The sequence below is a fragment of the Streptomyces sp. AP-93 genome (assembly GCF_022808175.1).
Taxonomy (GTDB): Bacteria; Actinomycetota; Actinomycetes; order Streptomycetales; family Streptomycetaceae; genus Streptomyces.
In genome coordinates this window covers 1-115,343 of the sequence record NZ_JALGBX010000029.1, presented here as the reverse complement: position 1 = coordinate 115,343, position 115,343 = coordinate 1, and the positions used below count along the sequence as shown (strand labels likewise).

90 protein-coding genes, 3 pseudogenes and 2 riboswitches (1 of these 95 running past the window's edge) are annotated in these 115,343 nt (G+C 71.9%); of the genes and pseudogenes, 52 read left to right on the top strand and 41 right to left on the bottom strand.

All coding sequences use genetic code 11. The annotated features are described in order from the left end of the window. Window positions 1-404: the 5' end (the start) of an endolytic transglycosylase MltG gene (gene mltG / locus MTF69_RS35895; RefSeq protein WP_243340569.1), read on the bottom strand. Its footprint begins 436 nt before the window's first position; 404 of the gene's 840 nt are visible here — the first part of the coding sequence; its start codon is at window positions 402-404; the stop codon falls past the left edge of the window. A 63-nt stretch (window positions 405-467) separates the two neighbouring features. Next, complete coding sequence (locus MTF69_RS35890; RefSeq protein WP_243340568.1) at window positions 468-2,420, bottom strand: ABC transporter ATP-binding protein; 1,953 nt, start codon at window positions 2,418-2,420, stop codon at window positions 468-470. Window positions 2,421-2,527: 107 nt separating this feature from the next. Between MTF69_RS35890 and MTF69_RS35885 the strand changes: the two genes are divergently transcribed. Next, window positions 2,528-3,013, top strand: coding sequence for a MarR family winged helix-turn-helix transcriptional regulator (locus MTF69_RS35885; protein WP_243340567.1), 486 nt, complete (start codon window positions 2,528-2,530; stop codon window positions 3,011-3,013). Between the two features lie 87 nt (window positions 3,014-3,100). After that, window positions 3,101-6,037, top strand: coding sequence for an FAD-binding and (Fe-S)-binding domain-containing protein (locus MTF69_RS35880; RefSeq protein ID WP_243340566.1), 2,937 nt, complete (start codon window positions 3,101-3,103; stop codon window positions 6,035-6,037). Between the two features lie 42 nt (window positions 6,038-6,079). Here MTF69_RS35880 and MTF69_RS35875 read toward each other — a convergent pair whose 3' ends face one another. Then, window positions 6,080-7,411, bottom strand: coding sequence for a tryptophan 2,3-dioxygenase family protein (locus MTF69_RS35875; protein ID WP_243340565.1), 1,332 nt, complete (start codon window positions 7,409-7,411; stop codon window positions 6,080-6,082). A 273-nt stretch (window positions 7,412-7,684) separates the two neighbouring features. On the opposite strand from MTF69_RS35875, the gene MTF69_RS35870 reads away from it, so the two are divergent. Together MTF69_RS35870 and MTF69_RS35865 are read left to right on the top strand one after the other, a co-directional pair. Next, the gene (locus MTF69_RS35870; RefSeq protein ID WP_243340564.1) at window positions 7,685-9,601 is read left to right on the top strand and encodes an ABC transporter ATP-binding protein; all 1,917 of its coding nucleotides are present in this window, start codon (window positions 7,685-7,687) and stop codon (window positions 9,599-9,601) included. Beyond that, the gene (locus tag MTF69_RS35865; protein ID WP_243340563.1) at window positions 9,598-11,379 is read left to right on the top strand and encodes an ABC transporter ATP-binding protein; all 1,782 of its coding nucleotides are present in this window, start codon (window positions 9,598-9,600) and stop codon (window positions 11,377-11,379) included. The genes MTF69_RS35870 and MTF69_RS35865 overlap by 4 nt, the downstream gene beginning before the upstream one ends. A 31-nt stretch (window positions 11,380-11,410) precedes the next feature. Here the strand turns inward: MTF69_RS35865 and MTF69_RS35860 are convergent, their stop codons facing one another. Together MTF69_RS35860 and MTF69_RS35855 are read right to left on the bottom strand one after the other, a co-directional pair. Continuing rightward, window positions 11,411-12,196 (bottom strand): hypothetical protein, encoded by a 786-nt coding sequence (locus MTF69_RS35860; protein ID WP_243340562.1) that lies wholly within the window; start codon window positions 12,194-12,196, stop codon window positions 11,411-11,413. 87 nt (window positions 12,197-12,283) lie between these two features. Beyond that, window positions 12,284-13,075: a metal-dependent hydrolase gene (locus MTF69_RS35855; RefSeq protein ID WP_243340561.1), complete on the bottom strand. Its 792-nt coding sequence runs from the start codon at window positions 13,073-13,075 to the stop codon at window positions 12,284-12,286. 145 nt (window positions 13,076-13,220) lie between these two features. Between MTF69_RS35855 and MTF69_RS35850 the strand changes: the two genes are divergently transcribed. The 3 genes from MTF69_RS35850 (at window position 13,221) to MTF69_RS35840 (ending at window position 17,198) form a co-directional block, all read left to right on the top strand. Continuing rightward, window positions 13,221-15,743 carry an RNA helicase gene (locus MTF69_RS35850; protein WP_243340560.1) on the top strand — a complete coding sequence of 841 codons (2,523 nt, stop codon included), beginning with the start codon at window positions 13,221-13,223 and terminating at the stop codon, window positions 15,741-15,743. A gap of 106 nt (window positions 15,744-15,849) precedes the next feature. After that, entirely contained in the window at window positions 15,850-16,749 is a 900-nt protein-coding gene (locus tag MTF69_RS35845; protein WP_243340559.1) for an acyl-CoA thioesterase II, read from the top strand. A 35-nt stretch (window positions 16,750-16,784) separates the two neighbouring features. Further along, window positions 16,785-17,198 (top strand): YchJ family protein, encoded by a 414-nt coding sequence (locus MTF69_RS35840; RefSeq protein ID WP_243340558.1) that lies wholly within the window; start codon window positions 16,785-16,787, stop codon window positions 17,196-17,198. Here MTF69_RS35840 and MTF69_RS35835 read toward each other — a convergent pair. Further along, on the bottom strand, window positions 17,162-18,028 hold the full coding sequence (locus MTF69_RS35835; RefSeq protein ID WP_243340557.1) for a DUF6397 family protein: 867 nt from the start codon (window positions 18,026-18,028) through the stop codon (window positions 17,162-17,164). The genes MTF69_RS35840 and MTF69_RS35835 overlap by 37 nt on opposite strands. 122 nt (window positions 18,029-18,150) lie before the next feature. After that, the gene (locus MTF69_RS35830; RefSeq protein WP_243340556.1) at window positions 18,151-18,549 is read right to left on the bottom strand and encodes a roadblock/LC7 domain-containing protein; all 399 of its coding nucleotides are present in this window, start codon (window positions 18,547-18,549) and stop codon (window positions 18,151-18,153) included. Window positions 18,550-18,654: 105 nt separating this feature from the next. On the opposite strand from MTF69_RS35830, the gene MTF69_RS35825 reads away from it, so the two are divergent. Then, on the top strand, window positions 18,655-19,083 hold the full coding sequence (locus MTF69_RS35825; RefSeq protein WP_243340555.1) for a PPOX class F420-dependent oxidoreductase: 429 nt from the start codon (window positions 18,655-18,657) through the stop codon (window positions 19,081-19,083). A 28-nt stretch (window positions 19,084-19,111) separates the two neighbouring features. On the opposite strand, the gene MTF69_RS35820 is transcribed toward MTF69_RS35825, so the two are convergent. The 5 genes from MTF69_RS35820 to MTF69_RS35800 form a co-directional block, all read right to left on the bottom strand. Continuing rightward, window positions 19,112-19,750 (bottom strand): ATP/GTP-binding protein, encoded by a 639-nt coding sequence (locus tag MTF69_RS35820; RefSeq protein WP_243340554.1) that lies wholly within the window; start codon window positions 19,748-19,750, stop codon window positions 19,112-19,114. Continuing rightward, on the bottom strand, window positions 19,750-20,136 hold the full coding sequence (locus MTF69_RS35815; protein ID WP_308401494.1) for a DUF742 domain-containing protein: 387 nt from the start codon (window positions 20,134-20,136) through the stop codon (window positions 19,750-19,752). Before MTF69_RS35815 ends, MTF69_RS35820 begins: the two co-directional genes overlap by 1 nt. An 11-nt stretch (window positions 20,137-20,147) precedes the next feature. Then, a complete protein-coding gene (locus tag MTF69_RS35810; protein WP_243340590.1) occupies window positions 20,148-20,591 on the bottom strand; it encodes a roadblock/LC7 domain-containing protein in 444 nt (147 codons plus the stop codon). Beyond that, window positions 20,591-23,305, bottom strand: coding sequence for a nitrate- and nitrite sensing domain-containing protein (locus MTF69_RS35805; protein WP_243340552.1), 2,715 nt, complete (start codon window positions 23,303-23,305; stop codon window positions 20,591-20,593). The genes MTF69_RS35810 and MTF69_RS35805 overlap by 1 nt, the downstream gene beginning before the upstream one ends. A 134-nt stretch (window positions 23,306-23,439) precedes the next feature. Beyond that, on the bottom strand, window positions 23,440-24,237 hold the full coding sequence (locus MTF69_RS35800) for an MHYT domain-containing protein (protein ID WP_243340551.1): 798 nt from the start codon (window positions 24,235-24,237) through the stop codon (window positions 23,440-23,442). Between the two features lie 167 nt (window positions 24,238-24,404). On the opposite strand from MTF69_RS35800, the gene MTF69_RS35795 reads away from it, so the two are divergent. The 4 genes from MTF69_RS35795 (at window position 24,405) to MTF69_RS35780 (ending at window position 27,320) form a co-directional block, all read left to right on the top strand. Next, window positions 24,405-25,088 (top strand): class I SAM-dependent methyltransferase, encoded by a 684-nt coding sequence (locus MTF69_RS35795; protein ID WP_243340550.1) that lies wholly within the window; start codon window positions 24,405-24,407, stop codon window positions 25,086-25,088. A 300-nt stretch (window positions 25,089-25,388) separates the two neighbouring features. Next, a complete protein-coding gene (locus tag MTF69_RS35790; protein ID WP_243340549.1) occupies window positions 25,389-26,177 on the top strand; it encodes a hypothetical protein in 789 nt (262 codons plus the stop codon). Window positions 26,178-26,305: 128 nt separating this feature from the next. Continuing rightward, entirely contained in the window at window positions 26,306-26,785 is a 480-nt protein-coding gene (locus MTF69_RS35785; RefSeq protein ID WP_243340548.1) for an SAM-dependent methyltransferase, read from the top strand. A 136-nt stretch (window positions 26,786-26,921) separates the two neighbouring features. Beyond that, complete coding sequence (locus tag MTF69_RS35780; RefSeq protein ID WP_243340547.1) at window positions 26,922-27,320, top strand: hypothetical protein; 399 nt, start codon at window positions 26,922-26,924, stop codon at window positions 27,318-27,320. A 60-nt stretch (window positions 27,321-27,380) separates the two neighbouring features. Here the strand turns inward: MTF69_RS35780 and MTF69_RS35775 are convergent, their stop codons facing one another. Together MTF69_RS35775 and MTF69_RS35770 are read right to left on the bottom strand one after the other, a co-directional pair. Further along, window positions 27,381-27,953, bottom strand: a complete 573-nt coding sequence (locus MTF69_RS35775; RefSeq protein ID WP_243340546.1) for an MOSC domain-containing protein — start codon at window positions 27,951-27,953, stop codon at window positions 27,381-27,383. A gap of 20 nt (window positions 27,954-27,973) precedes the next feature. Further along, window positions 27,974-28,156, bottom strand: a complete 183-nt coding sequence (locus tag MTF69_RS35770; protein ID WP_243340545.1) for a hypothetical protein — start codon at window positions 28,154-28,156, stop codon at window positions 27,974-27,976. A 282-nt stretch (window positions 28,157-28,438) separates the two neighbouring features. Here MTF69_RS35770 and MTF69_RS35765 point away from each other — a divergent pair, with 282 nt between their 5' ends. From MTF69_RS35765 to MTF69_RS35750, 4 genes are all read left to right on the top strand, one after another. Then, a complete protein-coding gene (locus MTF69_RS35765; protein ID WP_243340544.1) occupies window positions 28,439-31,450 on the top strand; it encodes a DEAD/DEAH box helicase in 3,012 nt (1,003 codons plus the stop codon). Window positions 31,451-31,455: 5 nt separating this feature from the next. Beyond that, on the top strand, window positions 31,456-32,889 hold the full coding sequence (locus tag MTF69_RS35760; RefSeq protein WP_243340543.1) for an SWF or SNF family helicase: 1,434 nt from the start codon (window positions 31,456-31,458) through the stop codon (window positions 32,887-32,889). A 123-nt stretch (window positions 32,890-33,012) separates the two neighbouring features. After that, window positions 33,013-34,398 carry a GAF domain-containing protein gene (locus MTF69_RS35755; protein ID WP_243340542.1) on the top strand — a complete coding sequence of 462 codons (1,386 nt, stop codon included), beginning with the start codon at window positions 33,013-33,015 and terminating at the stop codon, window positions 34,396-34,398. Between the two features lie 56 nt (window positions 34,399-34,454). Continuing rightward, window positions 34,455-35,978 carry an aldehyde dehydrogenase family protein gene (locus MTF69_RS35750; RefSeq protein WP_243340541.1) on the top strand — a complete coding sequence of 508 codons (1,524 nt, stop codon included), beginning with the start codon at window positions 34,455-34,457 and terminating at the stop codon, window positions 35,976-35,978. A gap of 173 nt (window positions 35,979-36,151) precedes the next feature. Here the strand turns inward: MTF69_RS35750 and MTF69_RS35745 are convergent, their stop codons facing one another. Together MTF69_RS35745 and MTF69_RS35740 are read right to left on the bottom strand one after the other, a co-directional pair. Continuing rightward, window positions 36,152-36,808, bottom strand: a complete 657-nt coding sequence (locus MTF69_RS35745) for a response regulator transcription factor (RefSeq protein ID WP_243340589.1) — start codon at window positions 36,806-36,808, stop codon at window positions 36,152-36,154. Between the two features lie 465 nt (window positions 36,809-37,273). After that, a pseudogene (locus tag MTF69_RS35740) lies at window positions 37,274-37,357 on the bottom strand (hypothetical protein); the annotation flags it as partial. A 530-nt stretch (window positions 37,358-37,887) separates the two neighbouring features. On the opposite strand from MTF69_RS35740, the gene MTF69_RS35735 reads away from it, so the two are divergent. Genes MTF69_RS35735 through MTF69_RS35720 form a run of 5 tightly spaced genes read left to right on the top strand, consistent with a single transcriptional unit; the run spans window position 37,888 to window position 41,553 of the window. Continuing rightward, window positions 37,888-38,364: a hypothetical protein gene (locus MTF69_RS35735; RefSeq protein ID WP_243340540.1), complete on the top strand. Its 477-nt coding sequence runs from the start codon at window positions 37,888-37,890 to the stop codon at window positions 38,362-38,364. Beyond that, the gene (locus MTF69_RS35730; protein WP_243340539.1) at window positions 38,361-38,993 is read left to right on the top strand and encodes a hypothetical protein; all 633 of its coding nucleotides are present in this window, start codon (window positions 38,361-38,363) and stop codon (window positions 38,991-38,993) included. The genes MTF69_RS35735 and MTF69_RS35730 overlap by 4 nt, the downstream gene beginning before the upstream one ends. Continuing rightward, window positions 38,993-40,645, top strand: coding sequence for a putative T7SS-secreted protein (locus tag MTF69_RS35725; RefSeq protein WP_243340538.1), 1,653 nt, complete (start codon window positions 38,993-38,995; stop codon window positions 40,643-40,645). The genes MTF69_RS35730 and MTF69_RS35725 overlap by 1 nt, the downstream gene beginning before the upstream one ends. 31 nt (window positions 40,646-40,676) lie before the next feature. Further along, window positions 40,677-41,099: a DUF4279 domain-containing protein gene (locus tag MTF69_RS43900; protein WP_374325019.1), complete on the top strand. Its 423-nt coding sequence runs from the start codon at window positions 40,677-40,679 to the stop codon at window positions 41,097-41,099. A gap of 25 nt (window positions 41,100-41,124) precedes the next feature. Continuing rightward, the gene (locus tag MTF69_RS35720) at window positions 41,125-41,553 is read left to right on the top strand and encodes a hypothetical protein (protein WP_243340537.1); all 429 of its coding nucleotides are present in this window, start codon (window positions 41,125-41,127) and stop codon (window positions 41,551-41,553) included. Between the two features lie 797 nt (window positions 41,554-42,350). On the opposite strand, the gene MTF69_RS35715 is transcribed toward MTF69_RS35720, so the two are convergent. Together MTF69_RS35715 and MTF69_RS35710 are read right to left on the bottom strand one after the other, a co-directional pair. Further along, a complete protein-coding gene (locus MTF69_RS35715) occupies window positions 42,351-45,509 on the bottom strand; it encodes a hypothetical protein (RefSeq protein ID WP_243340536.1) in 3,159 nt (1,052 codons plus the stop codon). Between the two features lie 131 nt (window positions 45,510-45,640). Then, the gene (locus MTF69_RS35710) at window positions 45,641-46,363 is read right to left on the bottom strand and encodes an SDR family oxidoreductase (RefSeq protein ID WP_243340535.1); all 723 of its coding nucleotides are present in this window, start codon (window positions 46,361-46,363) and stop codon (window positions 45,641-45,643) included. A gap of 96 nt (window positions 46,364-46,459) precedes the next feature. Between MTF69_RS35710 and MTF69_RS35705 the strand changes: the two genes are divergently transcribed. The 4 genes from MTF69_RS35705 to MTF69_RS35690 all read left to right on the top strand — a co-directional run bounded on the left by MTF69_RS35705 (window position 46,460) and on the right by MTF69_RS35690 (window position 50,365). Next, complete coding sequence (locus MTF69_RS35705) at window positions 46,460-47,407, top strand: AraC family transcriptional regulator (RefSeq protein ID WP_243340534.1); 948 nt, start codon at window positions 46,460-46,462, stop codon at window positions 47,405-47,407. Between the two features lie 219 nt (window positions 47,408-47,626). Next, window positions 47,627-47,866 (top strand): hypothetical protein, encoded by a 240-nt coding sequence (locus MTF69_RS35700; protein ID WP_243340533.1) that lies wholly within the window; start codon window positions 47,627-47,629, stop codon window positions 47,864-47,866. A gap of 593 nt (window positions 47,867-48,459) precedes the next feature. Further along, window positions 48,460-49,725: a globin domain-containing protein gene (locus MTF69_RS35695; RefSeq protein ID WP_243340532.1), complete on the top strand. Its 1,266-nt coding sequence runs from the start codon at window positions 48,460-48,462 to the stop codon at window positions 49,723-49,725. A 37-nt stretch (window positions 49,726-49,762) separates the two neighbouring features. Beyond that, a complete protein-coding gene (locus MTF69_RS35690; RefSeq protein WP_243340531.1) occupies window positions 49,763-50,365 on the top strand; it encodes a pyridoxamine 5'-phosphate oxidase family protein in 603 nt (200 codons plus the stop codon). On the opposite strand, the gene MTF69_RS35685 is transcribed toward MTF69_RS35690, so the two are convergent. From MTF69_RS35685 to aceA, 5 genes are all read right to left on the bottom strand, one after another. Next, entirely contained in the window at window positions 50,335-52,509 is a 2,175-nt protein-coding gene (locus tag MTF69_RS35685) for a SpoIIE family protein phosphatase (RefSeq protein WP_243340530.1), read from the bottom strand. The two genes, MTF69_RS35690 and MTF69_RS35685, sit on opposite strands and share 31 nt — an antisense overlap. 207 nt (window positions 52,510-52,716) lie before the next feature. Next, on the bottom strand, window positions 52,717-55,041 hold the full coding sequence (gene metE / locus MTF69_RS35680; RefSeq protein ID WP_243340529.1) for a 5-methyltetrahydropteroyltriglutamate--homocysteine S-methyltransferase: 2,325 nt from the start codon (window positions 55,039-55,041) through the stop codon (window positions 52,717-52,719). Window positions 55,042-55,211: 170 nt separating this feature from the next. Then, window positions 55,212-55,435, bottom strand: a riboswitch (cobalamin riboswitch). 217 nt (window positions 55,436-55,652) lie between these two features. After that, window positions 55,653-56,537 (bottom strand): 3-hydroxybutyryl-CoA dehydrogenase, encoded by an 885-nt coding sequence (locus MTF69_RS35675; RefSeq protein WP_308401493.1) that lies wholly within the window; start codon window positions 56,535-56,537, stop codon window positions 55,653-55,655. Next, window positions 56,534-58,138 carry a malate synthase A gene (aceB, locus tag MTF69_RS35670; protein WP_243340528.1) on the bottom strand — a complete coding sequence of 535 codons (1,605 nt, stop codon included), beginning with the start codon at window positions 58,136-58,138 and terminating at the stop codon, window positions 56,534-56,536. Before aceB ends, MTF69_RS35675 begins: the two co-directional genes overlap by 4 nt. A gap of 141 nt (window positions 58,139-58,279) precedes the next feature. After that, complete coding sequence (gene aceA / locus MTF69_RS35665) at window positions 58,280-59,566, bottom strand: isocitrate lyase (RefSeq protein ID WP_243340527.1); 1,287 nt, start codon at window positions 59,564-59,566, stop codon at window positions 58,280-58,282. Between the two features lie 379 nt (window positions 59,567-59,945). On the opposite strand from aceA, the gene MTF69_RS35660 reads away from it, so the two are divergent. Beyond that, window positions 59,946-61,361, top strand: coding sequence for a short-chain fatty acyl-CoA regulator family protein (locus tag MTF69_RS35660; protein ID WP_243340526.1), 1,416 nt, complete (start codon window positions 59,946-59,948; stop codon window positions 61,359-61,361). Between the two features lie 16 nt (window positions 61,362-61,377). Here MTF69_RS35660 and MTF69_RS35655 read toward each other — a convergent pair whose 3' ends face one another. Continuing rightward, complete coding sequence (locus MTF69_RS35655; RefSeq protein WP_243340525.1) at window positions 61,378-61,779, bottom strand: ABC transporter substrate-binding protein; 402 nt, start codon at window positions 61,777-61,779, stop codon at window positions 61,378-61,380. Further along, window positions 61,703-62,086, bottom strand: coding sequence for a hypothetical protein (locus tag MTF69_RS35650; RefSeq protein WP_243340524.1), 384 nt, complete (start codon window positions 62,084-62,086; stop codon window positions 61,703-61,705). Before MTF69_RS35650 ends, MTF69_RS35655 begins: the two co-directional genes overlap by 77 nt. 54 nt (window positions 62,087-62,140) lie before the next feature. Continuing rightward, a riboswitch (cobalamin riboswitch) is annotated at window positions 62,141-62,319 on the top strand. A 190-nt stretch (window positions 62,320-62,509) separates the two neighbouring features. Here MTF69_RS35650 and MTF69_RS35645 point away from each other — a divergent pair. Genes MTF69_RS35645 through MTF69_RS35625 form a run of 5 tightly spaced genes read left to right on the top strand, consistent with a single transcriptional unit; the run spans window position 62,510 to window position 67,920 of the window. Further along, window positions 62,510-64,009 carry a CoA-acylating methylmalonate-semialdehyde dehydrogenase gene (locus MTF69_RS35645; RefSeq protein ID WP_243340523.1) on the top strand — a complete coding sequence of 500 codons (1,500 nt, stop codon included), beginning with the start codon at window positions 62,510-62,512 and terminating at the stop codon, window positions 64,007-64,009. Beyond that, window positions 64,006-65,157 carry an acyl-CoA dehydrogenase family protein gene (locus MTF69_RS35640; RefSeq protein ID WP_243340522.1) on the top strand — a complete coding sequence of 384 codons (1,152 nt, stop codon included), beginning with the start codon at window positions 64,006-64,008 and terminating at the stop codon, window positions 65,155-65,157. The genes MTF69_RS35645 and MTF69_RS35640 overlap by 4 nt, the downstream gene beginning before the upstream one ends. Next, window positions 65,154-66,239 carry an enoyl-CoA hydratase/isomerase family protein gene (locus tag MTF69_RS35635; RefSeq protein WP_243340521.1) on the top strand — a complete coding sequence of 362 codons (1,086 nt, stop codon included), beginning with the start codon at window positions 65,154-65,156 and terminating at the stop codon, window positions 66,237-66,239. The genes MTF69_RS35640 and MTF69_RS35635 overlap by 4 nt, the downstream gene beginning before the upstream one ends. Then, window positions 66,236-67,138, top strand: coding sequence for a 3-hydroxyisobutyrate dehydrogenase (mmsB, locus tag MTF69_RS35630; protein ID WP_243340520.1), 903 nt, complete (start codon window positions 66,236-66,238; stop codon window positions 67,136-67,138). Before MTF69_RS35635 ends, mmsB begins: the two co-directional genes overlap by 4 nt. Next, window positions 67,135-67,920, top strand: a complete 786-nt coding sequence (locus MTF69_RS35625) for an enoyl-CoA hydratase (protein WP_243340519.1) — start codon at window positions 67,135-67,137, stop codon at window positions 67,918-67,920. Before mmsB ends, MTF69_RS35625 begins: the two co-directional genes overlap by 4 nt. Before the next feature lie 66 nt (window positions 67,921-67,986). Here MTF69_RS35625 and MTF69_RS35620 read toward each other — a convergent pair. The 3 genes and pseudogenes from MTF69_RS35620 to MTF69_RS35610 all read right to left on the bottom strand — a co-directional run. Then, a pseudogene (locus MTF69_RS35620) lies at window positions 67,987-68,259 on the bottom strand (hypothetical protein); the annotation flags it as partial. Window positions 68,260-68,390: 131 nt separating this feature from the next. Further along, window positions 68,391-68,546, bottom strand: coding sequence for a hypothetical protein (locus MTF69_RS35615; protein ID WP_243340518.1), 156 nt, complete (start codon window positions 68,544-68,546; stop codon window positions 68,391-68,393). 866 nt (window positions 68,547-69,412) lie between these two features. Continuing rightward, entirely contained in the window at window positions 69,413-69,886 is a 474-nt protein-coding gene (locus MTF69_RS35610; RefSeq protein WP_279346681.1) for an ATP-binding protein, read from the bottom strand. 554 nt (window positions 69,887-70,440) lie between these two features. On the opposite strand from MTF69_RS35610, the pseudogene MTF69_RS35600 reads away from it, so the two are divergent. Together MTF69_RS35600 and nhaA are read left to right on the top strand one after the other, a co-directional pair. Beyond that, window positions 70,441-71,961, top strand: a pseudogene (locus MTF69_RS35600) (TrkA family potassium uptake protein); the annotation flags it as partial. Window positions 71,962-72,179: 218 nt separating this feature from the next. Continuing rightward, complete coding sequence (gene nhaA / locus MTF69_RS35595; protein WP_243340515.1) at window positions 72,180-73,487, top strand: Na+/H+ antiporter NhaA; 1,308 nt, start codon at window positions 72,180-72,182, stop codon at window positions 73,485-73,487. A 158-nt stretch (window positions 73,488-73,645) separates the two neighbouring features. Here the strand turns inward: nhaA and MTF69_RS35590 are convergent, their stop codons facing one another. Continuing rightward, window positions 73,646-74,734 carry a hypothetical protein gene (locus MTF69_RS35590; RefSeq protein WP_243340514.1) on the bottom strand — a complete coding sequence of 363 codons (1,089 nt, stop codon included), beginning with the start codon at window positions 74,732-74,734 and terminating at the stop codon, window positions 73,646-73,648. Window positions 74,735-75,503: 769 nt separating this feature from the next. Between MTF69_RS35590 and MTF69_RS35585 the strand changes: the two genes are divergently transcribed. Then, a complete protein-coding gene (locus tag MTF69_RS35585) occupies window positions 75,504-76,439 on the top strand; it encodes an alpha/beta hydrolase (RefSeq protein ID WP_279346689.1) in 936 nt (311 codons plus the stop codon). Here the strand turns inward: MTF69_RS35585 and MTF69_RS35580 are convergent. Further along, window positions 76,421-77,593: a PP2C family protein-serine/threonine phosphatase gene (locus MTF69_RS35580; RefSeq protein WP_243340513.1), complete on the bottom strand. Its 1,173-nt coding sequence runs from the start codon at window positions 77,591-77,593 to the stop codon at window positions 76,421-76,423. The two genes, MTF69_RS35585 and MTF69_RS35580, sit on opposite strands and share 19 nt — an antisense overlap. Window positions 77,594-77,740: 147 nt before the next feature. On the opposite strand from MTF69_RS35580, the gene MTF69_RS35575 reads away from it, so the two are divergent. The 6 genes from MTF69_RS35575 (at window position 77,741) to MTF69_RS35550 (ending at window position 86,194) form a co-directional block, all read left to right on the top strand. Continuing rightward, window positions 77,741-78,676, top strand: coding sequence for a cyclase family protein (locus MTF69_RS35575; RefSeq protein WP_243340512.1), 936 nt, complete (start codon window positions 77,741-77,743; stop codon window positions 78,674-78,676). Window positions 78,677-78,790: 114 nt separating this feature from the next. After that, the gene (locus MTF69_RS35570) at window positions 78,791-81,652 is read left to right on the top strand and encodes a SpoIIE family protein phosphatase (protein WP_243340586.1); all 2,862 of its coding nucleotides are present in this window, start codon (window positions 78,791-78,793) and stop codon (window positions 81,650-81,652) included. A gap of 98 nt (window positions 81,653-81,750) precedes the next feature. Then, complete coding sequence (locus MTF69_RS35565) at window positions 81,751-83,316, top strand: sugar ABC transporter ATP-binding protein (protein WP_243340511.1); 1,566 nt, start codon at window positions 81,751-81,753, stop codon at window positions 83,314-83,316. Next, the gene (locus tag MTF69_RS35560; RefSeq protein WP_243340510.1) at window positions 83,313-84,356 is read left to right on the top strand and encodes an ABC transporter permease; all 1,044 of its coding nucleotides are present in this window, start codon (window positions 83,313-83,315) and stop codon (window positions 84,354-84,356) included. Before MTF69_RS35565 ends, MTF69_RS35560 begins: the two co-directional genes overlap by 4 nt. Window positions 84,357-84,383: 27 nt before the next feature. Then, the gene (locus tag MTF69_RS35555) at window positions 84,384-85,535 is read left to right on the top strand and encodes a substrate-binding domain-containing protein (protein WP_243340509.1); all 1,152 of its coding nucleotides are present in this window, start codon (window positions 84,384-84,386) and stop codon (window positions 85,533-85,535) included. 122 nt (window positions 85,536-85,657) lie between these two features. After that, window positions 85,658-86,194 (top strand): histidine phosphatase family protein, encoded by a 537-nt coding sequence (locus tag MTF69_RS35550; RefSeq protein WP_243340508.1) that lies wholly within the window; start codon window positions 85,658-85,660, stop codon window positions 86,192-86,194. 50 nt (window positions 86,195-86,244) lie between these two features. On the opposite strand, the gene MTF69_RS35545 is transcribed toward MTF69_RS35550, so the two are convergent. Then, window positions 86,245-88,317, bottom strand: coding sequence for a SpoIIE family protein phosphatase (locus MTF69_RS35545; protein ID WP_243340507.1), 2,073 nt, complete (start codon window positions 88,315-88,317; stop codon window positions 86,245-86,247). Window positions 88,318-88,615: 298 nt separating this feature from the next. On the opposite strand from MTF69_RS35545, the gene MTF69_RS35540 reads away from it, so the two are divergent. From MTF69_RS35540 to MTF69_RS35520, 5 genes are all read left to right on the top strand, one after another. Beyond that, the gene (locus MTF69_RS35540; RefSeq protein WP_279346680.1) at window positions 88,616-88,993 is read left to right on the top strand and encodes an FKBP-type peptidyl-prolyl cis-trans isomerase; all 378 of its coding nucleotides are present in this window, start codon (window positions 88,616-88,618) and stop codon (window positions 88,991-88,993) included. 181 nt (window positions 88,994-89,174) lie between these two features. Then, window positions 89,175-91,262, top strand: coding sequence for a calcium-binding protein (locus MTF69_RS35535; protein ID WP_243340506.1), 2,088 nt, complete (start codon window positions 89,175-89,177; stop codon window positions 91,260-91,262). Window positions 91,263-91,450: 188 nt separating this feature from the next. Next, window positions 91,451-92,086, top strand: coding sequence for a TIGR03086 family metal-binding protein (locus MTF69_RS35530; protein WP_243340505.1), 636 nt, complete (start codon window positions 91,451-91,453; stop codon window positions 92,084-92,086). A 96-nt stretch (window positions 92,087-92,182) separates the two neighbouring features. Then, the gene (locus MTF69_RS35525) at window positions 92,183-93,160 is read left to right on the top strand and encodes a GlxA family transcriptional regulator (RefSeq protein WP_243340504.1); all 978 of its coding nucleotides are present in this window, start codon (window positions 92,183-92,185) and stop codon (window positions 93,158-93,160) included. Window positions 93,161-93,221: 61 nt separating this feature from the next. Further along, window positions 93,222-94,022, top strand: a complete 801-nt coding sequence (locus tag MTF69_RS35520) for an MBL fold metallo-hydrolase (RefSeq protein ID WP_243340503.1) — start codon at window positions 93,222-93,224, stop codon at window positions 94,020-94,022. A gap of 11 nt (window positions 94,023-94,033) precedes the next feature. Here the strand turns inward: MTF69_RS35520 and MTF69_RS35515 are convergent, their stop codons facing one another. From MTF69_RS35515 to MTF69_RS35500, 4 genes are all read right to left on the bottom strand, one after another. After that, the gene (locus MTF69_RS35515) at window positions 94,034-95,077 is read right to left on the bottom strand and encodes a PP2C family protein-serine/threonine phosphatase (protein WP_243340502.1); all 1,044 of its coding nucleotides are present in this window, start codon (window positions 95,075-95,077) and stop codon (window positions 94,034-94,036) included. A gap of 110 nt (window positions 95,078-95,187) precedes the next feature. Next, a complete protein-coding gene (locus MTF69_RS35510) occupies window positions 95,188-95,832 on the bottom strand; it encodes a dihydrofolate reductase family protein (protein ID WP_243340501.1) in 645 nt (214 codons plus the stop codon). A gap of 225 nt (window positions 95,833-96,057) precedes the next feature. Beyond that, window positions 96,058-96,789: a hypothetical protein gene (locus tag MTF69_RS35505; RefSeq protein ID WP_243340500.1), complete on the bottom strand. Its 732-nt coding sequence runs from the start codon at window positions 96,787-96,789 to the stop codon at window positions 96,058-96,060. A 109-nt stretch (window positions 96,790-96,898) separates the two neighbouring features. After that, complete coding sequence (locus tag MTF69_RS35500; protein WP_243340499.1) at window positions 96,899-97,351, bottom strand: hypothetical protein; 453 nt, start codon at window positions 97,349-97,351, stop codon at window positions 96,899-96,901. A 214-nt stretch (window positions 97,352-97,565) separates the two neighbouring features. Here MTF69_RS35500 and MTF69_RS35495 point away from each other — a divergent pair, with 214 nt between their 5' ends. Continuing rightward, window positions 97,566-98,831, top strand: coding sequence for a DUF2254 family protein (locus MTF69_RS35495; protein WP_243340498.1), 1,266 nt, complete (start codon window positions 97,566-97,568; stop codon window positions 98,829-98,831). A gap of 21 nt (window positions 98,832-98,852) precedes the next feature. Here MTF69_RS35495 and MTF69_RS35490 read toward each other — a convergent pair whose 3' ends face one another. Next, window positions 98,853-100,250 (bottom strand): nucleobase:cation symporter-2 family protein, encoded by a 1,398-nt coding sequence (locus tag MTF69_RS35490; RefSeq protein ID WP_243340497.1) that lies wholly within the window; start codon window positions 100,248-100,250, stop codon window positions 98,853-98,855. Between the two features lie 490 nt (window positions 100,251-100,740). Here MTF69_RS35490 and MTF69_RS35485 point away from each other — a divergent pair, with 490 nt between their 5' ends. Beyond that, on the top strand, window positions 100,741-101,460 hold the full coding sequence (locus tag MTF69_RS35485) for a helix-turn-helix transcriptional regulator (protein ID WP_243340496.1): 720 nt from the start codon (window positions 100,741-100,743) through the stop codon (window positions 101,458-101,460). Between the two features lie 106 nt (window positions 101,461-101,566). Here MTF69_RS35485 and MTF69_RS35480 read toward each other — a convergent pair whose 3' ends face one another. After that, complete coding sequence (locus MTF69_RS35480; protein WP_243340495.1) at window positions 101,567-102,034, bottom strand: hypothetical protein; 468 nt, start codon at window positions 102,032-102,034, stop codon at window positions 101,567-101,569. A 226-nt stretch (window positions 102,035-102,260) separates the two neighbouring features. Here MTF69_RS35480 and MTF69_RS35475 point away from each other — a divergent pair, with 226 nt between their 5' ends. The 4 genes from MTF69_RS35475 (at window position 102,261) to MTF69_RS35460 (ending at window position 105,522) form a co-directional block, all read left to right on the top strand. Further along, a complete protein-coding gene (locus MTF69_RS35475) occupies window positions 102,261-102,752 on the top strand; it encodes a DUF1269 domain-containing protein (RefSeq protein WP_243340494.1) in 492 nt (163 codons plus the stop codon). 99 nt (window positions 102,753-102,851) lie between these two features. Then, a complete protein-coding gene (locus MTF69_RS35470) occupies window positions 102,852-104,561 on the top strand; it encodes a SulP family inorganic anion transporter (protein ID WP_243340493.1) in 1,710 nt (569 codons plus the stop codon). 47 nt (window positions 104,562-104,608) lie between these two features. Then, window positions 104,609-105,040: a hypothetical protein gene (locus MTF69_RS35465; protein ID WP_243340492.1), complete on the top strand. Its 432-nt coding sequence runs from the start codon at window positions 104,609-104,611 to the stop codon at window positions 105,038-105,040. 5 nt (window positions 105,041-105,045) lie between these two features. Beyond that, window positions 105,046-105,522: a hypothetical protein gene (locus MTF69_RS35460; protein WP_243340491.1), complete on the top strand. Its 477-nt coding sequence runs from the start codon at window positions 105,046-105,048 to the stop codon at window positions 105,520-105,522. Here MTF69_RS35460 and MTF69_RS35455 read toward each other — a convergent pair. The 4 genes from MTF69_RS35455 to MTF69_RS35440 form a co-directional block, all read right to left on the bottom strand. After that, a complete protein-coding gene (locus MTF69_RS35455; protein ID WP_243340490.1) occupies window positions 105,512-106,855 on the bottom strand; it encodes a M1 family metallopeptidase in 1,344 nt (447 codons plus the stop codon). The genes MTF69_RS35460 and MTF69_RS35455 overlap by 11 nt on opposite strands. Before the next feature lie 74 nt (window positions 106,856-106,929). Further along, entirely contained in the window at window positions 106,930-110,913 is a 3,984-nt protein-coding gene (locus MTF69_RS35450) for a Pls/PosA family non-ribosomal peptide synthetase (protein ID WP_243340489.1), read from the bottom strand. Window positions 110,914-111,131: 218 nt separating this feature from the next. Further along, window positions 111,132-112,130 (bottom strand): type I glyceraldehyde-3-phosphate dehydrogenase, encoded by a 999-nt coding sequence (gap, locus tag MTF69_RS35445; protein WP_243340488.1) that lies wholly within the window; start codon window positions 112,128-112,130, stop codon window positions 111,132-111,134. Window positions 112,131-112,346: 216 nt separating this feature from the next. Then, on the bottom strand, window positions 112,347-113,303 hold the full coding sequence (locus tag MTF69_RS35440; RefSeq protein ID WP_243340487.1) for a GlxA family transcriptional regulator: 957 nt from the start codon (window positions 113,301-113,303) through the stop codon (window positions 112,347-112,349). A gap of 294 nt (window positions 113,304-113,597) precedes the next feature. Here MTF69_RS35440 and MTF69_RS35435 point away from each other — a divergent pair, with 294 nt between their 5' ends. Continuing rightward, window positions 113,598-115,277: a carbohydrate binding domain-containing protein gene (locus tag MTF69_RS35435; RefSeq protein ID WP_374324952.1), complete on the top strand. Its 1,680-nt coding sequence runs from the start codon at window positions 113,598-113,600 to the stop codon at window positions 115,275-115,277. Window positions 115,278-115,343: the final 66 nt, after the last annotated feature.

Below are 115,343 nucleotides of genomic sequence, written 5' to 3'. Positions count from 1 at the left end.
GCGACGGCCTTGGTGGCGAGGCTCTTGTTGGCCGTCTCGACCATGTACGTGAGCAGTGAGGCCGGGGTGGACTTCGAGGTCACCGGATAGGTGGCCGGGAAGAGGTAACCCTCCGGATTGCCCTTCGCCTCGGCGGGCAGGGGCAGGGCGGCCGTGGCGGCCGCGGCCTTGGCGGAGCCGGCCGGGAGCTTCAGTTCGCGGTCGATGGCGGCGTAGACCTGTGGGACCCGCCAGCCCTCGGGGATCAGCAACTGGCGCGGCTTCTCGGGCGGTTCCTCGCCGGGAAACAACGGGATCAGGAGGGCTGCCCCGAGCCCCAGGACGGTTCCGAGGAAGAGCGCCAGCCTGCCCCGGCGGGTGAGCCGGGAACGGCGCGGTGGCGGCGGCCGGTTCTCATGACGCATGCGGGCACGCTAACCCGCGAACCGCCGGATTCCCGACATCCCGCCCGTGTGCCGGTCATACGATCACACATTCACCGGGGTCTGCTCGGTGCCGCGCAGGGTGTCCGGCTTGAACGTCCCGGGCTTCAGCAGATCCGCCGTGCGCATCTCGGAACCGAGCGGCCCGGACAGGAGCCCCCCGGACGTCGGGGTCTCCGGCTTGAGCGCACTCTCCCGGTCACGCCGGACGAGGGCGGCGTACCGGCCGTCGGCCTTCAGCAGTTCCTCGTGGGTGCCGCGCTCCGCTATCCGGCCTCCGTCGAGCACCACGATCTGGTCGGCGTCGCGCACGGTGGAGAGGCGGTGGGCGATGGTGATGGTGGTGCGGCCCTGGGAGAGGTTGTCGATGGCGCGCTGCACGGCGTGCTCGGTGCGGGTGTCCAGCGCGCTGGTGGCCTCGTCGAGGATGAGCACCGGCGGGTCGCGCAGGATGGTGCGCGCGATGGCCAGGCGCTGCTTCTCTCCGCCGGAGAACCGGTAGCCGCGCTCGCCGACCAAGGTGTCGTACCCGTCGGGCAGGGACTCGATGTGATCGTGGATCTGGGCCGCGCGGGCCGCCTCCGCTACCTCCTCGTCGGTGGCGTCCGGCTTGGCGAAGCGCAGGTTGTCGGCGACGGAGGCGTGGAAGAGGTAGGTCTCCTGGGAGACCACGCCGATGGAGCGGGCCAGGGAGTCGAAGTCGAGGTCGCGCACGTCGACGCCGTCGAGGGCGACCCGGCCGCCGGTGACGTCGTAGAGCCGGGGCACGAGGTAGCTCAGCGTGCTCTTGCCGGATCCGGTCGGCCCGACCACCGCGAGGGAACCACCGGCCGGGACCGTGATGTCGATGCCCGTCAGGGTGGGGCCGCTCTTGCCGTCGTAGGCGAAGTGGACGTCCTCCAGGCGGACCTCGCCCTTGGCGCGGTCGAGGCGGACCGGGTCCTCGCGCTCGGTGATGTCCACCGGCAGGTCGAGGTACTCGAAGATGCGGGCGAAGAGCGCCAGGGAGGTCTGGATCTGGACGCCGGTCGACAACAGGCTCACGGCGGGCCGGAACAGCCCCTGCTGGAGGGTGACGAAGGCGACGAGGGTACCGACCGAGAGCGAGGGGGCTCCGGTCTGCAGGGCCATGCCGGCCGCCCAGTAGATGAGCGCGGGCATGGCGGCCATGACGATGCCGATGGTGGACATCCGCCAGCGCCCGGCCATGCTGGAGCGCACTTCGAGGTCGACGAGCTTCTCGGACTCCTCCGCGAAGGAGGTGGTGAGCGAATCGGCGCGGCCCATCGTGCGGCCGAGCAGGATGCCGCTGACGGACAGGGACTCGGTGACCGTCGCGGCCATCGCGGCCATCTGCTTCTGGCGCTGCGCGGTGATCTTCTTGCGCTCCCCGCCGACGCGGCGGCTGATCCACACGAAGACGGGCAGCAGGGCGAGCGAGACGAGCGTGAGCCGCCAGTCGAGCGCGAGCATGGCGACGACGGAGGCGATGACGGCCGTCGCGTTCGAGACGAGGGAGGTCGCCGTGGACGTGACCGTGGCCTGCATGCCACCGATGTCATTGGCGATGCGGGACTGCACCTCGCCCGTCCGCGTACGGGTGAAGAAGGCCAGCGGCATCCGCTGGAGCTGTGCGTAGACGGCGGTGCGCAGATCGTGCATGACGCGCTGGCCGACGGTGGTGGATATCAGGGTCTGGAGCACGCCGAAGATGCTGGTGACGACCGCGGTCGCGATCATGCCGAGGGCGAGCAGGCTGAGCAGCCCGGTACGGCCCTGCGGGATCGCGACGTCGAGGACCTCCTTCAGCAGGAAGGGGGTGGCGACCCCGACCAGCGAGGACGCGGCGACCAGCACGCCGACGACGGCGAGGCGGCCCCGGTAGGGCCGGAAGAGGCCGACGATGCGGCGCAGCTCGCGCGGCCGCTCGTCCGGGGCGGGACCGCTGGGGTCCAGGGATTCTTTCGAGGGTTCCCACTCGGGTTCTTTGGGGCGCATGGGCCTCCTTCATGACAGGTGACGAGACTCGAATGAGCATAGCTCATTGTTACCTATACTCACAATGAATCTGGTCCTGATATCGTTCCCATTATGAGGACCGCAGCATGAGCACCGCTCCCGAGACCGACACCACCGCCGCCGCCACCGCCGACACCACGGACAGCGTGCTCGCCGAGCAGCTGCTCCGCCTGACCCGGCGGCTCCACCGCATCCAGAAGCGCCATCTGGAGCCTCTCGGCATCACCCCGGCCCAGTCCCGGCTGCTGCGCACCGTCGCCCACCTCTCCACGGCGCGGCCGCCCCGGATGGCGGACCTCGCCGCCCGTCTGGAGGTGGTGCCCCGTGCCGTGACCACGCTGGTCGACGGCCTGGAGGGCGCCGACTGCGTCCGCCGCGTGCCCGACCCGGAGAACCGCCGTGTCATAAGGATCGAGCTCACCGACACCGGCCGCGCCACGCTGCGCCGCCTGCGCAACGCGCGAACCGGCGCCGCAGAGGAGATCCTGGCTCCATTGACCGCCGATCAGCGCGAGGTGCTCGGCGGTCTGCTGAACGCTCTGGCGGACGCTCCGGCGGAGCACGGCTGCTGACGGGCGACGGTCCGGCCGGGACAGGGCCGGGGCTGCGCCGAACGAGTGAGAACGACCGACACGGCGCGAGTTGAGGGGCTGCTGCAGATGCCACTGCTGGAACCGAAGCCGGGGGCCCTGCGCCCGCGCACCATCAGCGGCCCCGCCCCCGACCGGGTGCCGGACCGCGCCTCGACGGGCACCCCCGAGGTACTGCGCAGCGAGCTGGCCGAGCTGCTGGGCGCCGACAAGGTGCTCTCGGGCATCTCCGACCTGGTCCGCTACGCGTCCGACGCCTCCCCGTACCGCTTCATCCCGCAGGTCGTCGTGATCGCCGAGGACATCGACGACGTCTCCGCCGTCCTGTCCTACGCCCACGGCAAGCAGCGCGAGGTGGTCTTCCGGGCCGCTGGGACCTCGCTCAACGGCCAGGCCCAGGGCGAGGACATCCTCGTCGACGTCCGCCGCCACTGGGCCGGGGTCGAGGTGCTGGAAGACGGCCTGCGCGCCCGGATCCGGCCCGGCACCACCGTCGTGCGTGCCAACGCCGCGCTGGCCCGCCACCGCCGCGTCCTGGGCCCGGACCCGGCCAGCGCCATCGCCTGCACCCTCGGCGGAGTCGTCGCGAACAACGCCTCCGGCATGACGGCGGGCACCACGAGGAACTCGTACCGCACCCTGTCCTCCCTCACCTTCGTCCTGCCGAGCGGCACCGTCGTGGACACCGCCGACCCGCTCGCCGACGAGGAGCTTGAGCGGGCCGAGCCCGCCCTGTGCCACGGTCTGATGGAGATCAAGAAGGAGATCGAGGCCGATCCGGAGCTCGTCGCGCGCATCCGGGCCAAGTACGAGATCAAGAACACCACCGGCTACCGCCTCGACGCCTACCTCGACGGCGCCACCCCGGTGGAGATCCTGCGCGGGCTGATGGTCGGCTCCGAGGGCACGCTCGGCTTCATCGCCGAGGTCGTCTTCGACACCCTGCCGCTGGACCGCGAGCTCACCAGCGCCCTGCTCTTCTTCCCCTCGCTGCCCGCCGCGGCCGCCGCCGTACCGCTCTTCAACGAGGCGGGGGCGCTGGCCGTCGAGCTGATGGACGGCAACACCCTGCGCGCCTCGGTGAGCGTCGCGGGCGTCCCCGCCGACTGGGCCCGGCTGCCCAAGGACACCACCGCGCTGCTGGTGGAGTTCCGGGCCCCCGACGAGGCCGGCCGCGCGGAGTACGAGCGGCGCGCCGGCGAGGTGCTGGCCGGGCTGGACCTGGTGGCGCCGGTGGCTTCGGTGACCAATGCCTTCACCCGCGACGCCAAGACCATCTCCGGCTACTGGAAGGCCCGCAAGGCCTTCGTCACCGCCGTCGGCGGCGCCCGCGCGTCCGGCACCACCCTGATCACCGAGGACTTCGCGGTCCCCCCGTCCCGGCTGGCCGAGGCCTGCGAGGCCCTCCTCGAACTCCAGGCGGAGCACGGCTTCGACGCCGCCGTCGCCGGCCACGCCGCCCATGGCAACCTGCACTTCCTGCTCGCCTTCGACGCCGCCCGGCCCGCGGACGTGGAGCGGTACGCCGCGTTCATGGAGGCCTTCTGCCGGCTCACCGTGGAGCGCTTCGACGGCTCCCTGAAGGCCGAGCACTCCACCGGCCGCAACATGGCCCCCTTCCTGGAACTGGAGTGGGGGCCCCGGGCCACCGAGATGATGTGGCGCACCAAGCGCGTCATCGACCCCGACCTGGTTCTCGCCCCGCGGATCCTCCTGGACCGCGACCCGAAGGCGCACCTGCGCGGCCTCAAGACGATCCCGCAGGTGGAGGCCGTCGCCGATCCCTGCATCGAGTGCGGGTTCTGCGAACCGACCTGCCCCAGCGAGGACCTGACGACCACCCCGCGCCAGCGGATCGTGCTGCGCCGGGAGATGATGCGCCAGCAGCCCGGCTCCCCCGTGCTCGACGGTCTGCTCGACGCGTACGGGTACGACGCCGTGGACACCTGCGCCGGCGACTCCACCTGCAAACTCGCCTGCCCCGTCGGCATCGACACCGGCGCGCTGATGAAGGACTTCCGCCACCGCCGGCACAGCCCGCGCGAGGAGCGCGCGGCCGAGCTCGCCGCCCTGCGCTTCGGCGCGGTCGAAGTGGCCGCGCGGCTGGCCGTGGCCGCCGCCGACAAGATCACCGACGCCGTCGGAAACCGGATCCTGCAGGCCGTGACGGGGGCCGCGCGCAAGGCCGTACGGCCCGACCTGGTTCCGGAATGGCTGCCGCAGGTTCCCGGCGCCGCGGCCCGCAAGCTGCCCGCCACCCGGCGCGGGGGCGCGGCCGCGGTGTACTACCCGGCCTGCGTCAACCGGATCTTCGGCGGTCCGGGAGACCGGCCCGGTCCTTCCCTCCCCGAGGCCGTGGTGGCGGTGTCGGAGCGGGCCGGCAGGCCGGTGTGGATCCCCGGGGACGTCCGGGGCACCTGCTGCGCGACGATCTGGCACTCCAAGGGGTACGACGCCGGCAACCGCGTGATGGCCAACCGGATCGTGGAGGCCGCCTGGGGCTGGACGGCCGGCGGGCGGCTGCCGCTCGTGGTCGACGCGTCCTCCTGCACCCTGGGCATCGCGCACGAGGTGGTCCCGTACCTGACCGACGACAACCGCTCGCTCCACGCCGAGCTGCGGATCGTCGACTCCATCGTCTGGGCCGCCGAGGAGCTGCTGCCGCACCTGGAGGTCCGGCGCACGGTGGGCTCGGCGGTGCTCCACCCCACCTGTTCGATGCGGCACCTGGACGACGAGGCCCAGCTGCGGGCGGTGGCCGAGGCCTGCGCCGACGAGGTGGTGGTCCCGTACGACGCGGGGTGCTGCGCCTTCGCGGGCGACCGCGGCATGCTCCACCCGGAGCTGACGGAGTCGGCGACTGCGCGCGAGGCCGCCGAGGTGACGGCGCGGGAGTTCGACGCGCACCTGTCAGCGAACCGGATGTGCGAGGTGGGCATGGACCGGGCCACGGGCCGCAGCTACTACTCGGCGCTGCTGGAACTGGAGCGCGCGACCCGGCCTTAGCGGCGGGCGGAAACCGGCTCGGTCGCTCCGGTCAGACCACGGTCACCGGGTGGTGTACCGGCTGTCCAGTTGCCAGAACAGCCGGTTCCGCAGGCATTCCGTCAGGTAGGGAACGCCGTCGGTGTAGCCCGTACCGTGGGCGTCGCCGAGCATGCGTGCGGCGAGCCCGCGATGTGCCGACTTCCACCGCTGGTGCCCGCTCTCCAGACGGCTGATCGCCCTGTCGAGGCGGTTCCACCGCGCCCGGTCGACACGCCCCTCGTTCCGGAGGTCGAGGTAGGCCCGGGTGACGGTGTCGTGGCCGGGATCTTCCGCCTCGGCCCGTACGGCGGGCACGCTCGTGAACGCGGACGACCGCAGGCGCGGTACGGGCGGAACACCGCACAGGCTCTCGAACCGTTTGTACTGTTCGGACTGAATGGCGCTGGCACCCTGGGTGTGCTGCCGGAAGGCGGAGAACTGCTCCGCCCTCATCGTGGCCACGACGCGGAAGAGCGTTGCGGCCCGCTCGAACATCACGACCGCGTGGTCGAGCAGCTCCACGGCCCCTTCCGGATTCCCTGCGCGCAGCGCCTCGATCACCTTCTTCATCGCTGCCGCTATTGCGGTGAAATGCATTTCGTGGGTCTGGAGGACGCGGATGAAGAAGTATTCGTCATGAACGACGGAGACGGGCTGGACGGTGACGTCGAACCACCGGCCGCAATCCGTCGCCGGCGGCCGGGGCAGGCGGTCGGCAAGGCCTTCGAGGCGGGACCGGGAAGTGGGCGCCAGCCGCGACGGAAGGTCGTCGGCCTCCGACTGCCCGAGCCCCGACTGCCCGAGCCCCGTCGTCACGAGTCTCAAGGCGTGCCTCAACCGCGTGCTCAGCGTCGCCGCATCCGGCCGGTCCCGCCCGGGCCCCTCGGGCGACCCGGCCGCCGCCTCGATCTCGAAACGGACCACGTCGGCCATCAGCAGGGTCGGCATCCGGTCCGCGCTGAGCCCGGCGCGCTGGTCGGCCACGAGGAGCTCCAGGACCGGCAGCGCGAGGTAGGTGCGGTTCTGGAAACGCCTCTCGTGTTTGTCGAGGGCGCAGTCGAGAAAAGCGCTGAGGAACGGGCGGTTCGCCCCATGCCGTCGCCTGATGTCACTCAATCGCACAAGCGCTCGATCCGAAAGGAAATACTTCCCCGTCCGCCGCACGTGTTCCGTCACGGACCGGGCGAGGGAAATGCCGTCGGATTCCTCCGGTATTCGGTCGGCAGCTGCCCAGCGCTTGATCTCGCGCAGGGCCGACGCCCGCGATCCGCATGTGTCGCGAAGCGCGCATGGGCAGCCCTTGGCCATTTTTCGCGCGCATGCGACCGAATTGATCTCAGGGTTCGTCGCCATTCGGTCTCTCCCAAGCCGTCCTGCGGAGTGAAGGGTCGCTTTCCACTAGGCATGATCGAAAGACCGCACGTCATGTCTCGGGAATTCGTGCCTTGACAGCGGACACCGGGCGGGCCCGGTGCCCCCGGCAGGACGGCGTCGAGTTCCGGCTCGCCGGCCGGGTGAGCAGACCCTGCTGCGAAGAGCTGCGGCCAACGGAAAATCGATTGCCCCGGACCGGTCCGGAACGCGAACCTTGCACGGTTTGGAACACTCGACCAGTCATGGGGCGTCATGCAGATCAGCGATCTTCCGTATCCGGACCCAGGGGTACCCGACGCTCGCTCCGGCCCCCGGTTCCTCTGGTGGCTGGGCCGGGGCCAACTCGGCGGACAGGCCAAAAGCCTGTGCTGGGGGCTGCTCCACTTCGGCGGCGTCGCGGGCCTGCCGTACACCGTGGGCATGGGCATCGACGCGGTCGTGGACGGCGACGGCGACCGGCTGCTGTGGGTCGGCGGCCTGATCGCGCTGCTCGGCGTCGCGATCTCGCTCGGCGACGCGATGCTGCACCGCACGGCCGTCACCAACTGGATCACCGCCGCCGCGCGGGTCCAGCAGCTGCTCGCCCGCAAGACCGCCGAGCTGGGTTCCGCCCTGACCCGGCGGGTCGCGGCGGGTGAGGTGGTGGCCGTGTCCACGGGCGACGTGGAGAAGATCGGCTGGTTCGTCGAGGCGGTCTCCCGCTTTCTGGCCGCCGCCCTGACCCTGGTCATCGGCTGCGTCGTCCTGCTCTTCTACGCGCCCACGATCGGCGTGGTCGTGGCCATCGGCATGCCGGTGCTCGCCCTGGCCGTCCTGCCGCTGCTGCCGCGCGCCACCCGCCGCGCCGACGTCCAGCGGGAGAAGGCGGGCCGGGCCACGGAGCTGGCCTCCGACACCGTGGCGGGGCTGCGCGTCCTGCGCGGCATCGGCGGCGAGGAACTCTTCCTCGGCCGCTACCGCGAGGCCTCGCAGCAGGTCCGCGAAGCGGCGGTGCACAGTGCCCGGATGTGGGCCCTGATCTCCGCGATCCAGGTGCTGCTGCCGGGCGCGCTGCTGGTCACGGTGGTCTGGTACGGGGCCGCGCTCGTGCTGGACGGCCGGCTGGACGTCGGCGAACTCGTCGCCGCCTTCAGCGCGGTGGCGACCATGCTCTACCCGCTGCGGCACTTCGAGGAGATCGCGATGGCGTACTCCTTCTCGCGCCCCTCCGCCAAGCGGGCGGCGCGGGTGCTGTCGCTGACGCGGACCGACGCGCAGGAGGAGGGCGGCGCGAAGGCGGAGGGCGGCGCGAGGGCGGAGGGCGGTGCGAAGGCGGAGGGCGGTGCGGAACCGGTCGTCCGCGCGGAACCGGTCGTCGCCGCCGAGGTCGCGCGTACCCCGGCACCCGGCGCCGACCTGTACGACCCGGAGACCGGACTGCTGGTCCCGGCGGGCCGCTTCACCGCCGTGGTGTGCGGGGACCCCGACCTGGCGGGCCGGCTCGCGGAACGCCTGGGCGGGCACCCGATGGACGCTGCGGCCGGGCCCTCCGTCCTGCTGGGCGGGGTCGCGCTGGACGAGCTCGCGCTCGACACCGCGCGCACGCTGGTCCTCGTACAGGACAAGGATCCGGTCCTGCTGTCCGGGACGCTGCGCGCGCTGTTCGACGTACCGGCGTCCGGGGCGGTCGAAGCGCCGGCGGCGCTCGCGGCGGCCCAGTGCGCGGACGTGCTCGACGCCCTGCTGCAGTCCGCCCCGGACGGGGTGGACGACCCGATGGACGCCCGGATCACCGAGCGCGGCCGCTCGCTGTCCGGTGGGCAGCGCCAGCGGCTGGCGCTGGCGCGGTCCCTGGTGACCGATCCCGAGGTGCTGGTACTGGACGAGCCGACCTCCGCGGTCGACTCGCACACCGAGGCCCGGATCGCGGACGGGATCTCGGCCCTGCGCTCCGGTCGTACGACGGTGGTACTGGCTTCCTCGCCGCTGCTGCTGGACCGCGCCGACCGGGTCGTCCTGATCCACGAGGGCAAGGCGGCGGCGAGCGGCACGCACCGCGAGCTGCTGCACGGCGACCCGCGCTACCGGGCGGTCGTCACCCGCGAGACCGAGGAAGAACAGCGGACCGAGGAAGAACAGCGGCTCCCGCGGCTGGAATCCGTACTGACAGAGATCGAGGAATCCGCATGATCGGCGTGGCGCCGCCGGACTACGATCCGGCCGCCCCGGAAACGGCCGCGACCCTGCCCGTGGGCAGCTCCGCGACGGTACGGGGCTACGTGAGCGGCCTGTTCCGCCGCCACCGGCGGGCCTTCCTGATCCTGGTGGGGGTCAACACGGTCGCGGTGATCGCCTCCATGGTCGGCCCGTACCTGCTGGGCCAGGTCGTGGACCGGCTCTCGGAAGGGGCCCACGAACTCCATCTGGGCCGGGTGGGGCTGCTCTTCGCCCTGGCACTCGGCGTCCAGACCGTGTTCGTGCGGCTGGTCCGGCTGCGCGGGGCGATGCTCGGCGAGGAGATGCTGGCCGATCTGCGCGAGGACTTCCTCGTGCGGTCGGTGGGCCTGCCGCCGGGCGTACTGGAGCGCGCGGGAACCGGTGACCTGCTGTCGCGGATCACCACCGACATCGACCGGCTGGCCAACGCGATGCGCGAGGCCGTGCCGCAGCTGGCCATCGGCGTGGTCTGGGCGGGGCTGCTCTACGGGGCGCTCGCCGTGACCGCGCCGCCGCTCGCGCTGGCCGCCCTGGTGGCGCTGCCGGTGCTGGTGATCGGCTGCCGCTGGTACTTCAGGCGGGCGCCCCGGGCCTACCGTTCCGAGGCGGCCGGGTACGCGGCGGTCGCCGCCGTGCTCACCGAGACGGTGGACGCGGGCCGCACCATCGAGGCGCACCGCCTCGGCGGGCGGCGGATCGAGCTCTCGGAGCGGCGGATCAAGGAGTGGACCGCGTGGGAGCGGTACACGCTGTTCCTGCGGACGGTCCTCTTCCCCGTCGTCAACGTCACGTACGTGACGATCCTCGGCTCGGTGCTGATGATCGGCGGGTACTGCGTGATCCAGGGCTGGATGTCGGTGGGGCAGCTGACCACAGGGGCTCTGCTCGCGCAGATGATGGTCGATCCGATCGGCCTGATCCTGCGCTGGTACGACGAACTGCAGATCGCGCAGGTCTCGCTGGCCCGGCTGGTGGGCGTGCGGGAGATCGAGCCGGATGCGGGCGACGGGGGCGTCTCACCGGACGGCAGGGACGTCCGGGCGGACCAGGTGCACTTCGGGTACCGCGAGGGCGTCGACGTACTGCACCAGGTGTCGATGTCGGTGCCGCCGGGCACCCGGATGGCCCTGGTCGGGCCTTCGGGCGCCGGCAAGTCCACGCTGGGCCGGCTCCTGGCGGGCATCTACGCACCGCGGACCGGTGAGATCACCCTCGGCGGGGCGCGGCTGTCGCAGATGCCGGCGGAGCGGGTGCGCGAGCACGTGGCCCTGGTCAACCAGGAGCACCACGTTTTCGTGGGCTCCCTGCGGGACAACCTGAGGCTGGCGCGCACGGAGGCCGGTGACGCCGAGCTGTGGGCGGCGCTCGGCGCCGTCGACGCGCAGGACTGGGCGCGGGCCCTGGACGCCGGCCTGGACACCGAGGTCGGCTCGGGAGCCGCGGCGCTGACCCCGGCCCAGGCGCAGCAGATCGCGCTGGCCCGACTGGTGCTGGCCGATCCGCACACGCTCGTACTGGACGAGGCCACCTCGCTGCTGGACCCGCGCGCGGCCCGGCACTTGGAGCGCTCGCTGGCCCGGGTGCTGGACGGCCGCACGGTGATCGCGATCGCGCACCGGCTGCACACCGCGCACGACGCGGACGTGATCGCGGTGGTCGAGGCCGGCCGCATCACCGAGCTCGGCTCGCACGACGCCCTGGTCGAGGCCGACGGCGCGTACGCCGCCCTGTGGCGCTCCTGGCACGGCTGATCCGCGCCACCCCGCCTGCCCCGGTCCTTCTCTACGTGGTCCAGGGCAGGCGGACAGCCTCGATCTCCGGGTCGCGGAGCAGCGCTTCGACCAGGCCCTCGGGTCCGGAGACCTTGGTGGCCCAGAGGTCGTAGTCGGTGTACAGGACCCAGGAGCGGTCCTCGGCCCACAGGTTGGAGGGGCTGAAGCCCGCCTCCGGGTTGTCGTAGAGGGCGTGCGCGTCCCCGAGCCGGCCCGCACGGACGTGCAGTGCGTCGAAGTCGACGGCGGCCAGCATCAACGGGTTGTAGTACGCCAGGCATCGGGTGTCCGCGCCGTCGGGGGCGTGTGCGGTGAGCAGGTCGACCAACCGGTCCCACGTGAGTCGGTCGAGGCTGCCTTCCGTGGGCGGCCGGATGCCGACGGGCCAGCTGTCGTCCAGTTTCACGGACGGGAAGCAGTGCAGGGACGGGTAGCTCCCTTCCGGGACCAGGGGGTCCCCGCAGCGGGCGGACAGCTCGGCCCAGCGCAGGCGGCGGTACTGCGGCCCGGGGTGTTCCGCGCGTCCCAGTCCGCCGCCCGTGGCGACCCCCATTTCCAGGTCGATGCTGCCGTACCGGCTGGGTGTGACGGCGCCGGCGGCGATGGCCGCCTGCCGTGCCTCGTGGTGGGAGATGCCCAGGATCCCGCCGGTGTGCTCGTACATCGCGTTCAGCACCCAGGCCGCGTCCGGCCTGCGGGGCGGTGAGAAACCGAGGGTCCCGTCCCCGCAGAGCTCCGTCAGCCAGTCGGTCTCGGAGGAAGGCGCCAGGGGCCAGAGCTCATGGATTTCAGGCATCCCGCCAGGCTACGGGCAGGGCCGGGCCGGGCCCGCCGCGAAGGACCTCCGGAGAGGGGCGTCCGGACGGGACCGGTTCGACGGACCTCAGAAGAAGCCGAGGGCCGAGGCTCCGCCGACTCCGCCGAGGAGCATGAAGACGGGCATCAGGACCTTGAGCTCCACCCAGCTGCCGGCACGGAAGCGCATCATCTTCGGCGGGCCGATCGGGTACCAGCGCTTGCCCGCGATGGGCAGGGGCCACAGGATCGGGCAGCCGGACACGGTCAGGGCGTCGCCGATGTCGTGGACCAGGGCGCCCAGCACGATCGGGATGCCGAGCCACAGGTATTCCTGGCCGGGGGCGGTGAAGAGCCAGCCGGAGCCGTTGCCGGGCTGGTCGAGGACGCCGGCCAGTATCCAGGCGCTGGTCGCTCCGAGCAGCCAGACCAGGACGTCGCTGGACATCCGGGCGGCCCGCCACAGCAGGCCTTCGACGGCGAGGACCAGGTGGATGAAGAGGAGGGCGAGGACGCCCCACCGGTCCGCGGTGACGGCGATCGCGGAGGAGCCGGCGCCGATCAGGACGGCCCAGACCCAGGTGTGGGTCAGGGTGCGGTGGCCTCCGGTGCGGCGGGCGTCGCGCGGGGCCCGGGTGGCTTTGTAGACCCCGTAGGAGATCTTGTCGACCACCTCGCACAGGCCCCGGGAAAGCGGACCGAAGGCGCGGGAGATCGTCGCCGACTTGTGGTCCAGGTCGGGGGCGAGGGCGGCTCCGGCGCAGATGAGCGCGCCGACGACGAGGACGGGCCAGGGCATCGGGTGTCCCGAGGCGGCCGCCGCGGCACCCACCCCCAGCCAGGCCGCTGCCCCGGACAGTGAGTGCGCCGGACCCATCATGGTCGTTTCCCGCCCCGGTGGTGTGCTGGTCGGGCCCTGTTGACGGTGTCGTTCGGGCCGCATCGACGGCACAGGGTACCGCCGATGATCTTCCTTCTGTCCGCCGGTTCCCTGATCCGGGGGGAAGCCAGGCAAGATGGGGGGTGTGACCCTCATTGATCAGCTCCCGCCGAACGCCGACCCCGACGCCCTCTTCGAGGCTTTCTCCTCGTGGGCGGAGGACCAGGGCATCACCCTGTACCCGGCTCAGGAGGAAGCGCTGATCGAGGTCGTCTCGGGCGCGAACGTGGTCCTGTCCACCCCGACCGGCTCCGGCAAGAGCCTGGTGGCGGCGGGCGCGCACTTCACGGCCCTGGCCCAGGACAAGGTCACCTTCTACACCGCGCCGATCAAGGCGCTGGTGTCGGAGAAGTTCTTCGACCTGTGCAAGCTCTTCGGCACCGAGAACGTCGGCATGCTGACCGGCGACGCCTCGGTGAACTCGGACGCGCCGGTGATCTGCTGCACCGCCGAGGTGCTGGCGTCGATCGCCCTGCGCGACGGCAAGTACGCCGACATCGGCCAGGTCGTGATGGACGAGTTCCACTTCTACGCGGAGCCGGACCGCGGCTGGGCCTGGCAGATCCCGATCCTGGAGCTTCCGCAGGCGCAGTTCATCCTGATGTCGGCGACGCTCGGCGACATGAAGCGGTTCGAGGAGGACCTGACCCGGCGCACCGGCCGGCCCACCTCGGTGGTCCGCTCGGCGACCCGGCCCGTCCCGCTGTCGTACGAGTACGTCACGACGCCGATCACCGACACCATCACCGAGCTGCTGGAGACCCGCCAGGCGCCGGTCTACATCGTGCACTTCACCCAGGCCCAGGCGGTCGAGCGGGCGCAGTCGCTGATGAGCATCAACATGTGCACCCGCGAGGAGAAGGACAAGATCGCCGAGCTGATCGGCAACTTCCGCTTCACCACCAAGTTCGGCCAGAACCTCTCGCGCTACGTCCGGCACGGCATCGGCGTGCACCACGCGGGCATGCTGCCCAAGTACCGCCGCCTGGTGGAGAAGCTGGCCCAGGCCGGTCTGCTGAAGGTCATCTGCGGCACCGACACCCTCGGCGTCGGCGTCAACGTCCCGATCCGCACGGTGCTGTTCACGGCGCTGACGAAGTACGACGGCACCCGGGTCCGCACGCTCCGCGCCCGGGAGTTCCACCAGATCGCCGGCCGCGCCGGCCGGGCCGGCTTCGACACCGCCGGCTATGTGGTGGCCCAGGCTCCCGAGCACGTCATCGAGAACGAGAAGGCCCTCGCGAAGGCGGGCGACGACCCGAAGAAGCGCCGCAAGGTGGTCCGCAAGAAGGCCCCCGAGGGCTTCGTGGCCTGGTCGGACACCACCTTCGAGAAGCTCATCGCCGCCGACCCGGAAGCGCTGACCTCGCGCTTCAAGGTCACCAACATCATGCTCCTGTCGGTCATCGCCCGGCCCGGCGACGCCTTCAAGGCGATGCGCCACCTGCTCGAGGACAACCACGAGCCGCGCAAGGCCCAGCTGCGCCACATCCGCCGGGCCATCGCGATCTACCGCTCCCTGCTGGACGGCGGTGTCGTCGAGAAGCTCGACACCCCGGACGCCGAGGGCCGCACGATCCGGCTGACGGTCGACCTGCAGCAGGACTTCGCGCTGAACCAGCCGCTGTCCACCTTCGCGCTGGCCTCCTTCGACCTGCTGGACCCGGAGTCCCCTTCCTACGCGCTGGACATGGTCTCGGTCGTGGAGTCCACGCTGGACGACCCGCGCCAGATCCTCGCCGCCCAGCAGAACAAGGAACGCGGCATGGCCGTGGGCGCGATGAAGGCCGACGGGGTCGAGTACGAGGAGCGGATGGAGCGGCTCCAGGAGATCACCTATCCCAAGCCCCTCGAAGAGCTGCTCCTGCACGCCTACGACGTGTACAGCAAGAGCCACCCGTGGGTCCGCGACCACCCCGTCTCCCCGAAGTCGATCATCCGCGACATGTACGAACGCGCGATGACCTTCACCGAGTTCACCTCGTACTACGAACTGGCGCGCACCGAGGGGATCGTGCTGCGCTATCTGGCGAGCGCCTTCAAGGCTCTGGACCACACCATCCCCGACGACCTCAAGTCCGAGGACCTCCAGGACCTGATCGAGTGGCTCGGCGAGCTGGTCCGCCAGGTCGACTCCAGCCTGCTCGACGAGTGGGAGCAGCTGGCGAACCCGGAGGTGGAGACGGCCGAGCAGGCCCAGGAGAAGGCCGACCAGGTCAAGCCGGTCACCGCGAACGCCCGTGCCTTCCGCGTCCTGGTCCGCAACGCCATGTTCCGCCGCGTGGAGCTGGCGGCCCTGGACCACGTCAACGTGCTGGGCGAGCTGGACGGCGACTCCGGCTGGGACGCCGACGCCTGGGGCGACGCCATGGACGGCTACTGGGACGAGTACGACGACCTGGGTACGGGCCCCGACGCGCGCGGCCCCAAGCTGCTCCAGATCGAGGAGGACCCGGCGCACGGCCTGTGGCGCGTCCGGCAGACCTTCGCCGACCCCAACGGGGACCATGGCTGGGGCATCAGCGCCGAGGTGGACCTCGCTGCCTCCGACGAGGAGGGCCGTGCGGTCCTGCGCGTCACCTCGGTCGGCGAACTCGGCCAGCTCTGACCTCCTCCCGGCTCCGCCCGGGCGTGCACCCGCCCCGCAATCGACCCCCGACCCGCAACCGACCGGCGCCGTCACGGCCGCCGGGCCCGACAGTGGAGATCCTCTGATGACGAACCCCGCCGAGAGGCTGGTCGATCTGCTCGACCTGGAGCAGATCGAGGTCAACATCTTCCGGGGCGCCAGCCCCCAGGAGTCCCTCCAGCGCGTCTTCGGCGGCCAGGTCGCCGGCCAGGCGCTGGTGGCGGCCGGCCGCACCACCGAAAGCGACCGGCCCGTCCACTCCCTCCACTCGTACTTCCTGCGCCCCGGCATCCCCGGAGTGCCGATCGTGTACCAGGTGGAACGGGTGCGCGACGGGCGCTCCTTCACCACCCGCCGGGTCACCGCGGTCCAGCAGGGCAAGACCATCTTCAATCTGACCGCCTCCTTCCATCACCCGGAGGAGGGCAGCATCGAGCACCAGCTGCGTCCTCGCCATTTCCCGCACCCGGACACGCTCCCGAAGGTCGTGGACGAGATCCGCGAGCACCTGGGCACGCTGCCGGAGGCGCTGGAGCGGATGGCCCGCCGCCAGCCCTTCGACATCCGTTACGTGGACCGGCTCCGCTGGACCCCCGAGGATCTCAAGGGCGCCGATCCGCGCAGCGCGGTGTGGATGCGCGCCGTCGGCCCGCTCGGCGACGACCCGCTGGTGCACACCTGCGCCCTCACCTACGCCAGTGACATGACCCTCCTCGACGCCGTGCGCATCCCCGTGGAACCCCTGTGGGGCATGCGCGGTTTCGACATGGCCTCGCTCGACCACGCCATGTGGTTCCACCGGCCGTTCCGGGCGGACGAGTGGTTCCTGTACGACCAGGAGTCGCCCATCGCGCACGGCGGCCGGGGCCTGGCCCGAGGCCGCATCTACGACCTCGACGGCAGGCTGCTGGTGTCGGTGGTCCAGGAGGGGCTCTTCCGTCCTTACGGCGCCAAGGCCTCCAAGCCGGCCGTGTCCCCCCAGTAGCAGCCCCTCCTCTCCCCGAAGAACTGAGTGCTTCCATGCCCACCCCGGCTCCTGCTCCGGCCCTCCCCTGCCCCTGCGGGCTGCCCGCCGCCTACCCGGAGTGCTGCGGCCGCTTCCACTCCGGCGAGCGGCAGGCGCCCACCGCCGAGCTGCTGATGCGCTCCCGCTTCAGCGCCTTCGCCGTCGGCGACACCGCCTACCTCCTGCGCTCCTGGCACCCGACGACCCGGCCGGGCGTGCTCGACCTGGATCCCGGGCAGCGCTGGGAACGGCTGGAGATCCTGGCCACCGAGCGCGGCGGGATGTTCGACACGCAGGGGTCGGTGGAGTTCCGGGCGCACTACCGCGAGGGCAGGCACACCGGCTCGCTGCACGAGCACAGTTCCTTCGCCCGGGAGAACGGGACCTGGGTCTACGTCGGCCCCCTCTCCCCCGTCGACTTCGACTGACCCCTCGCTCCGGTCAGGGCGAAGTCGAGGCTGGTTCGGTACCAGCCGATCTCGTCCGGTGGCCCGGCCCGCAGCAGCCGGGCCGCCACCTCGGCGGCCGCCGCGACCTGCGGGTGCCCGTAGGGCGGGGGCGGGGCGAGTGCCCCGAGCAGGATCCGCTCCGCCGCGTCGGGCACGGTCGCGCGCACGTCGTCCTCGGGGAGCACGGAGGCCAGTACGGCAGCCCGCTCCCAGGGGTCGGCGGTCCGTCTCAGCAACAGCCCGACATGCCGCTCGCGCCACTTCCGGGGTCGCAGGTCGGCCCTGGACTCGATCAGCTCCCGGTCCCCCGGCGGCGCGCTCCCGCGGAGCATCCGGGGCTCGCGGGCAGCGAAGTCCCGTAGCTCCGCGGTCAGATAGAGCCACACCACCGCCCGGTAGCGGTTGATCCGGTATCCCACCGGAGTGAGGCGCCCGCAGCGTGCGAGCCGGGTGAACCGGCTCGGGCCGACCCCCAGGACGGCGGCCGCGGCCTCCGCTCCCGCGACCGTCTCCACGCGCTCGCGCAGCGCGTCCGGGAATCCCTCGGCCGACCGGACCCGGTCGAGCTCGGTCCGGGTGTACCGCGCGGCCCCGGCGGCGCCCTGGGGCCCGGCCCGCACGATGCCCAACTGGACGGCGCGGGCGAACTCGCCGCGGCTCAGCCCCAGTTCCCCTGCGGCCCGCCCGCCGCCCATCAGCCCGGCGGCCTCTCCACACCCCGCCGCCACGGGCTCCGCCATCGCCGTCGGCGGTGCCTGAACCGTCTGCGTCATTGCCGTCATCGCTGCCATCGCCGTCATCGCGGTCATCGCGCTCTCCCCACCAGAGTGATTACTGTGTGTGAAGAACGTAACTCAGAGCAACGGCACCGCGCAGAGCCTGTGGACAACTCGGAAAGGGCGAAGTGCGCCGCCCACCTCAGCCGCCCGCCTCAGCCGCCGGTGATCCGCCGCTCCGCGACACCCAGGTGCTCCCCCACCCGGTTCACCAGCAGCGTCATCTCGTACGCCACGTGCCCGATGTCGGCCTCGGAGGCGCTCAGCACGCACAGGCAGCTGCCCGCACCCGCCGCCATGACGAAGAGGACCCCGTCGTCGTACTCGACCATCGTCTGACGGACCTCACCGGCCCTGAAGTGCCGCCCCGAGCCCTTCGCCAGGCTCTGCAGCCCCGCCGCGACGGCCGCCAGGTGCTCCGCGTCCTCCCGTGCCAGCCCCGCGCTCGCGCCCGTCACCAGGCCGTCGTTGGAGAGCACCACCGCGTGCCGCACCTGCTGCACCCGCCGCGTCAAGTCGTCCAGCAGCCAGTCCAGCTGCTTGTCCAGCGCCATTTACAGTCCCTCCCCGTCGACGCGGTCTGACCGCCGCGCCCCACCCCGCATAGTCGTGCCGCCAGCCTTCCCCACCAGCGGCTTTCCGGCAAGGAGGATGGACCCATGGTGAAGAAGATGACTCAAGAGGAATGGCGGGAGTTCGTCTCCCACTCCACCCGCACCGGGAAACTGTCCACCGTCCGTGAGGACGGAAGCCCTCACATCGCTCCCATCTGGTTCGTTCTCGACGGCGATTCCTTTGTGTTCAACACCGGGAAGGACACCGTCAAGGGGCGCAATCTGGCCCGCGACGGCCGCGTCGCGCTCTGTGTGGACGACGACCGGCCGCCCTTCTCCTACGTCGTCCTCCAGGGCCGGGCACAGATCAGCGAGGACCTGGACGAGATGCTCCCCTGGTCGACCCGGATCGGCGCCCGCTACATGGGAGAGGAGCACGGCGAGGCCTTCGGCCGCCGCAACGCCGTCCCCGGCGAACTCCTCGTGCGGGTCGGCATCGACAAGGTGATCTCGGCCGCCGGCGTGGCGGACTGACCGCACCGCCCCTTCGCCGCGGGCCGGTTCACACCGAATCGGCCCGCGGTTCCACCGACTCCAGCAACCGCGCCGTGTGCACCCGTCCCGCGTACTCCACCAGCCGGATCAGCACTTCCTTCCCCGAGTCCTTGTCCCGGGCGTCGCACAGCACCACCGGCGTCCCCTGATCCAGGTCCAGCGCCCGCGCGACCTCGTTCGAGGCGTACCGCCGCGCGTTCGCGAAGCAGTTGACGGCCACCACGAACGGGATCTTGCGGTGTTCGAAGTAGTCCACCGCCGGGAAGCAGTCCTCCAGCCGCCGCGTGTCGGCGAGGACCACCGCGCCCAGCGCGCCCTGCGACAGCTCGTCCCACAGGAACCAGAACCGGTCCTGCCCCGGGGTCCCGAACAGGTAGAGCGACAGCCCCGACCTGATCGTGATCCGCCCGAAGTCCATGGCCACGGTGGTCGTCGTCTTCTGGTCGACGCCGCCCGTGTCGTCGACCAGCTCCCCGGCCTCGCTGAGCAGCTCCTCCGTCCGCAGCGGCCGGATCTCGCTGACCGAGCCGACCAGGGTCGTCTTCCCGACGCCGAAGCCGCCCGCCACGAGTATCTTCAGCGCGAGCGCTGCCAGTTCCTCTCCGCCCTCGGCGGCCGGCGGCGGCCCGTTGTCGTGCAGTCCCATCACAGCGCTCGCAATCCCTCGATGACTTCACGCAGAATCCGCTCGTCCGGCAGCTGTGCGGGCGGCACCGGCCGGCTGACCTTGACGTGCCCGGCCTCCAGCAGGTCCCCCAGCAGTACGCGCACCACGCCCACGGGCAGGTCCGCGTCCGCCGCGAGCTCGGCCACCGACTGGGTCTCGTCCCGGCACAGGCCGAGCAGGGCACGGTGTTCCGGTTCCAGCAGCGACTCGGCCGCCTCGTCCGTGCCCGCCGGGTCCACGACGACCAGCGCGATCAGGTCGAAGCGGACCCCGTGGGGTCCCGGCTTCGTGCGGCCGCCGGTCATGGCGTACGGACGGACGAGCGGGCCCGCGTCGGCGTCGTACCACCGGCCGTTCGTGCTCAAGGCCGCCGCCCTCAACCGGCGGCCGGCGGCCGCGCCGCGAACCGGGCCGGGGTGTACAGGTGCTCGCCGACCCGCTTGACCAGCCGGGCCATCTCGTAGGCGATCAGCCCCATGTCGGCGCCGGCCCCGCTGAGCACGGCCAGGCAGGAGCCGTCTCCGGCAGCCGCCACGAAGAGGAAGCCCTCGTCCATCTCCACCATCGTCTGGCGCACGCCCCCGGCGTGGAAGTGCCGGCCCGCGCCCTTCGCCAGGCTGTGGAAGCCCGAGGCCACGGCCGCCAGGTGCTCGGCGTCCTCCCGGCTGAGCGCACTGGAAGCGCCCACCGCCAGGCCGTCGTTGGACAGGACCACGGCGTGCCGGACCTCGCGCACCCGGACCACGAGGTCGTCCAGGAGCCAGTCGAGTTCGCCCGATCTGCGGACGCCGTCGAGGTCGATCCTCTGATGTTCGATCATCATCGTGCTCCTTCGCCTTCGCCAGTACTGCCTGTGCCACCGCCCGTATCGCCCGCGCCCCCCGCGCCCCCCGCACGGCCCAGGACGTCCGCGCCCGCTTCGCCGCTCGCCTGGGTGCCCCGCACCCAGCCCGCCCGGTACGCCGCCATCCGCTCGCGCGCCTGCTCTGGGCTGCGGCCGGGCGGTGCCTCCGCCCCTCGGACACCGGCCGGGGCTTTGGGGGCGGGGGCCTCGCGCAGCTGCGGGACGAGGCTCGCCTGCCGGACCCGGCGCGGCAGTTCGGTGACCGAGGCGGCCGGGCCCGAGGAGGCCGATGGGCCCGAGGGGGCCGCCGTGACCGCCGGGGCGGGCGTACGGGGAACCGCGCCCGCGGAGCCGCGCGGCCGCAGCGGAGCCACCGGGGAGGGCCGGGGCTCTTCCCGTACGGGGCTCCGGTCCGGGACCGGGACCCCGCGCACGTCGTCCCGTACGACGCTGATGGCCTGGGAAGACTCCCGCAGCCGCTCCCGGACCGGTTCGGTGACCGGCTCCGGAGCCGGCGCCGCGGGTGCCTGCTCCTCGGGCTGCGGGGCGGCGGCCGTGAGGGCGCCCTGGAGCAGGGAGTTGGGGAGCAGCACCACCGCGGTGGTGCCGCCGTAAGGTGACATGCGCAGGTGCACCTTCACACCGTGGCGGGCCGAGAGGCGGCTGACCACGAAGAGCCCGAGCCGGTCGCTGTCGAAGAGGTCGAGCGCCTCGGACTGCTCGATGCGCCGGTTGGCCTCCTGGAGGGATTCGCGGCCCATGCCGAGCCCCCGGTCCTCGACCTCCAGGACGTAGCCGGCTCCGACGGGCTCTCCGCTGACCCGGACCTTGGTGTGGGGCGGGGAGAACTGGGTGGCGTTCTCGATGAGTTCCGCGAGCAGATGGGTGAGGTCGGCGACCGCTCCGCCGACGACGGCGGCTTCGGCGAGCTGGCGGACCTCGACGCGCGGGTAGTCCTCGATCTCGGAGACGGCGGCCCGTACGACGTTCGTCAGCGGGATCGGCATCCGCCAGGCGCGACCGGGGGCGGCGCCCGAGAGGATGATCAGGCTTTCCGCGTGCCGCCGCATCCGGGTGGTGAGGTGGTCGAGGCGGAAGAGGTCGCCGAGCTCGTTCGGGTCGTCGGCGCGCCGCTCCATCGAGTCGAGCAGGGTGAGCTGCTTGTGCACCAGGACCTGGCTGCGCCGGGCGAGGTTGACGAAGACCCCGCTCACGCCGCTGGCCAGTTCGGCGCGTTCGACGGCGGCGCTGAGCGCGGCCCTGTGGACCGTGCCCAGGGCCTCGCCGACCTGGGCGATCTCGTCGTCGGCGGCCGGTCCGCGCGGAGTTTCGGCGGACACGTCGATGTCCTGACCGGCCCGCAACCGGTCCATGGCCTGCGGGAGTTTGCGGTGCGCGATCTCCAGTGCGGTGTTGCGCAGCGAGACCAGCTCGACGACGAGGGCCCGGCCGATGCGGACCGAGATGACGAGCGAGGCGGCCACGGCGGCCAGTCCCAGGACGACGGCGGCTCCGGCCGGGCTCAGCGCGCCCGCGCCGAACGGGTCGGCGCGGTCCGCGGCCGCCGCGTGGGCGGCGTCCGCGATCTCCCGCATCGAGCCGGCGACGGAGGTGTACGCCGCCTCCCAGCCGGGGGGCGGGCCGGCGGCTCCGGCCCCGGCCCCGGCCGCGGTTCCGGCACCGGCCGCGGCGGCCAGCGCCCGGTCCTCGGCGGCGATGAGGTCGGCGTAGGCGGCGCTCTTGGCCACGGACTGCCAGGCGTCCTGCTGGGCGGCGGGCAGGTCCCGGGCGGCGGAAGCGGTCAGGTCCCGGCGGGTCTCGACGGCGCCGGTCAGCCGGCGAAGCGTTTCGGCGGTGCGCGGCCCCGGGGCCGTCAGTAGGGCGTCCTCGCGCGACAGTTGCTCTCCGGCCCTCGCGAACTCCAGCAGGACCCGGGCGTCGACGCCCAGTTCGGCGTCCTGGCCTCCTCCGGAGAGGGCGCCGCCGACCTCCAGCGCCGCGTCGATCACCCGGGTGTACGTCTCGTACGCCGCTTCCGGGGTCGCCCGGTGCTCGGCGACGTCCTTGCGCGCCGGGCCCAGCCCCTCCGCGGCGGCGACGAAGGCGCGCAGCCGGATGACGATGTCGGTGCGGTAGTCGCCGGAGTCGGCCACGGTGTTGCTCTCGCCGAGCCGCAGCGCGCGTACGGCTCCGTCGGTGCGGCGGGCCTGCTCGTCCAGGGCAGCGGCCTGGCCGGGGGCCTGGGCGGCGGCCGCCTGACCGCTGGTGGGGTCGGCCAGCAGCCGTACGGCCGTGCGCCGTTCGGCCTGCAACGCGGTCACGGCGGTCTCGACCGGGGCCCGCAGTTCCCGGTCGACGCGCTGGGCGCGACTGAGGCGGGCGACGTCCTGGGCCGCGTCGACGGTCGCGAAGGCCCAGAGGGCGAGCAGGGAGACCACCGGCACCATCAGCAGTGAGACGATCTTCGCCCGGACGGTGGCGGGGCGCAGCCGCAGGCGCGGACCGCGGCCACGGCCCCCGGCCGCGCCGGGTATCGCCGTGAGTACGCCGGAGCCCTCGTGCGACGCCGGCTCCCGGGCGGGTGGTCCGGCGTGCGCCCGGCGGCCCGGCCCCTTGCCGCCGCCACCCGCCGGCGCGGGCGCGGGCGGCCGCGACGCCGCTGCTTCCGGTGTTCTGCGGGGTCTGCGCATGGGCTCCTCGTTCCGGGCGATGCGTACGGACGTGACGGTCGCGGTGGCGGTGTTGGGTTCGGGTGCGGGGGGGGCCGGGGGGCCTGGCGACGGTGGGGCCCAGGTGGCGGTGGAGGCGCGGCCGCGGCGCCGCCTCAGCCCGCGGGGGCGGTGGCGCCCCGCTCTCCCAGGCGCAGGTCGGCGGAGGCCATCGCGGAGGCCTCCCGCTCGTCGGCGGTCGGCGAGAGTGCGACGAACGCGGAGGTGATGAAGAGGTAGGAGCCGAGGCCGACGGCGAGCGGGAAGATGAACTGCATGGCGGTGACGCCCGGCAGGGCCTCGTCCGAGGGGGTGACCTCGACGGCGACCGCGAGCATGCCGGTGTAGTGCATGCTGCTGACGGCTGCGCCCATGACGAGCGAGGCGACGGCGACGGCCACCGGGGACTTGATGTTGAGGGCCGCCCACAGTGCGGCCGTGGCCGCGACGACCGCGATGGCGACGGAGAGCCCGACCGTGAGCGGCTCGTAGGAGACCGAGCCGTGCAGGCGCAGGGCCGCCATGCCGAGGTAGTGCATGCTGGCGACGCCGAGGCCGGTGGTGAGGCCGCCGAGGACGAGGGCCCGGCCGCGGTCCTTCCCGTAGCCGACGGCGAAGACTCCGGCGCCGACGACGATCATCGCGACGAGGAGGCTGAGGATGGTCAGCGGCACGTTGTAGCGGATCTCGGTCCCGGTGACGTGGAAACCGAGCATGGCGACGAAGTGCATCGTCCAGATCCCGGTTCCGATGGCCGAGGCCGCCGTGAGGAGCCAGTTGCGGCGGGAGGCTCCGGTCGTCGCGGCGAGCGCGCGAACGGTGCAGCGCAGGCCGAGGGCGGCGCCGAGCGAAGCCATCACGTATGACAGCGCGGGGGTAAGCCAGCCGTAGGCGGCGTGGTCCAGGTGTCCCATGGCCACGGAAGCTAGTCCGGGTGAGGGAGCGAACACGGGCCGCATTTCGAAAGCCACTGGAACTGCTGGAATATGACAGAGATACGTTCATCTTCGATCACGCCACGTACCACCTTGCACACGTTCCGCAGGCATGTGCCGGAGCCGCGGTGAGGGATCATGGGCACATGAGCGAAGACCGCACACAGGAACACGCCCAGGATCACGCCCAGGACCGGTCACAGGACCCGGCCCGGGACCGGCCCCGGGACCAGACGCGGGACCGCGGCCACGTCCAGGAGTTCTTCGGGGCGCGCGCGGCCGGCTGGGACCGGAAGTTCCCCGGGGACGAGCCCGCCTTCGCGACCGCCGTGGGCGAGTTCGGACTGCGTCCCGGGGACCGGGTGCTCGACGCGGGCTGCGGCACCGGCCGGGCTCTGACCGCGCTGCGCGCAGCCGTCGGCCCGTCGGGAACGGTGCTCGGCGCCGATGTCACTCCGCAGATGCTGACCGCCGCGCACGAGGCCGGCCGGGACGCGGACGGCGCCCTGCTGCTGGCGGACGTGGCCCGGCTGCCGCTGCGCGACGGAGCGCTCGACGCCGTGTTCGCCGCCGGTCTCGTCGCCCATCTGCCCGACCCCGGGGCCAACTTGCGCGAGCTCGCCCGCGTGGTCCGCCCGGGCGGCCGGCTCGCGCTGTTCCACCCGATCGGCAGGGCCGCCCTCGCGGCGCGGCACGGCCGCGAGCTGACCCCGGACGACATGCGCGCCGAGCACAACCTCGGCCCGCTCCTGGCCGGTTCGGGCTGGCAGCTCACCTCGTACGCCGACGAGGACACCAGGTTCCTCGCACTGGCGGTCCGCACCCCCTGACAGACGAAGGCTCTACGTCGGCCACGTGCCCGGGGCCGGACCGGTGCGGCACGGCCCGCCGCGGCCCGCGGCCGGTCGGCACAGAACGATCAGACCGGTGACGGCGGCGGGGCGAGTGGCCCCTGCGGACGCGTCTCGCTGTCCCCTGGGCGCGCCGTCGCCGGCGGCGAGCCGGTTTCCGTGGCGGGTGGCCGGCCCTCCGTGCAGGTGGCGGGCTTGGAAATCGCTTCCCGCCAGCTCTCGACGCGGTGGTTACTCGCTGGTTAGGGTGCGCCGACGAGAGAACGACCGGGAGGCCACGTGTCCGAAGAGGAGGACGGCGGTTCGCTGTACGTGCTGACCGCCGTGCTGCTGACCCCCGCGCAGTTCCCGAGCATCCTGGGTGACGACTACCCCGAGGCCTGCTCGCTGCTCGGCGTTTCGCCGGCGGCCGCCGGGTACGGCCTGGTGCTGGGGCAGGACGAGGAAGGCGCGCGCTGGACGGTCGTGGTCGACGACGTCTCGCTCGTGGCCATGGCCATCGCCTCGTGGGACTGCGGGATGGAGTACGACCTGTCCCCCGACGAACGGTCCATCGTGGTCTCGCTGGCGGGCTGGCCGCTGGCGCTCGCGGTGGCCACGGACGGGATCCCCGATCCGCACGATCCCGAGCAGGGCGCGGACGGCACCGGGCGGGTACCCCTGGCCCCGCCGTCGGCCGAGGCCTGGGGTCCGGTGCAGCGGCGGATGGGCGCCGACCAGATAGCCCGGGAGTGGGCCGACTGGAGCGAACGCGTGGCCACGGACGGCGGGGCCGCCGCTGCCGCGCATCCTGGGCTGGCGCGGGCCTTGGAGGAGGCCCTGGGGTACACGCAGAGCCCGCCGCCGCCCGGCAGGGTGCGGTCGTCCTTCGCGGGCGACGAGGCGCGGACGCTGCGCGTCGACGGGCCGGGGTGGTCGCTGGTGGCCCGCACCGGTGGGGCCGCCTTCGTGCTGCTGGACGAGGAGCCGAGCGAGGTGCTGGCCGTACCGCACGAGGCGCACGGGGAGCTTCCGGAACTGTCGGAGCTGCTGGCGGCGTTGGACCGGGTCGCTGTGCGGCCGGCCTGAGCGGGGCCGGGGTGGGGCCGGTTGGGTTGGTTGAGGTTGGGCTGGTCGGGACGGGCTGGGGTGCCGTGCGCCGGTGAGGCGTGTGCGGGTGCAGTGTCCGAGCTGGGTGCGAGGGGGAGGATGTGCTGATGGATCCGGTGGAAGTGGTCCCGGTGGGCGTGGTGGTGGGCGGCCGCTCGGCGGTCGTCGACGACGACTGGGGGCGGGAGACGGCGGTGATCCGCCTGGACCCGGAGCAGTTCGGTCCGCAGGCCCTGTACGGACTGGAGGACTTCTCGCACGTCGAGGTGGTCTTCCACTTCGACCGGGTGCCGGAGGACAAGATCGAGACGGGTGCGCGACGCCCCCGGGGCAATCGGGACTGGCCGCTCGTCGGCATCTTCGCCCAGCGCGGCAAGAACCGCCCCAACCGGCTGGGCCTCTCGCGCTGTCGCGTCCTGAAGGTGGACGTTCTGGCGGCTGACGGCCCGGAGCTGCACGTGGAAGGGCTGGACGCGGTCGCGGGGACTCCGGTGCTCGACCTCAAGCCGTACATGACGGAATTCGGCCCGCGCGGCGACCACCGCCAGCCGGAGTGGGCGACGGAGCTGATGCGCGACTACTACTGAGTCGCGCGGGTGGGGCGGGGCGCCGAGTGTAGGCTCCGAGATTCCGTGAGCACGTGCGGCAGGCCGCAGGCCTCAGGCCGCAACGGGAAGCTCGTGGAACAGGGCCGGGCGTTGCGCGAGCCGACAGGAGTGCGCCATGACTGCGGTGACCCGTTTGGTCACTTACACCGATCTGCACGCCGCCGCCACGAGCTCACAGCAGCTGTCGGTGTCGGCACGGCTGGAGGCCGAACTCGCGGACGGCCGCCGTGTGGTGTTGCTCGACGATCGCGGCTGGAGCACCTCGGGCATGTCCGGCATCCCTGCGCTGACCTCCACCGAGGACATCGAGGAGACGGCCCGGACGGTGGTCGGGCCGGACGAACCCTTCGGCGGCATGACGCAGGAGCAGATGGCGGCCGGACACTGGGGCTACCTGGCCGGTGTCCTCGGGCAGCAGGGGGTGGACGTGCCTGCGCGCGAGCTGGAGCGGCTGCCCCATGACGTAGTGCTCAGCGAGCGTCTTCGTGCGTGGATCGGCTGCGAGAGCGACTGAGAGACCCGGCGCCGGTTTGCCGGGCCTCACGCGGCCCGGCCCGGCCTTGGGCTCGGTGGGTCAGACTCGGTCGAGGGGGATGTGCGGGGTCGGGGGGAGGGTGACCTCGATGGTGTCGCCGGGGTGGATGGTGCCGCCCCGGTGGACCACGCCCATGATTCCGGCCTTGCGGAGCACGTTGCCCTCGTCGTCCCGGCCCACCACCTGCTTGAGCAGCCCGTGCTGGAAGTTGTCGATCTGCCGGCACGGATTGCGCAGCCCGGTCACCTCGACCACCGCATCCGCACCGAGGCGCAGCAAGCTGCCGGTCGGCAGGGCGAGCAGGTCTATGCCTTCGGTGGTGACGTTCTCCCCGAGCTGGCCCGGCTCGACCTGGTGGCCGGCCTCGGCCACCTCCTCGAAGAGCTCCCGGTGAATCAGGTGCACCTGCCGGAGGTTCGGCTGCGTGGGGTCCTGGGCCACGCGGGAACGGTGCTTGACCGTGACCCCCGCGTGGACGTCTCCCTCGACCCCGAGCCCTTCGAGGAGCGTGATGCTCTCGCGCGTGGGCTTGGTGAACGAATAGACCCCGTTGCTGCTGACCGCCGCGACCTGCGCCACGCCCGCCGCGCCCGCCATGCTCGCCGTGCTCATGGTTGACCCCCCTGCCGCCGTCAGCGGCCGATCTGCTTCCTGGATATGCCTTTCAGCCTACGACGCTGGGAGGAGTCCAACAGCAGGTAGGCGGCCACAGGAACACCGATCAGGACCAGCAGTCCGGCCCAGAACCCGACCGCCCAGAACAGGACGATGGCTGCCACCACACCGGCAACCGCGATCTTTCCGCTCGTGGACATCTGCGGCACCCTCTTTCTCCGTCGGCCACTACCCCACACAACGCACGTTGCCGCCCCCGCGTTCCCGCCCCCGTATTTCCGCTTACCGCTTGCCGTTTTCCGCTCGCGCGCTTCCTACCGTACGTTTCCGCCCGTTCGTCTGCCCGTACGTCCGCCCGTACGTTTCCGATCGCGCGAACGGCCGATGAAGTGACCCGGGTCACGGTGTCGCCACGGGCCGGGGCAGCCGCGGGTGGGTTACCCTCGGCCACCTTGTATTCGGTAGTCAAGTTTGAGGAATGCGTGCTCCCGACGATCTCCGGCCTCATCCCCTGCTCCGCCGTCTTCCTCCCCGCCGAACCGGCCCGCGACGGCCGGATCGCATTCTGGCGGGCCGACCCGGCCGAGGGCCTCCAACTGGACGGCCAGGGCGCCGCCGAGCAGCTCACCATCATCGCGCCCGATCTGCGGCGCACCACGGTGACGGCCCTCGTCCTGCCCCTCGCCGAAGCCCTGCCCCTGCTCACCCGGGTCCGGGCCGCCGCATCGGCCGGCGCCGCGCCCTTCTGGGGCGCCGCGGCCCTGCTGGCCCTGCGCTTCGCCGCCCGCGGGCTGCTGCTGCCCGGACTGAGCCCCGCCGGGTACGACGCCTGGCGGCTCGGGCCGCTGGACGCCGCCGACCTGGAGGAGGTCCGGGAGCTGGCGGCGGCCATGCCGCCCGACGCGCACTGCGTACCCGTCGCCCCCGTCGCCCCCGCCGACCCCGCCGCCCCCGGCGCCCCCGCCGCCCCACCGCGGCTGCCCGCCCCGGAGCCGCTGCTGCGCGCCTTCCTCGACGCCGTCGCCGATACCCTGCCGCGCTCCCCCGCCGCACCCGCCGCCGCCGGCGGCCCCGCCTTCGCCGCCCGCCCGGCCCGGCTCCACCCCGAGCTGCGCGACTGGGCCGCGGAGGTCGCGGCCGGGCACGACGCCGGGGTGCGGGTCTCGCTCCGCATCGAGGTGGACCCGGACGCCGAACCCCCCGTGTTCCGCGCCGTCCTGCAGATGCACGGCCTCGCGGACTCCACCCTCGTCGCGGACGCCGCCGACGTCTGGGCCGGCTCCGGGCCCGCCGCGGCCGCTTTCCCGCCCCGCGCCCGCCTGGACGCCCTCCGGGCCCTGCGCCGCGCCGCCCGCCTGTGGCCGCCGCTCGCGCCGCTGCTCGGCGCCGCGGTCCCCGACGCGGTGGACCTCGCCGACGAGGAGGTCGCGGAGTTGCTCGGGGAGGCCTCCGGCGTCCTGGCGGCCGACGGGGTGCAGGTGCACTGGCCGCGCGGGCTCGCCCGTACGCTCACGGCGCGGGCCGTCGTGGGCCGGCCCGCCACCGGCTCCGGTCTGCCCGGCCTGGCCGGCCCGCTCTCCACCGCCTCCGCACACCCCGTGGGCTGGCGCTACGCCCTGGGCGGCCAGGGTGATCTGACCGCCGACGAACTGGACCGGCTCGCCGAGGCGAAGCGGCCCCTGGTCCGGCTGCGCGACCAGTGGATCCTGATCGATCCGGCCGCGGCCCGCCGGGCCCGGGCCCTCGCCCGCCAGGACCGCGAGGTGTCGGCCGCCGACGCGCTGGCCGCCGTACTGACCGGCTCGGCGGAGCTCGACGGCACGCGGTACGACGTAGAAGCCACCGGTGCGCTGGAACGGCTCCGCACGCTCCTCACCACCGACCCCGAGCGTACGGCTCCAGAGCCCGCGGATGCCGGGCACTCAGACCGCGGGCACGCAGAACCCGAGCCCGCAGACCGCGGGCTCGCAGACCCCTGGCCCGCCGCCCCGGAGCCCGCCGCCCCCGAGCCCGCCCCCGCGCCGGCGCCGGCGGCCGACGTACAGGCCCCGGCCGCCCTCCGCGCCACCCTGCGCGACTACCAGCTCCGCGGCCTGCGCTGGCTCGACCGCCTGACCGGGCTCGGCTTCGGAGCCTGCCTCGCCGACGACATGGGTCTGGGCAAGACCGTCACGCTGATCGCGCTCCACCTGCACCGCCAGGAGCACGGGCACGAGGGCCCGACGCTGGTGGTCTGCCCGGCCTCGCTGCTGGGCAACTGGCAGCGGGAGATCGAGAAGTTCGCGCCCGGCACGCCGGTGCGCCGCTTCCACGGCTCGGGCCGCGACCTCGAAGGGCTGACCGGCCGACCCGCCGGAGGATTCGTCCTCACCACCTACGGAACCATGCGCCTGGACGCGCCCCGGCTCGCCACCGTGCACTGGGGCATGGTCGTCGCGGACGAGGCCCAGCACGTCAAGAACCCGCGCTCCTCGACCGCCAAGGCCCTGCGCACCATCCCCTCGGCCGCCCGCGTGGCCCTTACCGGCACCCCGGTCGAGAACAACCTGTCCGAGCTGTGGGCCGTCCTCGACTGGACCACGCCCGGCCTGCTCGGCCGTCTCGGCACCTTCCGCACGCGCTACGCCGAGCCGGCCGAAAGCGGCCGCGACCCGCGGGCGGCTGCCCGGCTCGGGGCGCTGGTCAGGCCGTTCCTGCTCCGCCGCAAGAAGTCCGACCCCGGAATCGCACCCGAACTGCCGCCCAAGACCGAGACCGACCACGCCGTTTCCCTGACCCGCGAACAGGCCGGGCTGTACGAGGCGGTCGTGCGCGAGACCCTCGCCGCGATCGCCGGGGCGGACGGGATGGAGCGCCGCGGGCTCGTCGTGAAACTGCTGACCTCGCTCAAGCAGATCTGCAACCACCCCGCGCAGTACACGAAGGAGCAGCACGGCTCGAAGGAGGCCATTGGGGCGGCCTCCTGCAAGCTGGAACTCCTCGACGAGCTGCTCGACACGATCCTCGCCGAGGGCGGCTCGGTGCTGGTCTTCACGCAGTACGTGGCGATGGCCCGCATCATCGAACGCCATCTCGTCGGGCGCGGCATCGCGTCCCAACTGCTGCACGGGGGCACGCCCGTTCCGCGCCGCGAGGAGCTCGTGGACCGCTTCCAGGCGGGTGAGGTGCCCGTGTTCCTGCTCTCCCTCAAGGCGGCCGGTACCGGCCTCAACCTCACCCGCGCCGGCCACGTCATCCACTACGACCGCTGGTGGAACCCGGCCGTCGAGGAACAGGCCACCGACCGCGCCTACCGGATCGGGCAGACCCAGCCCGTCCAGGTCCACCGCATCATCGCCGAAGGCACCGTCGAGGACCGGATCGCCGAACTCCTGGAACGCAAAAGGGCCCTGGCCGATGCCGTGCTCGCGGGCGGAGAAGCCGCGCTGACCGAACTGAGCGACGCGGAGCTGGCGGAACTCGTCGCGCTCCGCCCGACCGCCTCCGGGGAGTGACACGGATGAACACCAAGGACCCGTACGGCAAGGACCCGTACGCGAAGGACCCGTACGAGAAGACCTTCCCGCCGCTCCCGCCCGCCCCCGGCCGCGGCTTCGCCCGCACCTGGTGGGGCCATGCCTGGCTGCGCGCCCTGGAGGACAGCGCGCTCGACGGGCAGCAGGTCAAGCAGGGCCGGCGGTACGCGCGTTCGGGCGCGGTCGGAGCCGTGTCCGTACGGCCGGGCGGGCTCACGGCCGTGGTGCGCGACCCGGACGGGACGGCGCACCGGACCGACGTGCTGGTGCAGGAGTTCACGGAAGCGGAATGGGACCGGCTGCTCGGGCTGGCGGCCGCCGAGTCCGGCCACATCGCGGCGCTGCTCGACCGGGAGGTACCGCCGGAGCTCGCGGAGGACGCGGCGGCGGCCGGGGTGGAACTGCTGCCCGGGATCGGCGACCTCGATCCGCGCTGCGACTGCGACGAGTGGGACCACTGCCCGCACACGGCGGCCCTGTGCTACCAGGTGGCCCGGCTGCTGGACCAGGACCCCTTCGTGCTGTTGCTGCTGCGCGGGCGCGCGGAGGCCGGTCTGATGGCCGAGTTGGAGGAGCGCAGCACGGCGGAAGCGGAGCCTGCGCAATCCCCGGCCGACGCCGGCATCCCCGCGTCCGAGGTCTACGCGGCGGCTGCCGCCCTGCCCCCGCTGCCCCCGCCCGCGCGGCTGCCGGACGCGCCGGGCCAGCCTCCGACGCTGGACACGGAGACGGGGACGGAGCCGCCGGGCCTGGACGTGGACGGGGTGGAGTTCCTGGCACAGGCGGCCGCGACGCAGGCGTACCTGCTGCTCGCGGAGGCGCTCGCTCCGGCTCACGCGGAGCGTGCCCCGCAGCCCGGGCCCACGATCGCGCACGACGCCGTACGGCTCACGGCGCAGGCCCACGACCTTCGGGTCCGCTCCCGCCTGTCGGCGGCTGCCGACAGGGACCGGGCCGCGATGGACCGGGCCGTACTCGCCTGGGGCTTCGGCGGGGCACAGGCCGTCGCGGTACTGGAAGAGGACTGGACCCCGGACCGCGCGTCGCTCGCCCGGGCCCGGGCCGCGCTGGCGGCCGCCTGGCCCGACGGGGCGGGCGCCGACCCCGACTCCGACGCCCCCGCCCCCGTGCTGCGCCGGATCCGCGCCCGCTGGACGCAGCCGGGCGGTGACCGCCAGCTCCGCCTTGGCCGCGAGGGCCGCTGGTGGCCGTACCGCCGCGCGGCGGACCACTGGCTCCCGGCGGGCCCCTCGTCCACGGACCCGGCGGCGGCCCTGGCCGTACTGGACCCGGAGGACGCAGCGGACCCGGGGGACGCAGTGGACCCGGAGGAGGCAGCGGACCCGGCGGAGGCAGCGGACCCGGCGGACGCAGCGGACCCGAGGGACCCCACGGACCCGGCGGACCCGGTCGGCTAGGCCGTCATACCGACGCGGACCGGCCGACCCGCGTCCCGCACTGGCCGACGTACCGCTTGTCGGGACGGCGGGCCGGTACGACGATGGGGCGCTCCGGGTACCAAGGCACCGCGAGAGGGCGACATGGACGATCCTTCGGTGGCTCTGCCGGGCGGGGCCGACCCCGCCGAGCGGACGCGGGAACTACGGCGGGCCCACGCCGCGTTCACCCAGGACGGGCGGGTCGAGGCCCCGGTGCGGGCGGTCATCGCGAGGTCCTGGCGCCGCTGCGCCCGGGCCCGGGTCAGCCCGGAGTGCGTACCCCGGGTGGAGCTGGCCGGGGCGGAACTGCGGTCGTACCGGGAGCAGCACCCGCTGGCCCGGGTGCTGCCGCTGTTCCGGGAACTCGTGGGGGCCTTCGCCTCGGACGGGGCCCACCTGCTGGCGGTGTGCGACGCGCGGGGCAGCCTGCTCTGGGTGGAGGGCGAACCCGCCACGATGCGGCGCGCGGAGGGCCTCGGCTTCGTGCCGGGTGCCCGCTGGGCGGAGACGGCGATGGGGACCAACGCCCCGGGCACGGCGGTGGCGGTCGGGGAGCCGGTCCAGGTCTTCGGCGCCGAGCACTTCAGCCGTCGGGTGCACCCGTGGACCTGCGCGGCGGCTCCGGTCCGCGATCCGCGCACCGGAAGGCTGCTCGGCGCCGTCGACGTCACCGGGGGCGACTGGCTGGCCCATCCGCACTCCCTGGCCTTCGTGCGGGCCGTGGCGTACGCGGCGGAGGCCCGGCTCGCGCTGCTGGATCCGGCGCCCCCGGCTCCCGGGGACCGCCTCACCGCGCTCGGCCGCGACGAGGCGCTGCTGACCGGCGGTGACCGTGAGGTCCGGCTCGGGCGGCGGCACAGCGAGATCATGGCGCTGCTCGCGCAGCACCCGGAGGGGCTGTCGGGGGAGGAACTGGCGATCGCCCTGTACGAGGACGAGTCGGTGTCACCGGTGACCCTGCGCGCCGAAATGTCACGGCTGCGCGGCCTGCTGGGGCAGCGCCGGGCCCCGCTCTCCCGCCCCTACCGGACGGCCGCGCCGCTGGAGGCCGACTTCACCGCCGTCACCCGCCACCTGGCCTCGGGCGCCGTCTCGGCCGCGCTGGCCCGCTACCCGGGCCCGCTGCTGCCCGCCTCCACCGCGCCCGGCATCGTCCGGCTCCGGCGCCGCATCGAGGAGCAGGCGCGGGCCGCCGTGATCGAGCGGGCCGACCCGGGGCTGCTGACCGACTGGGTGTGCAGCCCGTGGGGCGCGGAGGACGCCGAAGTCTGGCGGGCCCTGGCGGCCGTACTCCCGGCTGCCGGCCGGACGGCCGCGCTGGCCCGCGTACGGGCCCTCGACGCGGAACTCGGCGTACCGCCACAGGACGTGCCGGGCAACAGGCAGGGGCCCGGGCGCACCGCGCAGGAGAGGTCCGCCACCGCGCCACCCCCCGGGGCCCGTTCACCGCGCGGCCGTGCAACGTACCGGCAACCTGCCCGCCCCTAGCCTCACGGCGAGCACCGGCCGACGGCGGCCGGTGCCCGGCAAGGGGAGGACCATCCATGGCTCGTTACGCTGCGCCCGGTACCGAAGGCGCGCTCATGTCGTACGCGTCCCGCTACGGCCACCTCATCGGAGGCGAGTACGTCGAGCCCGCCCTCGGACGGTACTTCGCCAACCCCTCCCCCGTGACCGGCGAGACCTTCACCGAGGTCGCGCGCGGTACGGCCGAGGACGTCGAGCGCGCACTGGACGCGGCGCACGCGGCCGCGCCCGCGTGGGGACGCACCTCGGTCACCGAGCGTTCCACGATCCTGCTGCGCATCGCGGACCGGATGGAGCAGCACCTGGAGGCGCTCGCGGTCGCGGAGACCTGGGAGAACGGCAAGCCGATCCGCGAGACCCTGGCCGCCGACATGCCGCTCGCCGTCGACCAGTTCCGCTACTTCGCGGGCGCGTTGCGCGCCCAGGAGGGAGCCCTCAGCCAGATCGACGAAGACACGGTGGCCTATCACTTCCACGAGCCGCTGGGCGTGGTCGCCCAGATCATCCCGTGGAACTTCCCCATCCTGATGGCCGTGTGGAAACTGGCGCCGGCTCTGGCCGCGGGCAACACGGTGGTGCTGAAGCCGGCCGAGCAGACCCCGGTGTCGGTGCACTACCTGATGAGCCTGATCGGCGACCTGCTGCCGCCGGGCGTGGTGAACATCGTCAACGGGTTCGGTGAGGAGGCGGGCAAGCCGCTCGCGTCCAGCCCGCGCGTGGCGAAGGTGGCCTTCACCGGGGAGACCTCCACCGGGCGGCTGATCATGCAGTACGCGGCGGAGCACCTCAAGCCGGTCACGCTGGAGTTGGGCGGCAAGAGCCCCAACCTGTTCTTCGACGACATCTGGACCGCCGACGACGACCTGCGGGACAAGGCCCTCGAAGGCTTCACGATGTTCGCCCTCAACCAGGGCGAGGTGTGCACCAGCCCCTCCCGCGCCCTGATCGAGCGCGGCCGCTACGGCGACTTCCTCGACGCGGCGGTGGCCCGCACCGAACTGATCGTGCCGGGGCACCCGTTGGACACGGACACCATGATCGGCGCGCAGGCCTCGGCGGAGCAGCTGAAGAAGGTGCTGTCGTACGTGGAGATCGGGCAGCAGGAGGGCGCGAAGATCCTGACGGGCGGGCAGCGCGTGGAGCACGGCGGCGAACTGGCGGGCGGCTTCTACGTCCAGCCGACCATCTTCGAGGGCGACAACCGCATGCGGATCTTCCAGGAGGAGATCTTCGGCCCGGTGGTGTCGGTGACCTCGTTCCAGGACTTCGACGACGCGGTGCGCATCGCGAACGACACGGCGTACGGCCTGGGCGCCGGCGTCTGGACCCGCGACATCAACACGGCCTACCGCGCGGGCCGCGCGATCCAGGCGGGCCGGGTCTGGACGAACTGCTACCACGCCTACCCCGCCCACGCCGCCTTCGGCGGCTACAAGCAGTCGGGCATCGGCCGCGAGACCCACAAGATGATGCTGGAGCACTACCAGCAGACCAAGAACTTGTTGGTAAGCTATTCCCCCAAAAAGATCGGCTTCTTCTAAAAGCTGAGCACGGTGCCTGACCTGCGGAAGGGCCGCATCAGGCACCGTCCCTCTGGCCTCAGGACAACAACCGAAATCGGTGGGCCTAGAGGTCCCTTCCATCCGATACGCGACCTTACGGAGAAGATTCGGGCCATACACGGGCCAGTGCGACACCCGCACGCGCGTGACCGTCATGCGGGCTTCACCAAGCCGGTGTCGTAGGCGAAGATCACGGCCTGGACCCGGTCGCGGGCGCCGATCTTCGCGAGGACATGGCTGACGTGCGTTTTGACGGTCGAATCGGCCAGCGACAGCCGCTCGGCAATCTCGGGGTTGCTCCAGCCGGACGCGACGGCGGTGAGCACCTCGCGTTCGCGCTGGGTGAGCGAGGCGAGCTTCCGCTCCTGGTCGGGGGTCCGGCCGGGGAACCGGTCGGAGAAGGAGCTGATGAGGCGGCGTGTCAGGCCGGGGGCGATGACGGCGTCCCCGGCCGCCACCGCTCGGATGCCCGCGATCAGTTCGTCGGGCTGCGCGTCCTTGAGGAGGAAGCCGCTGGCCCCGGCCCGCAGGGCGGCGTACGCGTACTCGTCCAGGTCGAAGGTGGTCAGCACCAGGATGCGGGAGCTGCCTCCGGATTCCACGATGCGGCGGGTCGCCTCGATGCCGTCCATCCCCGGCATGCGAACGTCCATCAGGACCACCTCGGGGCGCAGTTCGGCGGTTCTGCGGACTGCTTCCGCTCCGTGGGTGGCCTCACCGACCACGGCCATGTCGGCGTACTGCTCCATGAGCATGCTGAAGCCGAGGCGCTGCAGGGCCTGGTCTTCGACGATGAGCACGGTGGTCATTTCGGGCTGCTCTCCGTGGAAGCGGTAGTGGGCTGGTGCGGGATGACTGCCAAGACGGCGCGGACGGTCCAGCCGCCGCGGGAGTTGGGGCCCGCAGTGACCTCGCCTTGGTAGAGGGCGGCCCGCTCGCGCATGCCGACCAGCCCCTGGCCTGTGTGCTCGCAGGGCCCTGAGTGTGGGGCGGGACGGTCCGGAGTCCTCGACGGTGATGTGCACGGCCTGGTGGCCGGCCATGACCACGACGGACACCGCCAGCTGGAGTCCCTGGGAGAGGCCGGTCAGGTCGCTTTCGGTGTGAAGGGCGACGGTGGGCCCGGCGACGCGGACCCGTTCCAGGAGGGCGTCGAGGTCGGCCAGGCCCGGTTGCGGGGCAAGTGGGGCGTCGGGGTCGCTGCGCGCGTCGCCGATGACGCCGAGCAGGCGGCGAAGCTCGGCCAGGGCGCCGCGGCCGCTGTCGGCGATGATCCTCAGGGTGTCGGCGCCCCGTTTGGGCGAGCGCTCGGCGAGGCCGACGATGACGGCGAGGGTGTGGCCGAGGATGTCGTGCATCTCCCGGGCGACGCGGGCACGCTCGGTGGCGACTGCCAGGCGGGCCTGCTGGTCCCGCTCCACCTCCAGCCGCAGTGTGCGCTCCTCCAGGGCCGCGATGCAGGAACGCGCCACTCGGCTGGACAAGCCCAGTCCCGCCATGGCCACGGTGCAGACCACCAACAGGCTCACGAGCGCCGGGAGCTGCCTGCGACTCGTCGCCGACCCGTCGGCCGACAGGACGAAGCCCGTAAGGATCACCTTCGGAATACTGACCGCGAGGCCGGCCGCCTTTCGGATGTCGTTGAAACCGGTGATCGCGGCCCCGGTCCCGCTCCATGGCGCCGCGCGACTGGGCCTGCACGGCGAGACCAAGGTTCTTCCCTCGAGGGGACAAACCCCAGGCTTCACGAAGTCGGGCCCGTCCCTGACGGAGGACCGGCAAAGTTGGTCGGCTCTCTCACCGCATGCAAAAGTACGTTCGATCAGCGCGTCAGGGGATGTCGTCACGCGGCGATAGGCGCATGACAACGGGGTGTGGGGAGTTACGGGTGGGGTTTGACGAAGAGTGGGGTCGGCTGCGGGCGGAGGCAGCCGAACGGGCGGCCTCAGGCGCGGCGATGCCGCCGGCCGTGGTTACGGCTCCCCCGCCGGTCGGGGCTGATCCTCTTGAGGAGGCCCGGGAGGCGGCGCAGGAGCGGCTGGCGGATTTCCGTGGCCGAGTAGTGCTGGTGCCGCTCGACGAGGCGGGCGGGTTGTGGACGGCGCAACTCGGCGGTCTGGACTGGATCCACGCGTTCTGTGACGAGGAGGCGCTGGCCCGGTTCGCCGAGGCACGCGGTGAAGCAGAGCGGGAGTGGGCTTACCGGCGAGGGGTGGGGGCGCGGTTGCTGGACGAGGTGGTGCCGGCGCTTGACTTCCCGTGCGGTGTCGCGTTGAACGCGGCCGGACCTGATGGCGCGGTGTTCCCGCCGGTGCGGGGCATTGTGCCGGATGCCGTTGCGCTGGATGGGGAGGTAGCGGCGTGAGCGGGGGTCAGCCGGATCTCGATGCGTCGAAGGAAGCGCTCGGAAGCATTGCGCAGGGCATCACTCAGACACTGGGTGAGTTGAAGGAGATCGGGATGGTGGGCACGGCCAGCATGGGGCGGGGCTTCGCCAATCTCGCTCTGTCCACGATGGACACGGGGCACGACGGCCTGTCGTCCACCTTCAGAACGTTTTGCGAACGGTGGGAATGGGGCGTGCGCTCTCTCGTCCAGCAAGGCAACAACTTCGCCGAGAACGTCGGCCTGTCTGCCGGCGCCCTTCACGAGCAGGATCAGTACGTCCAGGGCACCTTCAAGGTGGTGGCGAACGCGGCCATGGGCAACCCCTACGCGTCCGAGGGCGACATCACAGGTAAGGGCTGGGGTGAAGTCCTGGCCGACAACCCCTACACCCAGATCCGGGACGCGGACTACAGCAAGGAGTCCTTCGACCACGCTTCCGTTGAGAGCAAGGACGCCTGGAAGGGCGCCATCCACGATGTGAACAGCTCCGACATCCTCCTGTCCAACCAGATCATCGACGCCGCCGGCCTCCGTGACGAGATGGACCGGACCGTTGAGGGCATCGCCGGTCCCGCACCCAAGCCCGATATCGGTGGTGACCGCTGATGACCGACGTCGGCAGCCTGCTCGGCAAAGGCATCGACGCGCTCGGCGACGGTGTGGACTCCGCCAAGAGGGCCATCGGCCACGGCGTCGACATGGCAACCGAGGGGATCGGCGCGGGCCTGGACCACGTGGGCGCGCACGACTGGGCGGACAAGGTCGAGGATTTCGGCGACGATGTCGCCCACGGTCTCGGTGCCATGCCAGAAAAGCAGCTCGGCCAAACCCAGCAGGCCAACGAGCTGCTCCACGGCAAGCCTGACGCGATCTCGGAGTCGGCGGCCCATCTCAAAGACTTCCAGGCAGCTTTCAACCGGGTGGGACAGGGGATGAAGGCCCTCGACTCCGGTCACTGGAAGGGGGCCGCGGCCGACGCGTTCCGCGAGAAGTTCGCGATGCATCCCACCGACTGGTTCCACGCCGCCGACGCGTGCGAGGCCGCGGGCAACGCGCTCAACGGCTACGCGGAGACGGTGATGTGGGCTCAGCTCCAGGCCCAATCGGCCATCGAGCTCTACCGGCAGGGCATGAAGGCGTCCAAGGAAGCCGCCGACGCCTACAGGACCAGGGCCGAGGCATACGAGGCGGCCGTCAAGGCCGGCCAGGACCCCGGCCCCTGCCCGGCGCCGGGCGCCGACCCGGGCGAGGCAGCCTGCACGCGGGCCCGGGAGATCCTCGATGAGTCGCGTCGCCAGCGCGACGATGCCGCCCGCGCCGTCGATCGGGCGATCGCCGCCGCCACGGAACATGCCCCGACCAAGCCGTCAACGGCACGCCAGATCATGGCCGAGTTCATGGACTACGAGGGCTCCCAGGCGGTGGAGCTCGCCCACGTCCTGGGCGGAGCCGTCAAAGGTACCGCCGGCATCCTCAACTTCGCCCGCGGCCTCAACCCCGGCGACCCCTACAACCTGACCCACCCCGCCGAGTACCAGCAGCACCTCAATATGACCCTGGCGGGCCTGGTCTCCACCGCTGCCCACCCCGAACGCGTCCCCGCAGGCCTCATCGAAAGCCTCAAGGGCGACTTCAGCGAAGGCGTCGGCCGTCTCATCCCCGAGTTCGTCGGCCCCAAGGGCATAGGCGGAGCGCGGGCGGGGGAAAGGTTTGCCGCCGGGGGGAATCTCCCAGGTCGAACCGGCACCATCTTTGATGGTTTGGCAAGCAGGGGCTCAGGAGGGCACATTCCGCCTTTCGAGGACGTGAGGCGGGCCGTCCTCGAAAGCAACCCTGAAGTCCTGACGCGCTCCTGGCCAGACAACGATGGCCGGTACTATGCGACTCGCGTACTGAAGGGTGGGCGGACGGACGGTGAAACCGTGCTGGCAGGTCACGGTTACATCGAGAGAGACGCCGGCGAAACAGTGGTCCCGAAGGGCACAACAATATCGTTCTACGTGCCGCACGGTGAGCGAATCCCCGGCCTGAACGGCGTAGCCGTAGAGGGTGGATCGTACCCTGGTGGAGCAGTGGAGACCTTCCACGAAGGAGAGCGAATACCGAATTATACGCTCGCGCCACCAGAAGCCACGGGAGTCGGCGGCTTTACCGTATACGAAAATTCGACGACGGTGTCCAGCAGAACCACACTCTCGGAACTCCTCGGGGAAAACATGGGGAATATCCACTGGGCTGCCTGCCGCGAATTCAAGTAGAATCCGAAATCAGAAAGGATGGTTGAGCAAGGTGAACGCCGGTTTGCATCGGACGGCCCGTCCGTGGGTTCTTACGAGCGTATCTCTCGTCGTCAAAAAGCATGATCTCGACCCTGACGCGGTGACAGCACGACTCGGTCTGCAGCCAACCGCTGTCCGTCTGCCTGGAGCAGACCGGTGGGGACCGCCAGGTGAGGTCGACGGCCGGTGGCGACTCACGTGCGATGAACGCACCACCCGAGATCCCGCCGAGCAGCTGGAGCAGATCGTGTCCGCGGCGGAGGGGTGCGTCTCCCAGCTGCGCTTGATGCAGGCGGAAGGCTCTGAGGTGCATCTGGAGGTCTACGGTTTCGCGGACCACGGGTCAGAATTCCTGGTTCCTGCTCCCCTGTTTTCCAGGATTGCCCAGTTGGGTGTTCCCTTGTCTCTCACACCCAACTTGAACTCCCGGTGACCCGGCAGAAGAAATGGAGGACGTCATGAGCATGCGTGAGAGCTGGCGAGGTGTACGCGTCGCGCTGGTGGTCGGCAAGGAAGGAGTCGACGCGCACCGCGTTGCCGCGGCCGTGGAACTGGTACCGGAACTGTTGACTGACGGCTCCCACGTCGAGTCGACAGCGGACCGCTGGACCTGGAATGTCAGAAAGGGTGAGACGGATACGCTGGAGGTCCAGACTTTCGCCCTGGTTACCCAAATCCACCCCAGACTGGAAAGCCTGCTGGCGCTCCAGCGAGATGGATATGCAGTGCATGTGGACATCGCAGGCACGGCGGAAACCGGGTCGACGATGGCCGTGCCCCCCGCTCTCCTGTCGGAGTTGGCGTCCCTGGGCACTCCGGTCACCTTCACCTGCCTTACGGAGGCAGGGGTTCCCGAGAGCGACCCCCTGAGCTGGCTCGACGGGTAGGAGCCCCGTCGGGTGCGCATGCTCAGGATCTCCCCAAACCTGTGCCGTGCCCGTCGAATCGAACCCCTTCTTGCAGTCGCAGCGTTGCGTGAACCACACACGGCGACAACGTCGCCCCCGGCACGAATAAGAAGTCCGCGTGGTGACCTTCCTTCTCCGCCGACCTGCGAGTGCCCCGGTCCACGGCCGAGGCGCTCCGCCTCTTTGAGGTCCCCACCACCACGCCGACCTCCGTACACCGTGTTTTCTCTGCCGTGGGAACTGGTATCGGAGCTGTTGGTTAACGTCGTGCCCGGCCTCACGCGAGGCCGCACACTGCGGCCTCGCCGCCCACAAGGGCCAGCGCACAGGGCTGCATCTGCACCACCGCCCAGCTGGCGCCGCCCGGGCCGTACTCACGGCGAGGGCTGGCGCCGGCGGGCGTGGGGCTGTTCCGGGGCACGGTTGGCGGGGCGGGCGGATGCGGCCGAGACCGGCCGGGTGTGCCTCCGCAGGACCCGGGTGGTGCAGGGCGGCCACCCAAATCAGTGCGACCAAAATCCGGGCCGTTCACGGACCAGCCCCTCGTCGAACACCACCAAGTCTGCCATTCTCGCTGGTCAGCAAGGGTGAGTCGTATGTACTGCCAGCACACCAAGAACCTCCTGGTCAGCTACTCCGCGAAGAAGCTCGGCTTCTTCTAAAGTCTGAGCACGGTGTCTGGCCTGTGCGAAAGACCGGTCAGGCACCGTGCCCTGGACTCGCGGCAGCTGCCGCAACGCGGGCCGACATGGCGGCGGCTCCTCGATGGGCGGCGGCTATCCGCGAGGCGTGCAAAGCGCCTTGGTGTTGGCAAGTTGACCGCTCAGTGTCAGCCTGTTGCCTGCTTCGGTGTCCTTCAGCCTGTCCAGTTGGTCGTCCAATTCCTGCTGGGCGCTCTTCGACAGCACCCAGCCCAGGGGGGCCTGCGTGCCGGGTCCTCTCACGTTGGCGAACGGAAGGTAGTGGGCGCAGCCGAATGCCTCGAAGGCACGCTGACGTACGTTCGCGTCCATCGTGTTCACAGCGGCGGCTTTGCCCTGAAGCGGTACGAGCAGCTCACGCGGGCGGCCTGGTGGCGGAGCGGCCGCCACGCTGTTGTAGCCGTTGTCGATCTGGACGAGCACCACCTCCACCGAGCGGGCCGCGACAGCGGCTGTGGCCCCGCAACCCTCCACGGCGGGGCCGCCCTTCACCCGTTGGCTGTGGCATGCGATCACCCGGGCGAGTTGCTCGCGCAGATCGACGGCGGTCATGCTGCCGGTGCCTTCGACATAGCCCCCGTCGACGACGGACACCTCGGCCCCCGGATACCCGCATGCGTCACCGGCGATCCTTCCGGAGGGCGTGATCCAGGGAAAGCGTGCGGACAGCAGCGCGGCGGTGGATCGGTTCACGTCCTGCCGGCCGCACAGGAAGCCGCCACGCAGGTCGATGAGGGTAGGGCCGCCCACCTGGGGCTCTTCCTGAGGGGCACCCGGCCGAAGGGGTTGCTCGGGGCGCTGGGTACACGAGGTCGCCCCGACGGGGCGGTCGAAGGCACCGAGCTGGACGGGGGCGGTCAGCACCCGGCATCCGCTCTCCGCCGCGGTGCCGTTGAACAGCGCCAGCGGGGTCCAGGCAGTGGTCGCGGTCTGCCATGTCGCGTAGAACGGGTCCTTCAGTTCCTTCTGTTGGTGTTCCCAGGACTGTTCGAGCACGGCTGCCCGGTCCTTCCCGCCGAAGCCGGTGAACGCCCGCGGCAGGTCGACGTACGTCAGCCAGGCCAGCGCGCCGGAGAGGTGGTCCTTCCCGAAGACCACCTGGTGGCTCGGGGTCTCTCCCTGAACATCAGGGGAGTTCCGTGAGATCCAGGACATCGCTCCGAGACTGCCGCCCGAAACGCCACTGACGGCGAAGACCGGGGCCCGCCCGTCCGACGGCGGGCAACGGGATCCCGCAACCTCCGGGACCGGCCCCGGAGGGAACAGCTGGTCGAGCACGGAACTGGTCCAATAAGCGGCACGGACACCGCCACCCGACGCGGCGACGATCACCAATGGCACGGGTGGGCTCGTCTTCGGATCGCCCGTCACGTCGTCGGCCAAGGGTACGGTCGCGCAGTTGGCAGCGGCCCATTCGCCGAACAGCGCGTCCAGGTCCATGCCTTCGGCCAGGACAGGTGAATTGGCCTCCACCTCTCTGGTGCGCACCTGGTGATGGCCTTGCGGATCGACCATCGAGGCCATCAGGAACCAGGCGATCAACAGGACGAACACGGGCGTGCGCTCCAGCTTCAGCGCCCGGAATCCCGTGACCGGCGTGGCGCGTTCGGACCAGCGCTGCAGTTCGTTCAGCACCACCAGCGCCAGGCAGAGGAACACGGTCAGTACGGCCATCGGCCCCACCCAGACAGGGATGTTCCATGTCCAGTCCACGATGAGGGTGGCGACCGAGGCAAGCACGAACAGCCCGCACAGGACGGACAGCGCGAGATACAGCCCGAACCTGTCGTGCCGCCTCGACGGCGGCATCGCCCAGCTCCAGCGCTTCCACTGGGCCCACTTCAACAAGTACGGCAGTACGACGCCGGCCACTGCCGCGAGCAGCCCGAGGAGGATGAGGACGACCGCCGGCCAGCGACGAGGGCCCACGATGGCGGGCGCTACAGCGGAACCTACTGCGAACACGCCCAGGACCAGCAGCGGCAGCGCGGCGAGCAGCCGCGCCATGGTCTTCAGGCTCCTCCGTCGCCCGCCGGTGATCATGTCGGCACGCTGCTGGGCCTTCGCCCCGGCGTTGGCGGCTCCAGGGTCCTGGCTCGAATCGAACCTGAACTTTGCACCTCCGATCCAGGACAGGAGGAAGACGAATCCGAGGACGACTGCCAGTCCCAGCAGGCCACGGGCGAGTGTGAGGCCCAGGCCCGCACAGAGGAGGGCCGAGCCCAGCACCCACCACTGGTTGACCGGGGCCAGCGCCTCGTCCTGGGTAAGGGCGGTACGGTGCACACTGCGCCAGAGCAGGAGCGAGAAGACGAAGACGGCGACCGGGGTGGCGACAGCAGTGGGCCCGTGATCGAGCAGGCCGAGCAGGGCGTCCGGCACCTGCTGGATTCCCACTCCGGCGATGAGCAACAACAGCAGGGCCGACACGAAGAGCTGCACGCGCACGACCGCGACGTTCTCCCGCCAGGGCAACTGCGCAAGCACCTTGGTGTGCGCGATCAGCACGACCAGGACCAGTACGGCCAGGCCCACGAGCAGCCACTTGAAGACGGCGGCCCAACCCACGATCTGGTGGAGAGTGTTGATCTGATCCGGTTTCAGACCATGCCCGGAGAGCCGCCATTGGCTCACGCCCTCCACCGCTTCGACCGCCAGCAGGGCGCCGATCAGGAACCAACGCCGGGACGGCGCTGTGGCCCAGAGCAGGGACGCACTCGTCGGAGCGCCCGGATCCGGCGGCTCCGGGGGGTAGGAGGGGATCCGGGCGCGCAGGGAAATCAGCGCCTGGTGCAGCAACGCGACGTAGAGCAGGACGAGAAGCACGTCGAGTCCGACGTACCAGCGGATCAGCACGCGCGCCTCGACACCCCCGGTCGGCGGCTTGAAGACCTTGCCGAGGCCCGCGCCGGTGAACGCCTTGAGGCAGGACTCCACCCGCGGCACCGGGTCGGAGCCCTTGTACGCGTCCTGGGTGATCAGCGGCTTCTTCTGGTCGGGCAGTGTGTTGAACCAGACGCACCAAGCCGTGCGGGATCTGGTCCCGGCCTCCTCGGAGCGGGGGTCGAGTGTCACAAGACCCCTCCAGGTCGCCGAGGGGTATCCCGGCGCTTCGATCCGTCCGAGAGCGGCGTCCACCCTCCCTGCGGCGATGAAGAGGATCACCAAGAGGACCAATGCCGGGGCGACCCAGCGCCGCACGCGGCGCGGCCACTGCTGTACTTCCTCGGTCATGAGGGCTCCCACTCGATGGACACGCCACATCGTGGTCACCGAACGTGATCAGGTGTAAGCCGCCGAACGGGTGCGGGACACGGTCCTGGCCGGACAACGGGCCGGGCTCGCCGGTCCGACAGCAGCCGATGTCAGGCCAGTGCGGCTCCGCCGTCGAGGGTGAGCACCGTGCCGGTCGCGTAGCCGTTGTTCAGGAGGTAGAGGTAGGCCGCCGCAGCTTCCTCGGGGCTGCCTACGCGCTGCACGGGAAGGCCGCTGCCGTGCGCTTGGAGGAAGGCCTCCGGTTCGGGCACGGTGGTGTCCCAAAGCTCGGTGCGGATCGCGCCGAGGCGGACCGCGTTGACCCGCAGGGGGGCGAGTTCCAGGGCCAGGGCTCGCGTGAGACCCTCGGCCGCTGCTGTGATGCTTGCGCCGAGGGAGGCGCCGGGGGTGGGCCGGGTGGCGAAGGCGCCGGAGGTGAAGGTGATCGAGCCGCCGGGACGGAGCTGCGGCGCCGCGTACTTCGCGGCGAGCAGGGCGCCCCAGAAGCGGCGCTCGAAGAACGCTCGGGACTCCTCGGCAGTGAGGTCGGCGAGCGGCTTCAGCAGCAGGGATTCGCCCGCCGTGTAGACGAGGTGGTCGAACTCGCCGATCCGGTCGAAGAAGGCGGCGAGCGCGGTCTCGTCGGCGACGTCGAGCAAGATGCCTTCGGCCGGGGCGCCGAGCTTCTTCACCGCCAGGTCGACCCGGCCCTGGTTGCTGGAGGCGACGATCACGTTCGAGCCCTGAATCGCTGCGGCCTGCGCGACAGCGAATCCGATGCCGGAGGTACCGCCTATGACGACGACGCGCTGGGTGTCTGCTGTGTTGTTCATGGTGAGGACGCTACGTGTCACGACCGAGACAATGGATGGCCTTAGATCTTGATTCTTTGTCTGATCGTCTCGATCTCAGCACGCTAGGGTGAGTGTGTGGACATACTCAGCGATACGCTTGCGGCCCTGCGCACAGGGCGTCCGTCTGTTGTCCGTACCGACGCGCAGGCGCCGTGGGGTGTGCGCTTCCAGCCCATCGCGGGGGCCGGATTTCACGTCGTCGTCGAAGGACACTGCCTTCTCCTGCCGGTCGGCGGCGATCCGATAGCCCTGGGCCCCGGCGACGTCGTGTTCCTGCGGCGCGGCACCGATCACGCCCTCTGTGACGCGGTCACCAGCGAGCCGGTCGCCTTCGAACCCGACCGCGTCGACACCTCCTCGCCGATCGGGAGTTTCACAGTCGGGGGCGACGGCGCTCGCAGCGTGCTGGTATGCGGGGCCTACCACCTCGACGTCGACCGGCCGCATCCGCTGCTCGGCGAACTCCCGGAGGTCATCCACCTCCCGGCCAGCCCCGGTCGCCATCCGGCGCTGCGCTCGGCGGTCGACCAGCTCTGCGCCGAGATCCACCAGCCTCAGCCGGGTTCGGACTCGGTGGTCACGACGCTCGTCGATCTGCTGCTTCTCTACATTCTGCGGTCCTGGTACGCCGAGTTGCCCAGGGAGCAGACGCAGGGCTGGGCCTCGGCACTGAACGACCCGTTGATCGCCCCGGCGCTGAAAGCGATCCACGACGACCCGGCGCATCCGTGGACCGTCGAATCGCTGGGGAGCCGGGCCGGGCTGTCGCGCGCCGCGTTCGCCCGGCGGTTCACCACGGTGGTCGGCGAGCCGCCGCTCAGCTACCTGACGACGTGGCGGATGGCCATCGCGGCGCGGATGCTGCGCGAGACGGCCGACTCGCTGAGCGCCGTGGCCGAGAGTGCCGGCTACACCTCGGAATTCGCGTTCGCGAAGGCATTCAAGCGGCACTTCGGCGCCCCGCCCGGGGCATATCGGCGGGAGCGCCGGACGGCGCCGGCTTCGCCGTCGGTGCCGGGTTGATTCCCTTGGGCGGGAGTCTGGGGTCTCGATCGCTCGTCAGCGTGTCGTCAGCGTGTCGTCAGCGGTTGACTTCGCGGTTGGTCAGCACGAGCTGTGAGGCTCAGTCCGGAGCAGTTGCATGGGGAGGGTGACCGTGGTCCGACCGGGCCTGGACGGGGTCACCCGCCGGGCGACGACTTCTTCCGCTACACGTCGAGGATCTACCGCAGCAGCGCGATCATGAACATGACCCAGGCTCCCGACTGGGCGGCCATGTGGTGGGTCATCCCGAATCGGCGTGAGGGTGAACTCTTCGGGGCCGGAGACACCATCCCCTACATGCAAGTCCACATCGCCCGCGACCCGGACAGCCGCGAGGTGCTCAGCGAGGACGAGCAGGAGCCCTACGGGATGAAGACCAGGTCGACGGCGGTCGACCGACCGGTTGCCCTGCTTCGCCAGGCCGCCGAGAGGCCATAGGCGTCGGCCGAGACCCCGTCGGTGGCTCCGGTCCCGCGCGATGCGCCACCGGTCGTGAAGCGCCGGCTTCCGGGGCGGTCGCCCGCGTGTTCCCCTCTCTCCGCCGGGCACATCCGACGATGCACACGAACTCGCGGGTGAGCTACAGCCGTTCACCGAGCCACCGGGCGGCGCGAACCCTGGCGTCGATGCCAACGGCCCGGCCACCCAGGTGTACCGCCGCGAGGATGGCGAGTGGCGGGTGACCCATCGCCATGGCGGCAGCGCTACTGAGTGAGGGCGTCACAAAGCGCCGTTGAGCGGAACCCAACCTGGTCGAAATGGCGCATGACGCCCATATTTCTTTGCTACTTCTGAGTACCCACATGGTCATGTAGCGTCCGGAACCGCTTGATCCGTTTATGTGTTCCCGACCGCCGATGAGGACTCATGATCGCCACATGCGACGCTCCGATCGCCGCCGTCCCGAGACGACGATTCAGTGAGGAGACCGCCCCTTGCGCGCTTCGGGGGCCTGGCAGCGCGAGCGCTGCCTCCCTGCCGTCCGACGGAGGGAAACCATCTCGGACGACGGATGGAGGAGCACTGGTCCCTTGAGATTCCGGATCAATCGCTCGGGCAGTTCGTTCACGCCTCCGTACGGGGAGTGGCGCCTGCCGCAGCCGGCCGCACCCGCTCCGGCCGTAGAGACCGTGGAGACCGTGGAGCCGGAGGCCGTCGAAGCGCCTCTGTCGCCCCACGAGATCCACCTCATACGCGCATCCGTCTCGGTGGTCGAGCCACTCGCCGCGGAGATGACGGTCTACTTCTACGCGATCCTGTTCGCCCGCTACCCCGAGGTCCGTCCCATGTTCCCGCCGGGAATGGACGCCCAGCGCGGCCGGCTGCTGCGCTCGCTGTTGCGCATCGTGGACCTGGCCGACGATGCGCAGGGCCTGGTCCGCTTCTGCGGACACCTCGGACGCGATCACCGCAAGTTCGGCACGCTCAGCGCGCACTTCCCCGCCGTGGGCGAGTGCCTCCTCGCCTCCCTCGCCCGCTACGCCGGCCCCGCCTGGACCGCGGAAATCGCCGCCGCCTGGACGAAGGCGTACGGTGCGGTCGCCCAGGTCATGATCAGTGCCGCCGAGGAAGACGAGGCGCTACGGCCCGCCGTGTGGCCCGCCACGGTCGTGCACCGCGTCTCGCGGGGACACGGCATCGCCGAGATCACGGTCAGGCCCCATCTGCCCTACGAGTACGCCGCCGGGCAGTACGTGAGCCTGGAGGCTCCCTGGTGGCCGAAGCATTGGCGCTACTACTCGCCCGCCAACGCGCCCCGTGAGGACGGCACCCTCACCTTCCACGTGCGCGCGGTGCCCGGCGGCACGGTCAGCACCGCGCTGGTGCACCAGGCGGCGGTGGGCAGCGTGATCCGGCTGGGGCCCCCGATGGGAGACATGGTCCTGGACACCGCCTCCTACAACGACCTGCTCTTCGTGGCGGGCGGCACCGGGCTCGCCCCGATCCGCGCGCTCGTCGAAGAGGTCGCCCGCCGCGGCGAGCGCCACCAGGTCGACCTCTTCCTCGGCGCCCGTACCGGCGACGAGCTGTACGGGGTCGACGACATGCTCAGGATGTCCCAGCGGCACCACTGGCTGACCATCAGGGGCGCGGTCTCCCACGAGTACATCCCGGGACTCCGCGGGTCACTGCCGGATGTGCTGGCCGAGTTCGGACCGTGGCACCACCACGACGCCTATCTCAGCGGCCCGACCCAGATGGTCGTCTCCGCCACCGAGACGCTCGCGCGGGGCGGCACGCCTCCCGACCGTATCCATCACGACCCGTTCGAGACGCCCGTCCTGTCCCTTCCCTGAGCCGAGCGCTCACCCGTCCGCCAGGAGAACGCGCCCCGTGGCGATACCCCCGCAGCCTTTCGGATCAGCCGGCGAGCACCGGCTGCAACAGGAACTGGGCACTGCCGACCGCGCCGCCCGGTTCTACGACCAACAGGTACGCCGGCATCTCACACCCGAGATGCGCGACTTCATCAGCCGCCAGGCCATGGTGTTCCTCGCCACGGCCGACTCCCGGGGAGAATGCGACGCCAGCTTCCGTGCCGGCCCCCCGGGGTTCGTCCACGTCATCGACGACCACACGCTCGCCTACCCCGAGTTCCACGGGAACGGTGTCCTCGCCAGCGCGGGCAACATGACGGAGAACCCCCACCTCGGCATGCTGTTCGTGGACTTCACCCACCACCACGTGGGGCTGCACGTCAACGGGGTGGCCCGGCTCTACACCGACGCGGGCCTGCGCTCCCGCCACCCCGGCCTGCCCACGGACCTCGCGCCGGGGCGGAGCCCGGAGATGTGGGTCCGTCTGCACATCGAGGAGGCCTACATCCACTGCTCCAAGTACATCCCCCACCTGGCCCCGGCCCCCCGCCCCACCAGCCATGACACCATGCGCCCCAAGGACTCGAGTTACTTCACCGGACTCCGTGCGCCTGGATGAGCACCTCGTGATGAGGGGCCGGACGGTTGAGCGCCGGGTCCGTCGGGGGGAGGAGCGCGGCGGACGCGGGCGAGGACGAGGACCGTGTCATCGGCCGGCGGGGCGAGCAGCAGGCTCGCGAGAATGCGGTCCGCCATGACTTCCAACGACCCAGAGGCTCCGCTCAGTTCGGTGCGCAAGGCTGCCAGACCGGCCTCGATGTCCCGGCCGCGCGCCTCGATGAGGCCGTCGGTGTACAGCGCGAGGGTCGCGTTCCCGGGGAGTTCGATCTCGGTCGTCCGGAAGGGGAACCCGCCGACGCCGAGAGGGACTCCCAGCACGTCGTCGATGGTCTCCACGGTGCCGTCCGGCCTGAGCAGCAGGGGCGGGGGATGGCCGGCACTGGCGACGCGGGCGCGTCCGCTCGTCGGGTCGTAGACGATGTACAGACAGGTGGCCAGCTCGATGCCCGCCTCCTGGGCGCACGCGTCGAGCTCGGCGAGCAGGTCGGCAGGCTCGCGCTCGTGCCTGGCCAGAGCCTTGGTCGTGATGCGAAGCCGACCCATGGCGGCGGCGGCCGACACCCCGTGCCCCATCACGTCGCCCACCACGAGACCGACCCGGCCATCGGGCAGGTTGATCACGTCGTACCAGTCGCCGCCGACCTCGGTGATCCGTCCTCCGGGCACGTACCGGTGGGCCACTTCCGCATACGGGCTGGCCGCCAGCACGCTGGGGAGCAACGCCCGCTGCAGCGTGAGCGCGATGTCCTGAACACGGCTGTACAGGCGGGCATTGTCCAGACAGATCGCAGCACGTGAGGCAAGCTCACCGGCAAGGCTGACATCCTCCCGGGTGAAAGCCGGCCGGTCGGCGGACCGGCCGAACATGGCGATTCCCTGGACGGTGCCCCTGGCGATGAGCGGGGCGACGAGGACACAGGCCAGCCCGCTCTCGGCCAGGAGCCGGGCGCGCGACTCGATGAGGACGGTCCGGGCCAGGAACTCCTCGTTCACCACGGCTGAGATGGCACGACCGGTCCGCAGCATGTCGTGGATGACGGAGCCGGGCGGATACCGCACCGTCTCCACCCCGCTCACCAGTTCGGTGGCCGGAGGGGGCAGGATCGTCCCGAAGGCGATCCGGCGTGTGATCAGCGGCCGCCCCGGGTCAAAGTCCTCTGCCTCGTCCATCCACTCCACGAGTTCGACCACTGCGCCGTCGCAGAAATCCGGCATCGACGCGTCGACGAGCTCCTGAGCCGTGCGCACCACGTCCAATGTGGTCCCGATGCGCGTGGAGGCCCCGTCCAGCAGCGCCAGCCGTCGGCGGCCGGCAGTGGCTTCGAGAATTGCCTGTTCCCGATCCGTCACATCGACCATCAGCCCGCCCACTCCTGGGCGCGAGCCGACCGCCTGGCTCAGAGGGAAGAAGCTCACCGACCGCACTTGATCACGGTCCGGATGCCCCCGCGGGCGCATACCCACCAGCATCCCCACGACCGGCGCTCCACCCCGGGAGACGGCGCGGAGCATGCGCTGATACTCGCCACCGTCGGACATGATCATGATTTCGTCCATGTGCCGCCCGATGTGCGCCTCGATCGCAAGACCGTCCATGTCGGCGAGCGCCTGGTTGAGATGGACGTACCGGAGGTCCGGGTCGAACATGACCAGACCGATGGGGCAGGTCTCGAAAAGGGCGTCGAGGAAGGCGAGATTGGTCTTCACCCGATCGAGCTCGTCGCTACGGCTCGCCAGGATCATCACCACCGAAGGTCCTCCGGATCCGGTCACGGAGAAGACCCGGAAGCCGCAGTCGAACGCCGTGCCGTCACGATGCCGTGCTGTCAGCCGGCCTCTCCAATACCCCCGGGTCCGGCCTCGCTCCGTCAGCCGGGCGCACGAACCGGATGGGGCATGGGGCCCGTCGGCGAAGAGGACGGCGCCGGGCTTGGACAGGACTGCGGTGGAGTCGTAACCGAAGAGGTCTCGCGCGCCGGGCCCCCAGTAACAGACGAGGTCGCCCTCATCGATACCGAAGACGGCCACGGGCACATGCTCGAGCAGCGTCCCGGGCTCGGACCGGAACGGACCGTGAGCCTCCTGACCCCCCGGCCGAGCCGATGGCACGAGACGTCCCCTTCCACCCGACGCCCTATCCATCCATTATGCGGAGACCTTGGGCGTTCCGCGTCGGGAACCGAAGCCGGTCACCGGTGCGAGGTCGCCGGTCACAGGTCGTGAGCAGGCAGCGCGCGCTCGCTCACGCAGCCGGCCCGCCCGGGACCCTCCGCTCGTCTCCTCTCGGGACCGGTTCCGGACCGACAGCGTTGCCGACGGCGTTCAGGCCGTCGGTCCGGGACCTGGGCGTCAGGAGTTGTCGGTCGGCAGGTCCGCGCGGACCTCGCGGGCGGCGGCGACGAGGTTCTCCAGGGAGGCGCGCGTCTCGGTCCAACCCCGGGTCTTGAGACCGCAGTCGGGGTTGACCCACAGCCGCCCGGCCGGGATGGCCTCCAAGCCCGTACGCAGCAGACCTGCCGCCTCCTGGGCGCTGGGCACGCGCGGGGAGTGGATGTCCCAGACGCCGGGGCCGGCCTCACGGGGGTAGCCGTGGGTGGCGAGTTCCCGGGCGACCTGCATGTGGGAGCGGGCCGCCTCCAGGCTGATGACGTCGGCGTCGAGGTCGTCGATGGCCTGGACGATGTCCCCGAACTCGGCGTAGCACATGTGGGTGTGGATCTGGGTGTCCGGGCGGACCCCGCTGGTGGTGAGGCGGAAGGATTCCGTGGCCCACTCCAGGTAGCCGGCGTGGTCGGCGGTACGCAGCGGGAGGGTCTCGCGCAGGGCCGGCTCGTCGACCTGGATCACCGAAGTGCCCGCTGATTCGAGGTCGTTGACTTCATCGCGCAGGGCGAGCGCCACCTGCCGGGCGGTGTCGCCGAGGGGCTGGTCGTCGCGTACGAAGGACCAGGCGAGCATCGTGACCGGCCCTGTCAGCATGCCCTTGACCGGTTTCGGGGTCAGCGACTGGGCGTACGTGGTCCAGCGGACGGTCATCGGTTCGGGGCGCGAGATGTCCCCGGCGAGGACCGGCGGGCGGACGTATCGGGTGCCGTAGGACTGGACCCAGCCGTGCTGGGTGGCGAGGTAGCCGGTCAGCTGCTCGGCGAAGTACTGGACCATGTCGTTGCGTTCCGGCTCTCCGTGCACGAGCACGTCGAGGCCCGCCTTCTCCTGGAAGGAGATCACCTCACCGATCTCCGCCTTGATCCGCTCCTCGTAGCCCGCCGTGTCGATCCGGCCGGCCCGCAGGTCGGCGCGGGCCATCCGCAGCTCGTCGGTCTGCGGGAAGGACCCGATCGTGGTGGTCGGCAGCAGTGGCAGTCCGAGGTGCGTCCGCTGGGCGGCGGCGCGCTCGGCGTACGTCTGGGCGCGCCGGCCGTCGGTGTCGGTGATCGCGGCGGTGCGGGCGCGGACGGCTGGATCGTGTGTGAGCGCGGAGCCGGCGCGGGAGGCCAGGTCGGCCCGGTTGGCGGCGAGTTCGGGCGCGATGGAGTCCGTGCCTTGGGCCAGCCCTCGGGCCAGGACGGAGATCTCGGCGGTCTTCTGGCGGGCGAAGGCGAGCCAGCGCCGGACCTGCGGGTCGATGTCCCGCTCGGCGGCGGCGTCGATCGGGACGTGCAGCAGGGAGCAGGAGGCGGCGACATCCACCCGGTCGGCGAGGCCGAGGAGCGTGCCCAGGGTGGTGAGGGACTTCTGGTGGTCGTTGATCCAGATGTTGCGGCCGTTGACGACACCGGCCACCAGGCGCTTGCCGGGCAGGCCTCCGACCGCCGCGAGGTCCTCCAGGTTCGCGCCGCCCGCCTCGGTGAAGTCGAGTGCGAGACCCTCGACGGGAGAGGCGGCGAGGACCTGGAGGGCTTGGCCGAGTCGGCCGAAGTACGAGGCGACGAGCAGCTTGGACCGGTCGGTCAGGGTGCCGAGGTCGCGGTAGGCGCGGGCGGCGGCGTTCAGGTCGGCCGGTGTGCGGTCCTGGACCAGGGCCGGCTCGTCGAGCTGGACCCACTCGGCGCCGGCCGCCTTCAGGGCGGCGAGGACCTCGGCGTAGACGGGGAGCAGTCGATCCAGGAGGGTCAGCGGCTGGAAGTCGGCGTCCACGCCCGGGGCGGGCTTGGCCAGGAGCAGATAGGTGATCGGGCCGACGAGCACGGGGCGGGCGTCATGACCGAGCGCGAGGGCTTCCTTCACTTCGGCGACCTGCTTGGAGGGGTCCGCGGTGAAGACGGTGTCCGGACCGAGCTCGGGGACCAGGTAGTGGTAGTTCGTGTCGAACCACTTGGTCATCTCGAGCGGGGCCACGTCCTGCGTGCCGCGGGCCATCGCGAAGTACCCGTCGAGCGGGTCGGCGGTGACGGCCTCCCGATGCCGCTCGGGGACGGCGCCGACCATGATGCTGGTGTCCAGGACGTGGTCGTAGTACGAGAAGTCACCGGTGGGTACTTCGTGGATACCGGCCTCGGCCAGCTGCTGCCAGTTCGCGCGGCGCAGCTCGGTTGCGGTCTCCCGGAGGGCTTCGGCGGTGACGCGGCCCTTCCAGTAGCCCTCGACCGCCTTCTTCAGTTCCCGGTTCTCTCCCTGGCGGGGGTAGCCGTACACGGTGGCCCCTACGGGCGCGGCTGCGGACTCGGTGGTCACGGAACTCTCCTTCGCGAGCGTGTCTCCATGGACCCGGTGACGGGCCGCGGACGCGAAGGGTGCCGGAACGGGCGGACCACCGAAATCGCGTACGGCTCGGTACGCGACGGGAGGATCCGTCTGAAGCACGCCGACCCGCCCACGAGGTCACCGGGAAACCGTGCGCGGTCGATCACGCACGGGCAACGGGCAGGTCTTCGGACTCGCGGGCACGCCGACCACGAGGGTCTGCATCTAATGGCCGTCGCTTCCCAGGACCGGTTCCGGTCCCAGTGCGTATGACGGCGGTCGTTCCCACTCACCGCTGCGGGGCAGTCCCGGATTCCCACCGGGTTCCCTCTTACGACGCACCCCGCCTGGCGGACGGGGGCGAACCAGCTGCGGGGCCCACACTAGGGCGCCGCCCTCGAGGATGAACACCGGGTCCAGATATCGGACGGTGAAATGAGACACGCCCGCTCGGGCCGGCGGTGAAAGCATCGGGGACCGGTGCTGCCGCTGCCGCCCTCCGCGCGGGCGCACGGTGGGGGTGCGGCGACACCACTCGCCACACCCCCGCCGCCCCTGGGCGCCTCCGGCGCACCCTCATGGCCGGAGGTCTGCCGGGCCCCTCAGACCCGGCCGTATGTGTGGAACCCGCGGCCGCTCTTGCGGCCCAGCAGCCCCGCCTGCACCATCCGCTGGAGCAGCGGTGGCGGGGCGTACAGCGGTTCCTTGAACTCCTCGTACAGCGATTCCGCGATGGCCGTGACCGTGTCCAGGCCGATCAGGTCCGCCAGCTTCAGCGGCCCCATCGGGTGGGCGCAGCCCATTTCCATGGCCGCGTCCACGTCCGACGCGCCGGCGAAGCCCGATTCGGCCATGCGGACGGCTGAGAGGAGGTAGGGGATGAGCAGGGCGTTGACGACGAAGCCGGCCCGGTCCTGGGAGCGGATCGTGGTCTTGCCCAGCGTGTCGCGGGCGAACGCCTCGACGGAAGCGAGCGTGTCCGGCGATGTGTGGAGGGAGGACACGACCTCGACGAGCGGCAGGACGGGCACGGGGTTGAAGAAGTGCAGACCCACCACCCGGTCGGCACGGCCGGTCGCCATGCCCAGCCGCATGATCGGGATGGCGGAGGTGTTCGTGGCGAGGATGGCCTCCGGGTCCTCGACGGTCTTGTCGAGGGCGGCGAAGATCGCGGTCTTCGCGTCGGGGTTCTCGGTGACGGCCTCGATGACGAGTTGCCGGTCGGCGAGGTCGTCCAGGTCTCCGGTGAACAGCAGACGGGCGAGCGCGTCCTCGGCGGAGCTCCGGTCCAGCTTCCCGCGCTGGACGGCGCGCTCCAGGGAGACGGCGACGCGCTCGCGGGCGGCCCGGGCAGCGGCGGCGTCCGCCTCGGCGACTACGGTGTCCAGTCCGGCGCGGGCGCACACCTCGGCGATTCCGGCTCCCATCCGGCCGCCGCCGACGACCCCGACGCGCAGGATCCGGTCCGGCTGTACGGGGGCGTTCACGCGGTCACCTGCGCGGCGGGGGAGGTGCGGCGGACGAGGTGGCGGGTGTAGGCCTCGGGGGTGAAGAAGGCGGGGAGCTGCATCGACAGGGCGGTGTCCACGAAGATCTCCCGTGCTTCGAGGGCGAGTGCCTGTGGGTCCTCGGCCTCCAGGGCGGCGCATTCGGCGTCCAGGAGGCCGAGGACCGTCCCCCGGTCCACCCGGTCGTGGCGGAGCCACTGCCAGATCTGAACGCGGGCGATCTCGGCGGTCGCGGCGTCCTCCATCAGGCCGTACAGGGCCACGGCCCCGCTGCCGCGCAGCCAGGCATCGAAGTAGCGCAGCGCCACTGCCACGTTGGAGCGGACGCCCTCCGAGGTCGGCGGGGCGGCGATCCGGCGGACGGACAGGAGGTCGGCGGCCGCGACTTCGACGTCCTCACGCGTCCGGTCCAGCTGGTTCGGCCGGTCCCCCAGGAGATCGTCGAAGACCTCGCGGCAGACGGGGACGAGCCCGGGGTGGGCGACCCAGGAGCCGTCGAAGCCGTCCTCGGCCTCCCGCTCCTTGTCGAGGCGCACCTTCGCGAGCGCGGCGGAGTTCGCTTCGGTGTCCTTGCTCGGGACATGGGCGGCCATGCCGCCGATGGCGTGGGCTCCGCGCCGGTGGCAGGTCCGGACGAGCAACTCCGTGTAGGCGCGCATGAAGGGGGCCGTCATGGTGACGGCGGCCCGGTCGGGGAGCTGGAAGTCGGTGCGGTGGCCGAAGGTCTTGATGAGGCTGAAGAGGTAGTCCCAGCGGCCCGCGTTCAGTCCCGCGCTGTGCTCGCGCAGTTCGTAGAGGATCTCCTCCATCTCGAAGGCGGCCGTGATCGTCTCGATCAGGACGGTGGCCCGGACAGTCCCGCGCGCAATGCCGAGCAGGTCCTGTGCGAGGACGAAGACGTCGTTCCACAACCGCGCCTCGTAGGCGTTCTCCAGCTTGGGGAGGTAGAAGTACGGGCCGTACCCGGCGTCGATCTGCCGCTGTGCGCAGTGGAAGAAGTACAGGCCGAAGTCGACGAGCGACGCCGGCACGGGCCGGCCGTCGATCTCCAGGTGCTCCTCGGTGAGGTGCCAGCCGCGCGGGCGGACCATGATCGTGGCGAGGTTCTCGCCGAGGCGGTACTCCTTGCCCTCCGCCGTGGTGAAGTCGATGCGCCGCTCGATGGCGTCGAGCAGGTTCAGCTGGCCGCCTATGACGTTGTCCCAGGTGGGCGCGGTGGCGTCTTCGAAGTCCGCCATCCACACCCGGGCGCCGGAGTTGAGGGCATTGACCGTCATACGGCGTTCGGGCGGCCCGGTGATCTCCACCCGGCGGTCGGTGAGCCCTGGGCCCTGAGGTGCGACCCGCCAGTGGGGGTCGTCGCGGACGGCTCGCGTGGCGAGCGGGAAGGCGAGCTGCTTGCCGTCGGCGAGGTGGGCGGAGCGGCGGCGCCGCTCCTTGAGGATGCCCAGGCGGCGGTCGGCGAAAGCCGCGTCGAGCCGGCCGATGAACTCCAGGGCCGGGGGCGTCAGGATCTCCTCGTGGCGCTCACCCGGCACACCGAGGACCTGGACGCTGCTGATCAGGGGCTTGGGTGACATGCGGATCTTCTCCTCGGCGTGGGGCGGTCGGCGCCCGGGGCGGGGAGGAGCCTCGGGCGCCGTCGGACGGCAAGTGGCAGGACGCGGGCCGGCTGGGACGCGGGCCGGCTGGGGCGGGGCCGGGCTGGAGCGCGGGGATTCCTAGTGGAACTGCTCTTCCTCGGTGGAGCCGGCCAGTGCCGTGGTGGAGGAGGCGGGGTTCACGGCGGTGGAGACGAGGTCGAAGTAGCCGGTGCCGACCTCGCGCTGGTGCCTGACCGCGGTGAAGCCCTGCGCCTGCGCGGCGAACTCCCGCTCCTGCAGGTCCACGTAGGCGGTCATGCCGTGCTCGGCGTAGCCGCGGGCCAGGTCGAACATGCCGTGGTTGAGGGAGTGGAAGCCGGCCAGGGTGATGAACTGGAAGCGGTAGCCCATCGCGCCCAGCTCGCGCTGGAACTTGGCGATCTGGTCGTCGTCCAGGGCGGCCTTCCAGTTGAAGGACGGCGAGCAGTTGTAGGCCAGCATCTGGTCGGGGTACTGCGCGTGGACCGCCTCGGCGAACTCGCGGGCCTGGGCGAGGTCCGGGGTGCCCGTCTCGACCCAGATGAGGTCGGCGTACGGGGCGTAGGCGAGACCGCGGGCGATCACCGGGGCCATGCCGTTCCGCACCCGGTAGAAGCCCTCCGCGGTGCGCTCGCCCGTCACGAACCGGGCGTCGCGCTCGTCGACGTCGCTGGTGATCAGGTTCGCTGCCAGGGCGTCGGTACGGGCGATGATCAGGGTGGGCGTGTCGGCGATGTCGGCGGCGAGGCGGGCCGCGTTCAGGGTGCGGATGTGCTGCGAGGTGGGGACGAGGACCTTGCCGCCGAGGTGGCCGCACTTCTTCTCCGAGGCAAGCTGGTCCTCGTAGTGGATGCCCGCGGCGCCGGCCGCGATCATCGCCTTCGTCAGCTCGAAGGCGTTCAGCGGTCCGCCGAAGCCGGCCTCGGCGTCCGCGACGATCGGCGCCAGCCAGTCCGTGGTGTCGGAGCCGCCCTCGGCGGTGGCGATCTGGTCGGCGCGCAGCAGCGCGTTGTTGATCCGGCGGACCACCTGGGGAACGGAGTTGACCGGATACAGGCTCTGGTCCGGGTAGGTGTGCCCTGCCTGGTTCGCGTCGGCCGCGACCTGCCAGCCGGACAGGTAGATCGCCTGCAGCCCGGCCCGCACCTGCTGGACCGCCTGTCCGCCGGTCAGGGCGCCCAGCGCGTGGATGTAGTCCTGCTCGTGGAGCTGACGCCACAGCCGTTCGGCGCCGCGCCGGGCCAGGGTGTGCTCCTCGCGGACGCTGCCGGACAGCCGGACCACGTCCTCGGCGGCGTACGTCCGCTCGATGCCCGCCCACCGCGGGTCCTGCGCCCACCGCTGCTTCAGCTGCTCGGCCGCCGCCGTCGTGTTCGCCTCTGCCATGACCGTCACCGTTTCCATCCGTCGCTTGTTCTGCCAATGCTCAGGACCGAAGCCAGAAGGCTGACACTCTGTGCCTGAGTAGGGGGTGCGGCCGCCGGACCCGCCTGTGGGGGCGGGCTGAGCAATGCTGCCGATCTGCCGGAAGCGGGCTGACCAGATCGCCGAAATCAGGGCATGAATCGGGGATCCGGGGTCCTTCCCGGCTACCGGTTCCGGCTGGCCGCAGGACCGACTCTGGCATTGGCACTGGGTGCCATCAAGGTGGTACGGCTGCCAAGCTTTGCGAATCTTCGAGGCCGGATTTGCCAAGCTTGCAAAGCCTCGGGGCGGGCGAAGTCCCCCTATGCTGACGGAGCCCGTCCGACGGTGGAGGAGTCCGGTGAGCAAGACGTACGCGGGGGCGCGCCTGCGCAGGCTGCGCGAGGAGCGCCGCATGACCCAGGCGGACCTTGCCCGGGTCCTCGGCATTTCACCGAGCTACCTCAACCAGATGGAGCACGACTCCCGCCCGCTCACCGTCCCGGTGCTGCTGCGGCTGACCGAGGCGTTCGGGGTGGATCCCGGATTCTTCTCGGAGCGTGACACCAGCCGTATGGTGGCCGACCTGCGCGAGGCGCTCGCCCAGCAGGTGGCCGAGGCCCGGGTTTCCCCCTCGGATCTGGCGGAGCTGGCCACGCGGATGCCGGCCGTCGCCTCGGTCCTGCTGGACCTGGGCCGGCGGAGCCAGTTGCTGGCCGAGCGACTCGCCGACGCCGCCGACGGCCGCGATTCGGTGGCGGAGGCTCCGCGTTCGCCCCACGAGGAGATCCGCGAGTTCTTCTACCGGCGGCAGAACTACCTCCACGACACCGACCTCGCCGCCGAAGGCCTGGCCGGCGAGATCGGCATCCGCCCCGGGGACGTCATCCGCGCGCTGACCCTCCGGCTCGCCGACCGCCACGGGATCCGCATCTGCGCGGACTCGGACCGGCTGCACCACTACGACGCCACCGCCCGGATACTCCATCTGTCGAACCGGCTCCGCCCGGGACAGCAGGCCTTCCGGATGGCCACCCAGCTCGCCCTGATCGAGTACGGGGACGAACTCGACCGGCTGGCCACCGAGGACTTCACGCCTGGTTCCCCCACGCACGCCCTGGCGCGGATCGGCATCGCGAACTACTTCGCCGCCGCCCTGATCCTCCCGTACACGGCGTTCCACACCGCGGCGGAGCAGTTCCGCTACGACATCGAGCGGCTCACCGACCACTTCGGGATCGGTTACGAGACGGTCTGCCACCGCCTCAGTACCCTGCAACGCCCCAGGCTGCGCGGTGTCCCCTTCTCCTTCGTCCGGGTCGACCGGGCCGGGAACATGTCCAAGCGGCAGTCCGCCACCGGATTCCACTTCTCGCGTGCGGGCGGTACCTGCCCGCTGTGGAACGTGTACGAGGCCTTCGCCGCGCCCGGCCGGATCCACGTCCAGATCGCCGCCATGCCCGACGGGCAGCGCTACTTGTGGACCGCCCGCGCCGTCACCCGGCACCGCGGCGGCTGGGGCGAGCCCGGCAAGACCTTCGCGATCGGGCTCGGCTGCGAGATCCGGCACGCCTCCCGGCTCGTGTACGCGGACGGGCTGGACCTCGACAACAGGTCGGCCGCGACCCCCATCGGCATGGGCTGCCGCCTCTGCGAACGCCTCGACTGCCCCCAGCGGGCCGTCCCGCCCCTCGGCCGGGCCCTGGCCATCGACGAGAACAGCACCACCTTCATCCCGTACCCCGTCGCGGGCACTCCCGCCTCCGCCCGCGACTGATCCGGAATCCGGCCGCTCACTCCATACGGCGTGCCTCGGCCGCGGTCACGGGCTCACCCGCCCGAACGCCGTGCAGGACATGGGCGAGCACCTCGGCCCCGCGCACGACCCTCGGACCGGGGCGGTTGAAGGAGGCTGGCCCGTCCAGCACCCAGACCTCCCCGGCCTGGACGGCGGGGAGCTCGTTCCAGCCTGGGAGGGACGTCAGCAGGTCGCGCTCGCCGAGGGTGTGTTCAGGCGGGAAGCCGCACGGCAGGACCAGGACCACATCGGGGCGGGCTGCGCGGACGGCCTCCCAGGTCATCGGCTTGGTGTGCTCCCCCGGTGCGGCGAGCAGCGGTTCACCCCCGGCGCAGGTGACCTGCTCGGGCACCCAGTGCCCGGCGGGCCACAGCGGGTCGAGCCACTCGACGGCCACGCCCCGGGGCCCGGCCCGCCCCGCCGTCAGCGTCCTGGGTGAGGACGAGGTCCGGTGCGAGAGCGGCGAGCGCCGCGGTGTCCAGGGTGTAGAGCGAGGCCCCGGAGTGGGCGGCCCCGCCCACGGCCTCGGAGATCTCCCGGCTGCTGAGATCCTCGGCGGAAAACCCGGCCCGGGTGACCACGGGTACGGAAGCGACCGCTGCGGGCGGCCAGTCGCATTCATGAGTGCGTCCGACCAGGTCAGCGGCGAGTCCCAGCTCCGCCACGATGTCGGTGGCCGCCGGGAGCAGGGAGACGATGCGCATGCACCGACTGTAGGCGCGCGGGCGGCGGGTCTGGACTTACTAGGACGTCCAACTATATGTTCGTGCCCATAAGGTCCGCGGTGCAGGGAAGCCGGTGAGAAACCGGCACGGTCCCGCCACTGTGACCGGGGAGTGTGCTGCCATCCACACGCCACTGACGAGCTCTGTCGGGAAGGCGGGCGGCACGCGGGGATCCGGGAGTCAGGATACCGGCCGCGGATGTTCCGTGTTGTCCACGAGGATGGAGCAGACACGCATGGCACCGGTTTGTACCCACGACCCTGGTGATCCGGCGGAGCACGCGCACACCGTTTCCGCGCGCTCATAGTCCCCCGACCTTCCCCAGCGGCGCATCCCATCGGGTGCCGTCCGCCGGGCAGGCCGCGCCATTCCTCGGATCTCACCTGACGAGAGCAGGCACCCATGGTCCGCGAGCTCACCCATTTCATCGGCGGCAAGCACACGGTCGGAACCTCCGGCCTCTTCGCCGACGTCTACGACCCCAACACCGGGACGGTCCAGGCCCGGGTTCCCCTGGCCGGCCGCGCCGACACCGAGTCCGCCATCGCCAACGCCGAGGAAGCGCAGGCAGATTGGGGACAGTGGAACCCTCAGCGGCGTGCGCGTGTCCTGCTGCGCTTCCTCCAACTGGTGGAGGGCGAGCGGGATTCCCTGGCCCGGATGCTGTCCTGCGAGCACGGAAAGACCGTCGCCGACGCCCACGGCGACCTGCAACGCGGCCTGGAAGTAGTGGAGTTCGCTACCGGAATCCCGCACCTGCTGAAGGGCGAGTTCACCGACAACGCGGGCACGGGCATCGACGTGCACTCCCTGCGCTCGCCGCTGGGCGTGGTCGCCGGGATCACCCCCTTCAACTTTCCCGCCATGATCCCCCTGTGGCAGGCCGCACCGGCCCTGGCCTGCGGCAATTCCTTCATCCTGAAGCCCTCCGAGCGTGACCCCTCCGTCCCGCTGCGACTCGCGGAGCTGTTCCTGGAAGCAGGTCTGCCGCCGGGCGTCCTCAATGTCGTCAACGGCGGCAAGGAGGCCGTCGACACCCTTCTCGAAGACCCGCGCGTCCAGGCACTCGGCTTCGTCGGCTCCACCCCGATCGCGGGTCACATCTACGCCACCGCGGCGGCCCACGGCAAGCGCGCCCAGTGCTTCGGCGGAGCCAAGAACCACATGATCGTGATGCCGGACGCCGACCTCGACCAGGCCGTCGAAGCCCTGATCGGCGCCGGCTACGGCTCCGCGGGCGAGCGCTGCATGGCCATCGCCGTGGCCGTCCCGGTCGGCGAGGAGACCGGGAACGCCCTGGTGGCGAAGTTGAAGGAGCGCATCGCCACCCTGCGCGTCGGCCGCTCCGACGACCCCGACGCCGACTTCGGGCCCCTGGTCAGCCGGGACGCGCTGGACCGGGTGAACCGCTACGTGGGCATCGGGGCCACCGAGGGCGCTGAACTCGTCGTCGACGGACGCGGGTTCACCCTTCCCGGTCACGAGGACGGCTACTTCGCCGGAGCCACCCTCTTCGACCGCGTCACCCCGGGGATGCGGATCTACCGCGAGGAGATCTTCGGCCCGGTGCTGTCCGTCGTACGGGCCGCCGACTACGAGGAAGCCCTGCGCCTGCCCACCGAGCACCCCTACGGCAACGGCGTCGCGATCTTCACCCGCGACGGCGACACCGCACGCGACTTCACCCGGCGGGTCGGCGCCGGCATGGTCGGCGTCAACGTACCGATCCCGGTGCCGGTGGCGTACCACACCTTCGGCGGCTGGAAGAAGTCCGGCTTCGGCGACCTGGGCCAGCACGGCCCCGACTCCATCCGCTTCTACACCCGCACCAAGACCGTCACCTCGCGCTGGCCCTCCGGGGCCAAGGAGGGCGCGAGCTTCACCATCCCGACGATGGGATGAGCGCCGTGACCACCCTCACCAAGGACCAGCTCGCCCTCGCCGAGGTCACCCTCGACTTCGCCCAGGAACACCTCGCACCGCACGCCGTCTCCTGGGACCAGGCCAAGCACTTCCCTGTCGACGTCATCCGCAGGGCCGCCGCCCTCGGCCTCGGCGGCGTCTACGTCCGCGAGGACCACGGCGGTTCGGGACTCTCCCGCGCCGACGGCGTCCTCGTCTTCGAGACCCTCGCCACCGGCTGCCCGTCCATCGCCGGGTACCTGTCCATCCACAACATGGTCGCCTGGATGATCGACCGCTACGGGAACCAGGTCCAGCGTGAGCGCTGGCTCCCCGGGCTCTGCTCGGCGGACACCCTGGGCAGCTACTGCCTGACCGAGCCGGGCGCCGGCTCCGACGCCGCCGCCCTGCGCACGCGCGCCGATCGGGACGGCGACCACTACGTCCTGACCGGCGTCAAGCAGTTCATCTCCGGCGCCGGAGCCGCGGGCATCTACGTGGTCATGGCGCGGACGGGCGAGGCCGGCCCGGGCGGCATCTCGGCCTTCGTCGTCGAACGCGAAGATCCTGGTGTCTCGTTCGGACCCAACGAGGCGAAGATGGGCTGGAACGCGCAGCCCACCCGCCAGGTCGTTCTGGACGGTGTCAGGATCCCGGCCGTCCGGCGCCTCGGCGTCGAGGGCGACGGCTTCCGCATCGCCATGAACGGCCTCAACGGCGGGCGCCTCGGCATCGCCGCCTGCTCCCTCGGCGGCGCGCAGAGCGCCCTGGACCGCAGCCTGTCCCACCTCGCCGACCGGGAGGCATTCGGCGGCCGGCTCCTCGACGCCCAGGCGCTCCAGTTCCGGCTGGCCGACATGGCGACGGAACTCGCCGCCGCCCGTGCCCTGGTCCGGCAGGCCGCGGAGGCCCTCGACACGGGCGATCCGCTGGCCCCGCGACTGTGCGCCATGGCCAAGCGGTTCGCCACCGACACCGGATACGCGGTCGCAGACCGGGCCCTGCAACTCCACGGCGGTTACGGCTACCTCAGCGCATACGGCATCGAGAAGATCGTCCGCGACCTGCGCGTCCACCAGATCCTCGAAGGCACCAATGAGGTCATGCGCGTCATCGTCGCGCGCGGACTGACGGAGACCCTGCGATGAACCACGCATCCCCCGAAGAACCCGACCACGTCCTCCTGCGCACCGAGGGCCACGCCGCGTACATCACCCTCAACCGCCCCAAGGCCCTCAACGCCCTCACCCACCCCATGGCCCTGAGCATCGACGAGGCCCTCGACGCCTGGGAGCACGACACGGCCGTCGAGACCGTACTCATCGAGGGCTCCGGCGAACGCGGCCTGTGCGCGGGCGGCGACATCCGCGCGATCTACGCAGACGCCCGCACCGGCGGCACGGCCTCGGCGGACTTCTGGCGCGACGAGTACCGCCTCAACGCCCGCATCGCCCGCTACCCCAAGCCGTACGTGGCCCTCATGGACGGCATCGTCATGGGCGGCGGCGTCGGGATTTCCGCGCACGGCACCGTCCGCATCGTCACCGAACGCTCCCGCATCGCCATGCCCGAGACCGGCATCGGCTTCGTTCCCGACGTCGGCGGCACCTACCTGCTCTCCCTCGCCCCCGGCGAGCTGGGCACCCACCTGGCTCTGACCGGCACACCGGTCGGCGCGACGGACGCGATGCTGTGCGGCCTCGCCGACCACTTCGTACCCTCGCCGGCCCTGCCCGCGCTGGCCCGGGAGCTCGCCGCCCATCCGGTGCACACCGTGCTGCAGCGGTACGTGGAAGAGCCGCCGCCGGGCGAACTCGCCGCCGCACGGGAGTGGATCGACCACTGCTACGCCGCGGACACCGCCGAGGAGATCGTCGCGCGGCTGCTCGCTGTGGACGTCCCAGCCGCGAAGGCCGCGGCAGGCACCCTGCTGGCGAAGTCCCCCACCGCGGTCAAGGTCACCCTGGCCGCGCTCCGCCGGGCCCACCGGCTCGGCCCCCTGGAACGGGTCCTGGAACAGGAGTACCGCGTCTCCCTCGCCGCCCTGTCCTCGCCCGACCTCGTCGAGGGCATCCGCGCCCAGGTCATCGACAAGGACCGTGACCCGCGCTGGTCCCCCGGCACGCTCGAAGCCGTCGGCCCGGCAGAGGTCGAACGGTTCTTCGCCCCGCTCGGCGACCGCGAACTCCGCCTGTCGCCGTCCGCCTCGTCACGGGAGGTTGCCTGGTGACCAGTACCGTCGCATTCATCGGACTCGGCCACATGGGCGGCCCGATGGCCGCCAACCTGGTCAAGGCCGGGCATCGCGTCCTCGGCTTCGACCTCGTGCCGGACCAGCTGGCGGCGGCTGCCGCCGCCGGTGTCGAACCCGTGTCCTCGGCGGCCGACGCCGCCACCCCTGCCGACGTGGTCATCACCATGCTGCCGGCCGGCCGCCACGTCCTCGCCCTGTACGGGGAAGAGGGACTGTTCGCCGCCGCCCGGCCCGGCACCCTCTTCATCGACTGCTCCACCATCGACGTCGCCGACGCCCGCACCGCGCACGAGGCCGTCGCAGCAGCCGGTCACCGGGCGCTGGACGCCCCGGTGTCCGGCGGCGTGGTGGGCGCCGAGGCCGGCACGCTCACCTTCATGGCGGGCGGCGGCGCCGCGGAATTCGGCGCGGCGCAGCCGCTCCTCGACGCCATGGGGAGGAAGGCCGTTCACTGCGGGACCGCAGGGGCCGGGCAGGCCGCGAAGATCTGCAACAACATGATCCTCGCCATCTCGATGATCGGCGTCAGCGAGGCCTTCGTGCTCGCCGAGAGCCTCGGCCTGGACCATCAGGCCCTCTACGACGTCGCCTCCACCGCCTCCGGTCAGTGCTGGGCGCTCACCGTCAATTGCCCTGTCCCCGGGCCGGTTCCGACGAGTCCCGCCGACCACGACTACCGGCCCGGCTTCGCCGCACTGCTCATGGCCAAGGACCTCGGCCTGGCCGCCAACGCCCTGCGGGCCGGCGGTGTGGACGCACCGCTGGGCCTCAAGGCCGCTGAAATGTACGCCGCGTTCGCCGCAGGAGAGGGCGCCGGCCTGGACTTCTCCGCGATCGTCCGCACCCTCCGACCGCAGAACGGAACCCCCGCATGACCGCCCGTACGGCCTACGAGACCATCCTGCTCGAACGCAAGGGCCGGGTCGCCGTCATCACCCTCAACCGGCCCGAGGCTCTCAACGCCCTCAACCTGAACGTCATGACCGAGGTCGTGGCGGCCGCGGAGGAGCTGGACCGGGACCCGGAGGTCGGCTGCATCCTCCTCACCGGCTCCCCGAAGGCCTTCGCCGCCGGCGCCGACATCAAGGAGATGCGGCCGCAGAGCTACATGGACATGTACCTCTCCGACTGGTTCACCGCCTGGGACCGGCTCGGCCGGCTTCGTACGCCCACGATCGCGGCGGTCTCCGGCTACGCCCTCGGCGGCGGCTGCGAGTTGGCGATGCTCTGCGACATCCTCCTCGCAGCCGACACCGCGAAGTTCGGGCAGCCCGAGATCAAGCTCGGCGTCATCCCCGGGATCGGCGGCTCCCAGCGACTCACCCGCGCCGTCGGCAAGGCCAAGGCGATGGAACTCTGCCTGACGGGCCGCACCATGGGCGCCGAGGAAGCCGAGCGCGCCGGGCTCGTCTCGCGGGTCGTCCCGGCGGACGAGCTGCTCGCCGAGGCCCTCTCCGTGGCAGAGACCGTCGCCGGGATGTCGAAGCCGGTCGCGATGATGGCCAAGGAGGCCGTTAACCGTTCCTTCGAGACCACCCTCACCGAGGGCGTCCGGTTCGAACGCCGCTTGTTCCAGGCGGTGTTCGCCACGGCCGACCAGAAGGAGGGCATGTCCGCCTTCGTGGACAAACGGCCGCCGCACTTCACCCACGGCTGAGCCCTCGGGCAGCCTGAAGCGGGTGGGGGCCCGGGTACGCCGGGGCCCCACCCGTGGGGATCAGGCGACGTCGCCGAGGGTGGTGGTCGTACCGCTCGGCGTGAAGGCCACCGAGCAGGCCTTGAGGTCGCCGGCGCCGTCGTCGACGGTCAGGGCCAGCTTGGTGGCGGTGCCGGCGGTGAAGGTGGACTGGGCGACCCACTGCGGGGCGCCGGGGGTGACCGGGACGGGCGCGGCCGTGGTGAAGCCGCCGCCGGCCCCGGCGCACAACGCGTCGATCGAGGCGTAGGCGCTCGGGCTCGTGTCGGCGGGCTTGTACCTGAAGCCTCCCGCCGGGTTGCACAAAGCCCGGCTCGACCACGTGACGACGCTAAAACACCGCCGGACTCGATGTCCTCCTCGCCTCCCGGCCGGCCGTTCCGGCAGGAACGCCTCCGGGGAAGCCTGCGCAGCACCGTGATGCACACGGATCACGGGCGGTTGCGGTCTCCGACCGAGACCACCACCAGGACGGCGAACACCCCCCACACCAGCCACGGGTTGTCCGCCCACCCCGGGACCTCACTGGTCACGTAGTTCGTGACCACCGCCAGCCCGCAGACCGCCAGCGCCCCGGTCTCCGACACCCACGCGCCTGCCTTCGCGTTCCCTCGTCGCACCGATCCCCCTGTCCCCCTTGCCGGTTCCGGCCGGCTCAGCCTACGGACCGGATCGGTTCGCGGACGGGCGAGTGCGCAAGGCGGCTGCCAACGGCTCGGGGACGAGCGCGTGTGCCGGCGTCCTCCCGGGCCGCCTGCGTGCACGCCTCGGCGGCGGCCGGGGGGAGACAGGTCGGTTCCGGCGGCCGAGTCGTCCGCGGGGCCGTGCCGGCAGCGTATTCCCAGGCAGCACGCACTGGGCCACACGAGACGTCGGGGAGACCATGACGCCGGGCAACGGCAACGACGGACCCGGCCGGGCCATGGGGCCGCCGCGGCGGCACTCGCCTACGCGGCACCGCACTTCTGGTGGGGTGCCGGGATCGCCGCCACCTTCCGCAGGGACTTCGCCTCCGCGCCGCACGGCACCTGGGAAGCCGCGGCCGGCTACTGGGTGTTGGGCGCCGTGGCCGTGGCCGGCGCCGTCGTCGCACTCGCCCTGGTCCGGCCCTGGGGCCGCCGACTCCCGCACCGTACGCTCTGCGCCCTGCCGGCGCCCCGCTCGCCTGAGGCCATGCCGACCGCAGGGCCTGCGGTGACGGGGGCACTGCCGATCGCCTACCGGGTCAAGTGCGGGGCCGGGGTACAGCCATGCGGGGCGCCCGCACGCTTCCGTCCCGCCGGATTACTCTGCGACGACCACCGCGGGACAGCCGTAGCCGAGAGGGCAGGCCCCGCCGGGGAGCACCTTCCCCGCTCCCGATCGCTCCCACGGCTTCCCGGTCCCGCCCCATCCCTGCCGCCCGGGCCGCGCGCACCAAGGCTCGTGCGCTCCCGTTGGGGTGACAACGTTGTCACAATGCGATGGACGGGAGAATCCGCAGGTAGGGGCCGGTCGGGGGCGTGAGCAGATCGGCCCAGACCTGGTGGCCCGCCGCCGTGCGGCCTGCGCCCCAGAGGGCGGCGAGGGCGTCGACGATGGCGAGTCCGCGGCCGGACGTGTCCTGTGGGGTGGCGCGGCCCGGTTCGAGGCCCTGCCATCCGGTGCCCGAGTCCGCGACGACCATGTGCACGGCCAGGGTGGTGTCGTCGAGCGTGACCGTGGTCAGCCGGTGCCAGATGGGGCCGAGGCCGTGGGTGGCCGCATTGGTGACCAGTTCCGAAATGACGACGACGGCGTCTTCGACCAAGCCCGGCAGGTTCCAGTCGGTCAGCGTGTCGGTCACCTGGCGGCGCGCGGCACGGGGTGACTCCGCGCAGGAGGCGAGGTGCCAGCGTGGGGCTGACCGGACGACCTGACGTTGCGGAGGAGGAGAGGCGGAGTACATGGCGCATTCCTGGGGGTGGCAGAGTTCGGGATCGGTCTTCGTGGACTCCCGCCGGGGTTCCTGTGGGTGCGGCAGCAGCGCGAAGGGGGGCGGACCGAGGGCTGACTTCCGGCTCCTCGCGGGCCCGGCCGGTCGGCCGAAACGCGTCACGCCGGGGCTGGTCTACACCAATGACGGTGAATTCCAGTTTTAGCACGAGGGGGAATGAAAGGGAACGCTTGATATTTTCCGGCCCGTCGGCGGAAGGATGCGGCCGCAATTGGACCTTGAGTGAAAGCGCAGCTCAGCGGATACGCCATTGCCGTATGTGTCATTTCGACACCAGCGGGTGAAACTCGCTCGAAGGGGCGCCGTCTCACGTTCCGGACGAAATGTCCGCCGGTGCGAGAAGAGCGGTGCGGGCCGCGCCGAGCAGGCCGCTGTGACGCCCGAGTGAGGACGGTTCCACAGACACACCCCGGACGAATCCCAAGGTGGCCGAGCGGGCCAGGTGCCTGCGCAGCGGCTCGAACAGGACGGGGCCCGCTGCGGCCACCCCGCCACCGATGACGACCCGGTCCCTCGGCCAGCACCTCGAGGAGCTCCTCGATCAGGCGGCGATCGTCGCGGAGCCCGGGATCGATCTGAGAAAGCTGGCTTCCTCGACGACGGTACTCTCCGACGCCGACACTGCCGCGCCCGCGCTGGCGGCCAGCGCCGTGGCGGGTACGAGCAAAGTGGTCCAGGCCGACGGGCTGCTGCTACGGGCGGTGGAGCGGACTCCTCCGCGCAGGGGGCAGGTCGCCGATCCGGGCCTGTGCACCCTCGCGCTGCTGTCGGCGACGACCAGCGACCCCGCCGGCGCCGAGGGCGCGGAGTCCAGCGGCGACCGCGGGCCCCAACTCCTGCCGGACGAACGGGCTGTGGCATCGGCGGCAGGTCGCGGAATCGTCGCCCTCGAGGCGGTGGCGCACACGGACACCGCCGGGTCGAGGCAGCGGCTGGCCGCGGGCGTGCTCCCCATGGCCTCCCTGTTCTCGCGGCGACTGCGCTGGTCCCTGGCCGGCATGGCGGCGGCCGTCGGCGCACTCGCCGTCGCGTCGTGGCTGACGACCGGAGATCACCCGCTGCACGCCGCGTACATCACCTTGCTCGACATCTTCGCGATCAACGACCCTGCGGTGGGCGCCCCGACGCAACGCCAGGTGCTCCAGATCCTTTCCGGGTTCGTGGGCCTCCTCCTGCTCCCGGTCCTGGTGGCGGCCGCGCTCGAGGCACTGGGCGCGTTCCGGACGGCGACGGTCCTGCGCCGGCCCCCGCGCGGGCTGTCAGGCCACGTGATCCTGCTGGGGCTCGGCAAGATCGGTACGCGTGTACTGAGTCGGCTACGGGAACTGGAGATCCCGGTCGTGTGCGTGGAGCACGACCCTCAGGCACGGGGCATCGCCCTGGCCCGCACCCTGCGCGTGCCGGTGGTCATCGGTGACGTGACCGACGAAGGGGTGCTGGAGGCGGCCCGGGCCGGCCGGGCGCACGCATTGCTGGCCCTGACCAGCTCGGACACCACCAACCTGGAGGCCGCCCTGTACGCCCGAGCAGTGAAGCCGGACCTGCGGACCGTCTTGCGGCTGTACGAGGACGACTTCGCGACCGCCGTCCACCGCACCCTGCGGGCCGCCCACCCGGCGGCACTGACCCGAAGCCGCAGCGTCACCCACCTCGCCGCACCTGCCTTCGCCGGGGCGGCGATGGGCCGGCAGATCCTCGGTGCGATCCCGGTCGAGCGCCGGGTCCTGCTCTTCGCCGCCGTCGACGTGGCGGGCCACCCGCACCTGGAGGGCCGCACCGTCGCGGAGTCCTTCCGTGCGGGTGCCTGGCGGGTCCTCGCCCTCGACACCGCCTCCCCGCAGGACCGCCGGCCAGACCTTGCCTCCGCTCCCGCAGAGGGGCCTCCGCGGCAGTCGGGACTGATCTGGGACCTGCATCCGGGATACGTACTCAAGCCTGAGGACCGCGTTGTCCTGGCCGCCACGCGGCGCGGCCTCGCCGAACTCCTCGGCCGCGGCGAGGCTGCCACCAGCCGAAGGGACGGCTGAATCCGAGGGCCTCGCGGCTTGGTGCGTACGAGCCCGCTCACTTGCGTTCTTGCAGGTGAGGAGCCCTCTAGCGGGATCCGGACATCTCCCCTACGGTGTAAGGAACGCGTCAATGGGACGGCTGGGCCGCCCCCAGGACGCGTGGTGTGCCGGGAAGTCTGGTCGGCGTCCCAGGGGCCGTATGCCCATGTCCAGTCGACGCCCCGGAGGCCCTACCCATGAGCAGCCCGCGCCCTCGGATCGTCTTCGGCCTCATGCCGTGGCCCGAGCGCCAGGCCATCGCGTCCGCCCTGCGCACCGAGACGGTCGGCGGGCTGGTCCTCCTCGCCGCAGCCGTGATCGCGCTGATCTGGGCGAACAGCCCGCTGGGCGACGTGTACGAGGCGATACGCGACTTCCACTTCGGCATACCCGCCCTCGGCCTGGACCTCTCCGTCGGGCACTGGACCGCCGACGGCCTCCTCGCGGTCTTCTTCCTCGTCGCCGGCATCGAGCTGAAGCGCGAACTCGTCGTCGGCGAGCTGCGCACCCCCGCCACCGCCGCCCTCCCGGTCATCGCCGCGCTGTGCGGCATGGCCGTACCCGCCGCCCTGTACGCGCTGACCGCGGGCCTCGGCGGCGGCAGCCCCGCCGGCTGGGCCGTGCCGATGGCCACGGACATCGCCTTCGCGCTGGCCGTCCTCGCCGTCATCTCCACGCACCTGCCCGCCGCGCTGCGCGCCTTCCTCCTCACCCTCGCCGTGGTCGACGACCTCGGCGCCATCCTCATCATCGCGGTCTTCTTCACCAGCGACCTGAACCTCTGGGCCCTCGGCGGAGCCTTCACCGCACTCGCCCTCTTCTACCTCCTCCAGCGACTCCGTATCCGCGGCTGGTGGTGGTACGTACCCCTCGGCATCGCGATCTGGGCCCTCATGTACAACAGCGGTGTCCACGCCACCGTCGCCGGCGTCGCCATGGGCCTCATCCTGCGCACCACCCGCGACCAGGACGAGAAGACCTCCCCCGCCTCCCGCGTCTCGCACCTGCTGCACCCCTTCTCCGCCGGAGTCGCGGTCCCCCTCTTCGCCCTCTTCGCCGCCGGCGTCAGCATTTCCGGTCCCGCCCTGGCACAGGTGTTCACCAGCCCCGAACCACTCGGCCTCGTCGTCGGCCTCGTCGTCGGCAAGGTCATCGGGATCTTCCTCGGCACCTACCTGGCCGCCCGCTTCACCAAGGCAGAACTCAACCCCGACCTGGCCTGGGCCGACGTCCTGGGGCTGTCCGTCCTCGCCGGCATCGGCTTCACCGTGGCCCTCCTCATCGGAGAACTCGCCTTCCCCGGCCAAGCAGTCGGCGAGCACGTCAAAGCAGCCGTCCTGACCGCCTCCGTCACCGCCGCGATCCTGGCAGCCGTACTGCTGCGCCGCCGCAACACCCTCTACAAACGCCTCTACGAGGAAGAGAACGTCGACGCGGACGCAGACGGCATCCCCGACATCTACCAGCGCGGCGAGGCCGAACGCCCCACCCCCCAGCACAACTGACCACCTCGGAGGCACGACACGATGGCAATCACCCTGCTCGGCCTCCTCGGGTGGACGTCAGCGGGACCCGTCGCCGCAGCCTGGGCCGTGTTCGCCGGCGCGCTCGTCGCCAACGTCACGGCGAGCGGCAACGACGTGCCGCCACCCGCGTTCGCCCATCAAGTGGACCACGCGGAAGGAGCGCGCGGATCCGGGGTGTAAGCGCAGTAGGTCCCCGTGCAGATGGTGCGGTCGAGGTGGTCTCCGAGTGCCGGACAGGCGTCGCGGAGGCGGCCGATGGCCTTGCGCACGGCCTGGGTGACGGCGGCCCGGGCCCGTTCGGAGGCCGCGCCGGCGTGCCGGTCCCGCCCGCCGAGTCCGACGGCCCGGGTGAGTTCGCTGATCAGGAATTCACGTTCGAGGCCGGTTTGTTCCTGCCTGGCGATGTCGTTGTCGGCGCGGGCGTCTTCGATGTCCTCCTCGATCTCGGCCAGCCGCCGCCGGTACGTCTGCTTGGCGCGGTCGTCCAACAGGGGGCCGAGGTCGCCGACGCGGGAAAGCCTGCCGGCGGCGATGGGATCATCGCTGTCGGCGGCGACCAGGTCGAGGACATGGAACTCCCGGCCCGGCGCGGCGAAGAGCCGGGCGAGGTGGTGCATTCCTTTGCTGTCCCGGACGGTCATGCGCCGACCGTCGAAGACGACCCTCCAGTAATCGCCCTCCCGGACGAACGTATCCGGCTCTGCCGTTCCCGCCTGGGCCTCATCGGTCGCGGGCGCTTGGGCGATCCGGTCGAGCTCGGTGCGCGCCGCCGACCGTTCGACGGCCTCGGCCCGGAGATTGCCCAGGGCGCGGTGGGCGTCCGCGAGCCGAAGCCGGCACTCGGCCGTCTCGTAGGGGGCACCGACCTCGGTCCAGGCCCGGACGGCATCAGCGAACGATTCCGACGCCCCGACCGCATCGCCTTCGGCAAGCAGGAGCTCGCCCCGGGCTCGCCGTGCCGATGCGGCGAGTGCGGTGCTTTCGAAGCGGATGGCGACCTCCTCGAGCTCACGGGCCGCGACCCGCGCCGTCTCCAGGTCGCCGCGGGCGACGGCGATCCTGGCCTGCGCGTCCAGCAGCGGTGCCCGCCGCAGCCCGGAGGTGGGGGGCAGTTCCTTCGACGGCACCGGCAGCGGACGGGCCAGCGCCTCCCGAATCGCGGCGGCCGCCATGTCGGCGTCGCCCCCGGCGAGCCGGACGAGCGAAGACCGGGTTCGGGGTCCCACCCGAGGCGATGGGCGGCGAGCAGCGCCTCTTCGGCTCCTGGAAGGTCGCCGCGCCGAAGCCGGATCCGGCCCAGTTCCGTCAGCGGCCAGCCCAGCTCGCGCCGCACGTAGGGACGCAGTTCGTCGCACGCCAGCAACACCTGCTGCTCGGCGTTCGCGCACTGGCCCCGCAGGCGCAGGATCTCGGCCCGGTGCACCCGGCACCGGCCGTGCAGACTGCCGATCGCGTTCGTGCGCGCCCACCGTTCCATCGCCTCGGTCCACTGCTCGGCGAGGTCGTACTGGGCCAGGCCCTGCAGGGCGCAGACCAGTTCGCAGTAGACGACTCCGGTCGACAATGCGTCGAGATCGCCGGCCATCACCGCCGTTCCGGCTTCGTCGAGAAGTTCCAGGCCCCTGTCGACGTCACCGTCGAGAATCACCAGCCGCGCCTGGGCCACCCGCCCGATCGCCGCTGCCGCCGGATCGGTGTGCGAGCCGGTCTCGATCGCCTTGTCGGCCCAGTCCCGTGCCGCGTCGAGGTCGCCGCTGAGGAGTCGCTCGAAGGTGCGCACCACGACGAACCATGCGTGGACGGGTGTCGCCGTCGCAGGGTCGAGGAGGCGTTCCGCGCGATGCAGCCACCCGCGTACCGGAGCCATGAGCGCGGTGTCGAACAGCAGGTGCATGGCGACCCGAACGGCGGCTCCGGCCGCGCCGTTGTCCTCGCCGAGCCGGAACAGCTCCTCGTGGAGCCGCTCCCAGGTCTCGATCGCGACGTCGAGGTGGCCTGCGGCATACGCGACGGCGGCGAAGTCCGCGAGCTCCGCCGGGCCGAGCCCGCCCGCCTCCCGGGCCTCCAGGTAGCCGGCGTAGGCCTCCACCCACGCTCCCCGGGCCGCGGCGTTCCGCGCCCGCCCCAGGGCGATCGCTTCGCCGGAGGTGTGGGCCACGGACGTTTTCCTTCCGTCCCGGGGCAAGTAGCCCTATCCTCCCCGACGGGTTCCTCCCGCTCGTCGCCGAACCGGAACTCACCGAGCGTTACCGTCTCATCACCCATCACAAGCGGGGCTGGAGCGGCAGCACCCACACCCCCGGGCCGGTCGGCGTGGCCGATCACGTCGCGGATGCCATCGCACTGCTCGACCACCTCGGCATCGGCCGTGTCCACGTGGCAGGGCACTCGACGGGCGGGGCGGTCGCCGCCCAGCTCGCCCAGGACCATCCCGACCGGATCACCACGGTCGCCCTGCTGGAGCTCTCCCTCCTGTCGGTGTCCGCGGGCGAGGCGTTCTTCGCGCAGGCCGCGCCGGCGTTCGAGGCGTACGCCGAAGGCGATCCCGAACGCGCCTTCGAACTGTTCGTGTCCCTCGCCGGCGCCCTGGACCGGGAACGCTGCCGAACCCTGCTCGACGCGCGTATGCCGGGCAGCGTGGCGCAGGGGGTCAAGGACGCCGACACACTCTTCGGAATCGAACTCCCCGCCCTGGCCGAGTGGCGGTTCGGCCCCGACGACGCCGCAGCGATCCGTCAACCGGTGCTGTCCGTACGGGGGAGCAACACCCAGCCGCTATGGGTCGACGTCGCCGAATTCCTCCGCTCGAACGTGCCCGGCGTCGAGGAGTGCGTCGTCGACGGCGTGGGCCATCTGCTCCACATCGAACGGTCCCGACCGGTCGCCGAAGCCCTGGCCCGGTTCCTGATCCGTCACCCGATGACACCCTGAGCAGGGGTGACCTCGTCTTCGAGCCGGTCGACGAGGATGATCGCCACGTCGTCCGCCAGGAAACCCTGCGTATGGCGGAGCAATGCCTGGCGCAGGCCCTCCAGGAACGCCTGGCGGGTGTGTCCGCGCATGGCCGCCATGGCCTCGGGCAGGTCGAAGAAGGTCTTCTCCTGGTCGCGGGCCTCGATGACGCCGTCGGTGTGCAACAGCAGCCGGTCCCCCGGTCCGAACGGATAGCTGTCGGTCCGCCCGGGAGGACCGCTGATGAACTCTTCGAGACCCAGCGGCGGCAGCGGGGCCGTGGGCATCAAGGACCGGACCGTCCCGTTGCGCAGCAGCAGTGGCGGCGGATGACCACGGTTGATCACCTCGACGTCGTGGCTGTCCGGGATCTGGGCCACGACCGCGGTGACGAATCCCTCCAGGCGGTCCACGTCACCGACGGCCCCGGCCCCGCCCGCGCCCGCGCCCGCGACGACGGCGTCCCGCCGCAGGGCCTCTCCGCAGTGGTTGACGACCTCCACCAGGTCGTCCTCGTAGTGCACGGCCTCCCGGAATGCGCCCAGCACGACCGCGGCGGCCCGTACGGCGGGCAGGCCCTTGCCCCGGACATCCCCGACGATCATCCGGACCCCGTACCGGGTCTGGACCGCGTCGTACAGATCACCGCCGATCTGCGCGCCCGACTCGGCCGCCAGGTACATGCTGGCTGCCCGTACGGGGCCCAGCCGGGCCGGCACGGGCCGCAGCAGGACGTCTTGGGCGGCCGTGGCGATCCGGCGGACCTGGTTGAGCTCGTTCTCCCGGCGCGTGCGCGCGGCGCGGCTCGTCATGAAGCTCGCCACCGTGACCAGGAACAGGGCGAGGAGGTTCGTGTAGACCTGCTGGCCACCCCAGGCACGGTTGTGGCTGGCGGTGATCACGCTGACGACGACGGCCACCCCGGCCGCCGCGAGGGTGCCCTTGGGGCCCATCGTCACCGCCGCCAGAGCGGGTGTCGCCACCAGCAGGGGGCCGGTGTACACGAAGTGTGCGGGCGTGAGCTCGACGAGGAGCACCAGCAGGGCGATCGCGAAGGGCACGCACTCCGCGAGGGCGAAAAGGACCTGGTGGTGGCCGCCGGCTCCCGGGGGCGAGCGCAGGGGCGCTCTCATGGGTACAGCCTGCCCCGCCCGGAGGCATGGCCGCCACTCAGGTTCACCGGTCCCCGCGGACGTCCGGCCGCTGCCGGCAGGGGGTAGGGATACGGAAACGGCGGGCCGCCCCCGCCGCCCCGCCGAGTCTGGAGCGCCGCACACCCCATGAGCACCAACCCCGTGGAGGCTCCCCGGATCTCCCGTCAGGAATTCGACGCCCTCTTCGCCTCGGTCCGTACGTGGGGCCGCTGGACCCCGGCCGACCGGGGCGCCTGGAACCGGGTCACCCCGGACCACGTACGACGGGCGGCCACCCTCGTCCGGGACGGTACGGCGGTGTCCATGGGGCTGCCCTGGAACACCCGGCCCGGCCCCGACAACACCAAGCCCGCCCTGCACTACATGTCCGACCTCGGTGACGTGGAGCCTCCGGAACCGGCCGCCCACAAGGACTTCCTCGCCGTCGACTACCACGGCAAGGGGGTCAGCCACGTCGACGCGCTGTCGCACATCGCCTACCGAGGGCTCCTCTACGGAGGCCACCCGGCGCGCGAGGTCATCGGCGCCGGCGGCGCCCGCTTCGGCTCGGTGGCGGCGCTGGGCCCGCTCGTCACCAGGGGTGTCCTCCTCGACCTGCCCGTCGTCCTCGGGGCCGACTGGCTGGAGCCCGGACACGCGGTCCGCGCCCGTGACGTCATCGCCGCCGAGCGGGCGCTCGGCGTCGGGATCGACGACGGATGTGCGGTGCTGCTGCGCTCCGGCCGGTTCCGGCGCCGTCGCGAACTGGGCCCGTGGAACGTCGACGCGGCGAGCGCGGGCTTCCACGTGGACGCGATGCCGCTGCTGGCCGAGCGTGCGATCAGTCTGCTCGGCGCGGACGGGGACAGCGACGTCCGGCCCTCCCCGGTCGAGGGCCTCCACTCTCCCGTCCACGCCCTCGCCATCGCGGCCATGGGGGTGCCCCTGCTGGACAACCTGGACCTGGAGGCGCTGTCCGCCGCGTGCGCCGCAGCGGGACGCTACGAGTTCATGATCGTCGTGACACCCCTCAACGTCCCCGGCGGGACGGGATCGCCGGTCAATCCGGTCGCTCTCCTGTGAGGCTTCAAATAGCCAGGAATATACTCAAAACGCACTGATGCAACTTTCATCGCACGGACTGCACGGACTGCACGGACCAGCTCGGACCCGCGCCGGCCAGGGGAAGTGATGCAGATGGGGGTGACGGGAGAGCAGATCGGTCCCGCACGCTCCCGTGAGCGGTTCCTGGTGGGCGAGCCGGTCGCGACCGGGGTACGGAATCCGATCCTGAACTCGTGGCTGCGCTGCCGGCTGCTGGGACTGTCACCGGACCAGACCGAGCTGCCCTACCGGGACGACTTCGATCCGGACAGCCGGCTCGTCCGTGCCGCCGGACCCGTCCTCGACCAGCTGCAGTCCCGGTTCTCCGGCAGCCGGATGAACATCTCCGTGGCCGACGCGAACGGCACGGTGCTCCAACGCCGCTTCGGCGAGCCCTCCCTGGCCCGGAGCCTTCCCCCCATCCAGAGCGTCCCGGGCTTCGTCTTCGCCGAGCGGTTCGCCGGGACCAACGGCATAGGCCTCGCGCTGGCCGAACGGGGGCCCATCCAGGTCTACGGCGCGGAACACTTCGCCGAACGCGCCCAGGCGAACGCCTGCTGCGCCATACCCATCCACGATCAGATCAGCGGGCGCATCGCGGGCGTGCTCTGCTTCGGCTACCCGCACGCCTACGAGCACCCCGCCCTCGCCGTCCTGCTCCGCCGGGCTGCCGCGACGATCGAGCGGCGGCTGACGCAACAGAGGTCGGCGCGCGAGCGCGGGCTGCTGCGGGCGTACCTCGACGCCGAGCGGCGCGCCCTGCCGGGCAGGGGCGTCCAGGACGGGCACTTCGCCGGTGCGACCGTCCCTGCCGGGTCGGCCGGGCTGGACGAACTGGACGAACTGGTCGGTCCGAAGCTGGACCCGCACGATCAGGCGATCCTGAAGGACAGGGCCTCCGAGCTGATCTCCTCCTCCCGGCAGGCGGCCGTCGACGTGGCGCTCCCGCACGGCCGGGAGGCCACCTTGCTGAGCCGCCCGGTCACGAGCCGCTCCGGGGTGGAGGGAATGGTCGTCGAGGCCGTGCTCAGGAGCAGCACCCAGCCGGTCCACCACCTCTCCGTCTCGCCCCGCGCAGGCTCCTCCCGCGCCGGTCCCTCGCGCGCCGGCTCCTCGCAGGCCGGTCCCTCCCACGCCGGTCCCTCCCGCTCGGGACCGCCGCCCGCCGGACCGCCGCCCGCCGAGCCGTCACCCACCGAGCCGTCACCCGGCACCGCCGAGCCTCGTCCCGCCACGGTCCGCGGCCTGGTGCTGGTGGGCGAGCCGGAAGTCGGGAAGTACGCCATCGAGGCGCGGCGCCGGCTGGAACTGCTGGCCGAGGCCAGTACCCGCATCGGCACCACCCTGGACGTGAGCCGCACCTGCCGGGAACTCGCCGAGATGGCGGTCCCGGCCCTGGCCGACTACGTCACCATCGACCTGCCCGAGGCGGTGCTGCGCGGGGACGACCCCGCCGGTCCCGGGACCGATCTCTACCGAACGGTGGTCCACGGCATCCGCGACGACTGCCCCTTCTACCCAGCCGGACGGCACGTGGAGCTCCGCCCCGGGAATCCCGTCATGCGCTGCCTGACCGAAGGGCACGCGTTCCTGGAGCCCGAGCTGAAGTCCGCGGCCGGCTGGATCGCTCAGGACCCCGACCGCGCCCGGCGGGTCATGGCGCACGGCGTGCACTCCCTCATCGCGGTCCCCCTGCTTGCCCGCGGGGTCCTGCTGGGCATCGCGAGCTTCTACCGCTCGCAGGACCCCGCCCCCTTCGGGGACGACGACAGCCGGCTGGCCCAGGAACTCGCCGCCCGCGCCGCCCTGTGCATCGACAACGCCCGGCGCTACACCCGGGAACACACCCTGGCCCTGGCGCTCCAGCGCAGCCTTCTCCCGCGCGGCATGCCCGAGCAGAGTGCCGTCGAGGTCGCCCACCGCTACCTGCCCGCCGAATCCGGGGTGGGCGGCGACTGGTTCGACGTCATCCCCCTGTCCGGCGCCCGCGTGGCCCTGCTCGTGGGCGATGTCGTCGGCCACGGACTGCACGCCGCCGCCACGATGGGGCGGCTGCGGACCGCCGCACGCAACTTCGCCGAACTGGAACTCGCCCCCGACGAGCTCCTCACCCACCTGGACAACCTCCTGGTGCGCCTGGACCGGGAGGAGGGCGACGACCCCACCACGGGCAGCACCGGCATCGTCGGCGCCACCTGTCTGTACGCCGTCTACGACCCCACCTCGCGACAGTGCACCATGGCCCGGGCCGGCCACCTTCCGCCGGCCCTGCTCCATCCGGACGGCAGCGTGCATTTCCCCGACCTGCCCGCCGGTCCCCCGCTGGGCCTGGGCGGTCTCCCCTTCGAGACGGCCGAGATCGAGCTGCCCCGGGGCAGCACGCTCGTCCTGTACACCGACGGGCTCGTCGAGGACCGCCACCGCGATATCGACGCCTCCCTCGACCAGCTGCAGGAGACCCTGGCCCACGTGGACCGCAGTCCCGAGGAAACCTGCCGGGCGGTCATGGACGCCATGGCGCCCGAGCATCCCTCGGACGACATCGCCCTGCTCGTCGCCCGCACCCGCACCCTGCCCGCCGACCGGATCGCGGTCTGGGACCTGGCGGCCGACCCCGCGCGGGTCTGCGACATCCGCGCCGCCGCGACCCGCCAGCTGGCCCACTGGGGGCTGGACGAGCTCGCGTTCGCCACCGAGCTGCTGCTCAGCGAGCTGGTCACCAATGCCATCCGCTACGGCACCGAGCCGATCCAGGTCCGCCTGATCCACGACCGCGCCCTGATCTGCGAGGTCTCCGACGGCAGCAGCACCGCCCCGCACATGCGGCGGGCCGCCACCACGGACGAGGGCGGGCGCGGCCTGTTCCTCGTCGCACAGCTGGCCCAGTCCTGGGGCACCCGCTACACCCCCCACGGCAAGGTCATCTGGGCCGAATGCGCGCTGGATGCGGCGTAACCACCGTCATTCACGTGATTGTCCCCCGGCCCCCATTAGCATCCTGCCTGTCCCGCCCCTCCCGAGAGGGGGATCCGAGGTCGGCCCCGGAGACGTCCGTGCATGACGCCCATGACACTTCCGGCACCTCGACGAGCCGCCCGCCCGGACCCTCCGGCGGGGAACCGCTCGTGCGGATACGCGGTCTCGGCAAGCGGTTCGGCGGCACGGTCGCACTGGACGCGGTCAGCCTCGACCTCCACCGCGGCAGCGTGCTCGCCCTCCTCGGCCCCAACGGCTCCGGGAAGTCCACGCTCATCAAAGTGCTCGCCGGGGTCCACCGGGCCGACGAGGGCGAGGTGACCGTGGCCGGGCACCCGCTCGGGTCCGCAGCCGCCTCCGGAAAGATGTCCTTCATCCACCAGGACCTCGGTCTGGTCGAGTGGATGACGGTCGCCGAGAACATCGCCCTGGGGACGGGCTACCCGCGCCGCCACGGCCTGATCTCCTGGCGACGGACCCGGGAACAGTGCGCCGAGGCCCTGCGGATCGTCGCCGGACACCTGGACGCCGACGCCCGGATCGCGGACCTCGCTCCCGCCGAGCGTTCCCTGGTGGCCATCGCCCGAGCCCTCGCGCGACGGACGGAGCTCTTCGTCCTCGACGAGCCGACGGCCACGCTCCCCGCCGCGGACTGTGCCCGGCTCTTCGACGTGCTGCACACCCTGCGCGACCGGGGGCACGCCGCCTTGTACGTCAGCCACCGGCTCGACGAGGTGTACCGGGTCGCCGACACGTTCGCCGTCCTGCGCGACGGCCGCCTCGTCAGCTCAGGACCGCTCGCCGGGTACGGTCCCGCCCGTCTGGTCCATGACATCGCGGGCGGCGTACCGGCCCGGCGCGGGGCTGCCGCCGCCGTGCCCACCGGCCGCCCTCCCCTGCTGAGTCTCGACGCCGTGACGACGCGGCGGACCCGGCCCATCAGCCTGGATCTGGCGCCCGGGGAGATCCTCGGCATGGTCGGGCTGACCGGCGCCGGCCACATGCACCTGGGCCGCGCCCTCGCCGGCGCGCTGCCCCTGCTCGGCGGGCGGGCACTGCTCGACGGCCGGCCGTACCGCCCGCGCACCGTGGCCGCCGCCCTCGGCCGGGGAGTCGGCTTCGTGGCCGCCAACCGCCAGGAGGAGGGCTGTGCCCCCGATCTGACGGTCCGGGAGAACTTCCTGGCCAACCCCCGGGCGGCCGGTGTGCCGGCGTGGCGGTGGCTCGGCCCCCGGCGCGAGCGGCGCGAGGCCGCCGCCCTGATCGAACGGTTCTCGGTGCGCCCCCTCGACAGCGAGGTGCCCATCGTCACCCTGTCCGGCGGTCATCAGCAGAAGGTGGTGCTCGGCCGGTCGCTCCGCGGGCCGCTGCGGCTGCTGATCCTGGAAGAGCCGACCGCGAGCGTGGACGTCGGCGCCAAGGCGGCGATCCACCGGTTGCTCGACGAAGCGGCCGCCGAGGGCCTGGCGGTCCTGCTGGTGTCCACCGACTTCGAGGAGGTCGCGGACCTCTGCCACCGCGCTCTGGTCTTCGTACGCGGATCGGTGGTGGCCGCGCCGACGGGCGCCGCCCTGACACCCGCCGAACTCACCCGTGCCGCCTCGGCCATGCCACCGATCACCGGAAGCACGACGGCCCTGTGACCCCCTGGTCCCCGCGCGGGCACATCATCGGGAGCTACGGCCTGCCGGCCTTGGCCGCCGTGCTCTTCCTGGTCTTCTCCGTCGTCCTGCCGGACACCTTCCCCACCCGGGACAACGTCTCGTCGATCCTCTCCAACCAGTCGATCCCCGCCCTCCTCGCACTCGGGGCGACGATCCCCATCGCCATCGGCAAGTTCGACCTGTCCCTCGGGTACGGGCTGGGCCTGGCCCATGTGCTGGTGTTGTACCTCATCGTCGAGGAGGGAACGCCCTGGCCGCTCGCCGCTCTCGCCGTCGTCCTCGGCGGGGCGCTGGTCGGCGCCCTGAACGGTGCCGTCGTCGAATTCGCCCGGATCGACTCCCTCATCGCCACGCTCGGCACCGGCAGCATCATGTACGCCCTCACCGGATGGCTCACCGACGGCAGCAGGATCGTTCCCGGCCCGGAAGGCCTGCCGGCCTCGTTCACCGGCCTCTACGACGCCCGGTTCCTCGGTCTGCCGGTGCCCGCCTTCTACGTCCTGGCCGCCGTCGTCGTCCTCTGGGTGGTGCTGGAACGGCTGCCGTTCGGCAGATACCTGTACGTCGTCGGCTCCAACCCCCGCGCCGCCGCCATCATCGGCATCCCCACCCACAGGTACTCCGTCTACGCCTTCGCCGGATCGGGCCTGGTCGTGGGCATCTCAGGGGTCCTGCTCGCCGCGCAGCAGCAGATCGGCAACCCGAGCGTCGGCCTGGACTACCTGCTGCCCGCCTTCGTCGGCGCGCTGCTCGGCTCCACCACGATCAAGCCCGGCCGCGCCAACGCGCTCGGAACCCTGGTGGCCGTCAGTGTGCTCGCCGTCGGGCTCGCCGGGATCGGCCAGCTCGGCGCCCAGTTCTGGGCCACGCCGCTGTTCAACGGGGGCACTCTGCTGTTGGCGGTCGGCCTGGCCGGCTACGCGGCCAGGCGGCGGCTGCGCACGCGGGCCACGACGGACCGCAACCCGCCCGACGAACCTTCCGGGCCATCGGCGGCACGGGCAGCCGAAGCCCGATAGACCCAGCAACTCCCGGTCAGGAGCACCGTGTACCCGAATCGCACCAGCGTCCTCGCGGCCGCGGCCCTTTGGGCTGCCGCCGCCACCCTCGTCGCGGGGTGCGGAGGCGACTCGTCGCGGACCTCTGACGCGGCGGCCTCGCCCCCGGCCGGCGGCTGTCCGGCCGTACTCGTGCGGGCCAAGGAGGCCGTCGAGCGGGCCGAGCGTACGGGCCTCTCCTGGAACGGCCCCACGACCGGACCCGAGGCGGTGCCCGACAAGGTCATCGTCTATGTCGCCCAGACCATGACCAACCCTGGTGTCGCCGGAGTCGCCAAGGGCGTCCGGGAAGCCGCGGCCGCCATCGGCTGGCGGGTCCGGGTGATCGACGGGGACGGCACCCCCGCGGGCATCCAGGCCGCGCTCAGCCAGGCGGTCACCCTCAAGCCCTCGGGCATCGTCATCGGCGGCTTCGATCCCCTGCTCACCGCGCAGCAGACTGCGCGGGCAGCGGCCGCAGGCATTGCGCTGATCGGCTGGCACGCGGTCGACTCCCCCGGACCGAGCACGAGTCCCCGGCTGTTCACCAACGTCACCACGAAGGTGGAGGAGGTCGCGAGGGTGAGCGCCGACTGGGTCATCGCCCGGTCCGACGGCAACGCCGGGGTCGTCGTCTTCACCGATGACTCCATCCCGTTCGCCCGCAACAAGTCCGAGCTGATCAAACGGCAGCTCGCGACCTGCCCCGGGGTCACGCTGCTGGCGACGGAGAACATCCCCATCCCGGACGCGAGTCAGCGCACCCCCCGGCAGGTCTCCTCCCTGCTGTCCCGCTTCCGGAGCCGGTGGACCCACTCCGTCGCGATCAACGACCTCTACTTCGCGGACGCCGCCCCGGCGTTGCTCGCCGCCGGACGCCCCGGCGAGGGGCCGCCCTTCAACATCGGCGCGGGCGACGGCGATCCTTCCGCCTTCCAGCGCATCAACAGCCGACGTTTCCAGGCCGCCACCGTCCCCGAACCGCTGGCCCAGCAGGGGTGGCAGATCGTCGACGAGTTCAACCGCGCCTTCGCCGGCCGGCCCGCCAGCGGCTACGTCGCCCCCGCTCATGTGGTGACGGCCGAGAACAGCGGCGGGGCCACGTCCTGGGACCCCCGGGGCTACCAAGAGGCGTACCAGAGCATCTGGCGGGGTGAGTGACCCAGGGCCCGGCAGGGGGCACCGGTGGCCGTACCCCGAGGAGTCCGTCCTCCCGCCCGGTTCCGTGGACCGCGGACCGCGGACCGCGCACCGTGCGAGGCTGAGGTCATGAGGCTGAGGTCATGAGCGAGGGATCCGCCGGCCGCCTGGTGCTGCTGCGCCACGCCAAATCCGCCTGGCCCGACGTCGCGGACCACGAGCGGCCGCTCGGCCCGCGGGGTCTGCGGGACGCGCCCGCGGCGGGCCGCTGGCTGCGCGACGCAGACTGCGTCCCCGCCCTGGTCATCTGTTCCACCGCCCGGCGGGCCCGCGAGACCTGGGCACTGGCAGCCGGACAGCTCGGCGCCGCGGTCCCCGTGCGCTTCGACGAGCGGGTGTACGCCGCCGAGCCGGAGGAACTGCTGGAGGTGGTGTCCGGAGTACCGCGGGAGGTGGGGACGCTGCTGCTCGTCGGCCACAACCCGGGCCTGGCGGATCTGGCCGTCAGCCTCGCCCGTAAGGCCGTGGACGCCGCTGAGGCCGGAGCGATCGCGCGCCTGTCGGAGAAGTTCCCGACGTCCGCGATCGCGGTGCTCGCCTGCCCCGGTTCCTGGCAGGAGCTCGCTCCGGGCTCGGCCCGGCTGACCGACTTCGCCGTCCCCCGGGGCGTCGCCCGCTGACGTACGCCACCGGCGCATCCGCCCGGGTGCCACGGAAGGCCGACGGCTCCTCACGGAATCCCGCCGATGCGGGCGACCAGGAGCGCGACGTCGTCGTCGGCCGCCGCCGGAACGAGGTGGGTGATCAGCGAGTCGCACAGGTGGTCCAGCTGCCGCTGTGGATCCGCGAGCAGCTGCGTCAGCTCGGCAAGCCGTTCGTCGAGGTCACGGTCTCGGGCCTCGATCAGTCCGTCGGTGTAGAGCACGAGAAGGCTGCCGGCGGGCACGTTGATCTCGGTGGGAGTGAAGACGATGCCCCCGACCCCCAGGGGGACGCCGGGCGGGGTGTCCAGGAGCCGGACCGTGCCGTCGGGGAGCACGAGTGCGGGCGGCGGGTGTCCGGCCCGGGTGACGGTGCAGTGTCCGGTGGCCGGGTCGCAGACGACGTACAGGAAGGTGGCCAGCATCGGCTCGGCCAGATCGCCGAGGACGGCTTCCAGCTGGTGCAGCAGCCGTACGGGCGAAAGGTCCAGGCGTGCGAGGGCCCGCACGGAGGCGGACAGCCGGCCCATGACCGCGGCGGCGGCGATGCCGTGCCCCATGACGTCGCCGATGAGCAGGGCCGCCTTGCCGCCGGCCAGGGCCAGGACGTCGTACCAGTCACCGCCGATCTCGTTGACGTCGCTCGCGGGGAGGTAGCGGTGACTGACCGCGATGCCGGGTGGCGGGGTGATGTGCTGGGGGAGCATGCTGCGCTGGAGGATGACCGCGGTGTCGTGCTCACGGTGGTAGAGCCGGGCGTTGTCGATGCTGAGCGCGGCGCGGGCGGCGAGTTCACCGGCGAGGGTGACGTCTTCGGACCCGAAGGGTCCTTTCGGGCGGGTGCGGTAGAAGGTGGCGACGCCGAGCACCGTCTCCCGGGCCACCAGGGGTGCCATGACCAGCGAGTGCACCCCCACCGCGACCAGTTGGGCGGGCTTGGCCGAGTGCCGGGCGGCGGGGGCCACGGCCTGTTCGTCGAGACGGGCGGTCAGGAAGGACTGCCGGGCCGCGAGGGCCTGCGTGTAGGGGGCGGCGACGGGGAAGAGGAGCGTCCTGCCGAGGGGGGCGAGGATGTCGGTCACCTTGGATCCGGCCAGCGGGGCCTTGCCGAGGCGCCGCAGGGCGACCCCGCCCGTCAGCCCCATGCCGGGCTCGTCCCCGCGCGCCAGGGCATCCAGGACGTCCACGGTGACGGCATCGGCGAAGCGCGGCACGGCGAGATCGGCGAGTTCCTGCGCGGTGCGCTCCAGGTCGAGGCTCGAGCCGACCCGGATGCTGGCCTCACTGAGCATGGCGAGCCTGCGCCGTGCGGCTTCGGCTTCGACGTGGTCGCGCTGCTGCTCGGTGATGTCGACGAGCGAGGCGATGACGCCGATCGACATGCCGGCGGGATCCTCCACCCGGACGTAGGAACACGACCACACACGGTCGTGGTCCGGTTCGGCCGGCGTCCGTCCGACACGGCGACGGTCAAGGACCGGCCGCCCGGTCTCCAGCACCTGCAGCATGGCCTCCTCCATCTCGCGGGCATTCACCTCCGGGAGGATCTGGGCCAGGCGACGTCCCACGTGTGCCGATTCCGGCAGGCCGTTCATGGCTTCGAGCGCGGCGTTGACCTGCAGGAACCGCAGCTGCGAGTCGAGGATCGCGATGCCGACCGGGGAGCGGGCGAACAAGCCGTCCCACACCGCCGAAGACCCCCGGATACGCCGTGCCGCGTGGGCATCGGCAGCGAAGACCAGCACCGTGGCCACGCCTTGCCCGCGGTCGGACACCGGAGAGGCCCAGATCTCCACCTCCAGTGGGTGCCCGTCGCGGTGCCAGGCGGTCACCGTGCCCATCACTCCCCGCCCGGCGGCCGCGGCTTCCCAAAGGGAGCGGCCCAGGCTGCGATCGGATCCCGGATGAAGGAGGTCCGCGATGTTGCGCCCCAGCATCTGCGGCGGGGCATAGCCGAGCAATTCCTGCGCGACCTGGTTCCAGCGCACGATGGTGCCGGTCGCGCTGGTGGCCATCAGCGCGACCGGCAGCGCGCCCAGCCATCCGCCGGCAGCCTGCGCGGCGCCGCTGATCAGCTCGTCGACCGGAATGTGCTCATTCATCTGGCACCTGTACCCACCGCCGCAGCCTCCTTGCCCTGCGCCCGCGGTCGCCATCAGGCCCCGAGCCGCTCAGGCGGGCCTGCGGGAACCGGGTCTCACGGATCCATCGTCTGCCCGTTCTGCATGACACCGCCTCCCGGGGCCGTCCGGGCAGACACGCTCCAGGGCACGCAGCACGTCTTCCACGGGCATCGCCGCGCCGTGCTCCGTGGGGTTTGATGTACTTCGCACGGCCGGTCCACGGCCGGTCCGCACGAGGGGTTCCGGCGGAGAGCGAGCGGAGAGCGATGAGGCTGCGATGAGTGAACTGACGAAGCCCGAGATCGAGCTTCCCGGGGGTGACGCTCCTCAGGAGCTGACCATCCGGGACCTCGTCGTCGGCGACGGGCCCGAGGCGAAGCCGGGCAGGGTCGTCCGGGTGCACTACGTCGGGGTGACCTTCGAGTCCGGGAAGGAGTTCGACGCCTCCTGGGACCGGGGCCAGCCGTTCAAGTTCGCCGTGGGGGGTGGCAGGGTCATCAAGGGCTGGGACCGGGGACTCAGGGGGATGAAGGTCGGTGGTCGGCGCGAGATCATCATTCCCCCGCGCCTCGGCTACGGCAAGCAGTCCCCCTCACCGTTGATCCCGGCGGGTTCCACGCTCATTTTCGTGGTGGACCTGCTCTCCGTGGTCTGAGGGAGCCTGCACCCCCCCCGCCGGCGCGAAGACCCTCCCCGCCCTCTCCCGGTTCGCCCACAGGGGTGGATCCCCTCCCTCAGAGGGCTTAGCCCGGCCCCCGCCTCGGCCGTCCGGCGCACGTCCGGCACCAAGCTGCTGCCTGCTCACTCCCCGGCGCGACTCGGAGGCCCGTACGCCCATGACCCACTCACACCCCAGACCGCCTGAAGAGCTCCGCCGCCCCGTACGGCACGGCGGACGGCCGGCCACGATGGTGGCAGCCGCGGCTGCCGCCCTGGCACTGGTCCTCGTGCTGCCCGGCACCGCGCTGGCGGCTCCGGGGGACCTGGACCCCGCTTTCGCGGGCTCCGGCAAGGTCCAGACGTACTTCCCGGACGACGGCGGACCGTGGGACTACTCCGAGGGTCTGGACGTCGCCCGGCAGGGCGACGGCAAGCTGGTCGTGGCAGGCCGCGTCACGGGGCCGGGCGTCCCGTTCGACATGGCACTCATCCGGTACAACGCCGACGGCAGCGTCGATACCGGATTCGGTGGTGGAGACGGCCGGGTGACCAGCGATTTCGGTGGTGACGACCAGGCCGAGGCGGTGGCGGTACAGCCGTCCGACGGGAAGATCGTGGTCGCCGGCAGTACGGAGGTCGTGGACGAGGGCGGCGGCTGCTGCTTCTTCTCCCTCGCCCGCTACAACACCGACGGCTCGCTCGACCAGGGCTTCGGCACGGCCGGCCTCGTGCGCGTCGACGCGTTCGGCGGCGCCTCGGGGGCCGCCGACCTGGTCGTCCAGCAGGACGGAAAGATCCTCGCGGTGGGGCTCAGCGGCGGGGCGGGCTTCGCGCTGGCCCGCCTCAACCCGGACGGCAGTCCCGACCCGTCCTTCGGCGGGGACGGCACGGTGGTGGCGGGCTTCGCTCCCGCCTTCCCCGGGGACGCGGGCGGCCAGGCCACCGGCCTGGCGCTGCAACCCGACGGCAGGTTCGCCGCCGTCGGCTACGTGGGCAGTACCGCCTTCGACTTCGGAGTGGCCCGCTACCTGTCCAACGGCACCCTCGACACGTCCTTCAGCGGTGACGGCATGGCCACCGCGGACTTCGGCGGTACGGACTTCGGCCGGGCCGTGGCGGTCCAGTCCGACGGCGCGGTCGTCGCCGCCGGGTCGACCGACACCGGTTTCGCACTGGCCCGGTTCACCTCCGGCGGCAGTCCCGACGCCGCCTTCGGCACCGCCGGCCGGGTCACCACCGTCTGGCCCCTCAGTACTGCGATGGCGTACGACATGACGCTCCAGCAGGACGGGAAGATCCTCGTCGGCGGCACGGCCGACGACCCGGACAGCCAGGAGGCCTCCGACTTCGCCCTCGCCCGCTACCTGCCGAGCGGCAGCCTGGACAGCGGCTTCGGCGGCGGTGACGGCCGGGTGTACACCGGCATGCTGGGCGGGGAGGAGATCCGGGGACTGCTCGTGCAGCCCGACGGGAAGATCGTGGCCGCGGGCCTGGCCGGGCTGGGTGCCTTCGGCATCGCCCGCTACGAAGGCGGCGGCAGCACCCCGCCCCCGCCGACCGCAAACCTGTCGGTGACGAAGACCGGCACGACGGCCGTGAGCATCGGCGACCAGGCCTCGTACACGGTACGGGTCTCCAGCGCCGCGACGTCCACCGCGACCGCGACGGGCGTGACGCTCACCGACACCCTCTCGGGTGCCGGCGGCACCCTCCTGTCGGCCGTCCCCTCCCAGGGCACCTGCACGACCACGGCGACCGGGGCCACCTGCGCCCTCGGCAGCATCGCACCGGGTGCGAGCGCCACGGTCACGGTGACCGCCGAACCGCGTGCCACCGGCACCCTGACGAACAGCGCCTCCGCCACCGCCACGACCCAGGACCCGAACCCGGCCGACAACAGTGCCGTCGCGTCGACCTCGGTGAACAACTCCCGCGGATGCACGATCATCGGCACCAGCGGTACGGACACTCTGAACGGCGGCTACTCCAACGACGTCGTCTGCGGCCTCAGCGGCAACGACACCATCCGCGCGAGCTACGGCAGCGACACCGTCCACGGTGGGCCCGGCAACGACAACATCGACGGGGGCTTCGGCGACGACACCCTGAACGGCGGTCCGGGCAACGACATCCTCACGGGCTACTACGGCAACGACCGCCTGACCACCACCGACGGCGTCAGCGCCAACGACACCGCCAACGGCGGCATGGGCTCCGACATCTGCACCACCGACCCGGGCGACACCCGCATCAGCTGCCCCTGAGCGGGCTGCCCACTGAGCCGTGCGGCACGCCCTTCGCCGCCGGCCGGCTCACACGACGCCCGGGAGGGGTTCCTTCCCCCCTCCCGGGCCGAGCCGTCCCTCCGGGTGAACAACCCGGGCGCGTGGCGATGAGTTCGGGCTCCGCCGCCGGTCTACCCTCCAGCCCCATAGCCACGAAGGAGCGGCAGATGACCGACACGACGATTCTCGACCTCGGACCGCAAGCCCGGATCGTCGCCCGCCTCGCGGCGGGCGTCCCGGACGCCCGGCTCGCCGACCCGACCCCCTGCCCCAAGTACGCGGTCGGCAACCTGCTGGGCCACCTCACCGGCCTCGCCGTCGCTTTCCGTGACGCCGCCCGCAAGGACCTGGGCCGCACGACGGACACGGCCCCCGACTCGGCCGTGCCCTCCCTCCCGGCCGGCTGGCGCGAGGAACTCCCCCGGGTCCTCGGCGAACTGGCCGAGGCCTGGCAGGATCCGGCCGCCTGGACCGGCATGACCCGCGCCGGCGGCGTGGACCTGCCGGGGGGGATCGCGGGTGTGGTGGCGGTCGACGAACTGGTCGTCCACGGCTGGGACCTGGCTCGGGCCACCGGCCAGGAGTACGCACCCGATCAGGCCGCGCTGGACACCTCGTACGCGTTCCTCCTGGAAGCGGCAGAGGAAGGGGACCGCGGCGGGGGCATCTTCGGCGCCGTGGTCCCCGTGCCGGACGGCGCCCCGCTCCTGGACCGGGCGGTTGGCCTGAGCGGGCGCGATCCGGGCTGGACGGGCGGGGCGCGGTCGGGCACGGGCACGGACACGGGCCGGCCTGCCGTCTGACGGCGGCACGGCCCACCGTGCCGGCGGCGGATCGCTGGCCGAATCTGACAGAACCTCGTCATTGCGGCCATCACGGCGGGGCGAAATGATCAGCGCATGCCCGAACCGCACAGAGTCGTCATCGTGGCCTTCCCCGGCACCGAACTGCTGGACGTCACCGGCCCGGCCGAGGTGTTCTCGGTCGCCACGCGGGTAGCCGGCACCACCCGCCCCGGCTATCTCGTCCAGATCGCCACGGCCGGCGGCGGACCGGTGGCCACCTCCAGCGGCGTCCGGCTGCTGGCGGACCTGGCCCTCGACGAGGTGCACGGCCGGGTCGACACCCTGCTCGTGGCCGGCGCGGTCAGCCTGGTGGGCGACCGCGTGGAGCCGGTGATCGACGGCGAGGTCACCGACTGGCTGCGCGAAGCGGCGCCGCCGGCGCGCAGGACCGGGTCGATCTGCGCGGGAGCGCACCTGCTGGCCGCCGCGGGCCTGCTGGACGGACGGTCCGCCACGACCCACTGGCTCACCGCCGCGCGGCTGGCCGCCGACCATCCCCGGGTCGCCGTGGATCCGGACCCGATCTTCATCCGGTCCGGGAGCGTGTGGACCTGCGCCGGTGTCACCTCCGGGCTGGACATGGCGCTGGCGATGGTGGCCGAGGACCACGGCCAGGCCCTTGCCCTGGCCACCGCACGGATGATGGTCATGTACGTCAAGCGCTCCGGCGGGCAGAGCCAGTTCAGCGTTCCGCTCTCCGCCCCGGCCACGTCGGGCGACCGGATCGACGAATTGCGCGTGTGGATCGCCGACCACCTCACCGAGGACCTCACCGCAGAGGCCCTCGCCGCACGGCTGCACCTGAGCGTGCGCCACTTCTCCCGGCTGTTCCGGCTGCGCACCCGTGGCACGCCGGCCGCCTACGTGGAATCCGCCCGCCTCGAAGCCGCCCGCCGGCTGCTGGAGGAGAGCGACGGCAGCCTGCCGGAGATCGCCGCGGCCAGCGGCCTCGGCTCGGTGGAGACCCTGCACCGCTCCTTCCAGCGCCGGCTGGGGACCACTCCCGCCGAATACCGGCGCCGCTTCCGCTAGCCGCACCACCGCCCGCACCATCCGCCCGCACCATCCGCCGGCAGCCCGGCGGATCCCCGGCATGCCCGCACGAGCGGCAGCCGTCCGTCACGTCACGGAGGACGCCATGTCCCGTACGAAGGTCATCCCCATCCCCGTCATGGGCCGGACGGCCATCAACGCCTATCTGCTGCTGGGCCGGCGGCCCGTGATCGTCGACGCCGGGACACCCGGCAGCGGCCGGAAGATCTACGACCGGATCAGCGAGCACGGAGTGGACCCCTGCGACGTCTCGCTGATCGTCATCACCCACGGGCACATCGACCACTTCGGCTCCGCCGCCGAATTGCACCGTCTCACGGGTGCGCCCGTCGCCGGCCACATCGCCGACCTCGGGCCGTACCGCACGGGCCGGGTCCGCGAACCGTACCTGCCCACCGGCCCGATGGGCCGCATCATGGACCGGAGCAAGGACCTGCACGCCCAGGCCGAACCCCTGGACCCCGATGTCCTGATCCGCGGCGAGACCCCCCTCGAGGACTTCGGGATCGCAGCCCGCATCATGCCCACCCCCGGCCACACCGCCGGATCGGTCTCCGTGCTCACCGACGACGGGGACCTCGTCGCCGGCGACCTGGTGGCGAACTCCTTCATGGGCCTCATCCCGGGCAAGCCGGCCAATCCGCCCTTCCACGACGACCCGCGGCAGAACCTCACCAGCCTCCGCGAGATGCTCGCCCTCAACCCCACCCGACTCCACGTCGGCCACGGCGCCCCGCTGGAACCCGACCGCGTGCGGCGCTGGGCCGGCCGCGAGCACGACCGCCTGTCCCGGCTCGAAGCAGCCGGACGGATCGCCACCCGTGCCGGGGAGACGGCCTGACCCCGCGTTCCTCAGGGCTGCTGCTCGCACAGGCGTACGGCGAGGGCGGCGATGTCGTCGTCGAGGCGCCCCCTGCTGTAGCGGAGCAGATCGCGGTGGAGTGCCGTGAGCAGTTCGCGGGGCGGGGCCGCCGGCTGCCGGCTCATCCAAGCCGTCAGCGGGAAGAACTCACCGTCGCGGGCGCGGGCTTCGGCGATCCCGTCGGTGTACAGGAGCAGCACGTCGTCGGTGGCGAAGTCGAAGGTGTCGACGCTGTACTGATCGCCGATCAGCTCCGCGAGGCTGAGGAGCGGGGACGGGCTGGCCGGGTCGAGGACACGGAGTTTCCCGCGGTTCAGGATCAGCGGCGGGGGGTGTCCGCAGTTGAGGATGTCGATGCGTCCGCCCTCGTGCGGGATCTCGACGAGAAGGGCGGTGGCGAAGCGCTCCATCGGCCCCTCGGGTGGGAAGGCGGCGTTGTAGCGAGTGCTGCTGGCGTCCAGCCTGCGTGCGACGCTGACCAGGCCGGTCTCGCCGTAGGCCGCCTCCCGGAAGGCGTTGACGATCGCCGCGGCCGCCCCCACCGCCGGAAGGCCCTTGCCCCGTACGTCACCGATGAGCAGCCTGACCCCGTAGGGAGTGTCGACGACCTCGTAGAAGTCCCCGCCGATGCGGGCCTCCGCCGCAGCCGCGAGGTACAGCGACTCGATCTCGATGCGGCCGATGCGGCGCGGCATGGGGCTCAGCACGACCTGCTGCGCGGCGTCGGCGACGAGCCGTACCTGGAAGAGCGTGCGCTCCCGCTTGAGCCGGACGTGGCTCCCGTACGCGGCGGCCACGGTGACCGCGATGATCCCCGCGGCGGTCCACCACGTCCCCAGATCGGGGAAGACGAGGCTGAGGCCGATCATGAGAAGGAGGCAGACCGTCCCGAGCAGGACGGTGGGGAGCACCGGCCACATGGCGGCGGCGAGGGCCGGCGCCGCGGGCAGGAGGCGGCTGAAGGCCATGTCCGGTGGAGTGGTGTAAGCGAGGCTGGCGATGACGACGGTCAGGATGACCGGTGACAGCCGCACAAGCCGTCCCTGGCCGGGGCGTCTGTGGAGCCGCGGCCGTCCAGACTCGATCACATTCCTCAGAATATCTGCCAAATGGGGATACAGCGCCCTGGCGAGCGGGGGCGGCCTCAGGCGTCGCTTCCGACGCCGCGACCGGGCGCGCTCATGTCGCCCGTGGCGGGCGTGCCGGGGGCGAGCCCGTAGCGCAGGTACACGGTGCCCTTCGGGCCGGCTGCCGGCGGTTCGAGGAGGGTCAGGTTCGTGGGGACCTCCCCGCCGTCGAACACCTTCTTCCCGGCGCCGAGCACGATCGGGTGCACCCAGAGGTCGAGACGGTCGAAGAGCTTCTCGCGCAGGAGGGTCTGCACCAGATTCAGGCTCCCGACCACCTTCACGTGCTCGTGCCGGTCTCGGATCTCGCGCACCGCTTCGGCGAGGTCCGGGCCGAGCTGTGTGGAGCCGGCCCAGGAGAGGCCGGGCCTGCCACGGGAGGCCACGTACTTCGGGACGCTGTTGAAGAGCGCGGCGATCTCGCCGTCCTCGCCGCCCTTCTGGTGGGGCCAGTAGGCGGCGAAGATGTCGTAGGTCCGCCGGCCGAGCAGGAGGGCGTCCGTACCCTCGTACGCGGCGCCGACCTGCGCCCCGGCCACCTCGTCCAGCAGGGGCGCCTGCCAGCCGCCGAACGGGAACCCGGCAGGGTCCTCATCGGGGCCGCCGGGCGCCTGCCCGACGAGGTCGAGGGTCGCGAACAGCTCGATGTGAATGAGGCCCATGGCGTGCTCCCGATGAGTCGGTCGTCTCCGTCGGGACATGGACCCGTGGGGACCTGCTGGTGCCCGCAGACTCGTCGTCGCGGCGGAGCCCTCTTCACTCAGTCTGGCGGAACGGCCACGCGACCACGACCGCGACCGCGCCCTGGCCCGCGGCCTCGAGAAGCGTGTCCGCGCGGTCCAGAGCCCGCGGGGGGGAGGGGCAGGTGACCCGCCCCTCCCCTTGGCTCAGTGGCCGTGGCCGTCGTTGTGCGGCGTGGCCGAAGGAGCGGGCTTCGCGGTCGGCGAGGCTCCGGGGGCGGGCGCCGCCGGGCTCGCCGGGGCGGTGGCGGCAGGGGCGTGGTCGTCGGCCGCGGATTCCTCGGCGGCGCCGTGGCCGTGGCCGCCGCCGGGCGCGCTCTCCATGGAGGCCGCGACTTCGCGCAGGCCGAGGAATGCGAGTGCGGCGGTGACGAGAACGGCCAGGCCCACGAGGCTGAAGATCCGGCGCGCCGGGGTGTCGGCGTCCTTGATCACGTAGGCGACGAAGGAGACGACGAGCCCGGCGGGGACGAGGACGGCGCCGCGGGCGGGGAAGTCGTCGAAGTGCTGAAGGCCGCCGCTGAGCATGCCGATGCCGAAGGACAGCAGGAGCGAGGCGCCCATCACCAGCAGCAGACGGGGCAGCCCGGGGCGCTCCCTGGTGAGCACGAACTCGTTGAGGACGGTCGCCGCGAGGAAGACGAGGGCTCCGTACGCGGCGATGCGGGTGTAGCGGTCGGGGTCGAGCGGGTGGTGGACGACGGCGCCGCTGATGAGGCCGGCGCCGACGAAGTAGCCGACGTAGCCGAGGTACCGGGCGGTCAGGGACCGCTTCCGGGCCAGGCTGGAGTGGTGCTTGCGCCGGGCGGCGCGGCCCGTGCCGGAAGAGACCGGCGAGGTGTCCGCGGAGCGGGCGCCGAGGAGCTGGGGCGAAGTCACGTACGGGTTCCTTTGGTGCTGCGTGCATGGCTCATCACCCCGCCGACCAGGGGAGGTCGGGCGGGGTCTGCGATGAGAGTCGGGTCAGAACGGGGCGAAGCGCCCGGTTCTATACCTGCTGCACCACGGAGCCGAGGACACTTCGCAAGGGCGGAAGGCCGGACGGAACGGTCGGCGCCCACGAGCCCGGCCGCATCGCGGCGACGGCGGGGGACGGCTCGCCCAGGGGAACCAGCGGCGGCTCGGGCAGCTCCGCACCCTGTTGGGGGTGACCGGAGGCGCACGCCTCGGCGGGGTGCCCATGCCCACTGCCGTTGCCGTCGTCGTGCCCGCGGCGCGCCCCGGCGTCGTGCGGGGCGTCGTCGTCGGCCCCGATGGCATCCAGGTGGGCAACGGGGACGGCGGGGACGGCGCCGCGGACGACGTGCGCCGAGGCGGTGTCGGCTCCGGCGGCATGCGTGTAGAGGAACGCGAACAACAGGGCGGCCAGCCACAGCAGTCGCAGCGCACCCGCCGGACGGCGGGCCCGCTTCGCGCCGAATGCAGCTCGGGCCGTGACCATGCCGCGACCCTATCCGGCGGCCGGAATCCGCTGTACGGCGGCCCCGTTGACGCGAGGTGTACGAACGCGGGCCGTTCGCCTCGCACCGACCGCACCCCGGATCCCGAAACTCCCCCGAAAGGGCGCACATCCGGCATTTCGCTGCCGCTCTCCTGGATCCCGTAGCCGCATCCTCATCGGAGGGGTGCGTGCACCGGGACCTGGAGGAGGCTGGATGTCCGGCTCGGCTGACGACCCCGCGCGCCCACGGGCCCGGGAACACCGCCGCGGGCGGCGCTCACCGTTCCACTCCCCCACGCGCGCGATGCGCAGGGATCTCTCCCAGCTCGTCTGCGCGGTCGGCGGGCTGGTCCTGGGTGTGCTCGTCCCCAGGCTCTCCCTGGGTCCCGAGCTGGATGCCGGACCTGTGGTGACGCTCCTGTTCACCCTCGGGTTCGGCGTCATCAGTCTGGTGAGCATCATCTATTCGATGCTGTTCCTGGTCCTGCAGTTCTCCGCCAGCACCTTCACCCCACGCCTCGGCCTCTTCCGGGACGACCCGATCGTGTGGCGTGCGTTCGCCTTCACCGTCGGAGTGTTCGTCTTCTGCATCACCTCCGGGCTGGCCATCGGAGCCCGCAGGGCGACCGTCTCGACCCTCGTTCCCGGCACCGCCATGGTGCTCACCCTGGTCTCGCTCGCCCTCATGCGGACCCTGCAGACGCGAGCGTTCAACTCGATCCAGCTCGGCCACTCCCTGACCGCGATCGCCACGCGCGCGCACCGGGTGTTCGATGCCCTGTACGTACGGCCCTACTCCCCGGGCGGGGCCACGGCCGCACCGCCCCCGGCGGCCGGCGCCACCGCCACCGCCGTCCTCTGGTCCGGACCGGCGGTGGTGGTCCAGCAGATCGACGTACGCGCCCTGGTCGGCGCGGCCAGGGAGCGCGACTGCCGCATCGACTTCCTCGTCGCTCCGGGAGCGACCGTGTCACGGGGCATGACGCTGGCCGAGGTGACCGGCGGCGAGCTGCCCGAGGCGGTGCTGCACGGCGCCCTGGAGACCGGAGTCGAGCGCACCTTCGACCAGGACCCCGACCTGCCCTTCAGGCTCCTCGCCGACATCGCGCTGCGCGCCCTCTCCCCGGCCGTCAACGACCCGGCCACGGCGGTGGAGAGCCTGGACCGCCTCGAGGACCTCCTGGTCCGCCTCGCCGGTTGCGAGCTGCGCATCGGCCACTTCTCCGACGAGGACGGCCGGTTGAGGGTAGCGCTCCCGGTGCCGGACTGGGAGCGGTACGTGCGAACGGCCGTCGACGACCTCCTCTTCGCCGCCGCGGCCTCCCCGATGGCACTCCGCAAGATGCGGGACCTGCTGGCCGGGCTGGTGGAGAGGATCCCGGAGAGCCGGCGCGGGATCGTACGGGACCGGCTTGAGTGGGTCGACCGGGCGGGGAGCGAGAGGTACCCGCTCATCTGGCCCGCTCCTGAAGCCGGTTGAGGACGAGGGGCCGAAGGGTCCTCACCCGGAGGGGAAGGCACCGCCCCCGGTCGCGCGTGAGCCGCCGGTGCCGCCGGTGCCACTGGCGCCGCCGATGCCACCGAAGGCGTTGACCTGGGCGGTGGGGACGTGGCTCTCATCGGCCTCGCTGCCCCGTCCGAAGTGGTTCAGGAGCAGGTTGAGGAGGACGGCGACGAGGCATCCCGCCGTGATGCCCGATCCCAGCACCATGGTGACGGGCGCGGGGAGCCGTTCGTAGAAGTCGGCCGATGCGACCGGAAAGAGGCCGAAGGCGAGGGCGACGGACACGATGATGCCGTTGTGGCCGGTGGCCAGGGAGGCCTTGGCCAGGGTCCGGATCCCGGCGACGGTGATCGAGCCGAAGAAGACGACCGCCGCCCCGCCGAGTACGGGCAGCGGCACGAGCGCGACGAGCGAGCCCAGGACGGGTACGAGGCCCATGAGGACCAGGATCGCTCCGCACAGGGTGACCGCGTACCGGCTGCGGATGCGGCTGATCGCGACCAGGCCGACGTTCTGTGCGTAGGCGGTGCTCACGAAGGCTCCCAGGGCGCCGCCGAGTGCGGTGCCCAGACCCTGGGCGCGCAGGCTGCCCGCGATGACGCGGGCGTCGACCGGTCTGTCGACGACCGATCCCACCGCGATCAGGGAGGCGGTGGATTCCGTCATGGAGACGAGCATGATGACGAGCATGGTCGCGATGACCGGCGCCTCGAACTGCGGGGCGCCGAAGGCGAACGGCTGCGGGAGTGCGAACAGCGGCGCCTGGAAGAGGGGTTGGAGGTCGACTTTGCCCATCGGTACCGCGGCGGCCGTACCGGCGATGAGGCCGAGCAGGATGGCCACCCGTTGCAGGAAGCGTCCGCTGAGGAGCCGGTGGAGGAGGAGGGTGAAGGCGAGGGTTCCGGCGGCGAGCGCGAGGTTGGACGGTGAGCCGTAGCCGGAGGACCCGGGGTCTCCGCCCCGGGCCCATTCCCCGGCCACCGGCAGCAGCGAGAGGCCGACCAGCGTGATCACGGAACCGCTGACGACGGGCGGGAAGTAGCGCAGGAGCCGGCAGAAGGCGGGTGCCAAGAGGAAGCAGACGACGCCGGCGACGAGGGTGGCGCCGAACACCAGGGGCAGGGTGTCCTGCCCCCGCGACACGGAAGCGGCGAGGACCGGGGAGACCACGGCGAAGGAAACGCCGTTGGTGACGGGCAGCCCGGCCCCGACACCCCAGAAGCGCAGGGTCTGGGCGACGGTGGCCAGGCCGGCGACCACCAGGCTCGCGGCGAGCAGCACGGTGAGCTGCGCCGCGGTCAGGCCGAGGGCGCCGCCGATGATCAGCGGGGGCGCCGCGAGGCCCGCGTACATGCTGGCCACGTGCTGCAGGGCGGCGGGGACCATCCGCCGCATGGGCAGGACTTCGTCCGCGGGATGGACGGGGACGGGTGGGGCAGGCGGGGCGGGTGGGACGGACGAGGCGGACGAAGCGAATCGTTCGGGCGTGAAGAACGTAGGGGAGCGCAAGGGGACAGTCCCTCCGAGAGACCTCCCGGCCGGCGGGCGGCGGGGACGGTCGGGGGCGAAGCACGGCCGGAAGACCGGACAAGTGGACGGACTTGCCCGGAGGGATACGGAAATCGTGCCGGTTTCCGGGGTACGGAGAGACGGCTCGATTCCTCATCGCGGAATTTACTTTCCACTATGGACGACAGCGACCCTACGAACCGGCCCCCTGGTCGTCAACTCCTCCAGGGGGTCCCATCGATTCCTCCGATTCTTTGGATGTACGCACAATCGCCGCCACCCGGGCCCCTGTCAACGCGCGTCGACCGGCATCCCGGGCGCCTGCGAAATCCGCCGGCCTTGGCTGGGGCGTCCCCTCGCCCTACGGTGTGCGGCTATGCCATCCCAAGACGATCTCCGCAGCCCGTCCGAGGGCGAAACATCCCCCTACCCCCCGCTGGAGCCCCGCCGCGCCATCGCCGTGCGCGAGCAGCTCGGACTCACCCACGGCCAGGTCGCCTGGGCCGTATCGGCCTTCCAGGGACACCCGCTCCACCCCGGCACGCTCCTGGCGTGGGAGGAGGGCAGACAGGTGCCGACGGTTCATCAGATCAAGGCGTTGGCCGCCGCGTTGTGGTGCTCGCCGGGTGATCTGCTCGGCGAACCGGCCACGCTCCTGCAGTGCCGGACGCTCCTCGGACTGACGGTGGAGCAGGCGGCCGTGGGGGTCGGCATGACCCGCGACCGCTACGCCGAGGCGGAACGGCGCAACCGCTGGCGCGGGTCGGGGCGCCAGACCCAGGCGCTGTTCGAGGTGCTCCGGCCGCCGGCCGCCTGCTTCGTCGGTGCGTGCGGCAGGACGGGGCAGTTGCGCGTACTGCTGCGCGAGGCGGCCACCGGGTGGTGGCCGAACTACGTGCGCCCCGTCGCGAAGATCGTGCCCGTGGAGCCGGCCGAGATCCACCGCGCCCTGGAACAGCTCCACCTGGCCTACCAGCGGATCGACAACCACGGCCGGAGCGGCACCGCCGCCGAAGCGGTCGAGCGCGAGTCCCTGGCCTTCCTCGACCGGATCGACGAGCAGCTGTGGCAGCGACTGCGCCCGCAGGGGGCCTGACCCCGCCCGCCTCCCGAACCCCGGGTCTTGACACGCTCCCCTCCGCGTGAGGCACTAGAGCCACCCAGCCATACGGAAACTGCTTTCCGCATCGTGGACGATCCGTTCATGGGGCGGAGGTCTGGGCGCGGGCCGGACTCGCGGTGCACAGGGACCAGATCACGAAGACGCCGAGGGCGATCGAGACGAGGGCCCACATCGGGGCGTAGGGCAGCCACATGAAGTTGACGACGATGCTGAGCCCGGCCAGGACCACGCCCGTGGCCCGGGCCCACTGGGCGCTCTTGAGGATCCCCCAGCCGACGAAGGCGAGGACGACGCCGAGGAGCAGGTGGATCCAGCCCCAGGCCGAGGTGTCGAACGTGTAGACGTAGTCGCCGAGCCGGCCGTAGACGTCGTCGTTCGCGATGCCGGAGATGCCCTTGAGGACGGCGATGACTCCGTCCACGAGCAGGACGACTCCGGCGAACATCGCGCCGCCCGCGGCCCAGGCGCTCCCGGCGCCCGCCGGGGCTCCGCCGCCTCCCGGTGAGGCGTGTTTCGGGTTACCCGTCGGGGATGTGGTCTGTGCCATGGGGAACTCCTTCGTCCGGCTCGTCCGGCGGGGCGTCGATGCACCACGCACTCCCCACCCTTGGTGCGGACCCGGTCGGCCGGACAGCCGAGTACGGCCGAACGGGCGAATGACGCTGACGGCCCGGCAGATGACATAGAGTCATGATTGTGTTAATTGTGGTGGATTGTCCAATTATGGGTTGTACTGGACGCCAAGCAACACCGTCCAGGAACTGGAGCGTTACGTGGCATCCACCACTCTCACCGTCTGGAAGTTCCCCACTCCCGAGGGGGCCCAGCAGGCGGAGTCCGCCCTGCTCGCCCTGCAGAAGGAACAGCTCATACAGGTGCACGACGCGGCGGTCGTCACCTGGCGCGAGGACGCCAAGAAGCCGAAGACCCAGCAGCTGAACAGCCTCACGGGAGCCGGCGCGCTGTCCGGAACCTTCTGGGGGATGCTCTTCGGGCTCCTGTTCTTCGTGCCGCTGCTCGGCGCCGCAGTGGGTGCGGCGGCCGGGGCCATCGGTGGGTCGCTGTCCGACGTCGGCATCGACGACAAGTTCATCGACGACGTGAAGTCCGAGGTGAAGCCCGGAACCTCCGCGCTGTTCCTGCTCTCCTCCGACGCCGTGGTCGAGCGGGTCCGCGGCTCCTTCCCGGGCGGGCAGGCCCAGCTGATCCGCTCCAACCTCTCCGGCGCGCAGGAGCAGCAGCTCCGCGAGGTCTTCGCGGCCTGAGAACCAGCAACCGATACGCCGCTGTGGCCCGGACCGGTGGGTCTTCTCCCCCGGTCCGGGCCGCAGCGGCGTGCGCGGCGAACGAGGAGGGCCCGGGCCGTGAGCACGGACGAGACCAAGGCCGCGGCGAGCTCCGTGGCCCCCTGGCTGCGCCACTACCGCGGCAGATGGCTGCGGGGGGACACGCTGGGCGCCCTCACGGCGTGGGCTCTGATCGTTCCGGAGTGCGTGGCCTACGCGCAGATCGCGGGGGTTCCCCCGCAGAACGCGTTCTACGGAGCCCCGGTGGCCCTCCTCGTCTACGCGTTGCTGGGCCGTTCCAACTTCCTGCTCATCGGGGCCACCTCGGCGGCGGCCGTCCTGTCGGCCGCCACGGTCTCGGCCGTCAGCCCCGCCCCCGAGGACGCCGTCGGGCTGTCGGCCGCCCTCGCGGTGATCGTGGGCGCGGTGCTGCTGGCGGCCGGGCTGGCCCGGCTCGGGTTCCTGACCAGCTTCCTCGCCGAACCGGCCCTGTTGGGCTTCCTGTTCGGCATGGCCCTGACCATCGTCGTCCGGCAGGCCGCGAAGCTCGTCGGAGTGCCGGGCGGTGACGGCAACTTCTTCGAGCGGGCGTGGACCGTCCTGTCCGGAGCCCCCCAATGGTCCCTGGTCACGCTGGCCGTCGGGGCGGGCGCGCTCGCCCTGCTGTTCCTGCTGGAGCGCTTCGTCCCGCACCTGCCCGCCTCCCTGATCGTCCTGGTGGCGGCCCTCCTCCTGTCGGCTGCCCTCGACCTCGAGGGCCACGGCGTCGAGACCGTCGGCCACATCCCCTCGGCCGTGCCGGTCCCCCACCTGCCGGGGATCCCGGCAGGCGACTGGATCGCACTGTTCGGCGGGGCCCTGGGCGTGGCCCTGGTGGTCTTCGCCGAGGCCTTCAGCATCGCGAACCGCTTCGCCCGGGAACACGGGCAGGAGGTGGACGCCAACCGGGAGATGGCCGCCATCGGCTTCGGCAACATCGCCGTCGGGCTCTTCCGCGGCTTCGTCGTCTCCGGCAGCGCCTCGCGCAGCGCGGCCGCGGCCGGAGCGGGCGGCCGGACCCCGATGGTCTCGCTGATCGCGGCGGGGCTGATCCTGCTGACCGGCGCCTTCCTCACCCCGCTCTTCACGGACCTGCCCGAGCCGGTCCTGGGCGCGATCGTCATCTTCGCCGTACGCGGCTTCCTGCGGGCCGGCGAACTGCGGCGCTACTTCCGCCTGGACCGGCGCAGCCTTCTGGTCGCGCTCACCTCCCTGTTCGGCGTGCTCCTCTTCGACCTGCTGCCCGGACTGCTGCTCGCCGTCGCGCTCTCCCTCGCGCTGTTCGTCGCCGCCGCCGGCCGGCGCAACGTCGCCGTCCTCGGCCGGCTGCCAGGGACCCGGCTGTACGGAGACACCGCCGGCCACGAGAACGCCGCCACCGACCCCGCGGTCCTGGTCGTACGGCCCGACGGCAGCCTCTTCTTCGGCAACGTCAACCGGGTACGGCTCGAAGTGCTGGAACGGCTGCGGGCCGCTCCGGCGGCCCCCCGGGCCGTCGTCCTGGACCTGACCGCCTGCTTCCAGCTCGGCGTTCCCGTCCTGGACACCCTCGAGGAACTGCGCGGGGAACTCGACCGGCAGGGCGTCGCCCTGCACCTGACCCGGCTGCGCTCGCCGGCCGCCGGGGAGCTGGCCCGCCACCCGCTCGGCGATCACCTGGGCGCCCGGGGGGTCCACCGCACCGTCGACGAGGCGGTATCCGCGGCGCAGGCCGGTCGGGCCGAACTCCCCCCGGATGCAGCTCATTAGTTTGTATGCCAGGTTTTACCCAGAAGTTCCGAATGGGAAGGATTTTCATGAAGCGTCTCCCGATCACCGCGGCCCTGGGCGCGGCCGCGGCCCTGTTCCTCACGTCCTGTTCCTCGGACGACCCGAGCCCCAAGGAGCAGGCGACCCAGGCCGCCTCGGAGCTCTGCACCGGTCTCTCCACCCTGAAGGCGGACCAGGCCGAGCTGGCGGCGCTGGACCCGGCTTCCGCGACGAAGGACCAGATCAAGGACGCCGTCGACGCGATCCAGAAGGACTGGGACAACGTCTCCTCTTCCCTGAAGGACCTGGAATCCGCGAAGAGGTCGGCGGTGGGATCCGCCGTGGGCGATCTCAAGTCCGGTTTCGGGAACCTGCCGGGCGACACCACCGGATCCGAAGCCCTGACCCAGCTGAAGCCCCAGATCCAGAAGTTCGACGAGACCCTCGTCGCGGCCTCGGTCGGCGTCACATGCCCCTGACCCCCATGAGGATCCGCGGCGCCTGCGGCGCCCTGCTCGCAGTGGCGGTGCTCGCCACGACGGCCGGCTGCTCCGACTCGGACGGCGACGTGTCGACCGGGGTGTCCAAGGCGGCCTCGGCCGCCGCTTCGGTCCAGTCACAGGCCGCCGACGCGGTCGACTCGGCCACCGCGGCCGCGAAGAAGCAGCTGGACGAGGTCAAGGACGGCGTCGACGCCAAGGACGCGGTGACGCTCGGCAGCGTCAGCACCGATGGCGACGGGCTGTCCGCCGTGACCGTCACGGCCCGCAACACCGACGGCGGGGCGAAGTCCTTCGCCGTCCAGGTCGACTACAAGGACGCCTCCGGCAACCCGCTGGACACGGTGGTCGTCACCGTCTCCGACGTGCCCGCCGGCCAGTCCAAGGACGCGACGGCGCGCAGCACCCACAAGCTCTCGGGCGAGGTGCGCGCCACCCTCGGCACGGCGCTCAGGTACTGAGTCCCGGGACCGGTGCGGGCAGGGGCGGGAGGGCCGGCCCGGACAGCCAGGCCGTGAACAGGTCGTCCAGCGGTTCGAGCGCGTAGCGGGACGCGTGCGCGGTGAAGCCGGCCGTGGTGACCACTCCGTGGCGGTGCACGGTGGCCCACTCCCGCAGCATGCGGAAGAACGGGCCGTCCCCCAGCGCGCAGCGGATCGCGTGCACGGCGAGGCCGCCGCGCTGGTAGAGGCGGTCGTCGAACATCAGCTTGCGCCCCGGGTCTGCCAGCACGAGGTCCTGCGGCTGCCCGGACAGCAAGCGGTGCGCGGCGGCCGCCAGTTCGTGCGCGGTGCGGCCGCCGGAGCGCTCCGACCAGAGCCATTCCGCGTACTTGGCGAAGCCCTCGTTGAGCCAGATGTGCCGCCAGTCGGCGATGGTGACGCTGTTGCCGAACCACTGGTGCGCGAGCTCGTGGGCGATGAGCCGCTCGGAGCCCCGTACGCCGTCCACGTGGTTGGCGCCGAACAGCGAGAGCCCTTGCGCCTCCACCGGCACGTCCAGTTCCTCGTCGGCGACGACCACCACGTACTCGCCGAAGGGGTAGGGGCCGAACAGCTCCTCGAACAGCTGCATCATGGCGGGCTGCCGCGCGAAGTCGCGGGAGAAGCGGGGCAGCAGGTGCGCCGGTACGTGGGCGCTCTGCGGGACGCCGCCGAGCCCGGGGTCGCCGAGCAGCACCGTCTGGTACATGCCGATGGACAGGCCGACCAGGTAGGTGGAGGTCGGCGCCGGCTGCTCGTACACCCAGGTCGTCGTGGAGGCCCGGGTCGTGCGCGTGAGCAGCCGGCCGCCGGCCACCACGGTGTAGGCGGATGGGGTGTTGACCGAGATCTGGTACGAGGCCTTGTCCGCGGGCCGGTCGTTGCACGGGTACCAGGAGGGCGCGCCGACCGGCTGGCTGGCCACCAGCGCGCCGTCGGTCAGTTCCTCCCAGCCGAGGCCGCCCCAGGGGCTGCGCACCGGTGTGGGGTTGCCCGCCCAGTGCACGTCCACGGTGAAGGCGGCGCCCGCGGGCAGCGGCTTGGGCGGCCGGATCCGGAGCTTGCCGCCCCGGTGGCTGTAGTGCGGCGCCCTGCCGTTGACCAGGACGCGGCCTATTTTGAACTCGGCCAGGTTGAGGTGGAACTCGGTGAGCGGTGCCCGCCCGGCGATCGCGCTGAGCCGGGCCGTCCCGGCGAGCCGGTTGGGGCCGGGACGGTACTCCAGAGCGAGTTCGTACCGGTGCACGCGGTAACGGGGGTCGCCGTTGGCCGGAAAGTACGGGTCCGATGCCGCTGTCTTCTGGCCGTTCACTGCCGCTTCCGCTCCCTGCGTTGTGCTCGTACGACGTGCTGGTGGTGCCGGGCCGGTCCTGTAGGACCCGCCTTTCAGGACCGCCACGCCTCGATCGGGTTGCCCAGCCAGCGGGTGTCGGCGGGAACGGATTCCCCGGCCATCACGAGGGAGGCGGGACCCAGAGTGCTGCGGGCCCCGACCGTGCTCCCGGGCAGGACGATTCCACCCGGGCCCAGGGTGGCGCCCTCACGGAGGACCACAGTATCCGTCCTCAAGATCCGGTCGTGGAAGAGGTGCGTCTGCAACACGCAGCCCCGGTTCACGCTCACCGCGTCGCCCAGGACGACCAGGTCGGTCTCGGGCAGCCAGTAGCTCTCGCACCACACGCCGCGGCCGATCCGGGCACCGAGTCCGCGCAGCCACAGGGACAGCACCGGCGTACCGGGCACCGAGCCGACCAGCCAGGGCACGGCCAGTACCTCGACGAAGGTGTCGGCCAGTTCGTTGCGCCACACGAAGCCGCTCCACAGCGGGTGCTCGCCCGCCCGGTGGCGGCCCACCAGCAGCCATTTCGCGGCCGCCGCGACCAGGCACGCGGCCACCCCGGCGGCGAGCAGGACGGCTCCGGACAGCAGCGCGGTCCCCCACACCCCGGGCCCGTCCGCTGCGGCCAGCGCACAGAACGCCGCCACGGTCACCACGGCCAGCGCGGCCGAGCAGAACACCGGGACGAGCCGGCACAGCTCCACCAGAGCGCGCGCCCACAGCAGCCGCGCGGGCGGATCGTACGTCCGGCTCTGGTCGGAGTCGGCCGCGGACCGCGGCAGCCGGACCGGCGGCAGGCCCAGGTAGGAGCTGCCCTTCTTGGCCTTCTTCGGGGTGGCGGACAGGACGCCGACCAGCCCGTCGTCCGGCACGGAACGGCCCGGCGCGGTCATTCCGGAATTGCCGAGGAAGGCCCGGCGGCCGATCTCGGAGTGGCCGATCCGCAGCCAGCCGCCGCCCAGCTCGTAAGGGGCGGTCAAGGTGTCGTCGGCGAGGAACGCGCCCTCGCCGACGGTGGTGAGGCTCGGGAGCGCGAGCACCGTGGACACCTCGGCGCCCCGGCCGATCTTCATGCCGAGCAGCCGCAGCCACACCGGGGTGATCAGTCCGGCGTACAGGGGGAAGAGGGTCTCCCGGGAGAGGTCCATCAGCTGGGTGACCGTCCAGGCCTGCCAGCCGATCCTGCTGTGCGTGGGATGGACGCCGGTGCGCAGCCCGAGGCTGAGGAGGCGTACGGAGACCAGGATCAGAGCCGCGTACGCGAACCCGTAGGCGAGCGCCCCCGGCACCACGGCGAGCAGCGCTCCGGCCAGGGCGCGGCCGAGTCCGGCGTCGGCGGGCACGAACCGGCCGGCCACGAGGAGGGCGGGCAGGGCGGCGAGCACGGGCAGGGAGGTGAGGCAGAAGCCGGCCGCACCGTAGGCGGCGCGCCAGGGCAGACCGCGCGGCGGGCGCTCCTTGGGCCAGTTCCGCTTGGCCTTGCCGAGTTTGCCGGCGGGGGCTCCGGCCCAGCGCTGGCCGGTCGGGATCTGGCCGACCACGGCGGAGCCGGGGGCCACCTCGGCCCGCTTGCCGACCCGGGCGCCGGGGAAGAGGATGCTGCGGGTGCCGACGACGGCGCCCGCGCCGACCTTCACGGCGCCGATCTCCAGCCGGTCCCCGTCCAGCCAGTGGCCGGAGAGGTCCACCTCGGACTCCACGGCGCAGCCGCGGCCGAGCTTGAGCATGCCGGTGACGGGCGGCAGCGAGTGCAGGTCCACCTCGGGGCCGATCTTGGCGCCCAGGGCCCGTGCGTAGCGCTCCAGCCAGGAGCCGGTGAGCGAGGTCGCGCCGGAGTACTCGGCCAGCCGCTCGGCCGTCCACAGTCGAAGGTGAACGTTTCCGCCGCGCGGGTGACGGCCCGCCTTCACCCCGCGCAGCAGCAGCCGGGCGCCGCCGGCGGCGATCGCGAGGCGGCCGGGCGGGCTGAAGAGGAGTGCGGCGCCGGCGGCGACGAGCCACCAGGAGGCGGCCGGCGCCCACGGATAGGCCCCGAACCAGTGCAGTACGTTGCCCAGGGCGAGGAGCGCCACCGTCCAGCGCAGGCCGACCAGGGTGAAGAGCGGGAGCAGCAGCAGGGACTGGATCACCTTGGCCCGCAGCGGGACGGGGGCGATGGTCCGGACCGCGCCGTCGTCCTGTGCGGACTTCTCCAGGTGCCGGGCCAGCTTGCGCAGGGTGGGCTGCTGGTAGATGTCGAGGACGGCCGCGCTCGGGTAGCGGGTGCGCAGCCGGGTGGTGAGCTGGGCGGCGGCGAGGCTGCTGCCGCCGATGGCGAAGAAATCGTCGGCGGCGCCGGTGACGGCCACGCCCAGGGTCTCGCTCCACTGCTCGGCGAGCCAGGCCTCGGTCCCGTAGAGCTGCTCGGTGGGTCCGCTGGTCTCCAGCTCCGGGAGCGGCCAGGGCAGGGCGCTGCGGTCCACCTTGCCGGAGGTGCGGGTGGGCAGCTCCTCGACGGGCGCGAGCAGCGGTACGAGGGCTGCGGGCAGCTCGGCGCGGAGCCGGGTCACGGCCGCCGCGTGGTCCCAGCCGTCCTGGGTGACCAGGTAGCCGACGAGGAGCTGGTTGCCGCTGCGCGCCGTGCGGACCGCGGCGGCGGCGCCGGCGACCCCGGGGAGGGCCTGGAGGGCGGCGTCCACTTCGCCGAGCTCGATCCGGCGGCCGCCGAGCTTGATCTGCTCGTCGCCGCGGCCCAGGAAGACCAGGCCTTCGGGTTCGGCGCGGACGAGGTCGCCGCTGCGGTAGGCGCGCTCCCAGCCGAGGGATTCCAGCGGGGCGTACTTGTCCGCGTCCTTCTCGGGGTCGAGGTAGCGGGCCAGGCCGACGCCGCCGATGACGAGCTGGCCGCTGCCGCCCATGGGGACCGGTTCGCCGGATTCGTCGACGACGGCCAGTTCCCAGCCGTTCAGCGGGAGGCCGATGCGGATCGGTTCCTCGCCGCTCAGGAGCGAGGCGCAGGCGACGACGGTGGCCTCGGTGGGGCCGTAGGTGTTCCAGACCTCGCGGCCCTCGGTGACCAGGCGCTGGGTGAGCTCGGGCGGGCAGGCCTCACCGCCGAAGATCAGCAGCCGGACCTCGTTGAGTGCCTCGGGCTCCCACAGGGCGGCCAGGGTCGGCACCGTGGAGACGACGGTGATCTCCTGCTCGGCCAGCCAGGGGCCGAGGTCGGCGCCGCTGCGGACCTGCGAGCGGGGGACGGGGACTAGGCAGGCGCCGTAGCGCCAGGCCAGCCACATCTCCTCGCAGGAGGCGTCGAAGGCGACGGACAGTCCGGCCATGACCCGGTCGCCGGGGCCGATCGGCTCCTCGGTGAGGAACAGCGCGGCCTCGGCGTCCACGAAGGCGGCGGCGCTGCGGTGGCTGACGGCCACGCCCTTGGGCTTGCCGGTGGAGCCGGAGGTGAAGATGATCCAGGCGTCGTGCTCGGGGCCGGGGCGGGCGGCGGGGGCGCCTGCGGGGCCGGCGCCGGGGCCGGCGTCGGCGTCGGGGTCGGCGCCCTTGCCCCGCGCGGCGACCTCGATGCGCTGGCCGGCGCCCAGGACGGCCCGTACTCCGGCCTCGCCGAAGACCAGGTCGGCCCGCTCGTCCGGGTCCTCGGCGTCGACGGGCACGTAGGCGGCGCCCGCCGCGAGGACGGCCAGGATGCCCGCGTACAGCTCGTTGGTCCCGGACGGCACGCGGACGCCGACCCGGTCGCCGAGCCCCACCCCGGCCGCCGCGAGGGCCTGCCGCCGGCGCTCCACCTCGGCGGCGAGCGCCCGGTAGGTCAGCCGGGTGGCTCCGTCGTCCAGGGCGAGCTCGTCGGGGTGGGCCCGTACGGAGGCCTCGAAGACGTCGACGAGAGTGCGCGTCGGAGCGGCGGGTCCGGCGGAGAACAGGGCCGACTTGCCGGACTCCTCGGGCCCCTCCCCGGCGTCGGACGCGGGCCCTTCGTCGAGCCCGGTCCCGTCGTCGAGCAGCGTGACTTCACCGTGCTCTGGTGTGGCTGCCATCGGCCCTCGCGTCGTGTTCCCGGAAGCCTCCGGGTCGCCGGGCGGAGCCCGGGTCTGCCCAGGTTGTTCCGGTCCAGCGCCAAACAACCCGCCAGTCTAGTGCGACATCAAGGATTTTCTGGTTCAAGCCTTGCGCATGGCCGGGAAGGGACGGTAAAAGCAGCGCGCCGCGGACCGGAAACCCGGTCCGCGGCGCCTGCTCGCCGGGGGCGGTGGCCTCAGCGGCCGGCGAGGAGCTCGAGCGTGTCGATGACCCGGTTCGAGAAGCCCCACTCGTTGTCGTACCAGGCGACCACCTTGATGTGGCGGCCTTCGACGCGGGTGAGGGCCGAGTCGAAGATCGACGAGGCGGGGTTGCCCGTGATGTCGGAGGACACGAGCGGGTCGTCCGAGTACTCCAGCACTCCGGCGAGCGGCCCTTCGGCGGCGGCGCGGTAGGCGGCGAGGACGTCCTCGCGGGTCACGTCGCGGGCGACGGTGGTGTTCAGCTCGACGATGGAGCCCACCGGAACGGGGACGCGGATCGAGTCGCCGGAGAGCTTGCCGTCCAGGTTCGGCAGGACCAGACCGATGGCCTTGGCGGCGCCCGTCGTGGTGGGCACGATGTTCACGGCGGCGGCGCGGGCGCGCCGGGGGTCGCGGTGCGGACCGTCCTGCAGGTTCTGCTCCTGCGTGTAGGCGTGCACCGTGGTCATGAAGCCGTGCTCGATGCCCGCGAGTTCGTCGAGGACGGCGGCCAGCGGCGCGAGCGCGTTGGTCGTGCACGAGGCGTTGGAGACGATCGTGTGCAGGGCCGGGTCGTAGGAGTCGCTGTTCACCCCGTAGGCGAGCGTGATGTCGGCCCCGTCCGCCGGCGCGCTGACGAGCACCCTCGTGGCTCCCGCTTCGATGTGGGCGCGGGCGGCCTTCGCGGTGGCGAAGCGGCCGGTGGCCTCCAGCACGATGTCCACGCCGAGCTCGGCCCAGGGCAGCTGCGCCGGCTCGCGCTCGGCGAGCACTTTGATGCGGCGGCCGTCGACGACGAGGACGTCCCCGTCCACGGTCACCGGCCGGCCGAGCCGGCCGGAGGTGGTGTCGTAGGCGAGCAGCCGCGCGAGGGTGGCGGGTTCGGTGAGGTCGTTGACCGCGACGACGTCGAGCTTGCTGTCGCGTTCGAGCAGCGCGCGGAGCACGTTGCGTCCGATGCGGCCGAATCCGTTGATGGCGATGCGAGTCATGGTGTCTCCCTGTTCCCTGTCCCTTGGGTTCGTCACCAGATTCGCGGGTCGGGGACGCCTGCGACAGCGGCGCGATCGCCACGGTCCGCAAGGATCGCGCCACGCGCCGGCGGCGGCTCCGCACGGTCCGGCGGCGGCTCCGCACGGTCGGCGACAGCTCCGCACGGTCCGGCCACGGCTCCGCACGGTCCGGCGGCCGCTGCGCGCCGTCCTCCGTCACTCGCCCCGGGCGAAGGTGCGCCGGTACTCGCTCGGCGTGGTCCGCAGGATGTGCTGGAAGTGCAGCCGCAGGTTCGCGCCGGTGCCCAGGCCCACGTCCGCGGCGATCTGCTCCACGCTCCGCTCCGATCGCTCCAGCAGTTCGCGTGCCACGTCGATCCGGGCGCGCATCACCCACTGCATCGGCGTGTACCCGGTGTCCTCGGCGAACCGCCGCGAGAACGTGCGCGGGGACACCGCCGCGTGCCGGGCGAGCACCTCCAGGGTGAGGGGTTCGCCGAGCCGGTGCAGCGCCCACTCGCGGGTGGCGGCGAAGCGCGGGCCGAGCGGCTCGGGCACGCTGCGCGGTACGTACTGCGCCTGGCCGCCGCTGCGGTAGGGGGCCGCGACCAGCCGCCGGGCGGTGTGGTTCGAGGCGGCCACCCCGAGGTCGCTGCGCAGGACGTGCAGGCACAGGTCGATGCCCGAGGCGGCTCCGGCCGAGGTCAGCACGGAGCCCTCGTCGACGAACAGGACGTTCTCGTCGACCCGGACCAGCGGCCACTTGGCCGCGAGGGCCCGGGCGTAGTGCCAGTGCGTGGTGGCCCGTTTGCCGTCGAGCAGGCCCGTGGCGGCGAGCGCGAAGGCTCCCGTGGAGATGGCCGCGAGCCGCGCGCCCCGTTCGTGGGCGGCGATCAGCGCCTCGACGACGGCCCGCGACGGGTCCTCGCGGTCGGGGAACCGGTAGCCGGGGACGAAGACGGTGTCGGCCCAGGCCAGGGCTTCGAGGCCGTGGGCGACGGAGTACGACAGGCCGTCACCGCCGGTCACCAGCCCCGGGGCGGCGCCGCACACCCGGACCTCGTAGGGCATGCTCGCGCGGGTCGTGAACACCTGCGCGGGGATGCCGACGTCGAGGGGTTTCGCCCCTTCGAGGACGAGGACGGCGACGTGGTGGGGGCGGGAGGCTGGCACCGCGACATGCTTCCGAAGGGGCGGGAGGCTTGTCAAGCTCCACGGTTAGTAAACCTTCCGATTGAGATAACCACCTATCAGTTGGTCCAGACCTGTTGACGGCGGTCCTTCCGGAGGATTAGGTTCCCGGCCACGAAGCGCACACGAAGCGGATACGGCGTCAACTCCCCATGCCCGCCCGGCTACAGGGCCCCACCCACGGCCCCGCCACCCCGTCCCCACGCGTCCCCGGCGGGCCGCACGCCCCCGCTTCGCGCTCCACGCCGTCCCCCCATTCCCACTGGAGGCACTTCCTTGCGTACCCCGAACCGAACGCGTACCCGGCTGGCCTGCGCCCTCGGCGCCACCCTGCTCGGCGCGGCCGCGGTGCTGACCTCTCCCGGGGCGGCCTTCGGCGCCAACCTCCTCTCGAACGGCGACTTCGAGTCCGGCACCACGGCCGGCTGGTCCTGTTCGGGCGGGCTGGGCTCCGTGGTCGGCTCGCCGGTGCACGGCGGGAGCAAGGCCCTGGCCGGCGCGGCCAGTGCGAGCGACAACGCCAAGTGCGTCCAGACCGTCGCCGTACAGCCCAACACCAGCTACACGCTCTCCGCCTGGGTTCGCGGCAGCTACGTCTACCTCGGGGTCACCGGCGGCGCCTCCACCTGGACCCCCTCGGCCGCCGCGTACACCAAACTGACCGTCGCCTTCACCACCGGCGCCTCCCAGACCAGCGCCGAGGTCTACCTCAACGGCTGGTACGGCCAGGGCACTTACCACGCCGACGACATCACCCTGGACGGCCCCGGCGGCACCGTCGACACCCAGGCGCCCACCGTGCCCGGCAGCCTCGCCGCCACCGGCAAGACCTCCACCACGGCCTCCCTGTCCTGGACCGCGTCCACCGACAACGTCGGCGTGAACGGCTACGACGTCTACCAGGGCGGCGCGTTGGTCGCCACGTCGGGCACCACCAGCGCGACCGTCACCGGCCTGACCCCCAGCACCGCCTACGCGTTCACCGTGCGCGCCCGCGACGCCGCGGGGAACACCTCGGCCGCCTCGAACACGGTCAACGTCACCACCGACACCGGGACCACGCCGCCGACCGGCTTCAAGCAGGCCGCGCCGTACCTCTACCTCGGCTGGGGCAACCCGCCGAGCCCGACCACCGTGATGAACGCGACCGGCACCAAGTGGTTCACCATGGCGTTCATCCTCTCCTCCGGCGGCTGCAACCCGTCCTGGGACGGTCAGCGCCCGCTGACCGGCGGCGTGGACCAGAGCACCATCGCCTCGATCCGCGCGGCGGGCGGCGACATCGTGCCCTCCATCGGCGGCTGGCAGGGCAACAAGCTCGGCCCCAACTGCTCCAGTGCCGAGGCCCTGGCCGGCGCGTACCAGAAGGTCATCGACGCCTACGGACTCAAGGCCATCGACGTGGACATCGAGAACACCGACGAGTTCGAGAACGCCGTGGTCCAGGACCGCATCCTGGGCGCCCTCAAGATCGTCAAGCAGAACAACCCCGGCCTGAAGACCATCCTGACCTTCGGCACCTCCACCACCGGCCCGACCAGCTGGGGCAACCGTCTGATCGAGCAGTCCAAGGCGCTGAACACCGGCATCGACGTCTTCACGATCATGCCGTTCGACTTCGGCAACGCCTCGACGGACATGTACGCCAGCACCGTCAGCGCCACCGAGGGCCTCAAGGCCAAGCTGAAGTCCGTCTACGGCTGGGACGACGCGACCGCGTACTCCCACATCGGCATCTCGGGCATGAACGGCATCAGCGACACCCAGGAGACCACCACCGTCCAGAACTGGACCGACATCCGCAACTGGGCCAACTCCCACCACATCGCGCGCCTCGCCTTCTGGTCGGTGAACCGCGACCGCGGCTGCCCCGGCGGCGGCCTGCAGGAGACCTGCTCCGGCATCGCCCAGAGCGACTGGCAGTTCACCTCCATCACGGCCGGCTTCACCTCCTAATAACGTTGTCAAGCTGCGGTTGTGACGGGGAGTGCGCTTTGGTAGCACCGTCCGTCGCGGAGGAGG

Excerpts from the sequence above, each read along its gene's own strand:
- MTF69_RS35890 (WP_243340568.1), bottom strand. The coding sequence starts at position 2,420 with ATGCGCCCCAAAGAACCCGAGTGGGAACCCTCGAAAGAATCCCTGGAC.
- MTF69_RS35885 (WP_243340567.1), top strand. The coding sequence starts at position 2,528 with ATGAGCACCGCTCCCGAGACCGACACCACCGCCGCCGCCACCGCCGAC.
- MTF69_RS35880 (WP_243340566.1), top strand. The coding sequence starts at position 3,101 with ATGCCACTGCTGGAACCGAAGCCGGGGGCCCTGCGCCCGCGCACCATC.
- MTF69_RS35875 (WP_243340565.1), bottom strand. The coding sequence starts at position 7,411 with ATGGCGACGAACCCTGAGATCAATTCGGTCGCATGCGCGCGAAAAATG.
- MTF69_RS35870 (WP_243340564.1), top strand. The coding sequence starts at position 7,685 with ATGCAGATCAGCGATCTTCCGTATCCGGACCCAGGGGTACCCGACGCT.
- MTF69_RS35865 (WP_243340563.1), top strand. The coding sequence starts at position 9,598 with ATGATCGGCGTGGCGCCGCCGGACTACGATCCGGCCGCCCCGGAAACG.
- MTF69_RS35860 (WP_243340562.1), bottom strand. The coding sequence starts at position 12,196 with ATGCCTGAAATCCATGAGCTCTGGCCCCTGGCGCCTTCCTCCGAGACC.
- MTF69_RS35855 (WP_243340561.1), bottom strand. The coding sequence starts at position 13,075 with ATGATGGGTCCGGCGCACTCACTGTCCGGGGCAGCGGCCTGGCTGGGG.
- MTF69_RS35845 (WP_243340559.1), top strand. The coding sequence starts at position 15,850 with ATGACGAACCCCGCCGAGAGGCTGGTCGATCTGCTCGACCTGGAGCAG.
- MTF69_RS35840 (WP_243340558.1), top strand. The coding sequence starts at position 16,785 with ATGCCCACCCCGGCTCCTGCTCCGGCCCTCCCCTGCCCCTGCGGGCTG.
- MTF69_RS35835 (WP_243340557.1), bottom strand. The coding sequence starts at position 18,028 with ATGACCGCGATGACGGCGATGGCAGCGATGACGGCAATGACGCAGACG.
- MTF69_RS35830 (WP_243340556.1), bottom strand. The coding sequence starts at position 18,549 with ATGGCGCTGGACAAGCAGCTGGACTGGCTGCTGGACGACTTGACGCGG.
- MTF69_RS35825 (WP_243340555.1), top strand. The coding sequence starts at position 18,655 with ATGGTGAAGAAGATGACTCAAGAGGAATGGCGGGAGTTCGTCTCCCAC.
- MTF69_RS35820 (WP_243340554.1), bottom strand. The coding sequence starts at position 19,750 with ATGGGACTGCACGACAACGGGCCGCCGCCGGCCGCCGAGGGCGGAGAG.
- MTF69_RS35810 (WP_243340590.1), bottom strand. The coding sequence starts at position 20,591 with ATGATCGAACATCAGAGGATCGACCTCGACGGCGTCCGCAGATCGGGC.
- MTF69_RS35805 (WP_243340552.1), bottom strand. The coding sequence starts at position 23,305 with ATGCGCAGACCCCGCAGAACACCGGAAGCAGCGGCGTCGCGGCCGCCC.
- MTF69_RS35800 (WP_243340551.1), bottom strand. The coding sequence starts at position 24,237 with ATGGGACACCTGGACCACGCCGCCTACGGCTGGCTTACCCCCGCGCTG.
- MTF69_RS35795 (WP_243340550.1), top strand. The coding sequence starts at position 24,405 with ATGAGCGAAGACCGCACACAGGAACACGCCCAGGATCACGCCCAGGAC.
- MTF69_RS35785 (WP_243340548.1), top strand. The coding sequence starts at position 26,306 with ATGGATCCGGTGGAAGTGGTCCCGGTGGGCGTGGTGGTGGGCGGCCGC.
- MTF69_RS35780 (WP_243340547.1), top strand. The coding sequence starts at position 26,922 with ATGACTGCGGTGACCCGTTTGGTCACTTACACCGATCTGCACGCCGCC.
- MTF69_RS35775 (WP_243340546.1), bottom strand. The coding sequence starts at position 27,953 with ATGAGCACGGCGAGCATGGCGGGCGCGGCGGGCGTGGCGCAGGTCGCG.
- MTF69_RS35770 (WP_243340545.1), bottom strand. The coding sequence starts at position 28,156 with ATGTCCACGAGCGGAAAGATCGCGGTTGCCGGTGTGGTGGCAGCCATC.
- MTF69_RS35760 (WP_243340543.1), top strand. The coding sequence starts at position 31,456 with ATGAACACCAAGGACCCGTACGGCAAGGACCCGTACGCGAAGGACCCG.
- MTF69_RS35755 (WP_243340542.1), top strand. The coding sequence starts at position 33,013 with ATGGACGATCCTTCGGTGGCTCTGCCGGGCGGGGCCGACCCCGCCGAG.
- MTF69_RS35750 (WP_243340541.1), top strand. The coding sequence starts at position 34,455 with ATGGCTCGTTACGCTGCGCCCGGTACCGAAGGCGCGCTCATGTCGTAC.
- MTF69_RS35745 (WP_243340589.1), bottom strand. The coding sequence starts at position 36,808 with ATGACCACCGTGCTCATCGTCGAAGACCAGGCCCTGCAGCGCCTCGGC.
- MTF69_RS35725 (WP_243340538.1), top strand. The coding sequence starts at position 38,993 with ATGACCGACGTCGGCAGCCTGCTCGGCAAAGGCATCGACGCGCTCGGC.
- MTF69_RS35720 (WP_243340537.1), top strand. The coding sequence starts at position 41,125 with ATGAGCATGCGTGAGAGCTGGCGAGGTGTACGCGTCGCGCTGGTGGTC.
- MTF69_RS35715 (WP_243340536.1), bottom strand. The coding sequence starts at position 45,509 with ATGACCGAGGAAGTACAGCAGTGGCCGCGCCGCGTGCGGCGCTGGGTC.
- MTF69_RS35710 (WP_243340535.1), bottom strand. The coding sequence starts at position 46,363 with ATGAACAACACAGCAGACACCCAGCGCGTCGTCGTCATAGGCGGTACC.
- MTF69_RS35700 (WP_243340533.1), top strand. The coding sequence starts at position 47,627 with ATGAACATGACCCAGGCTCCCGACTGGGCGGCCATGTGGTGGGTCATC.
- MTF69_RS35685 (WP_243340530.1), bottom strand. The coding sequence starts at position 52,509 with ATGGATAGGGCGTCGGGTGGAAGGGGACGTCTCGTGCCATCGGCTCGG.
- aceB (WP_243340528.1), bottom strand. The coding sequence starts at position 58,138 with ATGTCACCCAAGCCCCTGATCAGCAGCGTCCAGGTCCTCGGTGTGCCG.
- aceA (WP_243340527.1), bottom strand. The coding sequence starts at position 59,566 with ATGGCAGAGGCGAACACGACGGCGGCGGCCGAGCAGCTGAAGCAGCGG.
- MTF69_RS35650 (WP_243340524.1), bottom strand. The coding sequence starts at position 62,086 with ATGCGCATCGTCTCCCTGCTCCCGGCGGCCACCGACATCGTGGCGGAG.
- MTF69_RS35645 (WP_243340523.1), top strand. The coding sequence starts at position 62,510 with ATGGTCCGCGAGCTCACCCATTTCATCGGCGGCAAGCACACGGTCGGA.
- MTF69_RS35640 (WP_243340522.1), top strand. The coding sequence starts at position 64,006 with ATGAGCGCCGTGACCACCCTCACCAAGGACCAGCTCGCCCTCGCCGAG.
- MTF69_RS35635 (WP_243340521.1), top strand. The coding sequence starts at position 65,154 with ATGAACCACGCATCCCCCGAAGAACCCGACCACGTCCTCCTGCGCACC.
- MTF69_RS35625 (WP_243340519.1), top strand. The coding sequence starts at position 67,135 with ATGACCGCCCGTACGGCCTACGAGACCATCCTGCTCGAACGCAAGGGC.
- MTF69_RS35610 (WP_279346681.1), bottom strand. The coding sequence starts at position 69,886 with ATGTACTCCGCCTCTCCTCCTCCGCAACGTCAGGTCGTCCGGTCAGCC.
- nhaA (WP_243340515.1), top strand. The coding sequence starts at position 72,180 with ATGAGCAGCCCGCGCCCTCGGATCGTCTTCGGCCTCATGCCGTGGCCC.
- MTF69_RS35580 (WP_243340513.1), bottom strand. The coding sequence starts at position 77,593 with ATGAGAGCGCCCCTGCGCTCGCCCCCGGGAGCCGGCGGCCACCACCAG.
- MTF69_RS35575 (WP_243340512.1), top strand. The coding sequence starts at position 77,741 with ATGAGCACCAACCCCGTGGAGGCTCCCCGGATCTCCCGTCAGGAATTC.
- MTF69_RS35570 (WP_243340586.1), top strand. The coding sequence starts at position 78,791 with ATGGGGGTGACGGGAGAGCAGATCGGTCCCGCACGCTCCCGTGAGCGG.
- MTF69_RS35550 (WP_243340508.1), top strand. The coding sequence starts at position 85,658 with ATGAGCGAGGGATCCGCCGGCCGCCTGGTGCTGCTGCGCCACGCCAAA.
- MTF69_RS35545 (WP_243340507.1), bottom strand. The coding sequence starts at position 88,317 with ATGAATGAGCACATTCCGGTCGACGAGCTGATCAGCGGCGCCGCGCAG.
- MTF69_RS35540 (WP_279346680.1), top strand. The coding sequence starts at position 88,616 with ATGAGTGAACTGACGAAGCCCGAGATCGAGCTTCCCGGGGGTGACGCT.
- MTF69_RS35535 (WP_243340506.1), top strand. The coding sequence starts at position 89,175 with ATGACCCACTCACACCCCAGACCGCCTGAAGAGCTCCGCCGCCCCGTA.
- MTF69_RS35530 (WP_243340505.1), top strand. The coding sequence starts at position 91,451 with ATGACCGACACGACGATTCTCGACCTCGGACCGCAAGCCCGGATCGTC.
- MTF69_RS35525 (WP_243340504.1), top strand. The coding sequence starts at position 92,183 with ATGCCCGAACCGCACAGAGTCGTCATCGTGGCCTTCCCCGGCACCGAA.
- MTF69_RS35520 (WP_243340503.1), top strand. The coding sequence starts at position 93,222 with ATGCCCGCACGAGCGGCAGCCGTCCGTCACGTCACGGAGGACGCCATG.
- MTF69_RS35510 (WP_243340501.1), bottom strand. The coding sequence starts at position 95,832 with ATGGGCCTCATTCACATCGAGCTGTTCGCGACCCTCGACCTCGTCGGG.
- MTF69_RS35500 (WP_243340499.1), bottom strand. The coding sequence starts at position 97,351 with ATGGTCACGGCCCGAGCTGCATTCGGCGCGAAGCGGGCCCGCCGTCCG.
- MTF69_RS35495 (WP_243340498.1), top strand. The coding sequence starts at position 97,566 with ATGTCCGGCTCGGCTGACGACCCCGCGCGCCCACGGGCCCGGGAACAC.
- MTF69_RS35490 (WP_243340497.1), bottom strand. The coding sequence starts at position 100,250 with ATGCGGCGGATGGTCCCCGCCGCCCTGCAGCACGTGGCCAGCATGTAC.
- MTF69_RS35485 (WP_243340496.1), top strand. The coding sequence starts at position 100,741 with ATGCCATCCCAAGACGATCTCCGCAGCCCGTCCGAGGGCGAAACATCC.
- MTF69_RS35480 (WP_243340495.1), bottom strand. The coding sequence starts at position 102,034 with ATGGCACAGACCACATCCCCGACGGGTAACCCGAAACACGCCTCACCG.
- MTF69_RS35465 (WP_243340492.1), top strand. The coding sequence starts at position 104,609 with ATGAAGCGTCTCCCGATCACCGCGGCCCTGGGCGCGGCCGCGGCCCTG.
- MTF69_RS35460 (WP_243340491.1), top strand. The coding sequence starts at position 105,046 with ATGAGGATCCGCGGCGCCTGCGGCGCCCTGCTCGCAGTGGCGGTGCTC.
- MTF69_RS35450 (WP_243340489.1), bottom strand. The coding sequence starts at position 110,913 with ATGGCAGCCACACCAGAGCACGGTGAAGTCACGCTGCTCGACGACGGG.
- gap (WP_243340488.1), bottom strand. The coding sequence starts at position 112,130 with ATGACTCGCATCGCCATCAACGGATTCGGCCGCATCGGACGCAACGTG.